This is a genomic window from Nocardia arseniciresistens (assembly GCF_046764875.1).
Classification (GTDB): domain Bacteria; phylum Actinomycetota; class Actinomycetes; order Mycobacteriales; family Mycobacteriaceae; genus Nocardia; species Nocardia arseniciresistens.
Window position 1 is genome coordinate 172,257 of record NZ_JBKORD010000001.1, and the last position, 115,343, is coordinate 287,599.

Sequence of the window (115,343 nt, forward strand, 5' to 3'; positions counted from 1 at the left end):
GCCGAACTTCTTGCTGTCAGCGCACCTTCACGAAGAACGCGCGGACATCCGCGGTATGCATGTCCGGAAGTTCCATGGGGATGAAGTGGTTGCCGGTATTGCCCTCCGGCCAATGCGCAATGGTGTTGTCGCGCTCGGCAAGTCGTCGCATCAGGGCGGAGCCACCCGCGTAAACGCCTGTGGGAACCAGTTTTTGACCGGCGGGCCAGGTAAATGCGCCATTACCGTCGAGGCCGGTGTACATCGGCCATGATGACGTGCCCGCGGTGTTGGTGAACCAGTAAAGGCTGATGTTGGTCAGCAGGTGATCGCGATCCATCACGTCTTCGGCCCGCTCGGCCATCGGGGTGAATTCGTCGAACTTGTGTATCAGCCAGGCCAGTAGCCCGACCGGCGAATCGGTCCATGCGTGCGCGAAAGTCTGTGGGGCCGCGTGCAACAGCACATGATGGTCGACGCCGCCGGACATCCACAGCTGCATCTGATCCCATTCGGTGCGTTCGTCGGTGGACATGGTCGGCACATCGGCCTCGGTCGGCAGTCCGATGCCGCCGTCGATGTGCACGCCGACCACTCGATCGGGTGCGACGATCGCCATTTCCGGCGCGACATAGGCACCGAGGTCCCCGCCCTGGGTCCCGTAGCTCTCGTAACCGAGCCGGTCCATCAGCGTCACCCACATCTCGGCCACTCGGCGCACCGTCATTCCGGTCTCGCGCGGCGCTTCGGAGAAGGCGAAACCGGGGACCGAGGGAATCACGACGTGGAATGCCTGCGCGGGGTCGAGATCATGCGCGCGCGGATCGGTCAGCAGCCCAATGGTTTTGACGAACTCCACAAACGAGTTGGGCCAGCCGTGCGTGAGGATCAGCGGCAACGCGTCCAGCTCCGGCGAGCGCACGTGCAGGAAATGCACGTCGAGGCCGTCGATTTCGGTGACGAATTGCGGAAACTTGTTGAGTTCCGCCTCCTGTGCCCGCCAGTCGAAACCGGTGCGCCAGTAATCGGCCAGGTCCTTCAGATAGTCGACCGGGATACCGCGATCACGACCCGCGCCCGGGAGCTGGGGCGACCAGCGGGTGCGAGCGAGCCGGTCGATCAGGTCGTCGATGTCCGCCTGCGGGATGTCGATGTGGAAGGGGCGAATGGCATTGCGGTCAAAGCTCATCGGTACGGCTCCTTGCATGTCGGTCATTCGGTTCGTGATCGACGATAGAATCCATGTAGGACTATCTTTGTCCTAGTTATCTGGAATGCTCGCAATCATGAACGAGACCCCCGCCCGACTGCTGCGGCTGCTGTCCCTGCTGCAAACGCCTCGCGAATGGCCGGGCAGCGAGTTGGCCGACCGCCTCGGCGTCACCGATCGCACCGTGCGCCGCGATATCGACCGACTGCGCGAACTCGGCTATCCGGTCGAAGCGACGATGGGCGCGATGGGCGGCTACCGACTGGTCGCGGGCACCGCGATGCCACCACTGCTGGTGGACGACGACGAGGCGGTCGCCATCGCGGTCGGCCTGCGCGCCGCCGCCGGATATGCCGTCGTCGGTATCGAGGAGGCGTCGGTGCGCGCGCTTGCCAAGCTGGAGCAGGTGCTGCCGACGAAACTGCGGCGGCGGGTGCGGGTCCTCGGCACCGCGATGGCACTGCCGAGTGATGATGGCCCGTGCGTCGACCCGGAGGTGCTCACGGCGCTGGCTTCGGCGGTAACCAACAGGGAGCGGGTACGTTTCGCCTATCGCAGCGGCGCCGGCAGCGAAACCCGGCGCCATGTGGAACCGGCGGGACTCGTCGCCGCGCGCCGTCGCTGGTATCTCGTCGGTCACGACATGGAACGCGATGACTGGCGCGTCTTCCGGCTCGACCGGGTCGAACGCCCACAGCCCACCGGTGCCCGCTGCACACCACGCGAACTTCCCGCCGCCGACCCCGCCTCGTATGTGGCCGGACGCCGAACCGATTGGGGCACGCCGACCTACCGCGCCAGCGTGACGATCCACGCACCGGTCGGACGGGTCACCGGTCGCCTCGGCGACAGCCAGGGCGAGGTAACCGACATAGACGGCAAGTCGTGCCGGCTGGAGGCCACTCGCGACGATTCACCAGGGTGGTTGGCGCACCGCCTGATCGGGTTGGGTGTGGACTTCCAGGTCCATGACTCACCCGCATTGACCACACAACTGCACACCATCTCCAGCCGTATCGCCGAGGCCATCACCGCACCGTGAGCGCGACCGCCGTCGCGGGGCCGGGCTACCCACCCTCGGCGCGGCAGGGCCCGAGGACCCGTTTCACGCCGCGAATCCGACGTCGAGTCCTGGCCGAGCGGCAGTGCCACGGGGATAGCGAGCTTGTCCTGCGGTCAGCGCGACAGGCGAATGCGCAGGATCGCGCCGCCCTCGGTACCGGCGAGGAGCTCATCGGGGTGACCGGGCACGGCCACGACGGAGGTCATCGGCTGGCCGTTCAGGACGGCGCATGCGGCGTTCTCGTCAGGGTCGATGCGGACGAGTTGGCCGGAGAGAGTGGTGACGTACAGGATGCCGTCCCGGTCGACCAGGTCGTCGGCGAAGTCGGGGATGCCGGGCAGTGTCGAGGACAGGTCTGCGACCACGGATCGTGAGGTCGGGTCGTCGATGGACATCCGCAACACCCGGCCGAGCGGATTCCCATTGGATGTCAGGTAGATCGAGCGGTCGCGAATGACGATGCCGTTGGCGGTGGAGGTCTCGGCCCGCGCGGTCCAATCGGTGTCGACGGTGCCGTCGGGGCGGATGCGGATCACGCCGGACATGCCGGTCACGTAGAGGTTGCCCGCCGCATCGAAGGCCGCGCCGTTGGGCATGGTGAAACCGGAAACGAACGTCTCGGGCTTCGGGTCGGCGGCGGCGGGATCGAAGCGGACGACACCGCCCGGCCGCAACAGACTGGTGGGTGAATCGCCGTAGACGACGTAGAGCAAGCCGTCAGGTCCGAGGCGAACGGCGCCAGGAAATTCGACGGGAACACGCGCGGTGAGCACACCGGAGCTGTCATAGCGTTGCACTTCATTCCGGTAGAGGCGCGCTACCCACAGGTTGCCCTGCGCGTCGTAGCCCACGTTCTCCGACCAGTCGAGCATCGGGATACCGGCGGGTACCGCGGTCGCGGCCTGCGCGGTCGTGCACGCGGCAATCGGCTCGGCTGCGACAGCGGACGGCGCCACGACCGCATCACAGGCGATAGCGACCAGTACAGCAAACAGCCAGCAACGATGAATTCTACGCAACTGCCACCTCGGTTCTCGAAGGAACGGTGATCGTCGGGCAGTCTAGCCAACCCACCGATCCGGCGATGAAGTCGACTGATGCGCACAAGATTTGGCACTATCTGTGGATGCCCTTCTTTGGCGGCGCGCGCGGACGCATGCACTATCGGCGATGGCCGGTCGGAAACGACGACAGCAGGGCGTGCGTGGTCGTACTCCTCCCCGGAATCGGGCAACACAGCGGCCACTATCACCGATTCGCACGTACCCCACGAGCGGCCGGGATCGAGATGTGGGCGCTGGACACCTCGGGGTACGGCTTGAGCGAAGGAGATCCGAACAATCCTGGAACCCTCGCCGAACTGGTCGCTGACGCGACCATGATGGTCGAGCTGGTCCGGGCGGAGTTGCCCGATACACCGACGATCCTGATGGGCCACTCACTCGGTGCGGTCACCGCGCTCGGCGCGCTCGGCGCCGCGGTGCCGAACAGGGCATCGGCGACCGACGATCTGAACACGGTGGAGGCCGACTACCCGAGGACCCCGAGCCTATCGCCGGAGACGCTTGCCGGGTTGGTGTTGTCCGGGGTACCGAAACGCGCACTCGGCGGCGGTGCGCCCGGCGCACCCGGATCGCCATTGCCGCGCTCGCTTCCGGTGCTGGCGGTACACGGTGTCGAGGACCGTCGCGCCCCGATCGATGCGATGAGGGTCTGGACTCGTCGCCACGAATCGGTAGATTTACGCGAGTACGCCGACGCCGGGCACGATCTGCTGCACGAGCCGGTGCATGCGCGGGTCGCCGCCGATATCGCGGAGTGGATGCAGGGTGTTGTCGTGGGGTCGGCGCAACACCGTTGAACTGAACGCAGCACGATGAGGAAGGGGGACGCGAGATGCAGCCGAACGCGACAGCACTCGATACCGCGATCAGTGAGGGTGAACTGTGGATCGACGGCCTTTTGGTCGCCGAGGGCGCACCCGAACGATGCGCCCGCCGCTATGAACAGCTCGCCGACGAGGTCGAGGCGCAGATCCAGGTACTCGGCGCCGCGACCTTGCTGCCCGGGTTCGGCGGATTCGGCTCCGGTGACGCGCTGCGCCGCGGCTTCGAGGACAAAGCCAACGGCGCGGTGACCAGGATGCAGCAATATGCCGACGCCGCAAGGGAACTCGCGCGCACCTTTCGCGCCGCCGCCGCGGCGTACACCCAAGCCGACGACGACCTCGCGGTAGCGGTCGATCAGGCCGACGTGGCGGGGGCCGCGCATGCGTAAGCTGCCACGCATCGCCGAGCGCGGTGCCCATCGCACCGATCCCGACTACGCGCCATCGGTCGAGATCTTCGACAACCTCTCCCATCAGGACATCCACACCGGGGTGCAGTTACTGAATCCCGCCATGCTCACCGCGGGCAAGCAGGCCTGGGACGGCTCAGCGACCGGGCTGGCCGAGGCGGTCGAGCAGGCACACAACGAGATTCGTTCCACCATCGCCGACGGTTGGCGCGGCGGTGCCGCGCAGCAGGCCGCCGACGCCGTGCAGCAGTTCGAGCAGTCCGGACAGCAACTCGCGGATGTGATGTCGACGGTGGCGCAGCGACTCGGCCAGGCGGGCGACGCCGCCGAGGCATTGCGCGCTGCGGTCGTCGAACCACCCAGTGCCACAACGGATCTGGATGCCGCCCTACTCGATCCCGGCCAGGCCACCAGCAATATCGCCGGGCAGAAGGCCATCGAGCACTCTCGCCAGGACATCGTGCGGGCGATGGAGAGCATCTACTCGGATGCGTTCATCTCCAGCGGGTCCGGCATACCGGCCTTCCCGGATGACGCGACGGACGCCGCGCCCACGGCAGCGGGCACCACCCAGACCCCACCGCAAACGGCGACGACGGCCACCCTCGACGGCAATACGGGAATGCCTGCCGCACAGCAGATCTCAGCGACCACTCCCCTGCCCACCGCACCGGAGCAGACAACAGCCGAGGAGACCGCTCCCGCGGCGGCTACCGACACGACACCCGCATCGGTGACCCCGGCCGCCGCTTCGCTCGGCAATACCGGCATTCCCACCGCCGATACCGCGCCCGCCGCGCCGCGGGTTGTCTCCGCCGCGACGGAAAGCCCGGTACCTGGACCGGCGACGATCACCCAGGGCCGCGGTCCACGAACAGCTTCCGGCACACCGGTTGCCGCCGCCGCGACCACGGTCACACCCACGGTGCCCGGCTCGGGCGGCAGCGCCAACGCCGCCGACGACGAACGCAAGCGCGAAGAGCGCCGCAAGGACTCCAACTCCGACGCGGTCAACGGGATGGGTGCCGGTGCGATGGGCGGCATGATGGGCGGCGCGCTCGCCGCCGCCGAGACGCCTCGGCAGTCGTCGAGCTCGCCTGCTCGGGCCCCGCAGGCCGACTATGACGACGATGACGATCTGCACTTCGTCGACGACGAGCTCACCTTTCTCGAACCACCCGACGAGAAAGGCGAATTGATCGGCGCCATGGATCCGACGACTCCACCCGTACTCGGCGAGTGGGCCGAGTACGAGTGAGTTGGACACTGACGCCCGACCAGTTCGCACTGGCATGGGCGCGTACCGACGGCGATCGGATCCCCTATCCCCTCGCTGTCCGACTATCCGCGCGCGACACCACCGAGCGGGCTGCGCAACTGCCCGCGCTGGAGCGGTGGTGCGACGGAGCGCTCGACGCCGACCTGGAGGCGGCGCTGCGTTTGCTGGCACGGCCCGCGGTGCGCGTCGAAGTATTCGGGCAGCGCGACGACTCCAGTTCCGAAGCCTCGAGACCGGTCCGCATACTCGGCGTGTCCTCAGGGGAAATCGCGGTGGTCGCCGCGCAGCGCGCCGCCGAGACGCCCGATCGCGGTGGTGACATCCGGCTGTTCGTGGGTGCGGCGAAAAACCTTTCCGCCAGGGTGATTTCGATGCTGCCCGTGAACGCTCCCGGCGCCGCGACCAGAATGACCGCGCCACAGACCAAGGTCAAAGAGGACAGCCGCGACCTGGTGACCGTGCCGGTCGCCGGTCCGTCGACGCCATCGCGAATCCGTCGGCTGCTGAACCAGCCCCGCGATGGCATCGGACAGATCGTGGTCTCGTTGCGCCGCGCGGACAACGAACTGCGCCCGTTCGGAGTGCTGTGCTGGATCGATCTGATCGGCGACGGCCGGTACGCGGTACGCACCGGGGCCGACGTCGACATCGTGCCGGTGACCGCGGAATTATTTACCGCCCAGCTGAGCCCTATGGTCACCGCGGCCGAACGCCGCATCGCCTACGCCGAGCGCTGGTGAGGTCGGTTATGGGCGCTGGGTCGAACTGAGGCGCTGGGTCGAACCGAACTGCCCCCTCACGGCAGCAGCGCGGTGACTTCCTCGTCTTCGAGTTGGTGGAAATCCTTGTAGGCGGCGCCGACCCCGCCGAGCGTGTGCGGGACTAGCGGACAGATCACTTCGTCGGCCTCCGCCTCTACGCGACGCAGCGCCTCGGCCGAGGACACCGGCACCGCGACCACGACCCGGGCCGGCCGTTGCTGCGCGACGATGCGGCAGGCGACTACGACGGTGGCTCCGGTCGCCATGCCGTCGTCCACGATCACGACCACCCGTCCGCCCATCGCGATCGGCTGGGCATCGCCACGCAGCACCTTGCGGCGGCGTTCCAGTTCGACACGCTCGGCGTCCTCGATCTCCGCGAACTGTTGCGGCGTGATCCCGGTGTGCTCCAAGACATCCCGATTGAGTACGCGCACACCGCCCGCGCCGATGGCGCCCATCGCCAACTCCGGCTGCCACGGCACACCGAGCTTGCGGACGAGCAGAATATCGAGATCGCCGCCGATCATCTCGTGCACCGCGACGGCCACCGGGACGCCGCCGCGAGGCAGCCCGAGCACCAGCGGTTGCGACGCACGCAGGTGCGCCAACTCAGCACCCAGCGCGCGACCGGCCGACGCCCGATCGGTGTAGATCATCCAAAAGAACGCTACTCCGGTACCCGCTCGGTAATAGTGAATCGGCGCAATGCCAGGCTCGGGTTGGTTATGCGCACCTCGGCCAGATATTCGAGGTCGATTCCGGCGGTCAGCACGCCCGGCTCGTCGCCGAGTTCGGCGAGCACGCTGCCGGTCGGATCGATGATCATCGAGGCACCGGCGCCGCGCGGCGCGCACTGATCGGCGGCGGCGACATACACGGTGTTCTCGATCGCCCGCGCGCGCAGCAACGTCGTCCACTGATCCACCTTCGCCGGACCCGGAATCCACTGCGCGGGCAGCACAAGGACCTGTGCGCCCGCGGCCGCGACGCGTCGGGAGCCCTCCGGGAAGCGGAGATCGAAACAGGTTTGCATGCCGAAGGTCACATCGCCGATCGAGAATGTGGCGGGCGTCTCGATTTCACCCGGCTCGACCACATCGGATTCGAGCTGTCCGAACGCGTCGTAGAGGTGCACCTTCCGGTACCGCGCGATCAGTGCGCCGTCGGGATCGAGTGCGACGAGAGTGTTGCGAATCCGGTCCGCGCCGTTGGCAACCTGCTCGACCATTCCCGCGACGATATGCACCCCGAATTCGCGCGCGATCGCACCGAGACCGGCGACGAACGGCCCGGTCAACGGTTCGGCGACGGCCACAACACGCTCATCGAGCCTGGACACGGCAAACATCGAGTATTCGGGTGCGATGACCACTTTCGCGCCGCGCTCATGGGCCGCTCTCGTGTGCTCGCGCACCGCCGCGAGGTTGGCCGAAGGGTCGGTTCCCGGTGCAAACTGAACTACCGCGATATCCAGCGCGGACGCTGCGTGGTTCTCATGCACGGACGCACTATCGGGTTGCATACATCTCACGGTATTGGGCCGGTGGCCGGGATGGCCACCGCGAGGCGGTAAACTCCTGGTCAATGAGTACCAATCAGGTCGACAGCGTTCCTGGCGACAACGACAGGGACAACGACGGCCCGACCTTCGCCGATCTCGGTATCGATGAGCGCGTCCTCGCGGCCATCGCCGATGTGGGCTATGAGTCGCCGTCGCCGATCCAGGCTGCGACGATTCCGCCACTACTTGCCGGCGCCGATGTGGTCGGCCTCGCCCAGACCGGCACGGGTAAGACCGCGGCGTTCGCGATCCCGATCTTGATGGGTCTCGAAACCTCCGGCAAACTCCCGCAGGCCCTGGTGCTGGCACCGACCCGCGAGCTCGCGATCCAGGTCGCCGAGGCGTTCGGCCGCTATGCCACCCACATTCCCGGGTTACACGTGCTGCCGATCTACGGCGGCCAGGCCTATGGCGTTCAGCTGTCGGGCCTGCGCAGGGGCGCGCATGTGGTCGTCGGTACCCCCGGCCGGGTGATCGATCACCTGGAGAAGGGCACCCTCGACCTGTCGCAGCTGAAGTACCTGGTGCTGGACGAGGCCGACGAGATGCTGAAGATGGGCTTCCAGGAGGACGTCGAGCGCATCCTCAAGGACACCCCGGCCACCAAGCAGGTCGCGCTGTTCTCCGCGACCATGCCCGCGGCCATCCGCAAGATCTCCAAGCAGTACCTCAACGAGCCGGTCGAGATCACGGTCAAGTCGAAGACCTCGACAGCGACCAACATCACCCAGCGCTGGGTGCAGGTTTCCCACCAGCGCAAGCTCGACGCGCTGACCAGGGTGCTCGAGGTCGAGACGTTCGAGGCGATGATCATCTTCGTGCGCACCAAGCAGGCGACCGAGGAGCTGGCCGAGAAACTGCGCGCCCGTGGTTTTTCCGCCGCCGCCATCAACGGCGATATCGCGCAGAACCAGCGTGAGCGCACCATCGGTCAGCTCAAGTCCGGTGCGCTGGACATTCTGGTCGCCACCGACGTCGCCGCGCGTGGTCTGGACGTCGACCGCATCTCGCACGTGGTCAACTACGACATTCCGCACGACACCGAGTCCTATGTGCACCGCATCGGCCGCACCGGGCGTGCGGGGCGTAGCGGTGAGGCACTGCTTTTCGTCGCGCCGCGCGAACGCCACCTGTTGAAGTCGATCGAGCGGGCCACCAGGCATCCGCTGACCGAAATGCAGCTACCCAGCGTGGACGATGTGAACGCACAGCGCGTCGCCAAGTTCGGTGACAACATCACCGAGAGCCTGGCCTCGTCGAATCTCTCGCTGTTCCGCAAGCTCATCGAGGATTACGAACGCGAGCACGATATTCCGCTCGTCGATATCGCGGCCGCGCTCGCCGTGCTCTCCCGCGACGGCGACAACTTCCTGATGCAGCCCGACCTGCCGGAGCCGGAACGGCCGCGCCGTGAACCGCGCGAGCGCGCACCGCGTCGCTTCGAGGACGAAGACGGACCGCGCGGACCTTCGCATTCGCGGGCGACCGGCGAAGAATTGGTGACCTACCGGATCAGTGTCGGCAAGCGGCACCGCGTGGTGCCCGGCGCGATCGTCGGCGCGATCGCCAACGAGGGCGGACTACGGCGCAGCGACTTCGGGCACATCAGTATCCGCCCGGATCACAGCCTCGTCGAACTGCCGGCGAACCTACCTGCGGAAACGCTGGAAGCATTGCGGCGCACCAGGATCAGTGGTCAGCTGATCCAGCTGACGCCCGATTACGGTCCGCCGGGAGCGCGCCCGTTCAACCGTGCGCCGCGCCGCGAAGGCGCGGGCGCCAAGCGCCCGGAAAGGCGTCAGCCACGCTCCTGAACCGGGGAGGGTTCATCGAGGTCAGGCGCGCTAGCTACAGTGTTGCCGTCCGGCGTGTATTGCAGCGCTAGTCGGCAGCGGGTGTCCCGCGAACACGGGGGCGGTGTCCCGCAAAGACACAGGAGGGCCGCGTTTGTTCGTGTTCGGTGATCGTGTCGTTTGCACCGCCGTCGATCTCGTGCGCGCGGCGCATTGTGAGTTTGCGCTGTTGCGTGCCCTCGATACCGAACTGGGCAATCTCCCGCCAGTCGCGGACACCGCAGCAGAACCCGTTGCGCCGCGGCGCGGCGGGTTCGACGATTCTCGGGAACGCAGGCTCGCGGATTTCCGTGACCGATTCGGCAGCACCATGGTCGAAGTCGAATGTGGTTCGCGCGTACGGGTTGCCGCCTTGCGGGAAGCGCATGCCGAGACGGTTGCCGCGCTGCGAGCCGGGGTGCACGTTATCCATGGCGCGACCTTTTTCGACGGGAGCTTCGTCTGCTCCTGCGACTTTCTGGTGCGGGCGGGGCACCGGGTTCGCTACACCGTGCACGGCACCGCGGCGGGTCCGCCCGATCAGGTGGGCGCGGCGCTCGAACTAGCCGCGTGCGCCGAGGCTTTGGACGGCAGCGGCGCACTGGCGGCACCCCTTGTCCGGCTATACGAGGGTGAAAACAGCACCACCCACACGCTCTCCGACCTGATGCCGGTGTATCTCGCGCGCCGCCGCCGGGTCGAACGCATTTTGGACGACAAGCTGAGCGAACTGCTACCGGTGCAGTGGGGCGATCCCCGCTATCTGGCCTGCGGGCACTGCCCGACCTGCACCACCGCGCTCGCGGCCGCGCGTGACCTGCTCCTGGTCGCCGGAATGCCGCGCACCGTGCGGGCGCGGCTGCGCGAGGGCGGCGTGAGCACCATCGATCGGCTGGCCGTCACCGAGGCCACCGTGCACGGTGTGCGGCCGCGAACCTTCGGCGGGCTGCGCAAACAGGCCGAAATCCAGCTGCGCCGCGAGGATTCCGGGCAGCCGACCCATCACCTCGTCGACATCATCGCGCTCGGCGCACTGCCGCCGCCCGCACCGGGAGACCTTTCGCTCACCATCGATGAGGACCCGATCGGGCGGCCGATCGGCGTCGAGGTCGCTGCGCCGGGCACCGTGCATCTGGCCTTCCGGATGGAATCCGCCGACGATATCGCCGGACAGCGCCGCGCGTTGGACGAGGTGCTCGGCTATCTGGAGCAGCGGCGTCGGATGTACCCGGACATGCATATCTACCACTACTGCTCCCGGGTCCGGTCCGCGCTGCTGCGCTGGACCGGTGCGCACGGCAGCGGCGAAGAGATCGTCGATGGTCTGCTGCGCGCCGGCGTGCTTGTCGATCTGTATCCGATCGTGCGCAACGCGCTACTCATCGGCGAACGGTCCTACCGGCTGAGCAGACTACGACGACTGCTACCGGGCGAGGCGCACTCCTCGATCACCGAACGCGATTGCCTGACCGTGCTGCGGCTGCGGGACTGGCTGGTGAACCGAGCCGCCGAACAGCGGATCGACCCGCGGACGGTGCCGCTCGAGCGCGCGAGTTCCTGGTGCCTGGTGACCGAACCCGACGAGGCGGATCTGGCGCCACCGTCGCGGCCGTCCTCGATCGAGGCCGCACTGGCGGAATTCGCCGCGATACACGGCGCAGCACATCATCCTGCCGCGATGATGGCCGCGGCGCTCGGCTATCACCGGCGTGAGCGCCAACCGCTGTGGTGGGCGCACGCCGACCGGCTCAGCCACCCGGTCGACGAATGGGCCGACGCCCCAGGCGTTCTCGTCGCCGACTGGGGCACGGTGGATACCAAATGGCATCGCAGCCCGCACCGGGCGACCATGCGCCGATACCTCACGCTGACCGGGCGAATCGGCATCGGCTGGGGTGCGGGAACAGGATCGAGCGCGGCGGGCAACGGCGCGGCGGGCGCATCAGGCGGTCCAGGACCGCATACCGCGGGTGCGGTGGCGGCACACACAGTGCTGGCGCCGGGAACCACCGTCTACACCTTCTACGATCGTCCGGTCGCCGCGGGCATGGTCGCCGCGGTCGGACGGCGGGCGACCGCGATCGCCACGGTCCTCGGCTGCTCGGTGGACGCGGACTTCGACGACACCGTGCGCCTGGAGGAGCTGCTTTCGGAGGGTTGCGAGCCCTACGACGACCTACCGACGGCCATCGCGCCCGGTCTGCCCGCATGGGACGAAACCGCGGAGAACGCCATCGAATTCGTCGCCCAAGAGCTACTGATGGCACTGCCCGAGGTGCCATCGGGCGCGATATTCGACATCTTGGCCCGTCGCCCGCCACGCCTACACGGCGCCGGCGGCCTGCCCGACGTACACGGCGACCATGCCGCGGCGATCACCGCCGCGACGCGCGATCTGGATAACTCCTATCTCGCTGTACAGGGCCCTTCGGGTACCGGCAAGATCTCCACCGTCGCCCGCGCCATCGAGCGCCTCGTCACCAGGCACAAGTGGCGGATCGGCATTGTCGCGCAATCGCATTCGACCGTCGAGAACATGCTGGACCTGATCGTCGAGATCGGGGTGCTTCCCGAACTGGTCGCGAAGAAGGACGTGCAGTCGGTGGCCCCGGAGTGGGCTGTGATCGACGGCGGCAGGTACGCACGATTCCTGGACAACGCCGTCAACGGGTGCGTACTCGGCGGCAGCCCATCGGATTTCGCCGACGACGGGCTGGTGTCACATGAGCGCCTCGACCTGCTCGTGATCGCGGACGCCGGCGGGTTTCCGCTGGCCGACACGGTCGCGGTCGCGGTCAGCGCGCGAAACCTCCTGCTGCTCGGCGACCCGGCGCCGCCGAAAACGCGCAGCGCTCACCCCGAGCCGATCGGTGAGTCGGTGCTCGGCTGGCTCGCCGAGGGGCGCAACACCCTGCCCGTCGAACGCGGCTACTTCCTGGACCGGACCTGGCGGATGCATCCCAAGGTCTGCGAGCCCATTTCCCGGCTGTACTACGACAGCAGACTGCGCTCCAACGAAACCGTCACGCTCGCACGCCTGCTGGACGGTGTGCCGCCCGGCGTGGACACCGTGCTCGTCGACCACACCGGCGACTCCATCGAATCGGTGGCCGAAGCGCGCGAGGTGGTTCGCCGGGTACGCGCGCTGCTGGGTCTGCCGTGGACGACCGGCGCGATAACCCGGCGGCTGCATCCGCACGACATCTTCGTCGTCGCGCCCTACAGCGCCCAGGTGGGTCTGATCCGAACGCTGCTCGCGCGCGCCAAGATCGAGGATGTGCTGGTCGGGACGGCCGACCGTTTCCGAGGCAGGGAGGCCGCGGTCGTACTGCTCTCGATGACCACATCCAGCCCTGCCGACGCGCCCTATGGCATGGGGTTCCTGCTGTCACGCAGTCTGATCCAGGCCGCATTGTGCCGGGCCATGTGGAAGGCGATCATCATCCGCTCACCGCTACTCACCGAATATCTCCCCGCTACTCCGGAGGATCTGGCGGATCTGGCGAGCTTCCTGCATCTGAGTTGAAGGTGGCGTCCTTCGCATCGGGCGGATGCCACGAATACCTATTCGGAGTATAGGTATTCGGCCGCGGATGAATTCCGGCAAGTACCGAATTCCACAAACACCGCCGGTGTTTCTACTGCCAATTTAAGCCAGACCGGTTGGTATTCAATGTCCAATTCAAAGACTTGTGAATGCGCGAGTAAACGATCTTGTTTTGCGATCTCAGCGGTAAAGGTAGCCCGGCTTCAGCCGAAGCAGTTGCCCTCGCCGCGATAGGTCGGCACCGTCGTCCTAGAGCCGTCGCCGTCGACAAGATGGATGCGGTCGAAGCGCTCGCACAGCTCGCCCGCCTTGGCGTGACGGAACCAGACCCGGTCACCGATCCGCAGCCGCGAGGCACCGGAAAGCGGCGTCTGCACCTCGCCCGCACCCTCGGTTCCGATCAATCGCAACCCACTGGGCCACACCGGTTTCGGCACCCTGGTCGACCCCGTCGGGCCGGAGGCGATGTAACCGCCCGCGAAGACGGTGGCGATGGACGCCGTCGGCTTGCGCAGCACCGACGTGGCGAAATACAGCGCGGGACGTGGGGTGAACGAGCGATAGTGGTCGAACAGGGTCGGGACATACAGCCCGGACCCCGCGGTTACCTCGGTGACATCGGGGTCGGCGACACTGACCTCGATCGACCCGGAACCGCCGCTGTTGACGATCTCCAGCTTGCCGGTCACGGAACGGACCGCCTCGAGAACCCGCCTGCGGCGCTTGGCTATTTCGGCCGCCGAGGCCTTCTTGACCAGGCGCACAGCGATATTCGAGTCGGGCAGCCCGGCGATCTGCGCCTCGTAAGTCATCACGCCGACCACCTCGAAGCCGCGTGCTACTGCCGCGCGGGCCAACTCGGCCGCCTGATCGGGCGTGCGGATCGGCGAGCGGCGCACGCCGAGGTGCAACGGCCCGATCCGCAGCGAGGCGTCCACATCGAGACACACCCGCGGATGAACCAGGTCGCTGCCGATCGCCGCGCGGATCAACTCCAGCTGCGCGAGGTCGTCGACCATCAGGGTGATCGATTGCCGCAAGATGTCCTCGGCGGCGAGTTCGGCGAGCCCGGCGCGGTCGACGGTCGGGTAGCCGAGCAGCACGTCACGGGCGCCGAGACGAACCAGCCAGATGGCTTCGGCAAGCGAGTAGGACATGATGCCCGCGAAGCCGCCGTCCGCGGTAAGGCCGGTTCCGAGCACCTGCTCGAGCACCGCGCGGCAACGCACCGACTTGCTCGCGACGCGCACCGGCACGCCGCCCGCGCGACGCACCAGGTCGGCGGCATTTGCACGCAACGAGGTCAGGTCGAGGGCAGCCAGCGGCGGGTCCAGCTCGGCGGTGGCAGTATGCAGTGCGAGGATCGGCGACGTCGGGGTCACCGGTACAACTCAACCATCAAACTGGTCACACGTCCAGTATCGGGGGGTGTCAGTCTTCAGTGCTGCGATCAGCGGTGACCACGGCCGATCAGACCTCGGCGGCCCGGGTGGCCAAGCTGCTGACCAGGTCGTCGAGCACCACCAGCGTGGTTTCGTCATTGCAATCGGCGAGCCAGCGCAGCACCGTGCCCTGTAGCACCGACACCGCATAGGCGGCGATGGCCTCGACCGGCTCCAACCATTGCGCACCGGACTTCTCGGCACACAGGTCGAGGAAGACCACGACCTCGCCGTCCAGCCTGCGGTACACCGCGGACGCGGCCGAGTCTTCGACGCATTCGGTCTGCATGTCCCAGCGTTGCCGCAGCGTCTGCACGGCTTCTTCGTACGCCCGGACATGCTGGGTCGGGGTGGTCTTCACTATCGGCCAATACGCGCTCACACCGGCATGCAGCAGCACACGCAACGCCCGCACCCCGGTAATATCGAGCGAGGCGGCCGCCTTCTCTACGGCCTCGCAGATGGCCGGTCGCAACCGGCCCTCCGCTATTTCTCCACGAACGCTCAACGACGACTCCCTCGGCGAAAGAACTCGCGCGCCAAGCCCGGCGCGACTCGCTGAACATGGCGGGCCGCTTGCGACCGCTTGCAGGTCGCTCGAAACACCGCCGCGCCCGAGAATCCTCCATTAGGAAATCCCGTGGCTGCCCGGTCCAACATTCATCAATGGTAGAGGCTTTTCGGGGTTTAAGAACAGGTTAGTCGGGTATTTCCAGACCGGAAGAATGTTTTGTTACCCAAACGGAATCGCTCTGCGATCATCAGGCGCCTGCCGGAATCGCCTCCCTGGGCGACACTCTCGACTGCTTCTCGCGTCGGACATACCGTGGCCAACGGTACGGGCGGCCCCCGGCAACCCGGCATCGTGTGAGCTATCCCACACAGATACCTCGCAAATCGGTCATCTGGCCGTCGGATGTCCGATCCGGGAACGACACCATGGCGTCGCTCGAGGGGCGATAGCCTGGATCGGTGACTCTCTCGCCCCCCGCCGACCATTTCTTTCTCGCAGGCACCTTCAACTTCCGCGACGTCGGTGGCCTTCGCACCCTCGACGGCTCGAAGGTCCGCCCGGGCGTGCTGCTGCGATCGGCCCAACTCAGCGGCCTGGACGCGCCCGGCCACACCATCCTGCGCGAACTCCGTGTTACCGATGTGTACGACCTGCGCGGCCTGCGCGAGATCGACCACATCGGCCACGACAACCTGCCCGAGGGCGTGCGGCTGAACATCACGCCGTTCGATTCACGGATGGCCGAGGCGCCGCCGCACGACGCGCAGACCGGGTCCGCGTTCGCGCACATGCTCGAGGTCTATCGGATGTTCCCCGCACTACCCGAGGCGCACGAGGCAATCGTCGCCATCGCCGACACCATCGTGCGCAGCGATGGCGCGGTGCTCGTGCACTGCGCAGCGGGCAAGGACCGCACCGGCTGGGCGATCGCCGCGCTGCTCGGCGCAGTCGGGGTCACCAACGAAGACGTGCTCGCCGACTTCATGCTCAGTAACGCGGCGGTGCCCTCGCTGCGCGCCATGCTGTCGACGAAACTGGCTGTTGGCGAAGAGCTTTCCGATGATCTGCTCGGTGTCCGCGAGGAGTACCTCGGTGTCGCGCTGGAATCGGTGCGCACGATGCACGGTGAGTTCGAGGCATACCTGAGCGCGATCGGCTTCACCGTTGAGCTGCGCGCCGCGCTACGCGAGCGTCTGCTGGAGTGAACTCCAGCGGTCGCGTCCGTGCGCTACTCGGGCAGGTCGCGCCGGACAAGGCCGTCGGCCGCGATGGTCACCTGATCGCCGGTGTGGAACCAGCTTCCGGTGAAACGGTCCGCGGTCGACTTGGGGTTGTTCCAGTAGCGGCGGGTGACATTTGGTCCGCGACAGAGCAATTCACCGTGACCGGCGCTTGCCTTGGGGCCCCACAATGCCAATTCGGTACCGCCGAAGGGGAATCCGAGCACCGTATCGGCGCAGGATGCGGCGGGGGTGTCATCGTCGACGGCAAGACCGATGCCGCTCGTCTCGGTCGCGCCCCACACCGACCACCGCCGTGCCGCGGGAAACAGCTCCCGCAGGGCGGCCGCCAGAATCGCGGGTTCCGAAGGGGTGAGGGCCCGTTCGCCGCGATGCCCGGCATTGCTGATGCGGGCGATGCCCTCGGTGTGCAGGCCGTCGGCGCGCAGCTTCGCCAATCCCGGTAGTAGTCGGGTGAAGACGCGCGGTGTCGCCGACACCATATCGATCCGTTCGGCGACAAGAGTTTCGGCGAGTCTACGAGTGTCCGGCGCGAGCACCACCGTGCCGCCGACCGCGAAGGTCGGCAGCAGCTGGTCCACACATCCGCTGGCGTGCGCAAGCGGAAGCAGCAGCAGGTTGCGCAGGCCGTCGGTCGGCAGCTCGAGCGCCTCGACCACCGAACGTATTGCCGACAAGAGGTTTTCGTTGGTCAGTTCGACACCCATCGACGCGGCAGTGCCGCTGGTGTAGCACAGCAGCGCCAGATCACCCAGCCCAGCACCATCATCGATGAACGCCGCGCCGTCTGGCAGCGGCGCGTCCGAACCGCCGCCGGTACCGAGCACGAAATCGGTATTGCTGTCGGCGATCACCCGTTCGGCAAGCTCGGCGGGCAGGCCGTCGGGCACGAGAACGGGCACCGCGCCACTGAGCAGCGCGCCAAGGAACGCCTGCACCCACCTGGCACCGGCGGGCATGTGGACGGCGACCCGGTCGCCGAATCCGATGCCGTGCTCCTGTAGACCGCCCGCGATCCGGGAGGCGGAATGCCACAGCTCCCGGTAGGTGAGCCGCGGACCGCCGATCTCGACGACGGCCTCCCGGGCTGCGAAGGCGTGCACCTGCAGATCCAGCAGTTCGGTGAGCGCGGGCGTCAGATTTCCGTATCGCAGCACTCCGTCGGCGCCGCGAGCCAACGGGTTGTCGCAGGGTTGCGGTCGGGTCAGGGGATATTCGACCAGGAGCTGTGACATGGGTCCTCCGCACACGCCTAGAGCTGGCAGGCTTCTGCGAACTATATGACTCGAGTCACAAATTTTTCGGCATTAAGCGGCGAACAGGTCGAGCTTTTCGATATTCGATGCGGCTCACTCGCCTGTGTAGGTGGCCTTGCCCGGCCCGACCTCGAGGAAGCTGCGCACCGCGCCGCGCAGGTCAGAGGTGTCGAACAGGGCGCCGGACACTTCAGGAGTCACCGAATCGGCATGTGCCACACCGCCGGAACGCCACGCCCCGATGATCTGTTTGGTCGCGGCGTGCGCCTTCGTCGGCCCTTGCGCCAAGCGGTGCACGAGTTCCTTCGCCGCGGTGTCGACGTCGTCGTGCACTGCGTTCACCACGCCCCAATCGGCCATGGTCGCGGCGTCGTAGAGATCACCGGTCATCACGAACTCGCGGGCCCGGCCGGATCCGGCGCGCTCGGCGAGACGCTGCGGACCACCCATCGAGGGCGTCAGGCCGACGACCGTCTCGACAAGGCCGAACTTCGCCTTCGGCGCGGCCAGGATGAGATCACAGGCCAGCGCCATCTCGAAGGCAGCGGTCAGGGTGAGCCCATGCGCGGCGAACACCACCGGGCACGGCAGCGCCTCGAGCGGATGAATGATCTGGGCGAACAGGCTGCGCCACAGCTCGGCGCCCTGCTCGGTGGACAGGCCGTCGAAGACGTGCACGTCGACGCCGCCGGAGACCAGCTTGCCCTCGGCGCGCAACAGCAGCGCCCGTGGTGGGCGGGCGGACAGCTCGGCGAGATCTTCGATCAAGGCATCGAGCATCGCCTGGTCGAAGAGGTTCAGCGGCGGACTGGCCAGGGTCAGCGTGGCCACCTCCGCGCCGCCGTCGGTGGTGTTGCGTTCCAGCCGGGTTGCCTTTGTATCAGTCATCCGGTCAGCCTAGAAGGCACCGTCTGGAAGACTGTGGAGGTGACCAAGTCGGCATCCCTCAGTGGTTCATACGTCGAGCCCGGCGAGTTCAGGCGGGACACCAACTACATCCAGACCCGCATTACCGCGGACGGGCGTGATGGCTATCCGGTCGAGCCGGGTCGCTATCGGCTCGTCGCGGCGCGGGCCTGCCCGTGGGCCAACCGCACGCTGATCGTGCGCAGGCTGCTCGGGCTCGAGGGTGCGCTCTCGCTCGGGTTGTGCGGGCCGACGCACGACAAGTTCAGCTGGACCTTCGACCTCGATCCCGGCGGGGTCGATCCGGTGCTGGGTATTCCTCGGCTGCGCGACGCGTATCTGGCGCGCTTCCCCGACTATCCGCGCGGCATCACCGTGCCCGCGATCGTCGATGTCCGCACCGGCCAGGTGGTGACCAACGACTACGCGCAGATAACCCTCGACTTCTCCACCGAGTGGACCGAATTCCACCGCGCGGGCGCTCCGCAGCTCTACCCGCAAGCGCTGCGGGCCGAGATCGACGAGGTGAATCTCGCGGTTTTCCGCGACGTCAACAACGGCGTGTACCGCTGTGGCTTCGCCGGCGCCCAGGACTCCTATGACGCGGCCTACGACCGTCTGTTCTCCCGCCTCGACTGGCTCTCGGAGCGCTTGGCCGGACAGCGATACCTGGTCGGCGACACCATCACCGAAGCCGATGTTCGGCTGTTCACCACGCTGGTCCGTTTCGATCCGGTGTATCACGGCCACTTCAAGTGCAACCGGAGCAAGCTGGCCGAGATGCCGGTGCTGTGGGCGTACGTGCGCGACCTCTATCAGACGCCGGGATTCGGTGACACCGTCGATTTCGACCAGATCAAGACGCATTACTACGTGGTGCACACCGACATCAACCCGACTCGGATCGTGCCGAAGGGCCCCGATCTGACCAACTGGCTGACTCCGCACGGCCGGGAAGCACTGGGCGGCAGGCCCTTCGGTGACGGCACTCCGCCGCCGCCGCCCGCGCTCGCCGAGCGGGTGCCCGCACTGAACCAACCGGCATGACCGAGCGCCATGGCGGCCGGTTCTGATCGGAACCGATTCGACCGGGTACTTCGTTGTCATGACGAGCTGACGGCAGTCGGTGCCATACAGTTCACGCAATACAGGTGGAAGAGGAGGATGACGCCGTGTTCAAAGGCGCGTTCGAGAAGACGGTGGTCGAGCTGCTCGATTCCGGGTCGCGTCTGCAAGCGCCCGCCGTCGCCAAGTATGTCGACCGACTCCGGCGCTCCCACCCGACCGAGAGCCCCGCGCAGGTCATCGAGCGGCTGGAGAAGCAGTATCTGCTCGCGGTGACGGGAAGCGGCGGTGCTGTCGGCGCGACCGCCGCGGTGCCGGGTGTCGGCACCATCGCGGCCATCGCCGCCGTCAGTGCGGAGACGACCTTCTTCATGGAAGCTTCCGCGGTGTTCACCCTCGCGGTGGCGGCTGTGCACGGGGTTGCCCCCGAGGACAAGGAGCAGCGCAGGGCGCTGGTGCTCGCGGTGGTACTCGGTGACACCGGCATGGAGATCGTCGAGAAGACGGTCGGCCACTCCGCGAAGAACTGGGGCACGGCTTTCGCCAATCGCATTCCCGGGCTGTCGAGCATGAACGACTCGCTGCTCAAGCGATTCATCATTCGCTTCATCACCAAACGTGCCGCACTGATGGCGGGCAAGATCGTCCCCGCCGGTATCGGCGCGGTGATCGGCGGGGTCGGCAACCGGGCGCTCGGCAAGACGACAATCAATAACTCGCGCAAGGCATTCGGGCCTGCGCCGGTGGTGTGGCCCGCCGATCGGCACCTCATCGTCGAGGCCGATCCGCTCACCGCGATCGACCCGACGAAGCCGCAACCACCGACCACACCGCGATGAGCGCGAGCAGGGGACCCGCCTTCACCGTCCGCGGCCTCGGCAAGCGGTACAACCTGGTGACGGCCGTGGAGGACGTGAGCTTCACCGTGACCGCGGGCACCGCGGCCGCTCTGGTCGGGCCAGCGGGTGCGGGTAAGACGACCATCCTGCGGATCCTGCTCGGCCTGCTCGAACCGAGCGCGGGCTCGGTCGCCGTCGGCGGGCACGGCTTACCCGGCACCGCACGAGCGATGGGCGGCATGCTGGATCCTCGTGGAATGCATCCCGCGCGAACGGCGCGCGACCATCTGCTGGTGTACGCGGCGGCGGTCGGAGTGTCGAACGAGCGAGTCGACGAGGTGATCGAGCTCGTCGGCCTCGGCCCGACTGCCGATGCCAAGGCCGAGGCGCTGACCGCCGGACAGCAGACCCGGGTGGCCTTGGCGGCCGCGCTGCTCGGCGATCCGCCATTGCTGGTCCTCGACGAGCCGGCCGCGGGCCTGGACAACGCGGAACGCGCATGGCTGCATGAGTTTCTGCGCGGGCACACCCGCCGCGGCGGCACGGTGCTGTTGTCCAGCGAGAGTCTCGCGGCGGTGATTCCGGTCGTGGACAAACTCATTGTGCTGAGTGCAGGCTCGGTGGCCTACGAGGGCAGCCCGACCCGCCTGCGCCGTAGTCATCCCGATCGTCTGGTGGTTGCCTCGTCCACGCCTATCGCGCTTGCGACAACGCTGGCCGCGCAGGGCTTCACCGACGTGGTGATCCGCCCCGACGGGCGGCTGGCCGTAGCCGAAGCCTCCGAGGGGCAGATTCACGACGCGGCGAGGGTCGCGGGCGTGCGCCTGGACAGCATCACCCCCGATCCGATCCACCCCGACCGGGTGTTGGCCTCGCTCGCCAAACCGGCCCGTCCACAGCCAACCCCGTATCCCGGAGTGGCCGCCCATCTTCCGACGCCCCACGGGATTCCACGATGATCGACATCCTGCCGGCGGACCTGGTCCCCTCGGTCAACTCCGAGGTACGCAAGGTCACCACGCTGCGCCCGAACCGGATCCTCGGCATCGGAGTGCCCGCGGTCGCGCTCGTCGCGAGTTCGGTCACCGCCATCCTCGCCGGACCGGCCGATCCGAAGGGCGATCCCGCGACCGGGGCGGCGACGATCGGGCTGTATCTCGGCCTCGCGGCGGCGATCCTGGTGTCGGGCGCCTTCGGTGCGGCGGGCGCAGGCGCGGAATACCGCTACGCCACCATGCCGGTGACGCAGTTGTTCACCTCCGACCGTGACCGGCTCGTCACCGCGAAACTCGTTGTCACCGCCGGGTTCGCGCTTGCGAGCGCGTTCGTCGTCGAGCTGATCGCGATGGCCTGCCTGATCGGGTTCGGACACGGCAAGTTCGACTTCGGCATCCGACTGCTCACGGTGCTCGGCGGCGGCCTGCTCGCCACAGCGTGCTGGTCACTGATCGGCGCCGGTCTCGGTCTGCTGCTGCGCACCTCGACAGGCGCGGTCGCCGTACTGCTCGGCTGGCTCGTCATCGTGGAACCGTTGAGCTGGCTCGTCGCCAAGGGCCTCGGCATCGCGGGCTTCGCCACCCTGTTCCCCGGCTCGGCCACCGTCAGCACCGTCGCCGTCGGTTCCTTCCCTGACAGCGACTTCCTCGCCCCTACCCCCGCGGCGGTCGTGGTCCTGCTGTTGTGGACCATCGGCGTCGCGGGCGCGGGCTGGTGGTCGGTGCGCCAACGCGAGTTGTGAACCGCGCGGGACTGCGAGGAACCCGAGACCGCTGGCGCGGGCGGCGGCGAGGACGGTGTGGATCCGCCGCCGGCCATCGGTGCAGCGATGATGAGCATGGTCAAGTCGAGATCAGTTGCGGGCGTAGTCATGCCAATGTCTCCATTGCTACGATAGAGAACAGCGCTCTGACCCATCCTGTGTGTAGAAGCGCGAGCTGCGTCAGCTGACACTGGCGTGGGTACGCGCCGAACGCGCGTTATCGATTCGTGAGTGAAACACCCCGTGTTCCGAATCGTAGTACCGGGATTTCGGGAATTCGATCCTTTGCGCGCCGACCCCGATCCTGGAAGCGAGGATCCGGCTTATGAGCACCACGCAGAAAGTCGCCATTGTGACCGGCGCATCCCAGGGTATCGGCGCGGCCCTGGTCGTCGGCTACCGCAAGCTCGGCTATGCCGTCGCCGCGACCTCCCGCTCCATCGGCGCATCCGACGATCCCGACGTGCTGACCGTGCCCGGCGACCTGTCCCAGCCGGGTACCGGCGCCGACATCGTCGACCAGACACTGGCGCGGTTCGGCCGGATCGACACACTGGTGAACAATGCGGGAGTCTTCGTGGCCAAGCCGTTCACCGACTACACCGACGCGGACTACGACACCGTGACCGGCGTAAACCTGCGCGGCTTCTTCGACATCTCCCGCGCCACTGTCGCCGCGATGCTCGCCCAGGGCAGCGGAGGCCATCTGGTGAACATCTCCACCACCCTGGTCGACCACGCCGACTCACAGGTGCCCTCGGCGCTCGCGTCGCTGACCAAGGGCGGTCTGAACGCCGTCACGAAGTCGCTGGCGATCGAGTACGCGACCCGCGGAATCCGGGTCAACACCGTCTCGCTCGGTACCATCCGCACCCCGATGCACCCGCCCGAAACGTACGAGGCGCTCGCCGCCCTGCACCCGGTCGGCCGGCTCGGTGAGATCGACGACGTCGTCGACGCGATCCTCTACCTCGAGCACGCCGCGTTCGTCACCGGCGAGATCCTGCACGTCGACGGCGGCCAGAGCGCCGGACACTGAGCACGCGTCGGACATCTCATGAACAACACCGCGGCAAACGAAGAGATCCTCCGAGGCGTGCTCGACCGGTGGAAGGCGGCCGTCGACGCGCACGAGCCCCAGCGCGTCGCCGCCGAGTTCACCGCGGACGCGATTTTCCAGGGCCTACGCCCCTACACCGTCGGGCGGCAGGGTGTCGCCGACTACTACGACTCGCAGCCAGCGGGTATGACCGCCGCGTACCGAATCCTCGAAACCCGTCGTCTCGCGGACAATCTGGTGCTCGGCTACCTGAGCGTCGATTTCTCCTTCATAGACCGGCCGACGCTGACCGTGTACCTGAGCGTACTGGTCAAGGACACACCCGAAGGGGTTCGGATCAGCCACTACCAGGTGTCCAGGCTCGGCTGACGCAGCTCGAAGGGTCGCTCACTCAGCAACCGAAAGTCGCGACGGGACATCGGAAAGGACGCAATCATGCCCACGTATCGCGCCTTCGAAGTCACGGGGACCCGCGAATTCTCCCTGGTCACCCGCGAGCTGGGCGATCCACCGGCGCGGCAGGTGCGACTGCGGGTCGACAGCTGCGGCGTGTGTCATTCCGACACCCTCGCTGTGGAGGGGCTGCGCGCCGACCCGACGCAGCCGGTCGTTCCCGGTCACGAAATCGTCGGTGTAATAGACGCCGTCGGCGACGGTGTGACCACATGGCGGATCGGGGATCGCGTCGGTGTCGGATATCTGGGCGGCCAGGACAACGAGTGCGACCTTTGCCGGCGAGGTGACTTCGTCAACTGCACCGATCAACCGTGGACCGGGACCACCGTCGACGGCGGATACGCCGAGTACACCTTCGCCCGCGCGAGCGGGCTGGTCCGGATCCCGGACGGCATGGATGCGCTGGAAACCGCCCCGCTGCTGTGTGCGGGACTGACGACCTATAGTGCCCTGCGGCAGATCGAGGCCCGCCCGGGCGCTCTCGTCGCGGTCCAGGGGATCGGCGGGCTCGGACACCTCGGCCTGCAGTACGCCGCCGAGCTCGGTTATCGGGTCGCCGCTATCGCCCGCGGCACCGACAAGGCCGAGCTCGCCGCGCAACTCGGCGCGGACCATTACATCGACAGCGCCGCCGAGGACCCCGGCGAGGCGTTGCGCGCGCTCGGCGGCGCCGCGGCGATCATCGCCACCGCGGCCAGCGGCGCCTCGATGTCCCCGCTCGTCGCCGGCCTCGCGCCGCGGGGTCGGATGGTGGTGGTCGGCGCCGCACCCGACCCGATCTCGATCCGAACCTCCGACCTGATCTTCGGCACCCACATGGTCTCCGGGAGCCTGACCGGCAGTTCCATCGAGAACGAGGACAATCTCATCCTCAGCCAGGCCCGCGGCATCCACCCGATGATCGAGGTGATGCCGCTGGCGGAGGCGCCGGAGGCGTATGCCCGCATGATGTCCGGCAAGGCACGGTTCCGCGTCGTCCTGGACATGCGCAACTGATGTGATCCGAGTCGACGAAGCATGAACGCACACCGATTCATCACGACAGTCCACAAGGGGAAACACATGAGAATCAGCACCACACCCGATGGCACCGAGGACAGTCGGACAGAGGATGTGATGGGCGCTGCCCACGCCTATCCCAGCGATGAGACCGCACTGCTGGTCATCGATCCGTACAACGATTTTCTCTCCGAGGGCGGCAAGCTGTGGCCCTCGGCCAAAGAGGTCGCCGAAGGAGTCGGGTTACTCGACCATATGCGCGCCATGCTCGCCGCAGCGCGGAGCCGCGGCTTCCGGGTGTTCATCGTGCCGCACCACCAGACAACGCCCGGCGACTACCTCACATGGGACCACCTCTCGCCCACCCAGCGTCGCATCGTCGAACGACAGACGTTCGCGGTCGGCAGCTGGGGAGCGCAGTGGCACCCGGACTTCGAGCCCCGCGAGGACGAATTGGTCATGAGCCAGCACTGGTCCGCGAGCGGCTTCGCCAACACCGACCTCGACATGATGCTCGTGCAGCACCGCATCCAGAAGATCGTCCTCATCGGCATGAGGGCCAACACGTGCATTGACACCACCGCTCGGTTCGGTCAAGAACTCGGTTACCACGTGACCCTCATCCGCGACGCCATCGGCGCGTTCCGCTGGGACGAAATGACCGCGACGTTCGAGATCAATGCGCCGCAATACGCGCACGCGATCTTGACGACGGACGAATTCCTCGCCATCGTCAACGGCCGGTCCTCGGCAGCCCAACCACAGTAAATCCAACGAAAAAGGCACCATCATGACCATGGTGTTCGGCAACATCGACGCGTCACGCAACTCCCCCGTCGGTGCGTGTCGTTAACGTCGGGTTATGTGTAGACGAAGACGATCGAGATGGGCGAGCACCTGATTTGACTGAACATCTGGTTGGCGAGCGCTCGCGCGGTTGGATGCGCAGACTGTGGGCCGAGAGTCGGTCGCATGGCCGGCTGCTCGTGGGGATCTCGGCCGCGTTGGCGGTCGGGGCGGTGGTGGAAATTACCGCGCCGCTGCTCACCAAGCGGGCGCTGGATGCGGCGGGGGTCGGGGATACCGACGCTATCGGGGTGGTTGCCGGACTGCTCGCGCTGCTCGCGGTGGGGCGGTTCGCCGCCGCGTTCGGGCGCAGGATGCTGGCGGGGCGGCTGTCGTTGAACGTGCAGCACAGTCTGCGGCTGCAACTGCTCGGCTCGTTGCAGCGACTGGACGGAACCGGGCAGGACGCGATGCGCACCGGGCAGGTGGTGTCGCGTTCGATCACCGATCTGCAACTGGTGCAGGGGCTGCTCGCCATGGCTCCGCTGTCGGGGCTCGCGCTGGTGGAGTTCGTGCTCGCGGCCGCGGTGATGGTGTGGCTGTCACCGCCGCTGGCCGCTGCCGCGCTGTTGGTAGTGCCGGTGATCGCGCTGGTGGTGTATCGGATGCGGCCACGGCTGTATGCCGCGACCTGGTCCGCGCAGCAGCGCGCCGCCGAGGTCGCCCAGCACGTCGAGGAGACGGTCACCGGGGTTCGTGTGGTGAAGGGGTTCGGGCAGGAAGCCCGCATGGTCGAGGTGCTCGAACAGCACGGCAGAACGCTGTATGCCGAGCGGATGCGCGCGGCACGGATAAACGCGCGGTTCGCGCCGACCGTCTCCGCGGTCCCGCAGGCCGGACTTGTCGCGGTCATCGCCTTCGGCGGACTGCTCGCGCTGCACGGCACCATCAGCATCGGCACCTTCCTCGCCTTCGCCGCCTACGTCGCCACCATGACCTCGACCACCCGCACCATGACCTCGGTGGTGATCATGGCCCAGCTGACCCGCGCGGCGGCCGAACGGGTCTACCAGGTAATCGACACCGCGCCGACGATCGCCGACCCCGTCACACCCACCCCGCTACCCGACGGCCCGCTCGGCATCGAAATAGACGCGGTCACTTTCGGATTCGACCCCGACCGCCCGGTGCTGCGCGACCTCGACCTCACCGTGCGCCCGGGCGAGACAGTGGCGATCATCGGCCCCGCCGGTTCCGGCAAGACCACACTCTCACTGTTGCTACCCCGCTTCTACACACCGGACGCCGGCAACATCCGCCTGTTCGGCACCGAAACCGACCGCACCGCTTCCCAATTCGATGCCACCCCGGACACCTACCCGGCGTCGCCGGGTCCGCGACTCGACCACGACGCCGAGCCACCGGGCGGTGGGAATCCGGCGGCCGTCGATATCGCGGACCTTCGCGCTGCCGATCTTCGCAGCGCGATCGGCGTTGTCTTCGACGACCCGTTCCTGTTCTCCGACAGCATCGCCGCCAATATCGCACTCGGCCGTCCGGATGCCACCGACACCGAGATCCGGCAGGCCGCCGAGTTGGCAGCGGCTGACGACTTCATCACTGAACTGCGCGACGGCTATGACACTGTGGTCGGCGAGCGCGGGCTGACCTTGTCCGGCGGTCAGCGCCAGCGGATCGCATTGGCAAGGGCGCTGTTGGCGCGGCCACGCATCCTGGTGCTCGACGACGCCACCTCCGCGGTCGACGCGGTGACCGAGGCCGCGATCTTCGACACACTGCCGGATCAAGGCGGGCGAACGACATTGATCCTGGCCCATCGCGAGTCGACCCTCGCGCACGCCGACCGTGTCATCCGGCTGCCTGCTCCGACTGCGACCCATCACCTCGAGCACGTGAATGTGGCGGCGACTACGGTCCGAGTCGGCCACGGGCCTTCCGCGATCGGTGGCGCGGGGTCGGGCGCAGCGGCCGATCTCAGCGAGACTCCCGAATTGCGTCGCGATATCGAGCGGCTACCACCGGCCATCGAGGAACCAGGTCTGGACGAGCGGCGGCTGCGGCAGCCCGATCCCGGCTTTCGGCTCGGTCGGCTACTGCGCCCGGTCCGCTGGCTGGTGCTGATCGTGATCGGTCTGCTCGCGCTGGACGCGCTCATCGGGGTCGGCTTCCCGCCGATCGTGCGCTATGCGATCGATTCCGGTGTCGGGCACAGGGATTCCGGTGCGCTGGCCATGGCGGCAGTACTCGGTGCCGTGCTTGTGCTCACGGGGCTCGCGGTCGCTGCCGTGGCGACCGTGCTCACCGCGCGCACCGGCGAGCGGGTGCTGTACGGCTTACGCGTGCGCAGCTACGCCCATCTGCAACGACTGGGGCTCGACTTCTACGAGCGGGAACTGTCCGGACGCATCATGACCCGGATGACCACCGACATCGACGCGCTGTCGACCTTCTTGCAGACCGGCCTCGCGACCACCCTGATCGGTGGCCTGACCCTCATCGGCATCGCGGTCGCACTGCTGGTCATCGACGCATCACTCGCGGCGGCGGTGCTGGTGGCGCTGCCGGCGCTCGCGGGCGCGACCTGGCTGTTCCGTCGGGTCTCCTCGACCGCGTACACGGTGTCGCGCGAGCATGTCTCGGCGGTGAACGCCGATTTCCAGGAGAACGTCAGCGGCCTGCGCGCGGTACAGGCCAGTCGGCACGAACCGATCGCGGCGCACCGGTTCGCCGAATACTCCGAGCGCTACCGCAACAGCAGGATGCGGGCCCAGCGCGCTATCTCGATGTACTTCGCGTTCGTCATCGCGTGGGCCGACCTCGCGTTGGCGGCGGTGGTCTTCATCGGAGCCCGCGAGGTCGCGGACGGCACAACGAGTCCTGGCACGCTGATCGCCTTCGTGCTGTACCTGGAACTGCTGTTCGCGCCGATCCTGCAACTGTCCCAGGTATTCGACGGATATCAGCAGGCCAGGGTCGGGCTGCGCCGGATCGGTGAACTGTTGCGCACGCCGTCCTCGATCGCCGCCGACTCTGCCGATGCGATCGCGATCACGGACGGACTGCGCGGCGAGGTCACCGTCGACGATGTTCGATTCCACTACCCGGGCACCCGAACACCCGCCCTCGACGGCGTATCGCTGCATATCCCAGCAGGCTCGACGCTCGCGCTGGTCGGACCGACCGGCGCGGGTAAATCCACCATCGTCAAGCTGCTTGCTCGCCTGTACGACCTGCCCGATGACCGGGACTTCACCAGGGATACCGAACACGTTGTTCGAAATCTCGGCAACGGCACTGTCAACGGCGGGCGCGTAACCGACAGCGCGATCCGAGTCGATGGCGTCGACATCCGCGACTACCGCCTCACCGACTACCGATCCCGACTCGGCATCGTCCCGCAGGAGGCTCACCTCTTCACCGGTGACGTCGCGAGCAACATCGCATTCGGGAAACCTTCGGCGACCGATGCGGAGATCGCCGCGGCCGCGACGGCGGTCGGCGCTAGCGACATGATCGCCGCGCTTCCACTCGGCATGCGCCAGCCCGTCGGCGAGCGCGGCCGCGGGTTGTCGGCGGGGCAGCGTCAGCTCGTCGCGCTCGCGAGGGCCGAGCTGGTCGGCCCTGATCTGCTGCTGCTCGACGAGGCGACCGCGACGCTCGACCCGGACTCCGAGGCGTCGGTACTGCTAGCGAGCCGTTCGCTGGCGCGGGGGCGGACCACGGTCATCGTCGCGCATCGGCTCGGCACGGCCGCACGAGCCGATCAGATCGCCGTTGTCGATCACGGAAAGATCTCGGAAATCGGCACGCACGCCGCGCTGGTGGCCGCTGGCGGGCCGTATTCCCGGCTATGGGCTGCTGCCCGGGAAACCGAGGGAATATTCTCGGTCACAGACGAGTCGTCACCTATGGGATCGGAACTGTCGGGTGGTCAGTAGATCCGCCGGATTGCTGTTGGGCCTATCCTCAGACAGGGCGCATCGGCGCGTATCCGCTGATCCCCGTGCCGGGCACGTCACAAACGTCGCAGCGCGAAGAACGAAATGAGGCGAACACCTGCTGTGAGCAGCTCAACTTCCCAGTTCGGACAGAACCAGTGGCTAGTCGATGAGATGTATCAGAAGTACAAACAGGATCCATCTTCGGTAGACGAGAGTTGGCACGAGTTCCTCGCTGATTACACGCCTGAAGCCACTGGTGATTCCGGTAACAGCCAAAACGCAGCGCCCGCGCAGGCGGCGGCGCCGACACCGGCTATGACCTCCCCCACACCCGCGCCCGCCGCAGCTGCACCTGCCCCGGCCGCACCGGCGCCTGCCGTACCGGCCACTGCTGCTCCGGCTCCGGCGAAGCCCGCGGCTCCGGCCAAGGTCACCGCGCGCACCCCGCAGACAACTCCGGCACCTACCTCGAACGCGGCACCAACCTCCGGAGGGCCGAAGCCCGCCGCGGCCGCCGACGAATCGAAGGTGCTGCGCGGTGCGGCCGCAGCGGTCGTCAAGAACATGTCCGCCTCGCTGACCATCCCCACAGCGACCAGCGTTCGTGCCATCCCGGCGAAGCTGATGATCGACAACCGTCTTGTCATCAACAACCACCTGGCCCGCACTCGCGGCGGCAAGATCTCGTTCACCCACCTGCTGGGTTACGCGATCGTGCAGGGCGTCAAAGCCTTCCCGAACCTGAACCGGCACTTCGCCGAGGTCGACGGCAAGCCGAACGCGATCACCCCAGCGCACACCAACCTGGGCCTCGCCATCGACCTGCCCGGCAAGGACGGCAGCCGCACCCTCGTCGTAGCCGCCATCAAGGGCTGCGAAGAAATGACCTTCGGGCAGTTCCACACCGCCTACGAGGACATCGTCCGCCGGGCCCGCATCGGCAAGCTGACCACCGAGGATTTCACCGGTGTCACCATCTCGCTGACCAATCCGGGCACCATCGGCACCGTGCACTCGGTGCCACGACTGATGCCGGGCCAGGGTGCGATCGTCGGCGCGGGCGCCATGGAGTACCCGGCCGAGTTCCAGGGCATGAGCGACGAGCGGATCGCCGATATCGGCATCGGCAAGCTGATGACGCTGACCTCCACCTACGACCACCGCATCATCCAGGGCGCTGAGTCCGGCGACTTCCTCCGGACCATCCACAACCTGCTGATCAGCGATGAGTTCTACGACGAGATCTTCCACGGGCTCGGCGTGCCCTACGAGCCGGTCCGCTGGCGCAAGGACATCCGCGAGCGCGGCGTCGACAAGAGCTCGCGCGTGCTGGAAATGATCGCGGCCTACCGCAACCGTGGCCACCTGATGGCGGACACCGATCCGCTGCGCCTGGTCAAGGACAAGTTCCGCAGCCACCCCGACCTCGATGTCACCCAGCACGGGCTGACCCTGTGGGATCTGGACCGCACCTTCAACGTGGGCGGCTTCCATAGCCAGGAGCAGATGAAGCTGCGCGAGGTGCTCTCGGTACTGCGCGACGCCTACTGCCGCCACGTCGGTGTGGAGTACACCCACATCCTCGATACCGAGCAGTTGCAGTGGATCCAGGAGCGGGTCGAGCAGAAGCACGCGAAGCCGACCGTCGCGCAACAGAAGTACATCCTGAACCGACTGAACGCGGCGGAGGCCTTCGAGACCTTCCTGCAGACCAAGTACGTCGGCCAGAAGCGCTTCTCGCTCGAAGGCGCCGAGACCGTGATCCCGATGATGGACGCGGTCATCGACCAGTGCGCCGAGCACTCGCTCGACGAGGTCATCATCGGCATGCCGCACCGTGGCAGGCTCAATGTGCTCGCCAATATCGTCGGCAAGCCGTACTCGAAGATCTTCACCGAGTTCGAGGGCAACATGAACCCGGCGGGGGCGCACGGCTCCGGCGATGTGAAGTACCACCTCGGTGCGCACGGCACCTACCTGCAAATGTTCGGCGACAACGAGATCGAGGTCTCGCTGACCGCCAACCCGTCGCACCTGGAAGCGGTCGACCCGGTACTCGAGGGCCTGGCCCGCGCCAAGCAGGACATCCTCGACAAGGGTGACGGCCCCGAGGGCTACTCCGTTGTCCCGCTGATGCTGCACGGTGACGCCGCGTTCGCCGGTCAGGGTGTTGTCGCCGAGACGCTGAATCTGTCGGGGCTGCGTGGCTACCGCGTCGGCGGCACCATCCACATCGTGGTGAACAACCAGATCGGTTTCACCACGGCGCCGGAGAACAGCCGCTCGACCGAATACTCCACGGACATCGCGAAGTTCATCGGTGCGCCGATCTTCCACGTGAACGGCGACGACCCGGAGGCGTGCGACTGGGTGGCGCGTCTCGCGGTGGACTTCAAGCAGAAGTTCCGCAAGGACGTCGTGATCGACATGGTCTGCTACCGGCGTCGCGGCCACAACGAGGGCGACGACCCGTCGATGACTCAGCCGGCCATGTACGACGTCATCGACACCAAGCGCTCGGTCCGCAAGGCATACACCGAGAGCCTGATCGGCCGTGGCGATATCTCGCTGAAAGAGGCCGAGGACGCCCTGCGCGACTACCAGGGGCAGCTGGAGCGAGTCTTCAACGAGGTCCGCGAGCTGGAGAAGTACGTCCCGGAGCCGAGCGAATCGGTCGAGGGCGACCAGCAGGTGCCGACGACAGTCGTGACGGCCGTGGACAAGACGACCCTGCAGCGCATCGGTGACGCCTTCCTCAACGTGCCGGACGGTTTCAGCGTGCACCCGCGCGTCAAGCCGGTGCTGGAGAAGCGTCGCGAGATGGCCTACGAGGGCAAGGTCGACTGGGCTTTCGCCGAACTGATGGCCTTCGGCACGCTGATCGACGAAGGCAAAGCTGTCCGGTTGACCGGTCAGGACTCGCGTCGTGGCACGTTCACCCAGCGGCACTCGGTGATCATCGACCGCAAGACGGCCGAGGAGTACACCCCGCTGCACAACATCGGCAGCAAGAACCCCGGCTGGTTCGCGGTGCACGATTCGGCGCTGAGTGAGTACGCGGCGGTCGGCTTCGAGTACGGCTACTCGCTGGGCAACCCCAACGCACTTGTGTTGTGGGAGGCGCAGTTCGGTGACTTCGTCAACGGCGCGCAGTCCATCATCGATGAGTTCATCTCTTCCGGTGAGGCCAAGTGGGGCCAGCTGTCCGACGTTGTGCTGCTGCTGCCGCACGGCCACGAGGGCCAGGGTCCCGACCACACATCCGGCCGCATCGAGCGGTTCCTGCTGCTGTGTGCCGAGGGCTCGATGACGGTCGCCGTGCCGTCCACCCCCGCGAACTACTTCCACTTGCTGCGCCGCCACGCACTGGACGGCATCCGCCGCCCGCTGATCGTCTTCACCCCGAAGTCGATGCTGCGCAACAAGGCTGTGGTCTCGGACCTGAAGGACTTCACCGAGTCGAAGTTCCACTCGGTCTTCAACGAGCCGACCTACGAGCAGGGCATCGGCGACCGCAACAAGGTCAAGCGGGTCCTGATGACCAGCGGCAAGCTCTACTACGAGCTGCTCGCCGCCAAGGCGAAGGGCACCCGCGACGACGTCGCCATCGTGCGGATCGAGCAGCTCTACCCGCTGCCCAAGTTCCGCCTCAACGAGGCCCTCGCGACCTATCCCAACGCGACCGATATCGCATGGGTCCAGGAGGAACCGGCCAACCAGGGCGCCTGGCCCTTCTTCGGCCTCAACCTCCCGGAGGTCCTCCCCGACCGCTTCACCAAGCTCCGCAGGATCTCCCGCCGCGCCATGTCGGCACCGTCCTCGGGTTCGAGCAAGGTGCACGCGGTGGAACAGCAGGAAATCATCGACGAGGCTTTCGAGCCGACCACGTAGTTAGCTGATTGATCCGGACGCCGGGTCGAATCCACTTGGTATGGAGTGGATTCGACCCGGCGTTCCGCATTCCAACAGGGTCGACACCACAGAGCGCCGCCGGTAGTGTTCGTGTCTATGAGCGACGGGGGTACGCCGGCTTCTGGCCAGAACGTCTCGGTCGTACCCCAGCAGGTCCGCGAAATTCAGTCGAGCCTGGATCTGCCGTGAGCTCACATTTCTCGGTAGACCTCGACCACCTCGACCAGATCGTGTCGCGCCTGTCCGGCCTGGCCGGGTTCGTCGCCGACCACTTGGACGAAATCGACGACAAGGTAGCCGTCCTTCACGGCAGCGGCTGGGAAAGCGTTGCCGCCCAGGCATATGCGGACGCCCATCGCCAATGGGTCACCGGCGCACGCGAATTCGCCGAGGGAATCCGCGACATGAGTGACGCCGCCCGCAAAGCCCACGACCGCTACACCACCGCCATCGAACTCAACCGCCAGATGCACCAGGGGACATGAGAAATCGTGGCCATCAACCTGGACTGGCAAACCTACTACGACGCCTCCAAGGAACTCCACACCCTCGCCGATGAGATCGGCAACGCCCTGCATCCACTGCGAAACGCGCTGCACGGCTGCGAACGTATGGCAGGCGACGCCTCGGAGACCGTCGAATGGATCAACCACTACGACCGGCATGCCAGCGAGCTGATCTCGACCACCATGACCATGGCCAACGCGCTCGCTAGATATGGCGACGCACTCGCCGCGACCGGCTACAACCTCGGCTTAGCCAACAGGTCCAACCCGGCCCCCGAACGCCCCACCCAGGTTGGCTCGGTCTTCGACGGCAAAGAACGCACCCCGCCATCGACAGCCAAGGGCGACAACGGTTCCGGCGTCGAAACGACAGTCGCGGGACTCCTCGAAGCCCTCGGCAAGATCCCCAACGGCGACACCACGAAACTCGGCAACGCCGCTGACGCATGGAAGGCCTTCGCCCAGCACACCAGCATTACCGAAGCCCCCGCCCGCCTCAGCGCCGTCATCAACAAATTCGAAGGCGATCACCCCAACCTCGACGACATCCTCAGAAACCTCAACACCCTCCACGACGGCGCCCAAGGTATCGGCCAAGGAACCCTCGCCATCGGTTCGCCCCTCGCCGACTACAACTCAGCGCTCGGCGAAATGCGCAGCGACATCCATGACGAGGTCCTCAAAACCGAACTGGAACTCACCGTCGTCCTCGGCCTCGCCGTCGCCTTCAGCGTCTTCGCCGGAGCAGGTGCCGTCGCGGGCGCGGTCGCAGGCGGCGGCATCATCGCCAGCGCCGTCACCGTCATCCGCGCCACAATCCTCCGCAGCCGCATCCTGCGCATAGTGGGTTTCATCGGCGGCATCGCCACCGCCGCAACAGCCGCCGAAGCCTTCAAACCCATCCCCGACCTCAGCTTCCAAGCCGCGCTTGCCGCTATCGCGTCGATCACTGTCAAGATGGCAGACGACGACAAGCCCGCAGGTACAGGCAATTCCACCAATACTCCAGGGACAAGCGAGTACGAGCGGCGCATTGAGGAACTAGCGAAGGATCCCGCTAAGAATGGCGCATCGAGCCCGCAATCGAAACGGGAAGCCGAAGTCGGTTTGCAAGCAGAACACGACGGCTCGATCCCTGGACCCATCACCAGAGCACAACCCGGACCAAACGGCGAGGATCAGGGCGAGTTCATCGACTCCAACAACGAGCGATGGGATGTAAAAAGCTCCCCTGACTCACAGCCAGGATATCGCCCCGGCGCGGGGCAGCCGATCCCCAACCCTCAGACGGACGAACAGTTCACTAAGATGATCGACAAAGATATTGCAACCGGAGAGAATGTCCTCCTCGATCCCGATGGCATGTCGGCTGCCCGCCGAGCCCATCTCGATCAGTTGGTGGCAAACAATCCAAATTGGCGAGGAAAGGTAGTCTGGGGTAGATGACCAGAACATACGGACGCTCACGCGAAAACGTCGTTCGCTGGCCTGATGACGTGACAGCACGTCACATTCTGGAAGAATACCTGGATAAACTTTCGACCGAGTCGGCCTCCTCGCTTTCGGTAGATTCTCTCCTCGCTGCCGACGGAACCCAATTAACTGGAGCAGACCTCTCGGGCCTGCACCTTCAAGAGGCGTCACTAAATGAATCTAATTTGCGTGGCGTCCACATAACAGAAGCCGACCTATATCAAGCCTGGCTAATGTCTGCTGACATTAGCTACGCCGATCTCACGCATACCGACTTGCGAAAAGTGCAAGCGCGCGGCTGCAAGGCCGAGTACGCAGTTCTTCGCGAGTCGCAATTACAAGGTGCCGTATTCGAGGGCGCCGACCTGAAGGGTGCCGATCTAAGCGAGGCAAACCTGATTGATGCGACCTTCACAGGTTCCGATCTGCGTGGCGCCAACCTTAGCCGATGCCGATTCAACTGGACTGATTTGTCAGACTCCCGACTCGGAGACTGTCTTGTGACAGAAGCTGTCGGTATGATTCTCGGACCGATTGACATCGGCACGAATACTCCACACGTTCTTGGAGGTGCGGAATTGAAATCTTGGTTCGCCGCCCACGATGCACCAAATGTTGAGATCTACCTTCCCCCAAGGTGACTTACAGATTATGAGGGGGCCCACGCAATGTACTTCCACCGTGATGATCACCGGCGATAAGAGCCGCTTCGCCATCGAATTCCAACTCGACGAGGCAAAGTTGTCGAAAATGACTGATTATCTTGACTGGGCCGACTCGCATACGAGGAGCTGTCCTTCAAAACTTTCGTGATTTCCAATTCAACGACGGCGGTAGACATTGCTATCAATGGATCAACGTAAAGAGATTCAGACTGTCAAGCCGCGATGCCAGCGACCGAACGGTCCTGCGCTCACTTGTGTCAAAGGTCGAATTCCGAGACGATTACGTTGGAGGCGGAGTAGACGCCACGGGAACACGGCACGGCCCATATTGGCGGAATCAGATTTCCGCGGACTCGTACCAACCTCGAAATAGTACTTATACACCGCACCGAGGGAAGCGTCGCGCTCATCGTTGCAGCAGATGACTGACGTCTCGAGCGTGTTTCCCATCGAGCAGCCACCAGCGGCCAGCCGGAGAGACATGCCATCGAGCGTGGCGCGGTGTTCAATGCTTCTGACTGTTCAATTATGTTGAACGCTATCGATGATCGAACAGCGGTTCGGCGGTTGATCGAGCTCGTAACCAAGGACCTGCATATCGCCTGGGCCCGAACCGATGTTCATCGGTTCTTCACCACCGGTGTGACCGCCGGGGAATTCGACCAGCCGCACGCCTGACCCCGACAGCCGCCGTGAGCCTCCTGGCCTTTCCGAGCGAGATGGTCAGGGGCGCTTGCCTTCTGGGCACCTGCCCGAAGCCTGGCAGTCACGCGAATGCCGGACGATACATACCGTCGACAACCAAGTTGTCGTCAGTTGCCAACGGAGCTCGCAGATGCCCTGACGGCCGGGTCGAATCCACTTGATACCAAGAGGATTCGACCCCGCCGTTCGGCATTCCAACAGCGGTCGACACCTTCAACGTGCAGGGCGACGACCTCCTGCGGCCGTCAGGGTGTGGAGATGCCGGTGGCGAACTTGACTATGACCTTGTCGTCTGTGACCTCCTGCACCGTGACATTGACGCCGTTACTGGGCTGGGTCTCACCGACCGGGACGGTGACCTCCTGACCAGCCACCTTCAAGGTGATCAGGTTGCCGTTGACGGCAACGAGTTCCGCATCGATGCCGAGGATGCTGGCCTTGGCGTTCACGCCGCGGGTGAAGGTGACCGTGCAACCGCCGAGGTTGCAGTCGGACTTGGTGCCGGCGCCTTCGGCGGTGCAGGCGACCGCGCCGAACGAAGCCAGCAGGGCGAAAACGCAGAGGGCAATCAGCCGTCGGAGAAACATGCCGCCGAGTGTAGGGCGAATCCGGATTTTTCGGACATGCTGTCGTTCCCGATAGGTTTCCCGCGACCGCGGCGCCAGATCCACGCGCCCGTCCAGCAGGGCGGCGAACCTGCAGCGGGTCCACCGCGACCTCGATCGAGAACAGGTCCGACGGTGCATCCGGAGGGCTCGCCGCATTACCGTGGTTGCGCGCTGGGAGCTGCCGTGTCGGGTTCGGAGGCCTGGTCGGGCCGGACGTCGGGGTGCGATGCTGCTGTGACGCCCGGTATCCGGTCTTGCACAACATAACTGGCTCGGGTGTGGATGGGCGCGCCTGGGCGGCGAATGTAGGGGACGACGCGGAAGTCGTTGCGCCACAGGCCGTGGTCGAGTTCGACTCGGACGTAGCCGCGTTGTGCGTTGAAGAACTTCATGTCGGGGTTGGCGGCGAGTAGGTTGCGGCCGGTGGCGGTGGTGTCGGCGCCGTCGCCGCCGCTTGTGATCGAGGTTCCGGTGAATTCCGATGCGACGATGGGTGATTCAGGTACCGAGTAGTCGCGGCGCAGGTCGGCGGCGTAGTTGTGGTGGCGGTCGCCGGTGATGACGACGAGATTGCGTACGTCGCGGTCGGCTGCTGCGCCGAGCACGGTGTTGCGGTCGGCGACATAGCCGTCCCAGGCGTCGGTGCCCAGTTCGGTGCCAGGGCCCGGGTCGTAATCGGATTGACCCATCGCCACCTGATTGCCGATAATCTGCCAGCGGGCCGGGGATCGGGCGAACCCATCGATGAGCCAATCTCGTTGCTGCTCACCCAATATCGTGCGATCGGATGCGAGTCGGTCGGCGCAGTCGGTGGCTTCGCCGTCGTCGCATACCCGCTTGGAGCGGTACTGCCGGGTGTCGAGCATCGTGATCTCGGCGAGGTCGCCGAATGCGTAGCGCCGGTGCAGATGCATGTTCGGCCCCGAGGGCAGCTGTCCGATCCGCAATGGTTGGTGCTCGTACATCGCTTGGAAGGCAGCGGCTCTGCGGCGGCGGAACAACGCTGGGATGCGATAGATATCGAATCCCAGCCCTGGGGCGTCGGCCGCCCAGTTGTTGTCGACCTCGTGATCGTCCATGGTGACCAGCCACGGGAACGCGGCGTGTGCGGCACGCAACGGCTCCTCGGCCTTGGCTTGTGCGTAGCGCAGGCGGTAGCCGGGCAGATCAACCGCTTCGTCACGAAACTGCGGCTGCACCGTCATGCCCTCGCGACCACGGTTCCAGCCGCGTTCGTAGATGTAATCCCCCAGGTGCACAACCAGATCGAGGTCTTCGGCGCTCATGTGCTCGTAGGCGGTGTAGAAGCCGGAGGTCCACGACTGACACGAGGCGAACGCGAAACGCATACGCGCGGTGGGTTGCCCTGGTGGCGGGGCGGTGCGAGTCCGGCCGATCGGCGAGATGACCGATCCCGCGCGAAAGCGATAGAAATACCATCGATTCGGGGCCAAACCCGTGACCTCTGGATGCACTGAATGAGCGAGTTCACGCGTCGCGACGGCGGTACCTCGCGTCACTACCTGCTGGAAGGACTCGTCATGCGCGACTTCGTATTCCACGGTCACCGGGGCTTGCGCCATCCCACCGAGCCCGTCCGGGGCGAACGGGTCGGGAGCCAACCGAGTCCACAACACGACGCCATCGGCGTTGGGTTCCCCCGAGGCCACCCCCAGGCTGAACGGATCCCCCAGCCAACGCGGCGCGCAAAACCGCCCGCTACTTGCCGCCGACGCTCCGACCAGCACCGCGATCGAGCCGACGGTTCCGAATCGCAACAACTCTCGCCGAGACAGACCCATACGTCAGGGTATATCGACCGCGCCCGATTCGAAGCGGGTGGAACGATGCCGACCATCCCGATGGTGGAGCGCTTCGCCGAGGCACTGGAACTGCGACTCAGCGTCCAGTTCCATCCGCTGCGCGAAGTTGGATGACCGTCGAGCCGGGCCGAAAGCAATATGCCTTCGAGATCTCGGAGAGTGCGGATCCCGACAAGTGGCGTGAATCAGTTGCGGAGAGCCGCAGACAGGGCGGGGCTGAGCGAAAGCGCGAGGGCCAGGAGTGATTCGACGAGCAAGTCGACTAGTTCCTCGCGGGTGATCGGTTCGTCGCGAAGCCAGCTGAGGGTGGTTTCTTCCACGAAGGCGATCCAGCCTCGGATGGCCAGCAGTAGGCGCGGGCGGTCGGTGTCGTCGACGGGGACGGGGGCCTCGGTGAGGATGATGCCGACGATGGCCTCGCGGGTTTCCTCGACGAGGGTGACCAGCAGTGGGCTGGTGCTGGCGGGACCACGCAGCAGCGCCAGGTAGGACGTGCGGTTCTCGCTGACATAGGCGATATAGCGGTCGATCGAGTCGCGCAGCATGTCGAACACGCCGAGCGAGCGATCGGGGGCTACGCGTTCGAGTAATTCGGCGTTCGCATGGTGCACGATCGCGAGCTGGAAATCCTGTTTGGTCGGGAAGTAGTGGAACAGCAGGCCGCGGGAGATGCCCGCCTGTTCGGCGATCTCGGTGATGGAGATGTCTTCGATCGCTCGATCGCCGAGCATCTTGGCGCCCAAGGTAATCAGCTGTGTGCGGCGCTCGCCCGGGCTGAGCCGGGTGCGCTTCACGGTCCCGCCGGTGCCTTTGCTACTCACGTCGCCATCCTACTGAACGGTAGTCAATACTGTTGACTCGTGCTCAATAAGACCGTACGCTCCTCTACATGAGTCGCAAGGTTACAGACAAAGCTGTCGCCAACCGCCCCGCCCGCCATGTCAAGACGATCATCATCGGCAGCGGGTTCGCCGGTCTCGGCCTGGCCATTCGATTGAGCCAGCAAGGCCGCAACGATTACCTGGTCCTCGAGCGCGGCAGCGATGTCGGTGGCACCTGGCGCGACAACACCTACCCGGGTGCTGCCTGCGACGTGCCATCACACCTGTACTCGTACTCCTTCGCGCTCAACCCGGACTGGACGCGCTCGTTCTCCAAACAGGGCGAGATCCAGCAGTACATCCAGGGCGTCGCGGCGAAGTACAAGGTGCGCGACAAGCACCTCTTCGACTGCGATGTGACCGCCGCGCGCTGGAACAACGACACCTCCTGGTGGGAAATCGAATCCAGCAAGGGCAGTTTCACCGCCGACACCGTGGTCTCCGCGGTCGGCGCGCTGTGCGAGCCCGCGCTGCCGGATATCAAGGGCATCGGCAACTTCAAGGGCGAGGTTTTCCACTCCGCCCGCTGGAACCACGACGCCGACCTGACCGGCAAGCGCGTCGCGATCATCGGCACCGGCGCCTCCTCCATCCAGATCGTGCCTTCCATCGCACCCAAGGTCGCTCACCTCGACGTCTACCAGCGCACCGCGCCCTGGCTACTGCCCCGCATGGACCGGCCGTACACGTTGCCGGAGCGATTCGCCTTCAAGCGCATCCCCGGTTTCCAGCGCCTCGCGCGCGCGGCCATCTACGCGGTCCGCGAGACCCAGGTCGTCGGCCTTGCCAAGATCCCCGCGCTGATGCAGGCGTTCGAGCTGATCGCACGGGCCAAGCTGAAGCATGAAATCCGCGACCCCGAGCTGCGCGCCAAGGTCACCCCGAACTTCCGGATCGGCTGCAAACGCATGCTGATCTCCAACGAGTACTACCCCGCGCTCGGCCGCGACAACGTGGATGTGGTCACCGACGGCATCGCCGAGGTGCGCGAGAATTCGATCGTCACCAAGGACGGCACCGAGCGCGAGATCGACGCGCTCATCGTGGCGACCGGCTTCCACGTCACCGATTCCCCCGCCTACAACACCATCGCGGGCAAGGACGGACGCACCCTCTCCGAGGTCTTCGACGAGATCGGCCAGCAGGGCTACAAGGGCTCGTCCATCGCGAACTTCCCGAATATGTTCTTCCTGCTCGGCCCGAATGTCGGCCTCGGCCATACCTCGATGGTGTTCATGATCGAATCGCAGATCAACTACATCGCCGACGCGCTGGCCACCGTGGACCGGATGGGCCTGCGGACGGTCGAGGTGCGCCGTGACAAGCAGGACGCCTACAACGTGGAACTGAAGAATAAACTGGAAGGCAGCGTCTGGAACACCGGCGGCTGCTCCAGCTGGTACCTCGACAAGCACGGCAACAACACCACGTTGTGGCCGGACTTCACCTTCGAATTCCGTAGGCTGACAAAAACATTCGATGTCGCCGCCTACGAAACGACAAGCGGCAACTCCCGAAACAACCTGAAGGTGGTGGCACAGTGAGCAACGATGCTTACTTCAAGGGCAAGGTCTGCGTGATCACCGGCGCGGGGTCCGGCATCGGCCGTGCGCTCGCCGAGAACCTGGCCAGGCGCGGAGCAAAGCTCGCACTGTCCGATATCGATACCGAGGGCCTCGCCGAGACCGTCCGACGCTGTGCGGCACTCGGCGCCGAGGTGAAGTCGGACCGGATCAATGTGACCGAGCGCGAAGCGGTGCTGCTCTACGCCGATGCCGTGAAGGCGCACTTCGGCAAGGTCAATCAGGTCTACAACAACGCGGGCATCGCCTACCACGGCGAGGTGATTCGTTCGGAGTTCAAGGACATCGAACGCATCATGGACGTGGACTTCTGGGGTGTCGTCAACGGCACCAAGGCCTTCCTGCCGATATTGATCGAGTCCGGCGCGGGCCACGTCATCAATGTGTCCAGCCTGTTCGGCCTCATCGCGGTGCCCGGCCAGAGCGCGTACAACGCGGCCAAGTTCGCGGTGCGCGGGTTCACCGAGTCGCTGCGCCAGGAGATGCTGGTCGGCAAGCACCCGGTGAAGGTGACCTGCGTGCATCCCGGTGGCATCAAGACCGCGGTGGCACGCAACTCCACCTACGCCGAGGGCATCGACGGCAAGAAGGCCGCGGCGATGTTCGACGCGAAGCTGGCCATCCATACCCCGGAAATGGCCGCACAGACCATCACCGAGGGTGTCCGAAAGGGCCACGGGCGAGTGCTGATCGGCTGGGAGGCGAAGGTGCTCGACCTGTTCGTCCGTATCACCGCCTCCGGTTACCAGCGCATCGCCGCCACGGTGAACCGCCCGTTCCTACCCTGATCTCCAGCGTCGAGGAAAAACCATGCGCGACATCAACCTTCCGCTGCCCCTCGCGCGGGCGGTGCTGCACTCGATCTTCCGAATCACGCTGAACCAGCGGTTGCCGTGGCGGTTGCAGCGCCTGCTGCTCGACGCCGGTGCTGTCGCACAGCTGGTGCCCGCGGGGACGCATGTGCACCGGCTCAGTCTCGGCGGCAGGCCCGCCGAACGGATCACCGCGGGCCCCGAGCGTGGCCACGGTGCCGATGCGCGTGGCGCGGTGCTCTATCTGCACGGTGGCGGTTACGCGGTCGGCTCGTTCGCGACGCACCGTTCGCTGGCCGCCCGGCTCGCGCACGAAACCGGCTGCACGGTCTACGTTCTCGGTTATCGGCTGGCACCGGAGCACCCCTTCCCCGCCGGACTCGACGATGCCGAGATGGCGTTCCTCGAGCTGGTCGAGAGCGTGGGCTACCGCCCGGACCAGATCGCACTCGCCGGTGATTCGGCAGGCGGCGGATTGTCGCTGGCCACCGCGCAGCGGCTGATCGCCCAGCACGGGCACACCCCCGCCGCGCTCGGACTGATCGCACCGTGGGCCGATCCGAACCAGATCCCCGAGCGCGAACGCGATCTGGTGATCAGCAGGCCGTGGTCACGCGCATGCGCCGCCGCCTATCTCGGCAACGGCGATGCGTCCGACCCCGGCTACGCGCCGCTGACCGGGAAACTACACGGTCTGCCGCCGACCTATATACAGGTCGACAAGAGCGAGCTACTGCACTCCCAGTGCGTCGAATTGGTTGCCGCCCTGCGGGCCGCAGGCGTGCATGTCCGGTTCACCGAGTCGCAAGGCCTGTGGCATGTGGCGCAGTTGCAGGCGGCGCTCGTCGAACCCGCCGCCGCGGCGGTGACCGAGCTGGCCGAATTCCTGCGCGAAGCGATTCAGCCGGTCTCTATGCGCGAGTTGAAATAGGCGGTTGACGCGCCGCCTACGGACCAACGCGAGTCCCAGGACGGACCGAGACCCGCTGCGTACGATTGAGGCCTTGATCGGGCCGCTATTTCCAAATCAGACCACTTTTCGGTGGTCGCGAGGATGACCCGGTCTCAGGTGTCGTAGATTACCTGCGAGTAACCCCACGTGGAAGGGCACTGATGCGAGAGTTCGAAGTCCCGGCTTCCTACACCATTCCGGAAGACGCGAACAATTCCGATAACGTCTTCCGGCACGCCGAGCAGTCGCCGGGCGCGGTGCTCTTCAATATCCAGGACGGCAACGGTGGCTTCACCGATGTGACAGCCGCGGATTTCGCGAAGACGGTCACCGGTGTCGCCAAGGGCATCATCGCCTCGGGTATCGAACTCGGCGACCGCGTCGCCATCATGGCGCCCACCCGCTACGAGTGGGTCGTGCTCGACTTCGCCACCTGGGCCGCGGGCGGCTGCACCGTCGCCATCTACGACAGCTCCGCCGCCGAGCAGGCCAAGTGGATCCTGCAGGACTCCGCGACCAAGCTGCTCGTTGTCGACAGCGACAAGCACCGCGCGGTCATCGACGAGATCGACGCGGGCGCACTGACCGATCTGAAGGAAACCCTTCAGATCGGCAAGGGCGCGATCGATGAGCTGATCACCCGTGGCGCCGACCTGGACGACGAGGCCGTGCATACGCGCCGCGCGCAGGTCAACGCGGCCTCCCCCGCGACCCTGATCTACACCTCCGGAACCACCGGACGTCCCAAGGGCGTCATGCTCTCGCACTCGAACCTCTGGGCCGAGTCGAAGTCCGACCGGATCGCGCTCGGCAAGTACGTGACCGCGGGCAAGAAGACGCTGATGTTCCTTCCGCTCGCGCACGTCTTCGCGCGCGCGGTAACGCTGGCTGCGTTCGACGCCAAGGTCATCGTCGCCTTCACCTCCGACTGGTCCACCCTGGTCGAGCAGTTCGGCAGCTACCGCCCGCATTTCATCCTCGCGGTGCCCCGAGTGTTCGAGAAGGTGTTCAACGGCGCGAAGCAGAAGGCACACGACGGCGGCAAGGGCAAGATCTTCGACGCGGCCGCGGAGACCGCCATCGCGTGGAGCGAGGCCATCGACAACGGCGGCGCGGGCCTGGGTCTGAAGCTCAAGCACGCGGTATTCGACAAGCTCGTCTACAGCAAGTTGCGCGTCGCGCTCGGCGGGCAGTGTGAGGCCGCTGTCTCCGGCGGAGGACCGCTTGGCGCGCGCCTCGGCCACTTCTTCCGTGGCGTCGGCGTCACCATCTACGAGGGCTACGGGCTCACCGAGACCACCGCGGCCGTCACCGTCAACACCCCGGGCAACATCCGGGTCGGCACCGTCGGCAGGCCGATCGAGGGCCACGCGATCAAGATCGCCGAGGACGGCGAGCTGTTGCTGCGCGGTTCGGTGGTGTTCGACAGCTACTGGGGCAATGTCACAGCCACCGAGGAAGCCTTCGCCGACGGCTGGTTCAAGACCGGCGACCTCGGCGCCATCGACGCCGACGGGTACCTCACCATCACCGGCCGCAAGAAGGAAATCATCGTCACCGCGGGCGGCAAGAACGTCTCGCCGGGGCTGATGGAGGATTCGCTGCGCTCCCACCCGCTGATCAGCCAGGTGATGGTGGTCGGCGACGGCCAGCCGTTCATCGGTGCGCTGATCACCCTCGACCCGGAGGCGCTGCCCGGCTGGAAGGAACGCCACAGCCTGCCCGCGGATACCCCGATCGAAAAGCTGATCGAGAACCCGGAGCTGGTCGCGGAGGTCGACGCCGCTGTCGCCGAGACCAACAAGAAGGTGTCGCACGCCGAGGGGATCAAGAAGATCCGCATCCTGTCCGTCGACTGGACCCAGGAGACCGGCGAGCTGACCCCGAAAATGTCGCTCAAGCGCGCGGTTGTCATGAAGCAGTACGCCTCAGAGGTGGAGAAGATCTACAGCTGAGCTAGTCCTGGACGAAACGTGGCCCGCGACAGCAACTGTCGCGGGCCACGCTTTTCACCGCTATTCGGGGAGCCTGTCGAGGAAGTCGGCGATCAGTGGGGCGATGTCGGCGAGATGGGTTTCCAGGGCGAAGTGGCCGGTATCGAAGATGTGCAGCGCCGCATCGGGGAGATCGGCGAGGTAGGCGTGCGCGCCGGGTTCCGGGAAGAAGCCGTCGTTCGCGCCCCAGGTGATCAGTGCGGGCGGGGCGTACTTGCGCAGGTAGGCCTGCCATTCGGGGTAAGCGGCGACATTGGATTTATAGTCGAAGGCCAGTGCTACCTGAGCCTCCTTGCGGCCGGGCAGGTCGAGGAAGTGCTGATCGAGCAGCCAGCTCTCCGGGGAGATCACGCTGGGATCCGGGACGCCGCCTTCGTACTGGCCGCGGGTGCCCTCCAGGGTGAGCAGCCCTCGGATAATGTCCTCGGCGCCTTGCTGCTCCGGGGTCAGGGCAGCGAATTCCCGTGCACCGTCGGACAATCCGGCCTCGTAGGCGTTGCCGTTCTGTACCACGAGGCCCGCGACCCACTCCGGATGACGGGTGGCGAGGCGGAAGCCGACCGGGGCGCCGAAGTCAAAGAGGTACATCGAGAAGCGGCGCAGGCCGAGCTGCTGGACGAAGCCCTCCATCACGTCGGCGAGCCGATCGAAGGTGTACTCGAAGTCCGAGGGTGCGACGGTGTTGCCGAAGCCGGGGTAGTCAGGGGCGATCAGCCGGTATCGGCTGCCGAGCAGGTCGATCAGCCTGCGGAACTGGTGAGAGGCCGAGGGGAATCCGTGCAGCAACAACAGCGCCGGCGCGTCGGCACGGTCCGGGACGGACTCCCGGTAGAAGACCTGGACTCCGGCTACGTCGACGCTACGGTGCTCGACTCGAGGCAAGGCGTTCATCTGTTCACACGCTTTCTTGATGAGATGTTGCATTAGTTCTAACCGATGAGAACCTAATGTGTCAATGATTTGGAGTAGCATTAGAATCATGAGTGAATCCACTCCGCTGATCGGCGAGCCACTTGCGCTGGATCTGGTCAACACCGCACCGGATGGCCCCGACCTGCTGGATACGCCGGAGCAGCTGGCGCAATGGCTTGCGCTGCAAGCAGATCGACTGCACGGCATCGCGCACGAGCCGCCGACCGAGGCCGACGTGATCGCGGTTCGCGCGGTTCGCGCGGACACCGCCGCGACGCTCGCGGCATTGCTGGCAGGACAGCGCCCACCCGCCGCCGCCCTGCGCGGACTGGAAAAGGCCCAGGCCGGCGCGCCCTTGATCCGGGAACTCGACTGGAACGGCGACGCCGTGGTCGCGACCGGTCGTCGCCACGGCCCGCTCGGCGCTACCGCCGCGGCCGCGCTGGCCGAGTCCGCCATCGACCTACTCACCGACCCCTCGATCGGTAAGCTCAAACGCTGCGAAGCCGACGACTGCGTGCTGCTGTTCCTGCCGACCCACCCACGTCGGCGCTGGTGTTCGGCCCAACGCTGCGGCAACCGGGTCCGCGTCGCCCGGTACTACCAGCGGCACAAGCCCGAGAGCTCGGCGGATTGAATCCGCCTCCACCGGCGGCCCAAGCCCGACAGCACAACTGACCGAATTCGTATCGAATGGCCATGTGGACCAACCGCGTGCGCGCGGTTGGAGTCGGTCGCCGGTGTCAGCGCACCATCCGCGCGCGCCCAGGGGATTCGCCCGCGCCGTCGCACTGCGGGCTCGGGTGCACGTCACCGAATGGTCATCATTCATGCGCGAATGCGGCAGTAGGCTCCTTTTATGGCCGATCTACGGGTATTGCGCGTGGGGGCGGGGATCGTTTCCGCCGGGCTGGCGCTCGGCGTCGCCGAGCTGCTCGCGGCCTTCATGGGCCCCGAGCGCGCCCCGCTGGCCGCCCTCGGCAACACCGTGGTCGATCACACCCCCGACGGCCTGCGCGAGTGGGTCATCTCCACCTTCGGCACCAATGACAAAACGGTGCTCTACCTCTGTATGGGCGTTGTCGCGATAGTCGTCGCCGGGCTGGCAGGGGCCATCGAACGTACTACCCGCGCCGCGGGCTCCACCCTGCTCGCCCTCTTCGGCGTCATCGCAGCCGTCACGGCCGCCAACCGCACCGGCCTCGGCGGCGCCGTTCCCACCGTAATAGGCGTCGCCCTAGGCATTTACGCCCTCCGCACCCTGACCCGCCGCATCGACGAGGCAGCCGAATCCGCGGGCGCATCCCCCGCACACGCGGCAGACTCCAGCAGCTCGACCACACGCGAGGGCGGTGCGCCGGATGCATCCGCGGTGGCCGACGAATCCACCAGTGCGGCAACGCAGTCCACGCTCCCCCCAACAGCGGCGGCGGGTGGCGGTGTTGCCGCGGAATCGGGGAGCGCGGGCACCCGGCCCGACCCCGCGATGCAGTCGGCGAGCACTGCCGGGCACGGCGCGGCGGTGCCGCCGCGCTCGACAGCGACGCCGGAGCGACGGCAGGTTTTGCGTGGGCTCGCGATCACCGGTGGGCTCGCGGTGCTCGCCGGAGTAGGTGGACGATGGTTGGGCGCGCAACGGCATGACGTGTCGGGTGAGCGGGCGGCGGTGCAGTTGCCGGAGCCGAGTGCGCCGGAGGTGCCGCTTGCGCCTGGTGTCGATCTGCGACTGCCGGGGCTGACGCCGTACTTGACGTCGAATTCCGACTTCTATCGGATCGACACCGCGTTGATCGTTCCGCAGGTGTCCATCGATGACTGGTCGCTGCGCATCCACGGCATGGTGGATCGCGAAATCCGAATCAGCTGGGACGATCTCGCCGATCGGACCGCGGTCGAGAGCCTGGTGACACTGGCCTGCGTCTCGAATCCGGTGGGTGGCGATCTGATCGGCAACGCCCGCTGGCGCGGCTATCGCCTCGACGCGCTGCTCGCCGAGGCAGGCCCGCATCCCGACGCCGACATGGTGCTCTCGCACAGCATCGACGGCTTCACCGCGGGCAGCCCGCTGGCGATCCTCACCGACGGCCGCGACGCCTTGCTCGCGGTCGGCATGAACGGCGAACCACTGCCGGTTGCCCACGGCTACCCGGCCCGACTCGTCGTCCCAGGCCTCTACGGTTACGTCTCCGCCACCAAATGGGTGACCGAACTCGAGGTCACTCGATTCGACCGCGCCACCGCCTATTGGACCCGGCGCGGCTGGTCCGCCAACGGCCCGATCAAAACAGAGGCCCGCATCGATACCCCGCGTTCCCGAACCCGCATCAAGGCGGGCCCCAACCCCATCGCGGGCGTCGCATGGGCCCAGCACCGAGGCATCGAAGCCGTCGAAGTCCAAATCGACAACGGTGATTGGCAACCCGCCCGCCTATCCACCGAACAGTCCATCGACACCTGGCGCCAATGGGTCATCGACTGGACCGCCACCCCCGGCACCCACACCATCCGCGCCCGCGCCACCGACGGCACCGGCGAAACCCAAACCGCCGACCGCGCCGACGTAGTCCCAGACGGGGCCACCGGCTACCCCACCGCAACAGTTCAGGTGAGCTGACCGGCACACGCGGTCTCATCGCGCAGGTCGAGGGCGCCTCGGGCTGTCGGAGCTCGTGTGCTGAACCGCTCGTACTCCGTGAACGCAGCGTTCACGGAGTACGAAGTGGGCAGACCTCAGGCCGTGACGCTATCGGCTTCCGCAGGTGCGGACTCGGGTCCCGCGGCGGCGCCCTCGCCGTGGCGGATGAACAGGGCCGAGGCGATGACGCCGATGAGGAGGATGCCTGCGGGAAGCAGGATGGCCTGGCTCAGGGCGGTACTGAAGGCGTCCTTGACGAACTCCGGGACGGGGCCGCCGCTACCTTCGGAGATCTTGCCGCCGCCGAGGCCGTTGGCGGTCATCCTGGCTGCGACAAGGGCGCTGATCGCGGCGCTGCCGAGTACCGAGCCGACCTGGCGGGTGGTGTTGTAGACGCCCGCGCCCGCGCCCGCCAGCTGCACCGGCAGGTTGTGGGTCGCTGTCGAGGCCAGGGGTGCCCAGATGCAGGCATTGGCGAAACCGGCGAGCGCGGCGGCCAGCAGGAACCACATGATCGACGAGTGCGGCGTCATTGCCCACGAGAACCAGAAGACCGAGGCGGCGAAACCGACAAAGCCGATGGTCGGCACGACGCGCGGTTGCAACTTGTCGGAGTATTTGCCGATCAACGGCGCGAAGATGCCCGTGACGATCGCCATGGGCGCGAATACCAAGGCGGACTTGGTCGGTGACATCTCGCGCACCGCCTGCAAGTAGAAGTACAACGGCACCATCATCGAGGTGACCGCCGCGCCCATCGAGGCGATGGCCAGATTGGACAACCCGAAGTTGCGGTCGCGGAACAGGCGCAACGGCAGCAGTGGCTCACCGGAGTTGCGCGCCTGGTTGACCACGAACGCCACCAAGATCAGCGCACCGGCACCGATCATCAGCCAGATACGCAGCGACCAGTCGTAGGTGTTGCCCTCCTGGATACCGAATACCAGCAGGAACAGGCCGACGCCGCTGAGCAGCACACCGGGAATGTCGAACTTGTGCTGGTGCGTCGGCAGCGCGGGCACCAGCCAAACCGCCAGCGCGAAGGCGACGATGCCGACCGGCACGTTGACGATGAAGATCCACTCCCAGCCGAGACCGTCGACCAGCACGCCACCGAGGATCGGGCCGACCAGGGTAGCCAGACCGGCCACGCCGCCCCACAGCCCCATGGCCGCGCCGCGCTTGTCCGGCGGGAAGGTCCTGGTGATCACGGCCATGGTCTGCGGCGTCATCAGTGCGGCGCCGAGGCCCTGCACAGCGCGGGCCGCGATCAGCATCGTGATGGTTCCGGACAGACCGCACCACAGCGACGCGGCGGTGAATACCGCGAGGCCGATGAGGTACATGTTCTTGGGGCCGTAGCGGTCACCGAGCCTGCCCGTGACGAGCAGCGGCACGGCGTAGGTGAGTAGGTAGGCGCTCGTTACCCAGATGACCTGGGAAATATCGGCGCCGAGATCGAGCATGATGGCCGGGTTGGCGACCGCGACGATCGTCATGTCCAGCAGGATCATGAAGAAGCCGACGACGAGCGCGGTGAGCGCTAGCCACGGATTACGTTCGGTGGTCATGGATTTCGTTCCTATCTCGGATGTCTCCGGATGGCCGAGTTTCGGTGAGTGACATCAGGGCGTGCTCGTCCGCGCCGCACGTCGAGGTACCGGCGGCAACGCGGCATCCAACGCTTCAGTGGCTTCGGACCAGGCGTTGTGGTGTCCAGAGACCCGAACGCCGGTCGCGGGATCGAATTCCTCCCACTCCATCTCGCCGCTGTCGAGCTCGGCGATGAAGTCGCTGACCCAGGCGAGCTCGGCCGCGGCGGTGGCACGCAAGTACGTAAGCACGATCCAATAGCGGCGCGGCACCGCGTTGAGGCCCGCCCACCTGCCCATCGCCTCGAGGTCGGCGAGGTCGTGTTCCAGGTACGCGACGCGCTCACGCAACAGCGCGAGCACATCTACCTTCGGCAGGTTGTGCGCCTCCGCGAGCCCAACGGGGAACACCGGATACTCCGGCGCGGGGCTCCGCAGGATCTCGGTGATCCTGGCGCGCAACGCCTTTCGACCACTGTCGGTGATCCGATAGGTGGTGCGCTCCGGGCGGTTCCCTTCTCGATCGATACCATCGGCCCGCACAAGTTCCTGATCGGCGAGCCGCGCGACTGTGTGATAGAGCGAGCCGGGGCGCACCTTCACCAGGGCGTCTTCCCGGCGGGTGATCAGCATTTGATACATCTCATAGGGGTGCATGGGCCGCTCTTCGAGCAGCGCGAGCACAGAAATCGCCAATGGCGTCACCGCGAAGCGCCCCTGCTGCCCCATACCGATTACCTCCTGCCGATTCCCCGAGACCATGCACGGTAGCCACAGCTACCGACATACTCTCCGAGTTAATACTCCGCATGGAATATACGGCGCGGAACAGTTGGGCCGCAAGACGCTCGGTGCGTGCGAAAATGTGATCGGCGGCATACGTCAGCCACTCAGCGACGGCTGAGCGCGGCGAGCCGTACCTACCCCGACTCGGGCTGATGACCGGCATCTATGCGGGCGACTGCCCTGCACTGAGCGGCACGCGGCAAGACGCGAGCCGCGACAGACCAGGGCTACAGCGCGTGTTCGTCCAGCCAGGCGCGCGCTTCGTCAGCGGGGACGGCGCCGTCGCGTATTCGGCGGATCATGACGACGAGGTCATCGGTGGTCAGCTCGCCCGCGACGTAGTTCAGCTTCCGGAGCTGTATGTCACCGAGCAGACCCTTGCGATACACGGCGAGTACGTTCTGCGCACGGAATACGTAGTCCTCGTCGGACAGGATGGTCAGCCCGTCGGTCGCACCCGGAACGAGCGCGGGCGGTCCGGTCAGAACTCCGGCCTGGATCTCGCCATCCAGCAAGGCTTTTCGCAGGGTGGCGGCATCGGGAAAGGGTTTGGCTCCGGCGACGTCGCAACCGGACATCCCGAGTGGGGCCGAGGGCGAGCGCAGGACGCCAGGCACCGGAGCCACCCCGACTTCGAGTTCACCGCAGCGGCCCGCGAGATCACCGATGGACCGCAGCCGGTCGCGGGTCGCGACCGCCTCGGTCACCAGCATGCGCGGTCGCATGTCCGTGCCGTCGGCCGGATCGGAGACCGCGAGCCCCTCGGGCAACGACCGGTTCACCGCCTGGGTTACCGAGGGTTGCGGCACCGAGCCCGCCGCCACCGTGGTGGCTTCCTCCGGCTTGCGGGCCTTCGAATTGGTGTCGAGAAAGGCGAGTAGCTCGCCGCTGTGTTCACCGACCACCGCGATATCGCCCGCGTCCAACGCCGCGAAATAGTCCGCGCGATTGCCTAGATGTGATGCGACGGAAGCAGACACGCCGGTCCGAGACAGTGCCCCAGAATAGATTTCCGCAAGCAGATTCGATTCCATCGAATCGCCCGCGCCGACCACTATTGTGGTTCCCTTGTCATTGTTTCCACAGGAAACGACCAGCGTGAGGGCTGTGACGACCAATCCGCGAGCCAGCACCCGCCTCGACGCGGCCAACATCATCCGGTGATACCAACTCTCCGTAGCCAACAGGGACACCATGCAACGGGCAGTATGAACAACCAGAATGTACCGGTGGCCGTTGAGGCACGGCCCGCCGCACCGCTCGCCCTTGCCGGAAGGACCCTCAAGTGAAAACCACCATCTCCCCCGATGCCGTGCGGCACGGGCGATCGGCGCTGCGCATGACGCTGCGCGCCAGCCGCTTCCTCGTCGCTGCCACGGCGCTGGCCGCCGCCATGATCCTGTCCGCATGTGGCAATTCCGATCCACTCGCGGCGTCGGGCAGTTGCGAGGGTGACGGGCTCACTGTGGGCTCCGCGAACTTCCCCGAATCCGAGACCGTCGCCAATATCTATGCCGAAGTGTTGCGGGTCAACGGCTTCAAGGTCGACACGCGGCTCAATATCGGCAGCCGCGAGGCCTACGTCCCAGCGCTGCGCCAGTGCGCGGTCACGGTGATCCCGGAGTACAACGGCAACCTGCTGCAGTACCTGGACAAGAACGCGACCGCGACGAGCACCGCCGACATCGACAGCGCACTCACCAAGGCGCTCGGCCCGGATCTGGCCGTCGGTGCCTCCGCGCCGGGCCAGGATTCCGACGCGGTCGTGGTCACCAAGGCCACCGCCGAGCGCTGGAACCTGCACTCCATCGCCGATCTTGCCGCACATTCGGCCGAGGTGAAATTCGGTGCCCCCGCCGAGTTCCAGGAGCGGGCGGGCGGCCTGCCCGGGCTGAAAAAGAACTACGACCTCGTCATCGCAGGTGACAACTTCGTGCCGATCGCCGACGGCGGCGGGCCCGCCACGGTGCGCGCGCTGGTCGACGGCCAGGTCACCGCTGCCGATATCTTCACAACCTCACCGGCCATCACACAGAACAATCTTGTGGTCCTGGAAGATCCGAAGCACAACTTCCCTGCCCAGAACGTGGTCCCGCTGTTCAACGCGGCCAAGAAAACCGACAAGTCGATCGCTGCGCTCGACGCCGTATCCGCGAAGCTGACCACCGACGAGCTGATCAAGCTCAACGAGGCGGTCTCCGGCAGCAGCAAGACCGAGCCCAAGGCTGCCGCCGCGGCATGGGTCACCGCCCAGGGATTGAACAAGCCGGCCGGATAAAAGCGCGCCTTTTCCGTCCGCGCCGAATACAGGAGCCCGCGTGTCCGATATCGAATTCACCGGTATCAGCAAGACCTATCCGGACGGCACCCACGCCGTCACCGACCTCGATCTGCGTATCGAATCGGGGTCGTTCACCGTTTTCGTCGGCCCGTCCGGCTGCGGTAAAACCACCTCGATGCGAATGATAAACCGGATGATCCGCCCGTCCGCAGGCACGATCACCATTGCCGGACAAGATATTTCGACGATTGATCCGGTTAAGCTCCGGCTCGGTATCGGGTACGTGATCCAGAGCGGCGGGCTGCTGCCGCACCGCACCGTCGTCGACAATGTCGCGACGGTGCCGGTGCTGCGTGGTGATTCCCGTCGCGCCGCGCGTGCCGCGGTGCTCGAAGTGCTCGACCGAGTCGGTCTGGACCGTTCACTGGCCGGGCGGTATCCGGCACAGCTGTCCGGCGGGCAGCAGCAGCGCGTCGGGGTGGCGCGTGCCTTGGCCGCTGACCCGCCCGTGCTGCTGATGGACGAGCCGTTCAGCGCCGTCGACCCGGTGGTGCGCGGCGAACTCCAGATCGAAATGCAAAGGCTGCAGGCCGAATTGCACAAGACCATCGTCTTCGTCACCCATGACATCGACGAGGCGATCACTCTCGGTGATCGGCTCGCGGTGTTCGGTCGCGGCGGTGTGCTGCAACAATACGATTCGCCGCAGCGCGTGCTCTCCCAGCCTGCCACCGATTTCGTCGCGGACTTCGTCGGACGCGATCGCGGCTATCGCGGCTTGTCCTTCCGTGCCGCGAACAGCGTTCCACTGCACGAGATTCAGACCACAACCACTGATGGAGTCTCCAAACTTCGCCTGGAGCGCGGCGACTGGGTGCTGGTGGTCGACGCGAACGGCAGGCCCGTCGGTTGGATCGATGTGACCGGCGTCGAAGCGGTACGTGGCGGGCGGACGCTGTACGAAAGCATGTCGGCGGGCGGGTCGCTGTTCACGCCATCGGGTGATTTACGCCAAGCGCTCGATGCGGCGATTTCCTCGCCCGCCGGAATCGGTGTCGCCGTGGATGATTCGGGTGCCGCGCATGGGGGCGTGCTCGCCACCGAGGTCCTCGAGCAGCTCGCGGGGCAACGGGCGGCCGAAGACGCCGAACGCAATAGGCACTACTTCGAACAAGAAGCCGCGCAATGAAGTACCTGATCGACAACTTTTCGGAGATCATGGGGTTCACCAAGACTCACCTGTATTTGGCATTGGTACCGCTGGGGCTGGGTTTGTTGATCGCAATTCCGTTGGGCGCGTTGATTCGTCGGGTGTCCTGGCTGCGGCGTGTCACTGTGACGGTATCCAGCGTGGCCTATACGGTGCCGTCGCTGGCGTTGTTCGTGATCATCCCGCCGCTGGTGGGGATTTCCACCATCGATCCGATGAATGTGATCATCGCGCTCACTCTGTATTCGACCGCGCTGCTGGTGATCGCGGTGCCGACGGCACTGGATTCGGTGCCTGTCACCGTGATAGATGCCGCCGACGCCGTAGGATTCAGCCCACTGCGACGCACCCTGACCGTCGACATGCCGCTCGCCGTACCGGTTTTCGTGTCCAGTCTGCGCGTGGTCGTCGTCACCAATATCGCGATGGTGTCGGTCGGTGCGCTGATCGGTGTCGGCGGCCTCGGCAAGTTGTTCACCCAGGGCTATCAGCGTGACTACCCGGACGAGATCATCGCGGGCATCGTCGTGACGCTGGCGCTCGCCCTGATCTTCGACAGGCTGGTGTACGCCCTCGGCCGCTGGTCGACACCGTGGGCGCGGGCCGACGCAAGGGCCGCGAAAGCGAAAGGGGCGGCGGCATGAACCTTTTCCTCGAGGCCTGGCACTACCTCACCGATGGCGCGAACTGGAGCGGACCCACCGGCATCGAACACCGCATCGCCCAGCATCTTTGGTACAGCTTCCTCGCGGTCGCGGCCTCGGCCGTTATCGCGATGCCGCTCGGCCTGATCATCGGGCACACCAAGCGCGGAGCGGCGGTCCTCGTCGGTTTCGCCAACGCCATGCGCGCACTGCCGACCCTCGGCCTGCTCACCTTCCTGGTGCTGCTGATGGGCCTCGGGCTCACCCCACCGCTGCTCGCCCTGATCACCGTCGGTATTCCGCCGCTACTCGCGGGCGCCTACGCCGGAATCGCCAATGTCCCAGCGGATGTCGTCGATGCCTCGCGCGCTATGGGGATGACCGAAACCCAGATTCTGTTCCGTGTGGAGGTCCCCAACGCGCTGCCGATTCTGCTCACCGGCCTGCGCGGTGCCACCCTCCAGGTCGTGGCCACCGCGACCATCGCCGCCTACGTCAACCTCGGCGGTCTCGGTCGCTACATCTTCGACGGCATCGGCCTCTACCGCTACGACCGCGTCCTGGTCGGCGCCCTGCTGGTGGCCGTCCTCGCCATGTTCCTCGACGGACTGCTCGCCTTCACCGTCTGGGCGAGCGCACCCGGCACCGGCCGACTGCGCCGCTCGAACGTGGTCCTCACCCCGGCCGCTCTCCTGGGAACCTCCGACTGAACCACAGCAAAGGGCGCCTCGCTCCACATTGAACGAGACGCCCTTTGCTTATCGAACTATCGGCCGCTATGCGACACCCTCGGCGCGCGCTGCGGCAGCGACGGCCTCGGCGACGGCGGGGGCGACACGGGGGTCGAGCGGGCTCGGGACGATCTTCTCCGGGCCGAGCTCGTCGGCGACCACGCTCAGGATGGCGTCGGCGGCGGCGATCTTCATGCCCTCGGTGATTCGGCGGGCACCCGCATCGAGGGCGCCCTTGAAGACGCCGGGGAAGGCGAGCACGTTGTTGATCTGGTTCGGGAAATCGCTGCGGCCGGTGGCCACGATCGCGGCGTACTTACGCGCCACCTCGGGGTGGATCTCCGGATCCGGGTTGGACATGGCGAACACGATCGACTCCGGAGCCATCGAGGCGATGAGCTCTTCGGCGATCAGGCCTGCCGACAGACCGAGGAACACATCGGCGCCCGCGAGCGCCTCCGCGGCGCCACCGGTCAACCCGCGCGGGTTGGTGCGCTGGGACAGTTCGACCTTCACGTCGTTGAGATCGCTGCGGTCCTTGCTGACGATGCCCTTGGAGTCGAGCACGGTCACATCCTGCACGCCCGCGGCGAGCAAAATGTTCGTGCACGCGACGCCGGCCGCACCCGCGCCCGACACCACGACCTTCAGGCCCGCGATGCCGCGGCCCTGAACCTTGGCCGCGCCGTTGAGTGCGGCGAGCACCACGATGGCGGTGCCGTGCTGGTCGTCGTGCATGACCGGGCAGTCGAGCGCCTCGATGAGCCGCTTCTCGATCTCGAAGCAGCGCGGGGCGGAGATGTCTTCCAGGTTCACCGCGCCGAAGCTCGGGCGCAACCGGATGATCGTCTCGACGATCTCGTCGGAATCCTTGGTGTCCAGCACGATCGGAATCGAGTTGAGCCCGGCGAACTTCTTGAACAGCGCCGCCTTGCCCTCCATGACGGGCAGCGAGGCGCGCGGGCCGATGTCACCGAGACCGAGCACCGCGGTGCCGTCGCTGACCACGACCACTAGCCGGTCGGTCCAGGTGTAGCGCTTGCACAGCGCTTCGTCGTTGGCGATGGCACGGCTGACCTGAGCCACGCCGGGGGTGTAGGCGATCGAAAGGTCGCGCTGAGTTTCCAGCGGCGCGGCGAGTTCGACCGAGAGCTTACCGCCGAGATGGCCCGCGAAGATCTCTTCGTGAGTGATCTCAGAAAGGCTGGCAGTGGCATTCGGTGCGTCAGTCACAGATGACACGATTTCACTCCTGCTCGGGTCGGGCACAACCGGGAAACGGTTACCGCCGGGTATATAGGTGATAGGTGACTCATATCGCTCATCGAGTGCGCTGACCGGACGATTCGAGACGGCTTGCGCATGCGCAAAAGATGCCGATATCTCGATCACGTGGCGCGGCACTGATCCGCGGAGCGGGAGCCGGACGGGTAGGTCCGGACGGAACATGCGGAGAGATCTTCAGGTCGCGACGGTGCGTCGCGAGGCGGAGATCTCCGTGATTCCCGAACCCGGCGGTGGCATAGGTGGGGAATCCGACACATTCTGCCAGCCGGATCGACGTCTTGCCAAACCGGTGTGTCGAAATCCGGTCGCGCGCCATTTCCCCAGGGTAAGTCGCCGGAATTACCCGCAGGTAAGCGGAAACTCGCACGTCACGGTGCCGGGCCGGTGAGCTGTCACAACGGCAGTGGATCGCCTGCGGTGAGGTCGGGGTCTTCGGCGACCGACAGCCGCACGAACGGAACCGCCTCATGCGTGACCGACACCGGCTTCCGAGAACCCGCTGCCGTCACCGGGTTCCCGGATGCTGTCTCCGGAGCGATCAGTGCTTCGCCCCGCGTGGCAGTCGGCTCTCGTCGTGCCGACTTCGGCTCCCCGGTCGACGCCGATTCCCGGACTCCGACTACGGACGCGTGCGCGTCCGCGCGCACCCACACCATGTCAAGGCCGCCTGACGTCAACCGCACGCGCCAGTCGGCCGCGGCAACCGGATGATCGGTGCGCCGATGCATCCCTCTACTCTCCGTGCGCGCCAACGCGCTGTGCTTGGTCCACCGTGCCACCGCCAGCAGGGCCGCCGCCTGCCTGGCTCGCAGTCGTTGCGCGCCGGTGCCGCCGAGACCGAATTCGGCGCCCGGCCACATGCCGTCGAGTTCGCCGATGCTGTCGCTCAGGCTGCCCGCGCTGCGCAAGTAGCTGCGTCGCAGCGGCAACGTGTGCTCCTGCACCAGCCCGACCACCGCCCGCGGATCGATCCTGGCCTCCGGGTTGAGCCCGGCGCCGGGTATTTCGCGCGCAGGCCCGAGTCTGCCCCTGGCGCGCGCGAACCCTGCAGCGCCCGCTCCCGCCCATACGCCGGAGGCGATGGCCCACGCGCCGCCCTGTCCGCCGAAACCGCTGACCGCGCCGGTGATCTGCTCCCGAGTTGTCACGTCGCCCGCGCCGTAGAGTCCGGCCACCGTCGTCGCGCAGTCCGTTCCCACGATGCGCAGGCCACCGGTGCCCCGCACGGTGCCCTCCAGCACCGCACGCAATGGAACCCGCTTGGTCTGGTCGACAATGCCTTGCTGCGACATCCGGCGACGGACCCCGTACGGCACATCTTCGAGAGCCGCGTACACGCGGTGACCGTCGAGGATCGCCGCGAACGCCGCGGCGCGATGGCCGGTGATGACCGCGCCGGATTCGTCGTAGAGCGTGGCGAAATGCAGCGCTAGACCGCAGGTGAAGCTCGAGTTCGGCACCGGCTCCAGGCCGTAGGCGCTGGAGAATTCCATGCCCGACAATTGCGCGCCCGCTTCGGCGGCCAGCAGCAGTCCGTCACCGGTGTCGACGTCGGTGCCGGCGCCGCCGGATAGGAAGGCGCAGCCGCCGGTGGCCACCACCACCGCGCCCGCGCGGACCGTCCAGCTGCGAAACCTGTTGTGCTGTTGTACTCCGGTAGCGCCCGCCACCACTCCGTCACGATCGGCGAGCAGTTGCAGCGCGGGATGGTGATCGAGAATGCGCACCCCGGCGCCGAGCAGGCTGCGCCGCATCCTGCGTAGATAGCTCGCCCCGTCCAGGCACACCCCTAGCGAGGTGGGCTTGTCCGGCGCGGTCCCCCGTTGCGATCCCGGTGTCAGCCCATTTCCGTCCGGGGTACGGCCGTCGCCGGGAAACCGATACCCCCACCGCATCAATTGCTCGACGCGCAGATGGGTCTCCTCCAGCACTCGATGCATCCAGTCCGGATCGCCGAGGCAGCCGCCGTGCTCGTACGCAAGCCGTACCGCCTCGTCCCGTGCCGGTCCCCGCGGGATATTCCACAGCGAGGTCGTGCCGTAGGCGGTCGGCCCACTTGTCCCACAGCGACCCTTGTCGACGAGCACGACCCTGGCGCCGGTCGTGGCGGCGGAGACGGCGGCCCAGGCCCCCGCGGGACCGCCTCCTAGAACCAAAACGTCCGTCTCCATTTCGATCACAAGGAGAAATGTTCGACCACAATTCACCCGGCCGCAACCATTACCGGAATTTCAGCTCCACCACTGCGTCCATAGCAATAATCCGGCAGCCAGAAAAACAACCACCGATCCGGAAAAAGCGGCGAAACCCCGATGTTTATCCGAAAAAATCTGTGCCGCAATGACGGTCGCCGACGCGACGAGATGCCAGGTTATCGACACACCTCCGGGACCGGGAAACTCGCGCCGTGCAGCGATGATCGCGGTGCCGATGACGACGAGGGTGAGGACGAACGTCCCGGCGGCGACAACTCCGCTCAGTCCGCGCACCAGTCTCACGAGCCGATCACCGGCACTCCCGTCGCTTTGCCGGCTAGTTCCTCGAATTGCGCTGGGTCAGTGGTGAACTCACCGAGCCGAATGGTCTTGTTAGCGCCGTGATAGTCCGACGAGCCGGTACCGATCAGACCGAGTTCGTTCGCCAGTTCCCCGAGCACGACGCGGTCGGCCTCGGAATGATCCGGATGGTCGATCTCGAGTCCGCCGAGGCCGAGCGTGGCGAGTTCGCGAATATCATCGAGCGCCAATAGCCGTCCGCGCTTGCGTGCCCTGGTATGCGCGAGCACGCTGACGCCACCAGCGGTGGCAATCATTTCGACCGCCTTGCGCAGCGGCGTGTCGGCCTTTTCCGCGTAATACGGTCCGTGCGGGGCGAGTAATTCGGTAAATGCCGCGTCGACACTGGGTACTACACCCGCCTCGACAAGCGCACGCGCAAGATGCGGCCGTCCCGCCGACCCGCCGGCCGAGGCAAGCACGGCATCCGGATCGATGGGCAGTCCGTCGGCCCGCATCAGCTCGGCCATCATGCGCAGCCGGTCCACCCGCTCGGCACGCAACCGCTCCCGCTCGTCGGCGAAACACCGATCCGCCGGGTCGAAAAGGTACGCGAGCAGATGCACTGGAACGGGCCAGCCGTCGTCGCCGAGGCCGATGCAGGACATCTCCATACCGCGCACCAGGCTCAAGCCCTTGGGCAGCGCGTCGACCGCCTCGGTCCACCCCGCGGTGGTGTCGTGGTCGGTGATCGCGACGACGTCGAGGCCTGCCGCTGCCGCATTGCGGACAAGTTCGGCAGGGGTGTCGGTACCGTCCGACGCGGTCGAATGGGTATGCAGGTCGATGCGCACGCCTTCCAGTCTTACAGTGCGCACGCGGCGAGCCTGCACGCGCAGGCGACGTAGCATCGACCGGTGCCATCCATTCCGCCGTTGCCGTCCTTCCGCGGCCAGGGTCGAGCGCGTACGCCGCTGCCCCGCATTCCCGTTCCGACCGCACGGGCGGTGGTCGACTGCGCGATCTACGTCGACGGCAAGCGGCTGCCGGGCAGGTTCAACCATTCGGATGCCATGGCCGAGGTCGGCAATCGTGGAAACGGGTTCGTGTGGGTCGGGCTGCACGACCCGGACGAGTATCAAATGGCCGACATCGCCAAGACCTTCGACCTGCACCCGCTGGCCGTCGAGGACGCGGTCAAGGCACATCAACGACCGAAACTAGAGCGCTACGACGACACACTGTTCCTCGTGCTTCGCACGGTCACCTACGTCGAGCACGAATTGCACAGCATCAGTGAGATCGTCGAGACCGGCGACATCATGGTCTTCGTCGGACCCAATTTCGCGGTGACCGTGCGGCACGGCGAACATTCCGGACTCGCCGGTGTCCGAAAGCAATTGGAGAGTCATCCTGAGCAACTCATGTTCGGTCCCGGCTCCGTATTGCACGCGGTCGCCGACCACGTCGTGGATTCCTACATCGAGGTGGCTCTGTCGGTCGAGAACGATATCGAGGAGATGGAGGAGGCGGTCTTCACCCCGCGCAACACTGTAAGCATCGAAACGATCTACCAGCTCAAGCGCGAGGTCGTCGAGCTGCGGCGCGCGGTCAATCCGCTACAGGTACCGCTCCAGTTACTCGGCCACAAGCCGGATCTGCCGCTGCCCAAGGAGATTCGGCGCTATCTGCGTGATGTGGCCGACCACCACATCACGGTCTCCGAGCGCATCACCGACTTCGACGAGTCCTTGAGCGAACTGGTCAGCGCCGCACTCGCCAAGATCGGCGTGCAGCAGAACACGGATATGCGCAAGATTTCGGCATGGGTGGCCATCGCGGCGGTGCCGACGATGGTCGCCGGTATCTACGGCATGAACTTCACCCATATGCCCGCGCTGGAGGCGGAGTGGGGCTTCTGGGTGGTGCTGGTGATCACCCTCGGCATCTGTGTCGGTCTGTACGTCAATTTCCATCGCAACAACTGGCTCTGACCACACCATCGGCGTCGCGGACCTACAGCGACGCAGCACCTCTCGCGGGATCGTGCACGTCGATGCCCGCCTCCGCCCACGCATCACGCAACGCCTGCGCACCGCGCAGCCGCACCCACGCCGCCTCGGTCGCGGTCACCGGGATGACCGTCAGATACCGAACCGGCTCGGCGGGCTCGGGTAGCAGTACTTCGGGAATGTCGCTCGCGCCCAACAACACCGCGGTAAACGGTGCGTCCTGCCAAACCGGCTCGCCCAGGTCCAGCAGCGCATCTGCCTGCAGCACAACACCTTCCACCACGGGCGTCGCGACAAGCACACCGAGCGTCTTGGCAAGCCCCGTGCTAGTCCCTGTCCCGGTCCGCAACGCGAGCACCAGCTCGGCACGCGGCCCGCGCACCGGATCGGCGAGCAGGTCGCTGGGATCACCCATCGGATGGCGCGACCCACCCAATGTGACGTAGTGCACCAGATCGTCGCCGGGAATCCGCAGTATTTCGATGGGTTCCAGTCCGAGGAACGTCACCGACGCCGAATCCACGCCCGCGGTGTCCACACCGAAGTGGTCCAACACCTCGGTGCGGACCTTATCCACTACTTCCATGCGCTCAGATCGCCAACCGCGCGAGCATGTCGCGGGCCTGCTCGGCCGACTTCGGATCGCACAGCACGTCATAGCGTCCCGCCACCAACTGCATGGTGGAGGCGAAATCGCGCTGCCCCTTGGTCGCCGCGTACGGGATCGAGGTGGAGATGACGCCGAAGATGATGCCGCCGACCAGACCGACGATCAGCGGACCGAGCGCGCCGCTTGTGGTGAAAAGGCTGAGCAGCAGGCCGAGGAAAAGGCCGAGCCACGCACCCGACACGACTCCCCCACCGATTACCTTGCCCCAGGTCAGTCGATATAGGACCCGCTCGACCTGCATCAAATCGACACCGACGATGGTCACGTCCTGTACCGGGAACTGCCCGTCGGCCAGGAAGTCGACTGCCTTCTGCGCCTCGGCGTAGGTCGGGTAGGAGCCCACCGGCCAGCCCGTCGGCGGCGTCGGCAGACCCTGCCGTGCGCGGTTCGCGTTCCCCATGGGATTCGTCATACCTCTATTGTGCTATTCCGACTGGTCCTTCGGTGGTGTGAAACGCCCCGCCGCCCGTCATCGAGATGAACGCCGCATTCCGGCGGCCCGTCCCTTGTCGGCGATCACCTGCGCCATCTTCGCACTCGCCTCGTCGATCATCTCGTCACCGAGCATGACCGCACCACGCGCGCCGCCCGCAGCGGAGGTATGGAAAGCGTAGGCATCCAAAATCTGTTCGGCGCGGTCGTAATCGACCTGTCTCGGGCTGAAAATCTCGTTGGCGGCGTCGATTTGACCGGGATGCAGCACCCATTTGCCGTCGAAACCGAGCGCCGCGGTGCGTCCGGCCGCCCTCCGGAACCCTTCGACGTCGCGGATTTGCAAATAGGGGCCGTCGATCGCCTGCAAGCCGTGCGCGCGGGCCGTGAGCAGGATGGTCATCAGGATGTGATGGTAGGCGTCGCCGGTGTCGTAACCCTCCGGCTGTTCACCGACAACGAGGGTCCGCATGTTGATGCTCGCCATGAAATCGGCTGGGCCGAAGACCAGCGTCTGCACCCGTTGGCTGGCCGTGGCGATCTCGTCGATATTGCGCAGTCCCATCGCGTTCTCGATCTGCGGTTCGATGCCGATCCTGCCGACCTCGAGTCCGCTGGCCTTCTCCAACTGGGTGAGCAACAGATCCAGCGCCCTGACCTGGCCCGCATCGGTGACCTTCGGCAGCAGGATCGCGTCGAGCTGCCTGCCCGCGCCCTCGACGACCATGATGACGTCGGCGTAGGTCCATTCGGTCGTCCAGTCGTTGACGCGCACCACCCGCAGCTGCGTGCCCCAGCCCGGTTCGTTGAGCGCCGCCACGATATTCGCGCGTGCCGCCGCCTTGGCCCCGGGCGCGACCGCGTCCTCGAGATCGAGGAACACCTCGTCCACGGGCAAGCCCTTGGCCTTCTCGATCATTTTCGGGTTGCTGCCGGGGCAGGCGAGCACCGAACGGCGCGGTTTCATGATCACTCCCGTCGATCGTGGCGTGGTAGATGCACCCGCCGCTGAACCTCTAGCCTGACAGCCATGGCAGCAACCAGGGTGTACGTCGCCAGGCTCGCAGGTCTGGTGGTGCTCGGACCGGACGGCGAGTCTATCGGCCGGGTTCGCGATGTCGTCGTGGCCGTCCGCTACGACGGCCAGCAGCCGCGCATTCACGGTCTCGTTGTCGAATTGCCGACCCGGCGGCGGATTTTCGTGCCGATGCTGCGGGTCACCGCGATCGAACCCGGCGTGGTGACGCTGAATACCGGCACGGTCAGCCTGCGCCGATTCGCGCAGCGGCCCGGCGAGCTGCTCGCACTCGCCCAGATCGTGGATTCCTCGGTGCGAGTGAATGATCCGGATCTACCGGATCTCGACGGCATAGACGTCTTTGTCGCCGATCTCGCGATCGAGCAGACCAGGACACGAGACTGGGTGGTGACCAGGGTCGCGGTGCGTGGACACCGGCGAATCGGTCGTCGCCGCACCGTGCATGTAGTGGATTGGATGCAGGTCAGCGGGCTGACGCCCTACGAGGTCGGCAGGCCGGGCCAGGACGTCACCCAGTTGCTTTCCCAGTTCGAAGGCATGCGAGCCGCCGATGTCGCGCACCTGCTGCGTGAGCTTCCCGAAAAGCGGCGCATCGAGGTCGCCGAGGCGCTCGACGACGAGCGGCTCGCCGATGTCGTGCAGGAGCTGCCCGACGACGAACAGGTCGATCTACTCGGTCATCTGGAGGTGCGCAGGGCCGCCGACGTGCTCGAGGCCATGGATCCCGACGATGCCGCCGACCTGCTCGGCGAGCTGTCGAAGGGTGAACGCGAATCGCTGCTCGCGCTGATGGATCCGGAGGAGTCCGAGCCGGTACGCAGGCTGCTGGAGCACTCCCCTGACACCGCCGGTGGTCTGATGACGCCGAAACCGATCGTCCTGACCCCCGCGACCACGGTCGCCGAAGCTTTGGCTCGGGTTCGCAATCCGGATCTGACCCCGGCGCTGGCCTCCATGGTGTTCGTCGTCCGCCCGCCGACGGCCACCCCGACCGGCCGATACCTGGGTTGCGTACATATTCAGCAGTTGTTGCGTGAACCGCCCGCCCATCTGGTGGGCGCCTTGCTCGACAACGATCTCTCCCCGCTGCTGCCCGACGTACCGCTCGGCGCGGTGACTCGCTACTTCGCCACCTACAACCTGGTCTGTGCGGCAGTGGTGGATGCGGAGAATCATCTACTCGGCGCGGTGAGCGTCGATGACGTCCTCGACCATCTGCTACCGCAGGATTGGCGCGACCAGGAAGAAGTGCACGTGAGGGTCGCCGGACATGAATGACAAGTCGAGCAGCAGGCCGGGGTCGAGTTCGGCGCGCCAACGCCTGGAAACTCCGGTCGAGACCCGATTCCGGATCGATTGGGACGCCGACGCGCTCGCGCGCTACAGCGAGCGCATCGCCCGATTCCTCGGAACTGGTCGATATCTGGCGATTCAGACCATCGTGGTGATCTTCTGGATCGCGCTGAACGTGTTCTGGTTCGCGCTGCGCTGGGACCCGTACCCGTTCATCCTGCTCAACCTGGCGTTCTCCACCCAGGCGGCCTACGCGGCGCCGCTGATTCTGCTTGCGCAGAACCGGCAGGACAACCGCGACCGAGTGTCGTTGGAAGAGGACCGATCTCGCGCCGCGCAGACCAAAGCGGACACCGAATTCCTCGCCCGCGAACTCGCGGCATTGCGTATCGCGGTCGGCGAAGTGGCCACCCGTGACTATCTGCGGCGTGAGTTGGACGAGATGCGGGAGGTACTCGACCGCATCGAGGAGGCCGCGGGGCCTTCGAATGAAGGCACGAACGCCGATAAACCCGCCAAGGCGAGTCGCAAGAAATCCACCGGCCGAAAGCAGTCCACAGGCCCGGAATGGCCGCCATCAGCTGATGATTGACCGGAAATGCTCAACAACACACCTGACTGGTGGGTAACCTGGAGTCCGTTGTCCGGAGCGCTCGGGCAGGAAATGGGCGAGTTCGGGCATTCGCCCGCTGCGGCGCCCCTCCAGCCAAACGCTCACACGACGTAGAGGATTGGTGTGGCCGAATGCGAATATCTGCTCCGATAACCGTTTCGGCCCTTGTCGTCGCGGGTCTCGTCTCTGCTGGCTCGGCCTCTCATACCGCTCGATCAACCACCCCGCCCGATGCGCCGGAAGCGCTGCTCGCCGCGTCCAGCGGTCCGGCCGCCGGTACCGGCGGCGCGGGCATGGTCGCGGACGCGCCGTTGTCCCGGACAGTTGGCCTCCTACCGGTCACACCCGACGCACCCCGCAAACTTCGAGCAATGACCCCGTCCGCCGACGGCTTGCCGATGTTCGCGAGCTCCGTACCGCTGCACGACATCGTGCTGCCCATGAGCGGAGGCGCACTCGGAATCCCGCAGATCGTGCTCGCGGCCTATCGCAATGCCGAACTGGCCCTGGAATCCTCGATGCCGGGCTGCGGAGTGTCCTGGAGCCTGCTCGCCGGTATCGGCCGCATCGAATCCGGACACGCAAGCAGCGGGCGCACCGACGCCGCGGGCACCACCGTCTCGCCGATCTTCGGACCTGCCCTCGACGGCACCCTGCCGGGTAACGAAGTGATCAAGGCCGCCGACGGCAGCGCGATACGCGCCATCGGCCCGATGCAGTTCTTGCCGGGCACCTGGGCCGGGTACGCCGCGGACGGCAACGGCGATGGTGTCGCCGACCCGCACAACGTTTTCGACGCCTCGCTCGCCGCGGGCAAGTACCTCTGCTCGGGCGGCTTGAACCTGCGCGACCCGGCGCAGGAATTGCGCTCGGTGCTGCGCTACAACAACTCGATGGCCTACGCCGCCAACGTGTTGAGCTGGTCGGCGGCCTACCGCACCGGCGGCACGCCGAGCCAGGTCAGCATCCCCCCCGGCCTGATCCCGCCGGGCACCGCGCCCATCCAGGCCGGCCCGGACATGCTTGCCGTCAACTCGGTGGCACCCACCACCGCCGCGCCGCCGCCGCCCGCAGCGACCACCATCACTCCCGCGCTACCGACCCAGGTGATGATCATCATCCCCGGTCTGCCGCCGATTCCGTGCGGCATCTTCTGCCCGGCACCGCCCAAGCCCGTGAATCCCTGCGACCCGCCGGTGGTCGCAGCGCCGATGCCGCTGCCGTTGCCGCTTCCACTATCGCTACCGCTACCGCTACCGGGCGAGCCCGCGCCGGTGCAGGTCGCGCCGGGACAGACGTATGGCGTTGCGGGCGAACCGAACACAGCGGACGAACCGAACGATCCTGAGCGCCGGAAGCAGCCTCAGCTGCCCGCCTCGTGCACGCAGCCGAACGTCGCCCCCAATGGCCAGGCGCCCGCGCAATTGCCGGGCGAAGCACCGCAAGCCCAGCCGACCCAGCCGACCCAGCCCACCGAGCCCGCCGAGCCCGCCGAGCCCGCCGAGGAGCCACAGGTCGCAACGCCGCCCGAGCCCGCCGAGCAGGCCCCCGCCGCGGCCGCCACACCCACTCCGGCGCCGGGCATCACGCTGCCGTTCGGCATCGTGATTCCGCTGCCGCCGCAGGGTTGATGCCAAACCGAAATGCAGGTCACGAAGCAGTAACAAAAAGGTCTCGAATGCGGTACTCTCATCTTCGTCCATCACGAAGGGCTCGACGTCGAGTCAATGGGAGGGTCACCGCACAGTGGGGCGTCACCGAAAGCCACCGGCTGCCACCGCAAGACGCAGCTCGGTAATCGCATTAACCGGACTGGTTCCCGCTGGACTCGTGGCAGTCAGTGCCGCGTCCGATGTGGGCTCCGTCAGTCAGACCGCGGCATCGGCCTTGCAGCATTTTGCCGGTGAAGAACAAGACGACCAGGTTCCCAGACCGCTGGCCGTCGCCGCACAACCAGCGACGGCCGACTTCGTCGCTCACGCCATGGCAAAACAGGCGCGAACTTCGCCTCCCGTCGTGAAAACCGTTGCGCTGCCCGATGGTAGGCAACCGGCCGCGATGCCCGCTGGTCCCCTCGGTGTTCCAGGGGTCGCCATCGCCGCCTATCAAACCGCCGAGCAGACCCTTTCCGCCGAGAACCCTGTCTGCGGAATGCCGTGGTACCTGCTCGCAGGAATCGGCCGCGTCGAATCCACCCACGCGTTCGGCGGCAAGGCCGACGCGGACGGCAATCCGCTGACACCCGTCTACGGGCCGGTGCTCGACGGCAGCCTCTCCGGCAACAACGTGATCCACGATTCCGACGGTGGCTCGCTCGACGGACTGTCCGGATACGACCGCGCGATCGGCCCGATGCAGTTCCTGCCGGAAACGTGGAAGCACTACGCCGCCGACGGCAACGGTGACGGCATCGCCGACCCGCAGAACCTCTTCGACGCGGCGCTGACCGCCGGAAAGTACCTCTGCGAAGGCGGACTGAATATGCGTGATCTCGCCCAGCAGTCCAGGGCGATCCTGCGCTACAACAACTCGATGGCCTACGTCGCGAACGTCATGGCGTGGGCGACTTCCTACAGCAGCGGGGTCGCACCACAGCCCGGACAGCTGCCACGGATCTGACGCAACGTAAAATTCCTGCCATGTCAGTGGTTATGGAAGCGGATGTGCGGGGAGCCCTCGCAAAGGTCGACGACCCGGAGATCCGCAAACCGATCACCGAACTCGGCATGGTGAAAAGTATCGCGATCGGCACGGACAGCAATGTCCACATCGAGATCTACCTGACGACCGCGGGTTGCCCGCTGCGCACCGAGATCACGCAGCGGGTAACCAAGGCGGTTGCCGACATCGCGGGCGTCGGCGCCGTAACCGTCGAGCTCGACGTGATGGATGACGAGCAGCGCACCAACCTGCGCAAGCAGTTGCGCGGCGACTCGGCCGACCCGGTGATCCCGTTCGCCCAGCCCGGCTCGCTGACCCGCGTGTACGCGGTCGCCTCCGGTAAGGGTGGCGTCGGAAAGTCCAGTGTCACGGTCAATCTCGCCGCCGCCATGGCCGCGCGCGGACTCTCGGTCGGCGTGCTCGACGCGGACATCTACGGCCATTCCGTGCCACGCATGCTCGGTACCGACGCCCGGCCCACCCAGGTCGAGCGGATGATCATGCCGCCGCAGGCGCACGGCGTGAAGATGATCTCCATCGCGCAATTCACACAGGGCAATACGCCCGTGGTGTGGCGCGGCCCGATGCTGCACCGCGCGCTACAGCAGTTCCTCGCCGATGTGTTCTGGGGGGACCTCGACGTGCTGCTGCTCGACTTGCCGCCCGGCACCGGCGATATCGCGATCTCCATCGCCCAGCTCATCCCCGGCGCCGAGATCCTGGTCGTCACCACACCGCAGATCGCAGCGGCGGAGGTCGCCGAACGCGCGGGCGCTATCGCATTGCAGACCAGGCAGCGCATCGCGGGCGTCATCGAGAACATGTCCTGGCTCGACCTGCCAGACGGCAGCCGCATGGACCTCTACGGCTCCGGCGGTGGCCAGCTCGTCTCCGAGCGCCTGACCCGCGCCGTCGGCGCCGACGTCCCGCTGCTCGGTCAGATCCCGATCGAACAGGCCGTGCGAGAAGCGGGTGACGAAGGCATCCCGATCGTGCTGAGCGCACCGGAGAGCGCGGCAGGCAAGGCCATGCTGGACATCGCCGACAAACTCGCCGTCCGTCGCCGTGGCCTTGCGGGCATGTCCCTCGGAATCGACACCACAAGGCACTAGCAGGCCGCTGGCCCGCACCCATGTCCGTACGAATCGGTCGTCGCGGCCGAATCTCGAAGGCTGAATTCCGCTGTACGAGGTGTGACCGGTGTCGGTGGGTGCCAATAAGCTCATTCTCATGCTCACGCTGCTGTTGTATGTGCTGATCGTCGGTTTGGTCGCCGCGGTCTTGTTCCTGGTCGCCAGTGCGGTGTTCGGACGGTCCGAAGAGCTCGGACCACTACCGGAGGGCACGACCGCGACCGTGCTGCCCGTCGACGGCATCTCCGGCGCCGATGTGCGGGCGCTGCGCTTCCAACAGGTGGTGCGCGGCTACAAGGCGGGCGAGGTGGACTGGGCGCTGACCCGGCTTGCCGCCAGGATCGACGAACTACAGTCGCAGCTCGCCGAGGCGCGCAACAGCGCCCCGCGGCAAGTTCCCATCGTGCAGGAGCCGAAGTGAGCGCCTCGAGCGACACGGCGGTCGACGGCCTGATCCGCTGCCCATGGTCGGAGGCCTCCCAGCTCTACCGTGACTATCACGATCAGGAATGGGGCAGGCCGCTGCACGGTGCCGACGCCATGTTCGAACGGGTCTCTCTCGAGGCGTTCCAATCGGGGCTGTCATGGATCACCATCCTGCGCAAGCGCCCCGCTTTCCGCAACGCATTCGCCGGGTTCGAGATCGCCGAGGTGGCCGAGTTCGGCGAGGACGATGTGGCGCGGCTGCTCGCCGACCCGGGCATCGTGCGCAACCGATCCAAGATCGTTGCCACCATCGCCAACGCGCGAGTTGCCCTCGACCTCGATACCGGGCTCGACGAGCTGATCTGGTCGTTTGCACCCCCGCGACGCCCGCGCCCGAGACAGGTCGCCGACGTGCCCGCGATTACTGCCGAATCCGTAGCTCTGGCAAAAGAATTGAAGAGGCGCGGGTTCCGTTTCGTCGGCCCGACAACCGCCTATGCATTGATGCAGGCGACCGGAATGGTCGACGACCACCTGGCCGACTGCTGGATCCCATAGCGACCGTTGAAAGGGCCGGCGGTGAGCTGTCCAACACAGGCCGAGCGGTCACATTTCGAACTCAGGTATCCGTCCACAACGGCGATAGGGAAGAATAGGACCGGTGTAGCTCGCCAAATGCCGGCGAGCTCACCTGTTGGTGACAACTGGAGTTCCAAGAAAGTGCGCAGCATATCGCGCAGATCTGGAGGGAGCAGAGGATGGCGGCCATGAAGCCCCGCACCGGGGACGGTCCCCTCGAAGCAACCAAGGAAGGGCGTGGGATCGTCATGCGGGTTCCACTCGAGGGTGGCGGGCGTTTGGTCGTTGAGCTCACGCCGGATGAGGCAGCAGCGCTCGGTGACGAATTGAAGAGTGTCACCAGCTAGTCGCTCGGCACTTGCTGATGTGGCCGGTCTATTGGCCTGCCCCGAATGCGGTCTCGGTTTCGAGCCGCACGATCGGGTGCTGCGCTGCGGAGCCGGGCACAGTTTCGACATAGCCCGGCAGGGTTACGTCAGTTTGCTGACCGGCGCATCGACCAAAATGACCGGTGATACCGCGGCGATGCTCGACGCGCGGGCTGCTTTTCAGGGTAAAGGACATTTCGCGCCGATCGCCGTCGCGGTCGCTGCGGCGATCGGTTCGACGTCCGGCACTGTACTGGAGGTCGGCGCGGGCACCGGCTATTACCTGGCCGGTGTGCTCGATGCCGCGCCGGACGCGCGCGGCATCGCGCTGGACGTAGCCAAGCCCGCGGCGCGCCGCAACGCACGTGCGCATTCGCGCGCCGCGTCGGTACTCGCCGACGCCTGGCGCGGACTGCCGATCCTCGACGATGCGCTGAGCCGAGTCGTCTCGGTGTTCGCGCCACGCAATCCCGCCGAAGTCGCAAGGGTGCTGGCGACGGACGGCAGCTTTGTCGTCGTCACACCCACCGAACACCATCTGGCCGAGCTGGTCGGACCGCTCGGCATGGTGACGGTGGATCCGAACAAAGATCGCAGGCTCGGCGCGGCAATGTCCGGCCACTTCGATGCCATCGACCGCACCGTCGTGGAGTATTCGATGAAGCTCGGCCGTGCCGATGTGGCGGATGTGGTCGCGATGGGCCCTTCCGGGCACCATGCCGACCTATCCGATGATCCGCGGATCGCGGCCATGGCAGAGACCGTCGAGGTCACCGCGTCGGTCGTGGTCGCTACCTATCGACAGCTCGGCTAGCCGAACATAGAGCCTGCTGCCTCGCTCACAACCGGACCGTATGCACGACCGAATGACCGGCCGCCGCGCGGTCGGCCGGAGGTCAGGGTTTGCGGACCTGCTCATAGACCTCAACGGTCCGGGCAGCGACCTGGAGCCAGTCGAAGTCGGCGATCGCCAGCGCTCGTCCCGAGGCGCCGAACTCCGCGGCAAGCACCGGATCGCTCGCGACCTCGTTCACGGCCGCGGCCAGTTCGCGTTCAAAGTCCGGCCCCACACTCGGGTCGTAGTGCACAAGCCGTCCCGTCGCACCGTCGGCGACGACCTCGGGGATGCCACCGACATCGGAGGCGACCACCGCCGTCGCGCATGCCATCGCCTCCAGGTTCACGATGCCGAGCGGCTCGTAGACCGAGGGGCAGACGAAGACCGTTGCGGCGGCGAGGATCTGCCGGATCTGTTCGGTGGGCAGCATCTCGCGTACCCAGAACACATTGCCGCGGCGCTGCCGCAACTCGGCAACCGCGGTGGACACCTCGAGCTCCAACTCCTCGGTGTCGGGCGCGCCCGCGCACAGCACCAGCTGGATATCGGGATCGAAGTCCCGTGCCGCGGCGAGCAGATGCCCGACCCCCTTCTGCCTGGTGATCCGGCCGACGAAGGCCACCATCGGCCGGTCGGCGCGCACCCCGAGATCTGTCAGGATCGAGGGACCTGCCGCGGGAGGTCCCGGATGCCAGACCGTCGCGTCGATGCCGTTGTGCACCACATGAACCCGGTCCGGGTCGATCGCCGGGTAGGCGTCGAGCACGTCGAGCCGCATGCCCTCGCTCACCGCGATGATGGCGTCGGCATGCTCTACCGCATTGCGTTCCGACCACGAGGACAGCCGGTAGCCACCGCCGAGCTGCTCGGCCTTCCACGGCCGCCGCGGCTCCAGTGAATGGGCTGTCAACACATGCGGAATTCCGTACAGGGTGGCCGCGAGATGCCCGGCGAGCCCGGTGTACCAGGTATGCGAGTGCACCACGTCCACTTCGCCCGCGGCATCGGCCATGCGCAGTTGGGCCGACATCATCTGCAGCGCGGCATTGGCGGCGTAGAGCATCGGATCCGGTTGGTGCACTACCGCGTCGGTGCGCGGCACGCCCATGCAGTGCACCGTCATGTCACAAAGCTGCCGCAACCGATCGGTCAACTGGGTGACGTGCACGCCAGCACCGCCGTACACCTCCGGCGGGTACTCGCGGGTCAGCATCGCGACCCGAAGCCGGTCCTGCGCAAGGGCCTGGTCGGTTCGCTCGTGCCCGGATCCTGCCGCCGAGCGCGCACCCTCCGTGCCGAAACTCACCGGTTCAAAGTAGACGTTCGGGTCGCACGGGGCCACTCTCGCCCGCGCGGCGCGGTAGTTTGGCAGATGTGAGGAGCCAGCCGCACGTACTCGGGATCGTGCTCGCCGGTGGCGAGGGCAAGCGCCTTTTTCCACTCACCGCGGACCGGGCCAAGCCCGCTGTTCCCTTCGGCGGCGCCTACAGACTCATCGACTTCGTACTCAGCAACCTGGTCAACGCGGGTTTCCTGCGGTTGTGTGTGCTCACTCAGTACAAGTCGCATTCGCTGGACCGGCACATCTCACAGACCTGGCGACTATCGGGCTTCGGCGGCGAATACATCACTCCGGTGCCCGCCCAGCAACGCCTCGGTCCGCGCTGGTACACCGGCAGCGCCGACGCGATCATGCAGTCGCTGAACCTGATCTACGACGAGGACCCCGACTACATCGTGGTGTTCGGCGCCGACCACGTGTACCGGATGGATCCGGAGCAAATGCTTGCCGCGCACATCGATTCCGGCGCGGGTGTCACCGTGGCCGGCATCCGGGTGCCGCGCAGCGAGGCGAGCGCCTTCGGCTGCATCGACTCCGATGAGTCGGGACGGATCACCCAGTTCCTGGAGAAGCCCGCGCATCCGCCGGGCACCCCGGACGACCCGAACATGACCTTCGCCTCCATGGGCAACTACGTCTTCACCACCAAGGTGCTGGTGGATTCGATCCGCGCGGACGCCGACAACGCCGATTCCGACCACGACATGGGCGGTGACATCATCCCAACGCTCGTCCGTGCCGGTGACGCCGCCGTGTACGACTTCGCCGACAACGATGTCCCCGGCGCCACCGACCGCGACCGCGGCTACTGGCGCGACGTCGGCACCATCGACGCCTTCTACGACGCGCACATGGATCTGGTGTCGGTGCATCCGGTCTTCAACCTCTACAACAGGCATTGGCCGATCCGCGGTGCCGCCGAGAATCTGCCGCCCGCGAAGTTCGCGCAGGGCGGTCTCGCGCAGGAGTGTGTGATCGGCTCCGGCTGCATCCTGTCCGCGGCCACCGTGCGTAACTCGGTGCTCAGCTCCAATGTGGTGGTCGAAGAGGGCGCGACCATCGAGGGCAGCGTCCTGATGCCCGGAGTGCGTGTCGGTCGCGGCGCGGTGGTCCGCCGCGCCATCCTGGACAAGAACGTGGTCGTCGGCGAGGGCGAAATCATCGGCGTCGATCTGGATCGCGACCGCGAACGCTTCGCCGTGAGCAACGGCGGCGTCGTCACCGTGGGCAAGGGCGTCTGGGTCTGACCGCACGGACCACCTTGCCTGTGCGTACCTGATGGGCGCGGTCGGACAAAGGTCCGTCCGTTGACCGCGCACAGCCGCAGCGAAGGCGGAGGTACGCCTAGCCGCGTGAGGCGCAGAGCAGGCCGTCGCCCACCGGGATGAGCACGCTGGTCAGCTCGGGGTCCTCGGCGATCGCCCTGGTGGCGGCGCGTACGGCCTGGGTGGCAGCGTCACGCTGGGTCGCGTCGGGAACGCGGCCGCCGAGCAACGCATTGTGCAGCACGACGGCGCCACCCGCGCGCAGCAACCGCACCGCCTCCGTGACGTACTGCGGATGCTCGAGCGGCGCCGCATCGATGAAAACCAGGTCGTAGGCGCCGTCGGCGAGGCGGGGCAGCACATCGAGGGCGCGGCCGTTGATGAGCCTGGTGCGTGCGGGCAGGATCTCGGCGGTACGGAACGCTTCCTTGGCGGCCCGCTGGTGCTCGGGCTCGGAATCGATGGTGGTCAGCGTCCCGTCCTCGCGCATACCGTCCAGCAGCCACAACCCGCTGATCCCCGCGCCGGTCCCCACCTCGACGACCGTCCGCGCGCCGAGCAACTGCGCGTACATGCTGAGCAGCGCGCCGACCGAGGGCGCGACCGGCGCGGCACCGAGTTCGATGGCCCGTTCGCGCGCGCTGATGAGAACCTCGTCTTCCATGACGGATTCCTCCACGTAGGAGAGATTTCGCTCCAGGTTCGATGCCACGTATGCAGGCTATCCCGCGAATCCGCGTGTCCGCGTTTCCAGCACACAAGTGCGTGCGTCGAATCTTGCGCCACTTGGTACCGCGTAATAGCGCGGCTTCGGGTTTATCTGCGTCACACCGAGCAACAACCGCGATGCGCGACGCGATAACCGAGATAACAGTGTCGCGTCCGCAGATTCTCAGGTGTCCCTCAGGGTCTCCATATCCGTGGCATATCGGAACAAAGAAGAGTGAGCCCTACGCAAGACCAGCTGACCGCACCAGGTGCGGGACGCGGGAACAATGACATACAGGTTGTCTGTTGTAACCGTAAGCAACGATCGCAGATCCGGATCAGCGCCCAGTCCCAGAGCTCGCGGTCCCTAGTAGGAGGTAGCCCCATCCACACGGTCGATGCGGCGCGCGGATACGCCACCCTGCCAGAGCAAGCACTGCCGATCGAGCTCGAATCGGCAGAAGAGTCTATCGACGAGCTGAGCGGTACTGCCGCTTTCGACGCCACCGGTGACCGGGCGGTGATGCCGTCATGGGACGAACTGGTCCGCGAACACGCCGATCGGGTGTATCGGCTGGCCTACCGCCTCTCCGGCGACGCCCAAGACGCCGACGATCTCACCCAGGAGACCTTCATCCGGGTGTTCCGTTCGTTGTCGAACTATCAGGCGGGCACCTTCGAAGGCTGGTTGCATCGCATCACCACGAACTTGTTCCTGGACATGGTGCGCAGGCGCAACCGGATCCGCATGGAGGCACTGCCCGAGGACTACGACCGGGTACCCGCCGACGGCCCGAGCCCGGAGCAGGCATATCACGACGCCAGGCTCGACCCGGACCTGCAGACCGCGCTCGACTCGCTCGCGCCCGAGTTCCGCGCCGCGGTCGTGCTGTGTGACATCGAAGGTCTGTCGTACGAGGAGATCGGCGCCACTCTCGGCGTCAAGCTCGGCACCGTGCGCAGCCGAATCCACCGTGGCCGTCAGGCACTGCGTGAATACCTTGCGCATAATGGATCTGAGGAGCGGTTCGCCGCTGACGCGAACGTAGGGTGATATGTCGGGTGCCGACGTCACCCACTAATTGGATGATGTCGGTTGGAAGGGTGAGCACCGAATGAGTGGCGACTCCAGCACGTCAGGTCGTCCGTCGCAGGAAGGGCCTGGGCGCGCCAATGCCAGGCCCCAGCGTTTTCGTCCCACCGAGCATCTGGCGAGTGAGGCGATCGCGGCCTATGTCGACGGCGAGTTGCGAATGAACGCCTACCTGCGGGCAGCTCAGCATCTCGCGCTCTGCCCGGAATGCGCAGCAGAGGTGGATGCGCAGCAGCAGGCCAGGATCGCGTTGCGCAAGGCCGGTCAGGTGTCGATTCCCACCGGCCTGCACGACAGCCTGACCCGCATTCCGCTTGCCGAACTGCCGGGTGGCATGAGCAGCGGATCGACGTCCGCTGACGGGACTGCGCGCAACGAGGCAGTTTTCGGCTTTCTGACGGATTCGTTCACCGCGACCCGGTGGACAACGTGGTGGCGCAAGTAGAGTCTGGCGAGTGACCACCGAATCGACGAACTCCGGATCGGCCGACACCCCGGATTCGGCGGCCGCCCGGGGGAACCTGAGGCCGTCGGACGCGCCTGTGCTCGGGCCGCGCCCTGTCTATCGACCACATGTCGACACCCATACCGCGCACGCCTTCCGCCGCCCTTCGGGTCTGACGGGCTCGTTCGCCGAGTACTCCGCACCACAGTCCGGTTCGGCCGCATCGCATCTCGGCCCCGACATGCACAACCGCCCGCCGGACGCCGTGCTGGCCGAGGCATTCGGGCGCCCCGAAGGTTCCACCGAGATCCTGCAGCGTGACCCCGACGAGGTGGCCGACACCGCCCCCGCCGCGGGCCCAGCCGACCCGTGGCGCGATCCGGCGACCGGGGCCCGACTCGGTGCGCCCGCCCTGCCGACGCCGCAAGCCGCGTCGCTGCCGCAGGCAAGGAAGCTCACGGCCCGCGAGGTGCTGTTCGGCTCCAGCGTCACACCGAAGGCGCTCGCGCTCCTTGCCGTGGTCGCCTTGGCGATCGGCGTGCTCGGCGGACTGACGGGAAGGCTGACCGCAGAGGCCGCCGCGCCGCTGACCTCACGCAAGGTCGCACTGGAACAGGCCGGAGACACCGAACGACCGCACGGCCAAATCGCCGAGGTCGCCAATGCGGTGCTGCCGTCGGTGGTGTCGATCCGCGTCACCGTCGGCGACAACGGCGCGACCGGCTCCGGTGTGGTGATCGACGGCGCGGGCTATATCGCGACGAACAACCACGTGATTTCGATGGCGGCACAGGACAAGTCCAATCGGGCGGCCATCCAGGTGACTTTTTCCGACGGCACCAGGGTGCCCGCGCACATCGTCGGGCGCGACCCCAAGACCGATCTCGCCGTGCTCAAGGTAGATGTGAAGAATCTCACGGTGGCGCAATTGGGCAAGTCCAAGGACGTGCAGGTCGGTGACGACGTGCTGGCGATCGGTTCGCCGCTCGGCCTGAGCAAGACCGTCACCTACGGCATCGTCAGCGCGCTGCACCGTCCTGTCGCGCTGTCCGGTGAGGGCAGCGACACCAAAGCCGTGATCGATGCGGTGCAGACCGACGCGTCGATCAACCCCGGCAACTCCGGTGGCGCGCTCGTCGACCTACAGGGCCGTGTCATCGGCATCAACACCGCGATCCGCAGCGAGACAGGTGGTTCGGTCGGTCTCGGCTTCGCCATTCCGGTCGACATGGTGACCGAGGTCGCCCAGACCCTCATCCGTGACGGCGAGAAGCACCATCCGATGATCGGGCTCAGCGCGCGCAGCAAACAGGTGGCGAACGAGGTGATGAGCGGCGCCGCCGTCGCCGACATCGCACCGAACGGTCCGGCCGCGAAGGCGGGCATCGTCGAAGGCGATGTGATCGTGAAGATCGGCGACCGTGAGGTGACCGGTCCGGATGAGCTGATCGTCGCTGTGCAGTCGAGCAAGATCGGCCAGACGGTGAACGTGCAGTTGATCCGCGACGGCAGGCAGGTCGATGTGCCCGTCACGCTGGAATCCGACTGAGCCGCGTCGGCCACAGGCGCGTACCTCCGCCTCCGCTCCCGCCGTGCGCGGGTAACCTGAGTCTGTGTTCAGCAACATCGGCTGGAGCGAGATGGTCATCCTGCTCGTCGCCGCCCTCGTGATCCTCGGCCCGGAGCGACTGCCCGGCGCGGTTCGCTGGACCACGCGCAGCCTGCGCCAGGCGCGCGACTATGCCAGTGGCGCCACCCAGCAGTTGCAGCAGGAGCTCGGACCCGAATTCGAGGAGCTGCGCAAGCCGCTCGCCGACCTGAACGAATTGCGTCAGATGTCACCGCGTTCGATGGTGACCAAACACCTTCTCAATGGCGACGATTCGATCTTCCGCAATTTGGAGGACGCGGTACCGGACAAGAAGGATTTGTTGGGCACCGCGAGCGGAATGCCGGGCTACTCGATGCCCGAGCTGGATAAGCCGTTGGACCGCAACGAACGTCCGCCGATCGACACCGACGCGACCTGAAAAGGGGCGCAGAGCTATTGAAACGTCCGAGGTTCTGTCAAGCGGGCTAGACACCTGGTCCTGTCGGGCTGTCTAGACTTCGCACATGTCGGCCGATGACGTGGCGCGCGTTTTCGCAATCGAGGACAAGGTCGAGCGATTGAAGGCGGCCACCGATGGTGTGGCGGCGGCGCAGCAGACCATCAACGAGCTCACCAGGATTCGGCGCGCGGTAATCAGGGAGCTACACGCCGAGGGCTGGACTTTCGCCAGAATCGGTGCGGCTGCTGGACTTTCCCGCGCCAGGATTCATCAGGTCAGCACCCAGGGGCCGGCGCCGGAGGGATTGTTCTTCGGGCACGGCTCGATGACCGTGCTCGCCCCCGAGGTGCGCAGCGGTCGGGTGCTCGGCGCTCCCGATCCGGCCGCGGCACAGCGGCTTGTCGAGTTGCTACGCGAACTGGGTTTCACCGCCGCGGTCGAGCATTTTCTGCCGGGCAGGCCGGTCGATCTGAACCGGGACGGGCTGATCGTGCTCGGCGGTCCCGAACTGTCCCCCAGTGTGCGCCAACTGATCACGGCCGATCCGCGCCTGCGCCGCGCGGTCGCGAGAGCGGGTGACGCCAGACGCGGCATCGAAGACCGCGCCGCTCGGCGGGTGTACCGCCCCGGCGGCCCCGAGCCGCACGACATCGCCTACCTGGCCCGCCTGCCACGCCCCGACGGCCGCGGGACCGTCCTGATCATCGACGGCCTGCATCCGCCCGGTTCGCTCGGCGCCATCCGCCTGCTCGCCACCCGGCTGGCCACCGTGCACGAGCGTGCGGCCGCCCACCTGTTCTCGGTGCTCGTCGCGGTCCGCTACGACCGCTCCAGCGGTGAGCCTCAAGAAGCCGAATTACTCACCCCGGTCTACCGGCACGACCACGAACCCAGATCGCCGCTACCCGGCATCAGACGCTGAGCTATCTCCGCGCATCGATCAGCCGAAGCCGCTTCGGCGAACATTACGATTCGATACACGGTGCCGAACAGGATCTTCCGGCCCCGACCCTGTCGCACGGTCGCTACCTGCGCGGATTCCCGTTTACCGTCCGCTATCGCCGGAAGCGCCGGGAAACCATGTGGCGCACGTCACTTGCGCGTTCCGTTCCGCGAATTGTTACGCCGATGATTCAATAGCTGGAAGATAACTATTCGGCGGTAGGTGGACCTGGTGAATGTTCGACGTTCAATGACAGCTCAGACCGCATCCCCGGCCCGAGCGGCCGCGACAGATCTCGTGGCGACTCGCGCGACCACTCGGCCGATGGTCACCACCCATCGCGTGACCTACAGCGACCAATTGAAGGTGTTCATCGGACCCGACGAGACGGTCGCCAATTTCCTTCGCCCGCTGTGCAGGCTGGACGGATACCACCGCTACTCGGTGAACATGACCCGGCTGCCATCGCCGATCCCCGCCACGGAAATCACCGCGACCATCAGCTCGACGCACGGCGACAGCGCTGTGCAGTGCACCGGATCCGCCGATGCGCTTGTCATCGAGATCTGGACGGCCGTAGATGGCATACCGCAACATTTCATCGTCGGCCTGCCCGGCATCCGAACCGGCGAGCCGACCGTATGCATCCCCGACGGAGCCGATTTCCTGCGCGTGCACGCGGACGAGGTCTTCACCGCCGAGGACGCGGCGGAGGTCTTCGCGACGTACTTCCGGACCGGCGACATCCCGCCTGGCTTCCAACTGCGCGAAACCCCCGCCTGACGCGCCCACCCGACAGCTCCCGCTCACCGAGCTGTCCATGCTGCCGGACAGGGCCCTCGACAAGCCCCGCGAGCACGCGGCGGCAGTGCGCAAATCCTGACAGCGGGCTCGTCGGCAGGTATGAATTGCCGTTTCGTAGCTACCCTTGAACTGTGCGCACAATGCTCGAACAGCTGATCACGCTGATCCGACGCGGGCCGGTGGCATTGGCGCGGATCGTGGATGCGACGGGAGCGGGACCACGCGAGCCGGGGGCCGCCATGGTGGTGAACGCGGCAGGTGAGGTCTTCGGGTCCCTCTCCGGAGGCTGCATCGAATCCGCTGTGGCCGAGTCGGCTCGGCAGGTGCTCGCCACCGGACACGCGGTGAGCGATCGGTTCGGCTACGCGGACGGCGACGGTATCGAGGTGGGGTTGACCTGTGGCGGCGAGATCGAGGTCTTCGTAGAACGAGTCGACGCCGAACACCTGGCGGCGCTCGAGGCATTGCGACAGCAGATCGACACCGGCAGGCCGGTAGCACTTGCGACCACGCTGGACTCCGTCGCGGAATGGAAACTCTTCCGCCCCGGCGATTCCGAGCCATGGCGCGGCGTGGACAAGGACGCGCATGCCCTGCTCGCCGCCGGACGCAGCGGTGTGGTCGGCGCCGAGGAGTTCGAGGTGCGGCTGGCGCCACGACCGCGAGTCTTCGTGCAGACCTTCGGCATTCCGGCCCGCATGATCCTGGCGGGCGCCAACGATTTCGTCCGCGCCCTCGCCAGGACAGGTCGCCAACTCGGCTACCGGGTCACCGTGGTCGACGCCCGCGAAACCTTCGCGACTACAGCACGATTCCCCGCCGCACACGAGGTAATCGTCGACTGGCCACACCGATATCTGGAGGCGGAGCGCGTGGCAGGCCGCATCGATCAACGCACCGTGTTCTGTGTACTCACCCACGACACCAAGTTCGATGTGCCCGCCATCGCAACCGCGCTGACCATGAAAGAAATCGCCTTCATCGGCGCACTGGGTTCGCGCCGCACCCACACCGAACGCACCGCCCGCCTACGCGCCGCCGGAGTAACCGACACTCAATTGTCGCGACTGAAAAGCCCGATCGGCCTGGATCTCAACGCCCACACCCCCGACGAAACAGCAATCTCCATCGCCGCCCAAATCCTCGCCGAGCGCGGCCATTCCACGGCCCGCCCCCTCGACCACCTCGCTGGCCCCATCCACCACTGACCACCACAGTGCGCGGTGGCGACCGGCAGTTCGGGACCGGATGTCGCTGGTGGACGCCATTTTTGTGGCCGCCCGAACTCAGAAGGCATCCAACTGCCTGTCGTCTCGATGTCCGACAGGTGATTTCGCTGAAGCACCGCCGAATAAAGCGACGAGACAGCCAACTCGACAGATAACCCTGGGACTTCTCAACCCGGCCGTTGCACCACACTCACATCGCGGCGGTCACGCGGCCGCGCGGGCCGGGCGCAGCGTATTCATCGGCGGGCGATCGGCCAGCGACACCTCGGTGCTCTGCGCGCTGAAGGCATCACCGACCAGCGGGAACTGCGTGAGCGCTGCCCCGGAGTCCTGTATGCCGCTGCGACCGAGCACGGTGCCGAGTATCTGGCGGCTCATCACGCCGAGATCGGCCAGCGGGCGGTTGCGGTGCGTGCGCACGCCGAGATTCACCTGCCCGATGGCGGACAGGCCGAGCTGGTCATAGGTGTCGAGCAGTAGCCCGATCTCGACGCCGTAGCCGGGTGCGAACGGCACCGATGTCAACAGTTCCCTGGTGCCCGCGTACTCGCCGCCGAGCGGTTGCAGCACGTCCGACAGCTCCGGACGCAGCGCGGCGAGCAACGGACGCGCCACGAGTTCGGTCACCCGGCCGCCACCGTGCGCTTCCACCGCCGCACCCTGGCGCAGCGGCCTGCGGTAGTAAGCCTTCACCAAATGCATGTCCGCGACCGTCAGCAGCGGGCCGAGCAGCTTGGGCACGAAGGCCGGATCCGGATCGATCAGGTCGGAGTCGACGAAGGCGATCAGATCACCGCTTGTCACGGCAAGCGAGCGCCACAGCACCTCGCCCTTACCCGGCAGCGGATCGAGCTCGGGAACCGCCTCCTCGCGGCTGATCACGTCGGCGCCGGCGGCGCGAGCGCGCTCGGCGGTGGCGTCCGTCGAGCCGGAGTCGAGCACAACCAGTTCGTCGACCAGCGTGCCGAGCAGCGGCCGAATACTGGCCACCACATCGGCGACGGTGCGTTCTTCGTTCAGCGCGGGCAGCACCACGGAAACGGTGCGCCCTTCCTTGGCGGCGACGAGTTCGTCGACCGTCCAATCGGGGGTGTCCCAGGTATTGGTCGTCGCCCATGCGGGCTCGCGGTGTTGGATTTTCATACCAGACCTCGCAAGGTTCGTGCGGGGGGCCGGATGCCCTGAATCGCGGCGATCATGTCCACGACGCGCCGGGTATCGGCGACCTCGTGTACTCGGAAGACTCGGGCGCCGGCCGCTGCCGACCATGCCGTTGCTGCCAATGTGCCCTCCAACCGTTCGGATAGACCGACACCAAGAGTCTCCCCGATAAAATCCTTGTTGCTCAGCGCCATCAAGACTGGCCATCCGGTATTTACAAGAACGTCTATTCCCCGCAACAACTCGAGCCCGTGGTAGGTGTTTTTGCCGAAATCATGGGTCGGATCGATCAGGATCGAATCCTTGCGCACGCCCGCCGCGGCCGCATTTTCCGCGGCCCTGACCACCGTATCGGTCACTTCGGCCACCACATCGGCGTAACGCACCCGATGCGGCCGGGTCCTCGGGACGGCGCCACCGGTGTGGCTGCACACGATTCCGACACCCGATTCCGCTGCCATCCGCACCAGATCCGGGTCGGCGCCCGCCCAGGTGTCGTTGATCAGGTCAGCGCCCTCCTCGACCGCGGCCCCGGCAACCTCGGCGCGCCAGGTGTCGATGCTGATCAATAGCTCCGGATACTTGGCCCGGATCGCCGCGACGAACGGGATCACCCTGCGAGCTTCCTCGGCCGCGTCGACCAGCGCCCCAGGGCCCGCTTTGACCCCGCCGATGTCGACGAGATCGGCGCCTTCGTCGACCGCTCGCGCGACAGCGTCCATGGCTGCCGCGTCGGTGAATGTCGCGCCCTTGTCGTAGAAGGAGTCGGGAGTGCGATTGACGATCGCCATCACCAACGCGCGATCCGTCGCCACCGGCTTGCCGCACAAGGTCGGCAGCGGCGCTACGGGGCTGAACATGCCCCGACTGTAGCCAATCCGTCTATCCGTGTACTCAGGCCATAGACGTTAGCTGCCACAGAGCTTGCGCTCAGGTCTTGCGTCGAATGCGGGTCGACTTTTGGGCAAGCCCCACACAGTTACGAATGCGCGAACGAAACCACTTGTCGGGTCGGGCTCACTTCGGTGCGCGCGACCCCGCGACGTCGGCGGCGTAGTCGTCGTAGGCGGGCACGTAACCCTGCGAGCGACCGGCCAGGACGTAGAGGGTGCTGACGTCGTCCGGCTGGTAGCCCAGTTTGCGCAGCTCCACCTTGCGGCTCTTGAACGTGGAGGTCTGCTCGAGCTCCGGCACAACGCGGATGAACAGCGGCACGGCATACCCTGGCAGTCGCGCATAGACCTGCTCGGCGAGCGCGTGCCCGTCGAACTCGGCGCCGGGGTACAGCGTGACCGCACCCATTCCCGCTTTGCCGTCGGTTCCCGGAATGTCGACGCCGTAGACGACGGCCTGCGAGATCGCGTCCGCGGCGTCGAGGGCGCCCTCGACCTCGGTGGTCGCGACATTCTCGCCCTTCCAGCGGAACGTGTCGCCGAGCCGGTCCACGAACGCGATGTGGCGCAGGCCCTGATCGCGGACCAGATCGCCGGTGTCGAACCAGGCGTCGCCGTCGTGGAAACCGTCGCGAACCAGTTTGGCCTCGGAAGCGGCCTTGTCGGTGTAACCATCGGCGGGCGAGCGGCTGGTGACCTTGGCGAGTAGCAGCCCGACCCCGCCGGAGGGCACACGCCGCAGCCGTCCGTCGCTGCCGCGCGCGGCTTTTCCGGTGGCGTCGTCGTATTCGACGATCGCGTACGGCAGCGCCCCGATGCCCGCGGTCCGGTCGACGCCGAACATGTTGACGAAGGCGATGTTCACCTCGCTCGCGCCGTAGAACTCGACAATCCTGCCGATACCGAAACGGCTCTTGAACTCGTCCCACAGCTCCGGCCGCAGGCCGTTGCCGACGACGAGCCGAACCTTGTGTTTCCGCTCGACCGGCTTCGCGGGTTGATTGAGCAGATACCGGCACAGCTCACCGATGTAGATGAAGGCGGTGGCCTTCTCCTGAATGATCTCGTCCCAGAATCCGGACGCGGAGAACTTCCTGCCGAGCGCGAACGTGCCACCCGCGGACAGCACCGACGACAGCGCGACTGTCAGCGCGTTGTTGTGGTAGAGCGGCAGGCAGCAGTACATGGTGTCGGTGCCGCGCACCCGAATTCCGAGCCCGCCGAGCCCGGCCATGCTCTTGGTCCAGCGAAGGTGCGTCATCACGCTGGCCTTCGGCAACCCGGTGGTGCCGGAGGTGAAGATCAGGAAAGCCCGTTCCTTCGCGGTGATCTGCGCGCAGATCGGCGGATCGGTGGCGTCGGCCGACTCGGCGGCGGCGTGCAGCTCCTGCGCGTCGAGCACGTCGGTCAGCGGCTCGGGCAACGAGTCCAACGCCTCTTTGCATTCCGCGCCGACAACATTCAGCACACTGTTGAGCAGACCGAAGCTGTGGGCGAGCACGGTGTCGCGCTGATTGTGATTGAGCAGTCCGACGGTCGCGCCCAGTTTCACCGCGGCCAGCACCACGAACAGTGTTTCCGGACGGTTCGTCATCAGCACACCGAGCACCTCGCCGCGCCGAATACCCCGCTCGCTCAGTACCTTCGCGTACCGGTTCACCTGAGCGTTGGCATCGCCGTAGCTGAAAGTCCTGCCCTCGAACCGCAGGAAAGGGCGGTCCGGATGGCGGTGAGCGTTGCGCTGGAAATACAGACCGACCGAGGACTTGCTGTCCGGGCGGACCAGCATGCCCATGGCGCCCCGAAACATGGTCGGCGCGTCGACTGCAATGCTCGGCAGTCGTTTTGCCACATCGAACAGGCTGACGGCCGGGTGGGCGTCGGTGCTCATGGCGCTATACCTCCTCGTCGAGGATGGAGCTTTCATCTGGTGCCGCCGGGGGTTTCAGCGCCGCGAACGCCGACTCGAGATCGGTGGCCACGGTGATCCGGTCCCTGGCGAACTGGGACACGAACTTTCGGTCGTAGAGCTCGTCGAGCCAGCGGAACAGGCCTTCGTAGAAGCCGTCCTGGTCGAGGACAACGACTGGTTTGTCGTGCTGACCGAGATAGCCGCCGGTCCAGGACTCGAAGAATTCTTCGAGAGTGCCGATTCCGCCCGGCAGCGTGAGGAACGCGTCGGCGCGGTCCTCCATGACCTGCTTGCGCTGGCGCATGGTGTCGGTGACGACGAGTTCATCGGCCGCGACATCGGCGACTTCCTTGTGCACCAGGTGTTTCGGGATCACCCCGATCGTATTGGCGCCACCGGCCCGCGCCGCGGTAGCGACCGCGCCCATCATCGAAACATGTCCGCCGCCGGAAACCAATTGCCAACCGCGCCTGGCGATCTCGGTGCCCACCCGGGCAGCGAGTGCGATGTGGGCCTGATCGGCGGTGCTGGCCGAGCAGTAGACACAGACGGAGTAGACCCTCGGCGCGCTCACCACTGATCCTCCGTGCCGACCGCGTCCACGTTCCCACCATTCGCGGCCTCGCCGAGCACGATTCGGCAGACCTCCTCGACACTGTCGGTGACATGCAGCAGACCGAGGTCACCCGGCGCGATCTTGCCCGAACTGCCCAGCGAGTCGCGCAGCCAATCCACCAGCCCCGCCCAATATTTGGTGCCGAACAGGATGATCGGGAAACGGGTGATCTTGCGGGTCTGCACCAGGGTCAGCGCCTCGAACAGTTCATCGAGAGTGCCGAAACCACCTGGCAGACAGATGAATGCCTGCGAGTACTTCACGAACATGGTCTTGCGGGCGAAGAAGTAGCGGAAGTTGATACCGAGATCGACCCACTCGTTGAGGCTCTGCTCGAAGGGCAACTCGATGCCCAGCCCGATCGAATAGCCGCCCGCCTCCGACGCGCCGCGGTTGGCCGCCTCCATCGCGCCGGGCCCGCCGCCGGTGATCACCGCGAAACCGGCCTGCGCGAGCGCGGCGCCGATGGCGCGTGCCGCCTCGTACTCCGGGTGCTCTGGTTGGGTGCGCGCGGAACCGAATACGGTCACCGCGCGCGGAACTTCGGCTAGCGCACCGAAACCCTCGATGAACTCGGCTTGGATGCGCAGCACCCGCCACGGGTCGGTATGTACCCAGTCGCTCGGTCCGTGCTGATCCAGCAGATTCTGGTCAGCGGTGCCGCGCGGCTTCAGATCGCGGCGGAACATGATCGGTCCGCGGAACTTGGGTGTCGACTTCGGCGTGCTCGCGACCTCGTTATCGGCGTCGGTGGACATGACGACCACGCTACCGGTGCGAGCCGATGGATCAGACGGAGCCGGTGAGATAGCTGCGCAGCATCGCGGTGACCGCGGTGATCTGGGCGACCGGGACGTGTTCTTCACGCTTGTGGGCGAGGTTCGGGTCGCCGGGGCCGAAGTTCACCGCGGGGATGCCTCGGGCGGCGAAGCGCGAGACGTCGGTCCAGCCGTACTTGGCGCGTACGCCGCCGCCGCCATGGGTATTCACCGAGGCGATGAGGTCTTCGGCCGCCGGGGCGGTGAGGCCGGGCAGTGCACCGGCCGCCGAGTCGGTCACCTCGAAAGACACGTCGAGGCCCGCGAAGACCTCGCGGACGTGGTCGATGGCCTGCTCGACCGAACGGTCGGGGGCGAAGCGAAAGTTCACGTCGACCTCGGCGGCGTCGGGAACGACATTGCCTGCGACGCCACCGCTGACGCGGACCGCGGACAGACCCTCCCGGTAGACGCAACCGTCGATGTCGACCGCGCGGGCCGGGTAATCGGCGAGCCGCTGCAAGACCGGAGCCAAACGGTGAATGGCGTTGTCGCCGAGCCATGCTCGCGCCGAATGCGCCCGCACGCCCGCCATACCGAGCCGAACCCGCAGCGTGCCTTGGCAACCCGCCTCGATCCAGCCGCCCGAAGGTTCGCCGAGGATCGCCATATCGCCCTCGAGCCACTGGGGCAGCTCGCGTTCGATACGGCCGAGCCCGTTGAACTCGGCGGCGATCTCCTCGCAGTCGTAGAAGATCAGCGTCAGATCGTGCACCGGGTCGGCGACGGTCGCGGCCAGGTGCAGAAACACCGCATCGCCCGACTTCATGTCCACAGTGCCGCAGCCGTAGAGCACCTGCTCCCCCGCCTCGTTCACCTCGAACCGGCTCGGCACGTTGTCCGCGATGGGCACGGTATCCAGGTGCCCGGCCAGGATGACCCTGGTCGGCAAGCCGCGATCGGTGCGCGCGAGCACCACGTTGCCGTGCCGCAGAACCTCGAACCCCGTCGTCTGCTCCCGCAGCGCCCGCTCGACGATATCGGCGAGCCGCGCCTCGTCGCGGGACACACTCTCGATGTCGACGAGGGCGGCGGTGAGCTGGATCGGGTCGGCACGCAGGTCGAGGGTCACTAGTTCAGCCTAGGACGGGGTGAATCGCGGTCGACACCGAGGACAGGCGCCCGCTGGTCGACGGTGGCGGGCGCGACGCGGGTCGATCGCCGCGCGCCCGAGGTCCCGCAATCTCCGACGGTCACCGCGATGGGGCCGCGAAGGTCACCGCTGTCGGCCCGATGGTCGCTGACGTGGGTCCGAGGTCACAGACGTGGGTCCCTGCCGTGGGGTTGCGGTCGGTATTCTCTCTTCACGTGAGCACTCAGGGAGCAACAGCAGTCGGTATCGCCAATGTGACCGCGGACGGAACCGTCCTGGACACCTGGTACCCGAACCCGCGTCTCGGCGAGTTCACCGAGACCGGCACCAAGCGGCTCGACGAGGCTCCCGCCGAGCTCGCCGCGCTCGTCGGCGTCGACGATGCCCGCGGCGTCGAGGCGATCGCGGTGCAGACCACCATCGCGGACCTCACCGCGGCCCCGGTCGACGCGCACGACGTCTACCTGCGCCTGCACCTGCTCTCGCACCGCCTGGTTCGCCCGCACGGGCTGAACCTCGACGGGCAGTTCGGACTGCTCAGCAATGTGGTGTGGACCAACCACGGACCGGCGGCGGTGGAGGGCTTCGAGCTCACCCGCGCCAAGCTGCGCGCCCGCGGCCAGGTCACGGTGTACAGCGTGGACAAGTTCCCGAGGATGGTGGATTACGTGCTGCCCTCCGGCGTCCGCATCGGCGACGCCGACCGGGTCCGCCTCGGCGCGCATCTCGCCTCCGGCACCACCGTCATGCACGAGGGCTTCGTCAACTTCAACGCGGGCACCCTCGGCGCATCAATGGTCGAGGGTCGTATCTCCGCGGGCGTTGTCGTCGGCGACGGCTCCGACGTCGGCGGCGGCGCCTCCATCATGGGCACCCTCTCCGGCGGCGGCACCACCGTCATCTCCGTCGGCGAGCGCTCACTGCTCGGCGCCAACGCTGGCCTCGGCATCCCGTTCGGCGACGACTGCGTACTGGAAGCGGGCCTCTACCTCACCGCGGGCACCAAGGTCACCACCCCCGACGGCGCCATCGTGAAGGCCTCCGAGTTCGCCGGTCAGAACAACCTGCTCTTCCGCCGCAACTCCGTCACCGGTGCGGTGGAAGTGGTGCCGCGCAAGGGAACCGGCATCGAGCTCAACTCCGCACTGCACGCCAACTGAGCCGATAGCCGCACACGTTCGCCTTCGCGAAGGTGTGCGGCCACCGCGCCTCAGCTCGCCGGCTGCTCGATACCGAAGGCGATGACGCGGGTCGGGTGAATGCGAATCAATTCACCGACCTCACCGTTGACATAGGACTCGATGTCGGTCAAAGCCTCTGCGGTACCTCGTATTTCGAGGCAACGCACCCGCCACGGCTGGATCGACGCGACATCGTCGACCACGAACGCCACCCGATCGTTGTCGGCGAGGTTGCGAAACTTCCTCGAGGCGCCCATATTCCAGCCACCGATGTCGATCGTGCCGAGTTCCGCGTTGTAGCGGAACCCGACAGGACTGTTCTGTGGCGAACCGTCGGGACGCACGGTCGCCAAACGGCCCAGCTGTTGGGTGTGCAGGTATTCGAGTTGTTCGGGCGTCAATGTCGCGGTCATGCCGTGACAGTAAGACCTCGACCTGAGTAGAGGTCAAGTCCATCCTTCGACCGACCTCGCTCAGCCGAGCAGCTTCTTCTGCACTTTGCCCATCGCATTGCGTGGGAGCGCACTTACCACTCGCACCTCACGCGGCCGCTTGTGCACCGACAGTTGCTCGGCCACGTGCTCTATGAGCGCCTTCTCGATGGAATCCGTCGCCGCGCTACCCAGGACGACGTAGGCGACGATGCGCTGGCCGAGGTCGGCATCGGGAAGTCCGACGACCGCGACCTCGGCGACGTCGGGGTGCCCGAGCAATGCGGTTTCCACTTCGCCCGCACCGATGCGGTAGCCGCCGGACTTGATGAGGTCCACCGATTCCCGGCCGACGATCCGATGGAAGCCATCGGCAGCTATGGCCGCCACGTCGCCGGTCTTGAACCAGCCGTCCTCGGTCCAACATTCGGCCGTCGCCTCGGGGCGGTCGAGGTAGCCGTCGAACACCATCGGTCCATGCACCTGGAGACCGCCGATGCTTTCGCCGTCGTGCGCGACGGCCGCGCCCGCTTCGTCGCGGATGCGGGTCCGCACGCCCGCGACCGGAACGCCGACCCAACCCGGCCGCCGCTCGCCATCGGCGCGGGTGGACAGCGTGATCATGGTTTCACTCATGCCGTAACGCTCGACCGGCGCGTGACCGGTGAGTTCGCGCAGTCGCTCGAATACCGGAACCGGCAGCGGCGCGCTGCCGGAAACGAGCAGCCGTGCGCTCGCCAATTGCTTTGCCGCGTCGGGATCTTCGGCAATGCGCGACCACACCGTCGGTACGCCGAAGTACAGCGTGCCGCGCGCTTCCGCATAGGCCTGCGGGGTCGGCTTGCCGGTGTGGATAACCGGGCTGCCTACCCGCAACGGGCCGAGCATGCCGAGAATCAGGCCGTGCACGTGGAACAGCGGAAGTCCATGCACCAGAACATCATCGGCGGTCCAAGACCAGGCATCGGCGACCGCGTCGAGGCCCGCGGCGATGGCGCCACGACTGAGTACGACGCCCTTGGGCGGACCGGTGGTCCCGGAGGTATAGAGCACGAATGCCGTTGCGGCGGGCTCGGGTTCGGAATAGGTGTGCCAGGAGCGGGCATGCACGCGGACCGGCACCACAGGAAGATGCGTCTGTGCCGGCGCCTCCCCCAACCACGCCTGCGCCCCCGAGTCGCCGAGGATGTGCTCGAGCTCGGCGGTGCCCGAGTCCGGTGGTACCGGAACGACGGTGACCCCCGCGATGAGGCAGCCGATCACCGCGAGGACGGTGGTGACGGTCGGCCTGGCCAGCACCGCGACCCGCTCGGCACGAGCGACACGTTCGGCCACCGAGGTCGCCGCACCGAGCAGATCGCTGCGCGAGAGCGTGACCCCGTCGATGGTGACCGCATCCGGGATGTCCTCTCCCGCGGCGACGGCGAGCGGGTTCAGGGAGCGAAGCAGCAGGGGCGCACCGAACGACATTCGCTCACGCTACTTCGGTAGCAGGCGAGCTTGACACACTCCCCCGCCGATCACAGCTCGATGAACCCGCGCGATGCGGTTGACAGCCCCATGAGGCAGTGAGACCGTTTATACATAACCTTCTCAACAATGAGAACGAGGTCGATGATGACCAGCCCGCTCCGCGCACCTACCCACGCGCCGACACCCCCCGGCGAATTCGATATCCGGCAGTACCTCGACGGGTCCGCCGCGTTCTTCGCCGCCGCCGCGAACGTCATCATGCAGCTCAGCACCCGGCCGGTCGGATACGGCGTGTTCGAGAGCACCGTCGACAGCGGCAAGGTCATGCTGCACCCGATCAAACGAACAAGGACCACCTTGACCTACCTCGCCGTCGCCATGCTCGGTAGCGAGGACGAGCGCGCGGCCTATCGCGACGCGATCAATCACTCGCACCAGCCGGTTCGATCGACCCCGAGCAGCCCGGTGAAGTACAACGCCTTCGACCCGAAGTTGCAGCTGTGGGTCGCGGCCTGCCTGTACTGGGGCGCCCGCGACCTCTACGAGCGCATGCACGGCCCGATGGACGATATCGCCGCCGACGGGTTCTACCGGCACGCCGAACGACTCGGCAGCACCTTGCAGATGCGTTCGGACATGTGGCCCGCCGACCGGGCGGCGTTCGACGCCTACTGGGCCGAGAACCTGTCGAAGACGGTCATCGACCCGCCGATCCGCGAATACTTCTGGGAGATAGTCGATCTGAAGATGTTCCCGCGTCCGGTTCAGCTGGCCTTCGCCCGCCCGCACCGCTGGGTGACCGCCGGGCTGCTGCCCCCGCACCTGCGCGCTGAAATGGGCATGACATGGACCGCGCGTGACGACCGTGCGCTGGCCGGGCTGCTGCGCGCCGTCGGCGCTGTAGAGAGTCGAATGCCGAAGCAGGTCAAGACCTTTCCTGTCAACGCCTTCCTGTGGGACATGCGCGTTCGACGACGGCTCGGCCTGCGCCTTGTCTGAGATCTAGCTGACGCGGAACGAAACGACGACGTGGTCGCGAGCGAACTTGCGCGCCGCCACATCGTCGCCGAGCGGAATCACCGTCTGCGGTGTGAGCGCCAGCGAAACCGCTGTCCGGGCAACCATTTCGGCGAGCGGCTCCGGATCGTAATCGGGCAGCTTGCCTTCGCCCTGGAGCCGGGTGATGAATTCGGCGAGATAGTCGCGGCCGAGCTCGATCACCGGAGCACCCTTGACCGTGAGGTACGGCAGCACGATCTCCGGCTCGGTCTCGAGCAACCGGTCCAGTAATTTGTTGCCGCGCAACCCATTCAAGAATGCGACGAACAGTTCGACGATCTGATCCTCGGCGCTGGCGTCGTGATCGACCTGCCGCTGCAATGTGGCGTCCGCCTCGTCGATGAACTGGCGCGCCTGGCGTAGCGCAACCGCTTGGATGAGATCGGTCTTGCTGGCGAATCGCCGGTAGAGGGTCGCGAGCGAGAGTCCGCAGCGCCGAGCCACCTCGACCATGCTGGTGCGTTTGATGCCGAAATCCAGGAAGGCCAGCAGCGCGGCGTCCAGCACCCGCGCCTGATTGCGGTCCTCGGGGCCGGCACTACGCACCAGCGCCAGCAGTCTGGTCAGCCTCGCCATGCCCCCACCCTAATTGGCCGGTCGGACGAATCCGTCCACCGACCGCGCACGGCCGCAGCGAAGGCGGAGGTACGCCGATACGCGTCGGTGAAACGATGACACCAACAGCATTGCATGCCATCATCGTCGGTGGGGTACGTACATGCGAAAGCCCACGGACAATGAAAGACGAGGTCAACGATGACCGCCCCGCAGCACAAGCCCGACCGCCCGTCGGATCCGGACGGCGCCACATCGTCGGTTCCGCCGATCACGCCGGACACCGTCGGCGAGTACCTCGACGGTATCGCCGCGTTCCTCGGCGGCACCGCCAACGTGATCATGCAGCTGAGCCTGCGCCCCGTCGGGCGCGGTGTGCTGGAGAGCACTGTCGACAGCGGCAAGATCACGCTGCACCCGATCAAACGGCTGCGCACCACGCTGAGCTATCTCGCGGTCGCGCTGATGGGCACCGACGAGGAGCGCATGCGCTACCGGGAGGCCGTCAACGAGTCGCATCGACCAGTCCGATCGACCTCCGCGAGCCCCGTCGAATACAACGCCTTCGACCCGGAGTTGCAGCTGTGGGTGGCCGCCTGCCTGTACTGGGGCATCAACGATCTCAACGAGCGCATGCGCGGACCGATGGACTCCGACACCGCGGACGCTCTCTATCAGTTCAGCTCACGCCTCGGCACCACCTTGCAGATGCGACAGGAGATGTGGCCCGCCGATCGTGCGGCGTTCCAGAAGTATTGGGACGAGAACCTGGCCGAGCGTGAGATCGAGCCCGCGTTGCGCGACTACTTCAACGACCTGATCGATCTGAAGATGTTGTCGCGCCCGAGCCAACTCGTCTTCGCCGGTCTACAGCGGTTCGTCGTCACGGGGCTGCTACCGCAGCACCTACGCGACGAGATGCACCTGACGTGGTCGGATCGCGATCAGCGGCGGTTCGACCGACTGCTGCGTGGGATCTCCGCGGTGCAGACCCGGCTGCCGAGGAAGGCGCGACTGTTCCCGCTGAATGTCTACCTCTACGACCTGCGCAGGCGCATGCGCCGAGGCAAATCGCTGGTCTAGATGAACTGGCAGCCGATTGACACACCATAGAGTCAATGAGAAGGTTAGAACCTAAAGCTCTCACCAGCTAATTACCGCGCCGCAGCTGGATCCGGAAAGACGAGGCCAACGATGACCGCGCCCCTTCGCGCAACGACGCCCGAACCGGTACCGACCTGCCGCTACGGCACGGCCGATGACTTCGCCATCGACGAGTTCTGGAGCGGTGTCGCCGCCTTCCTCGGCGGGACCGCCAATGTCATCATGCAGCTGAGCCTGAAACCCGTCGCCTACGGCGTCATGGACAGCACCGTCGAGACGGGCCGGGTGGATCTACACCCGTGGAAGCGGCTGCGCACCACGCTCACCTACCTCGCGGTCGCGATGATGGGCACCGAGGAGGACCGCGCGGTCTACCGGGAGGCCGTCAACCAGTCGCACCGCCCGATTCACTCCGAGCCGGGCGCGGCGGTCCGATACAACGCCTTCGACCCGAAGTTGCAGCTGTGGGTGGCCGCCTGCCTGTACTGGGGCGTCATCGATCTGGAGGAACGACTGCACGGCACGCTGGACGAGGACACCGCAGAGGTGTTCTACCAGTACGCCGCTCGGTTCGGAACCACGTTGCAGATGCCGAGGCAGCTGTGGCCCGCCGATCGAAAAGCGTTCGAGGAGTACTGGAACACCAACCTGGCGACCAAGACCATCGACGCGCGCACCCGCGCCTATTTCGACCACCTCATCGATCTGAAGATGGTCGCGCCGCCGCTGCGAGCCTTCGCCCCGGTGCAGCGATTCGTGGTCACCGCCCTGCTTCCACCGCATCTGCGCGACGAGATGCACATGACATGGACCGCCCGCCGCGACCGGTTCGCGGTCAGGCTGCTGCGTACCATCGGTGCCGTCCAGGGTCGGCTTCCCAAGCAGGCCAGGCTCTTTCCGATGAACGCCTTTCTGTACGACATGCGCAGACGCCACCGTCTCGGCAAGCCGCTGCTCTGACCTCACGACCCGTTGACGGCGTCAGGAATCGCCGACCAGGGCGCGTAGGAAGAACACCAGGTTGGCCGGACGCTCGGCCAGACGCCGGGTGAGATAGCCGTACCACTGGTTGCCGTAGGGCACATATACCCGCACCTGATTGCCCTCGGCGGCTAATCGCAGCTGCTCGGCATCACGGATTCCGTACAGCATCTGATGCTCGAATCGCTCCGTGCCCCTGCCGGTTTCGGTGGCCAGCCGCGCTGCGTCGGCAATGAGCACCGGATCGTGTGAGGCCACCATCGGATAGCCGTCCCCGCGCATCAGGACATCGAGGCACCGAAGGTAGGAGTCGGTCACCTCGGACGCGCCCTGGAAGGCGACGGCGTGCGGTTCACGATAAGCGCCCTTGCACAGCCGGATTCGCGAGTCGGCACCGGACAGCCCCCGGCAGTCCGCCTCGGTGCGGTGCAGATAGGCCTGCAATACCGCACCGAGCCACGGGAATTCGGCACGCACCGCACGCACCGTCGCCAAGGTGGCCTCGGTGGTGCTGTGCTCCTCGGCGTCGACGGTGACCCAAACGCCCGCCTCAGCGGCCTTGGCGCACAGGATGAGCAGATTCTCGGTCGCGGCCGCTGGTCCGTCGCCCGGCAGCGCCTGCCCGAGCGCGGACAGCTTCACCGACACCTCGACCCGTGCGGGCGCGCCGCTCGGTCCGGTGCCCAATGCGGCCAGGTCGTTGATCAGCGAAAGATATTCCGCGAGTGTGGCATCGGCCTGCGCACGGTCTATGGTGTTCTCGCCGAGGAAGTCGACACTGATCATCCGGCCTGTGTCGAGCAGCGAACGCACCACCGGAATGAGCTCGTCGCGGGTCTCGCCGGCCACGAACCGCCGCACGATATTCGCCGTGACGGGGATCCCGGTGAGCATCCGCTTCATCCGCGGCAACCCCGCCGCGGCGAGAATTGCGGGCCGCAGCGGATTGATCACCTCAGGCCTCCCCCATATGCGGATACCGATAGTCCGTCGGCGGTACGAAGGTCTCCTTGATCGTGCGCGGCAACACCCAGCGCAATAGGTTCAGCGGCGACCCTGCCTTGTCGTCGGTACCGGAGGCGCGTGCACCGCCGAAGGGCTGCTGGCCGACCACCGCACCCGTCGGCTTGTCATTGACATAGAAATTTCCCGCCGCGAATCGCAGTGCGGCGGATGCTTGCTCGACGGCGTGACGGTCCTGTGCGAATATCGCGCCGGTCAGTGCGTAGGGCGCCGCCGATTCGACCTCGGCGAGAATGGCTGCGTACGCGCCGGGCTCGGCATCGTCGTAGACGTGTACCGAGAGGACCGGCCCGAAATACTCGGTGGCGAAGGACTCGTCGCGCGGATCGTCGACCAGCAGCACTGTCGGCCGCACGAACCACCCTTCGCTGTCGTCGTATTCACCACCGACCGAGATGGCGATGCCTGCCGCCCTCGCCCGTTCGATGGCGGCCACATTCTTGTCGTAGGCACGGCGATCGATCAGCGCACCACCGAAATTCGACAGATCGGTCACGTCGCCATAGGTCAGTTCTCTGGTCAGATTCAGGAAGTCGTCGCCCATCACACGCCACACCGATCGCGCGATATAGGCACGCGATGCGGCCGAACATTTCTGTCCCTGATACTCATACGCACCGCGAATCAGCGCGGTTCGCAAAGCATCCGGGTCGGCGGAGGTATGCGCGACGATGAAGTCCTTTCCCCCGGTCTCACCGACCAATCGCGGGTATCCTTGGTAGCGGCCGATATTGGCGCCCACCTGACTCCACAGGGACTGGAACGTCTTGGTGGATCCGGTGAAATGGATGCCCGCCAGTCGTGGATCGGCCAGAGCCACCTCCGAGAGTTCGACACCGCTGCCGGTCACCATATTGATCACGCCGGGCGGCAGGCCCGCCTCCTCGAGCAGCCGCATCGTGTAGAACGCCGACAACGTCTGCGCCGACGACGGCTTCCACACCACGGTATTGCCCATCAGGGCGGGCGCGGTCGGCAGATTCCCGGCGATCGCGGTGAAGTTGAACGGGGTGATCGCGTAGACGAAACCTTCCAGCGGCCGATAGTCGAGCCGGTTCCACACCCCGGCGCTCGACTCCGGTTGCTGCTGGAGAATCCCGCGCGCGAACGCCACATTGAACCGCCAGAAATCGACGAGTTCGCACGGCGCATCTATCTCGGCCTGCTGGACCGTCTTCGACTGGCCGAGCATTGTCGCGGCCGCGATCGTTTCCCGCCACGGCCCGGCGAGCAGATCGGCGGCCCGCAGGAAGACAGCGGCCCGCTCGTCGAACGGCAATGTTCGCCAGCCGGGCGCTGCCGCCATCGCCGCATCGATCGCGCCCTGGGCTTCCGAATGGGTGGTATCGGTGTAGGTCCCCAACACCTGCCGATGCCGATGCGGTGCCACGATCGTGCGCCGCACCCCGATCCCGGGACGATGTTTACCCCCGATCACCAGCGGCACTTCCACCGATTCCGCGGAGATCTCGGCGAGCTCGGTAACCAGCAACTCCCGCTCACGACTACCCGGCGCGTAGGAATGCACCGGCTCATTGCCGGGGGTGGGGACAACCGTGACAGCGTCCATAACCAAGGCTATCGCCGTTCGCCGATGATCGCGCGTGCCGACAAGCCGTGTCGGCCGCCCGAATCACCGTCGGAACGGCCACCGGTTCCGACAGTGTGATCAGGCCGAGGAGGTCAGATGGCGGTCAGTCGGCGCACCGCGGCGGCGATCCGCTCGTCGGTCGCGGTAAGCGTGATTCGAACGTGTTCCGCGCCCGTGGGTCCGTAGAAGTCGCCGGGTGCCGCCAGGATGCCGCGATCGGCAAGCCAATCCAGAGTGCTGCGGCAGGGTTCGCCACGGGTGGACCAGAGGTAGAGGCCCGCCTCCGAGTGGTCGATACGGAAACCTGCCGTCAGCAAGGCGTTTCGCAATACCTCGCGCCGCGCACGGTAGCGCTCGCGCTGCTGTGCCTCGTGGGTGTCGTCACCGAGTGCCGCGGTCATCGCCGCCTGGATCGGGAACGGAACCATCATCCCGGAGTGCTTGCGCACCTCGAGCAGTTCGGCGACAAGCGCGGGATCGCCCGCCACGAAACCGGCGCGATAGCTGGCCAGGTTCGAGGTCTTCGACAGCGAGTGGATCGCGAGCAGGCCGGTGTGGTCACCGTCGCACACCTCGTGATCGAGGATGGAAACCGCGCGGCCGTCCCAGGTGAGGCCGAGGTAGCACTCGTCGGAGGCGACGATCGCGCCACGCTCGCGGGCATAGGCGACCACCTTGCGCAGGTGGTCGACGCCGAGCACCCGACCCGTCGGATTCGATGGGGAGTTCACATAGATCAGCGCGGGTGATCGCGGGCCGAGTTGCGTCAGCCCGTCCGCCCTTGCGACCTGCGTACCGGCCAGCAACGCGCCCACCTCGTAGGTCGGGTAGGCGACCTCGGGAATCACCACGAGATCGCCGCCACCGAGTCCGAGCAGCCTCGGCAGTCCCGCGATCAATTCCTTGGTGCCGATCACCGGCAGCACGGCCGCCGGATCGATCCCGGTGATCCCGAAGCGTCGCTTCAGCGCGTCGACCGCGGCGGTGCGCAGCTCGAGCGTGCCGTGTGTGGTCGGGTAACCGGGCACCTCGGCCACCGAACCCAACGCGGCCCTGATCAGCGGGTCGACCGGATCGACCGGGGTTCCCACTGAAAGATCGACGATCCCGCCGGGATGTGCGGCTGCCTTCGCTTTCACCGAAGCGATGGTGTCCCAAGGGAAATCGGGCAGCAGACTGCTGACCCGGCCGCGCGCTGACACGTCAGAACTCACTCACTCGCCATCGGAGGTAGCTCCTTGATGAGTTTCGGGTCGTAATCCACCTTGCCGACCTTCGTCGCGCCGCCGGGCGAACCCAGCTCGTCGAAGAAGTCGACGTTGGCGTTGATGTACCCGCTCCACTGGTCCGGGGTGTCGTCTTCGTAGAAGATGGCCTCCACCGGGCACACCGGTTCACATGCACCACAGTCCACGCACTCGTCGGGATGGATGTACAGCATGCGACCACCCTCGTAGATGCAATCCACGGGGCACTCTTCGATGCATGCCTTGTCCTTCACGTCAACGCACGGTTCAGCGATGATGTACGGCACTGCCGCTCTCCTAGTCTGTCCTCACCTGCGGTGATAGCCCGCCGGGCGTCACATTATCCCGGCAGCTCAGGCTACTCCGGGTCAGTCTGCCCTAACTAATCGTGTTTCGCACCGCGCCATTGCGGCTTCTCGGGACTACCCGACCGTAAGCGGCAGGACCGACAGCTTATGTTGCGGGACACCATAGGTGGTGGTGCGCTCGCGGACCGGACGACCGATGCCTTCGGCGATATCGGTGAGTTCGGCGACGGTTTTGGCCGAGCCGTGCTGGGAGCCGGCCATGCGGGAGATTGTCTCCTCCATCAACGTACCTCCCAAATCGTTCGCGCCACCGTTGAGCATCATCCTGGTGCCCGCTGTGCCGAGTTTGACCCAGCTGGTCTGAATGTTATCGATGCGACCGTGCAGCATGATCCGTGAGAGCGCGTGCGCCGCCCGATTGTCCCTGATGGTCGGACCGGGGCGCGCCGCGCCGGCCAGGTACAGCGGTGAGCTCTGATGCACGAAGGGCAACAGCACGAATTCGGTGAAACCACCTGTCTCGTCCTGGATTCCGCGCAGCACCCGCAGATGGCCGACCCAGTGCTTCGGGTTGTCGACGTGGCCGTACATCATCGTCGAGCTGGAGCGCAGGCCGACCTGGTGCGCGGTCGTGATCACCTCGACCCATGCCGAGGTGGGCAGCTTGCCCTTGGTGAGCACCCAGCGCACCTCGTCGTCGAGGATTTCCGCGGCCGTGCCGGGAATGGTGTCGAGCCCTGCTTCTTTCAGCGCGACCAGCCAGTCACGGATGCTCTGCCCGCCGCGCGAAGCGCCGTTGACGATCTCCATCGGGCTGAAGGCGTGCACGTGCATCGACGGCACCCGCTGCTTGATCGCCCGCACCAGATCGGCGTAACCGGTGACGGGCAGCTCGGGGTCGATACCGCCCTGCATGCAGATCTCGGTGGCGCCATCGACATGCGCCTCCCATGCCCGGTCGGCGACCTCGTCCATGCTCAGGGTGAACGCATCGGCATCACCCTTGCGCTGGGCGAACGCGCAGAAACGGCAGCCGGTGTAGCAGATATTGGTGAAGTTGATGTTCCGGTTCACCACATAGGTCACGTTGTCACCGTTGACATCGCGACGCAGCTGATCTGCCAGTGCGGCGACAGCCTCCAGCGCGGGTCCCTCGGCGGTCGCCAACGCGAGGTACTCGTCGTCGGTGAGTCCGGCGGGGTCGTTCTCGGCCGCGCGCAGCGCCGCGAGCACCTCGGAGTCCAACCGCTCCGGCGCCGTGACGGCGAGATCGCGCGCCTGTTCGCGAATGGTGTCCCAATCGCCGAAGGCGCCGACGACATCCTGGCCGAGAGCGGAATCGCTGCGGCTCTCGGTGATACGGCCATCGGTGTCGATCGAGGTGTTCAGATCCACCCGTCCCGCCGACTCCCATGACTCGTCGGGCTCCTGCCATGGCAGGCCGACGGGCATCGCGTCCGGGTTGGCCAGGCCGGTGGCCGGATCGGTGAGCGCGGCGACGTGCGCGCCGATGCGCGGGTCGACCCACGGGTTGCCCGCGCGCACGTATTTCGGGTGCGCCGAGGTGCGTTCGACGAGTTGGTAGCCCGCGGCTTCGGTGATCTCGCGCAGGGTGTCCAGGTTCGGCCACGGCCGTTCCGGGTTCACGTGGTCCGGGGTCACCGGCGATACGCCGCCCCAGTCGTCGATGCCCGCGTCGATCAGGGCGAGGCATTCCTCGTGCGACACCAGATTCGGCGGCGCCTGCACCGGTACGTCGGGTCCGAGCAGCAGCCGCGTCACCGCGATGGTGGCACGGAACTCCTCCAGCCCGGCGTCGGGGGCATCGCGCATCGCGGTGTCGTCCTTGGCGCGGAAGTTCTGGATGATCACTTCCTGAATGTGCCCGAAAGCCTTGTGCTGCTTACGGATCGCCATGATCGACTCGGCGCGCTCGTGCAACGTCTCGCCGATACCGACCAGGATGCCGGTGGTGTACGGCACCGAAAGCCTGCCCGCATCGGTGATAGCACGCAGCCGAACCGCGGGATCCTTGTCCGGACTTCCGTAGTGGCACTGGCCCTTTTCGGTGAACAGCCGGGTGGCGGTGGTCTCGAGCATCATGCCCATCGACTGCGCGACCGGTTTGAGCCTGGAGATTTCCTCCCACGACATGACGCCGGGATTCAGATGCGGCAGCAGCCCGGTCTCCTCGAGCACCATGATCGATACGGCGCGCAGGTAGTCGAGGGTGGAGTCGTAGCCGCGCTCGTCGAGCCACTGCGCGGCCTCCGGCCAGCGGTCCTCCGGACGGTCTCCGAGGGTGAACAGCGCCTCTTTGCAGCCGAGCGCGGCACCCTGACGAGCGATCTCGAGTACCTCGTCGGGTTCGAGGAACATGCCCCTGCCCTCGGCGCGCAGCTTGCCCGGCACCGTGACGAAGGTGCAGTAGTGACACTTGTCACGACACAGCTTGGTCAGCGGAATGAAGACATTGCGCGAGTAACTGATTGTCTTGGGCCGACCGGCCGATTCCAGCCCGGCGTCGCGAACTCGTGCGGCGCTCTGACTCAGATCGACCAGGTCCTCGCCGCGTGCGTGCAACAGCACGGCGGCTTCATCGACATTGAGCGTCACGCCATCGCGAGCCCGCCGCAGCGCACGGCGCATGGCCGACGGTGCGGGCGGTGCGGGCGGGACACTCGGGGTCGCTAGCTCGGTCACGCCCTCGATCATGCGCTAATCATCCCGGACTGTCTCCCTCCATAGCCTGTGACCGTTGCCAACTGCATGATGGAGCGCACTATTCCGCCGCATCGCCCCGGGTTATTCCCGCGCAGGCCGACGCGCTTTCGCCCGAGTTCATGCAACCATGTCAGGCATGTCGCAGCCGCGCACAATCATGGCCGATCCGGCCTGGCGCCCGAGCCCAAAAGCGAAATTATTGTGGACCCTGCATTCCGCGGTGGCCTGGATCATTCCGCTGGTAGCGCTGATCGTCTGGGTGGTCTTCGATTCCGGACACCGCGCGGCGCAACTCGCCGCGTCCGCTGTGGCATTGGCACTCGCGGTATTCAGTATCGGCGTGATACCGCTGTGGCGGTATGCGGTGCATCGCTGGGAAGTCACCGACGAGGCCGTGTACACCCGGGTCGGCTGGGTGACCCAGGAGAGCCGCGTCGCGCCGATCTCCAGGGTGCAGACGGTCGACACCGAGCGCGGGCCGTTGGAGCGGCTACTCGGGCTGGCGACGGTGACCGTGACGACCGCATCCTCGGCCGGCGCGGTGCAAATCACCGGACTCGACCTGCCGGTAGCCGAGCAGACCGTCACGCGGCTGGCCGAGATCGCGGCGCTGCACCGCGGAGACGCGACATGACCGAGTCCGTTCCGCCCGTGGCGGACTCCGCCGCGACGGAGACAGACCAGCCGTGGCTGCGGCTCGATAAGCGAATGTTGCTGGTGCACCCGGTCAACGAGGTGATCAAGTTCATCCCGGTGCTGATCGGTTCGGTGATCCTCGGGACAAGCAGCGGCAATCACGGGTGGAGCGTCATCCCGCTGGCACTGATCATCGGGTTCGCGCTGACCCGCTGGTTCACCACCACCTACCGGGTAGGCCCGACCCATGTCGAGTTGCGCACCGGCTTGATTCAACGCAAGAAGCTCTCGGTGCCGCGCTCGCGGATCCGGTCGGTGGATATCGAGGCCGACCTGTTGCACAGGGCCCTCGGGTTGGCGGTGCTGGCGATCGGGACCGGCCAGCATGCGGAATCGGGCGAGAAATTCAAGCTCGACGCGTTGGACGCGCGGGTGGTTCCCGACTTGCGGACCGCCCTGCTCGCACACACCTTGGCCGCAGGTACGCCGAATTCCGTTCCTGGCCAACAGGTTCCCGGTGCCACGGATCCCTTTCGAAAGGTACTGCCGGAGTACATATCCGGCGATCCGTCGACAGGACGCGCCAGGGAGATCGGGCATTGGCAACCGAATTGGGTGCGCTACGCGCCGCTCTCGCTGACCGGGTTCGCGATCATCGCACCCGTCGTCGGCCTGGCTTTCCAGTACGGACTCGGCCAAGTGCTCGTCAGCTCCGACACGGTGCAGAACCTCGAGAACGGCAGCGCTGTCTTCCTCGCCGTCGTCGGTGTACTGCTGTTCTTCGCGATCGTGATCGTGATCAGCCTCATGTCCTGCGCACGTTATCTCACAACATATTTCGGCCTTCGCGTGCTCGACAACGGCCGCACCCTGCACCTGCGCAACGGCCTGTTCACCACCCGCCAGACCACCCTGGACCGAGCCCGTTTCCGCGGCGCCACCGTCAACGAACCGCTGCTGCTGCGCCTGGCGGGCGCCGCGGAACTCGAAGCCATCATGGTCGGCGACAATCCGCGTCAACGGATTCTCCCGCAGGCACCCCGCTCCGCCGTCGAGCACACCCTCGCGGAACTGCTCGCACCCCGCGCCACCGTCGTGGCCGGACCGAGCGAGCTCGGCTCGGCGCCACTTGCCGCACACGGACCGGTCGCCCGTCGCCGCAGATACTCGAGGGCGTTGGCGCCTGTCCTGCTCGTCCCGGTCGCGATGCTCGCGGTTTCCCTTGCGGAAGTGCACTATTCGGCGTGGTGGTGGCTGCTTCCCGCAGTCTTGGCGATCATCGCGGCCGCCTTGGCGGAAGACCGGTATCGCGGCCTCGGCCACACGGTCCTACCGGCAACCGACAGCAGCCCCACCTGGCTGATCACCCGCGCGGGTTCACTCGACCGCGACCGCGACTGCCTGGAAGCTCCCGGCATCATCGGCTGGACCGTCCGCCAATCCTTCTGGCAGCGCCGCGCCGGCGTTGCCACCGTCGTCGCCGCCTCCGCCGCCGGCAAGAAGAGCTACCTCGTGATCGACATCCCCTTGGACCAAGCCTGGCCCCTCATCGAATCGGTTACCCCGGGTCGCCTCGGCGCTCGGTGAGCCGGCTCTACGACACTGGCCACACCCGCCTGGGTCCGGCTCGTCACAAGGCCCCGCAGCGCCACCACAGCCGACGATCACGCTGAAAGCCGCGGGTGATCCTGGCGCAGTCACCCCAGTTGTGGCGGTCGGCTCGCGAACTACACGGTGGTCGGCGCTCGGCCCTGCCGACCCGAGCCGCGGCACAGATTGCCGGGAACCTCACACAACGCGCCGAGCACTACCCCGGAAACCACCGGCTGGGGCGGATTGGCAGTGTCGCTGAGCGGTTGCCGGATGGGTGCCGCGTTGAATGGTGCGTGTGGTCGAGACGCTGAAGCCGGATCCGCAGGAGCCGCGGATAGTCGATCGTCGGGAGCGGCGGCGGCAGCGTGGTGATAAGTATCGACTGACTGCTCTCGGCGGTCTGGCGGCTTTGTCGCTGGATGCGTTGTCCAGTGTGGCCTACGGGCCGGAAGCGATCGTGCTCGTGCTCGTCGCGGCGGGTGCGGCGGCGATCTCATGGACGGTGCCGGTGGCGCTGGCGATCGCGGGGCTGTTGCTGGTGCTGGTGTTGTCGTACCGGCAGGTGATCGCGGCGCATCCGGACGGCGGTGGTTCCTATGCGGTGGCGAAGAAGGATCTCGGTCGCGGCGCGAGTCTGCTCGCGGCCGCGAGCCTGGTTGTCGACTATGTGCTGACCGTCGCGGTGAGCCTCGCCGCCGGCGCGGCCAGCCTGGCGAGTGCGTTTCCAGTGCTTGCGGATCACCTATTGCTGATCACGTTGATCGGGCTCGCGGTGCTGACCGTGATCAATCTTGTCGGGGTCGCCGAATCGGCGAAAGTGCTGATGGGGCCGACGCTTCTGTTCATCATCGCGATCTTCGCGGTGATCGTGGTCGGGCTTTCGCGCTCGTCGCCGGTCGCGGTGATCGGCGTCGACCGAGGGCCGATCGTACCGACCGATGTCATCGGAATTGTGCTGTTGCTCAAGGCATTCGCCGCGGGCTGCTCGGCGCTGACCGGGGTCGAGGCGATTGCCAACGCGGTACCGTCATTCCGGACGCCCGCGGTGCGAAGGGCCCAGCACACCGAGGTCGGCTTGGGCGTGCTGCTGTGCGGGATGCTGCTCGGTCTTGCCGTACTGATCCGACACCATCACACGGTGCCTCGCGACGACGTCACTCTGCTCGCCCAACTGTCGGCCGCGGCTTTCGGCACCGGCTGGCCGTTCTACCTCACCAGCCTGGCGGTCACCGCGGCGTTGTGCCTTGCCGCGAACACCAGCTTCGGCGGGCTGCCGGTGCTGCTGGCGCTGCTGGCGAAAGACCATCGGGTCGCGCATCTGTTCGCGTTGCGCTCGGAGCGCCCGGTGTTCCGTTACGGTGTTGCGGCACTTGCTGTTCTGGCCGCCACCGTGCTGATCATCGTGAAGGCCGAAACTCATCGGCTGCTCCCGGTGTACGCGGTCGGTGTGTTCATCGGCTTCACCATCAGCCAAACCGGCCTGGTCCGGCACTGGCGCGGGCAGCGCGGGCCCGGCTGGATCCGCCGGGCCGCGCTCAACGGCTTCGGCGCCATTTTGACCGCCGTAGCCGCCGTGGTGCTGCTCGTCGAAAAATTCACCGAGGGCGCCTGGCTACTGCTGATCATCGTGCCCGCCTTGATCATCCTGTTCGCCCGCACCGAAAACTACTACCGCGGTGTCGCGGAACAACTCAGCTTCGGCCGAATCCCCGCGCTCCCAGCACAATCCCCCGACCCCGAACCCATGCTTATCGTGGTCCCGGTGGTCGCCGTCAGCGAGGTCACCGCACGCGCTCTCCGAACCGCCCAGGCAATGAGCGGCGAAATCGTCGCCGTCGCAGCGGAAATCGACCCGGCATCCACCCGCCGCCTCAGCCACCAATGGAAACAATGGGACCCCGGCATCCCACTCACCGTTCTGCCCTGTCCCCGTCGCAGTCTGGTCGCCACCCTCGTCGGCTATGTCCGCAACCAAACCCGCCACGGCCGCCAAGTGACGGTGCTGCTCGCCCAGGTGGAAGCCCACCACTGGTGGCAGCGACCGCTGCACAATCCGCGCGGTCCGGTTCTTGCCGCAGCCCTGCGCGCCCGCACCGACGCGGTCATCGCCACGCTCGAGGTGCGACTGGATTAGCGGATCAACGCACGACTCTCAGCGACTGCTGACCAGTCCCGCGTTCAACCGGAAGTAGAGATACCCGAGCGGTGGCACCAATCCACAGAACAGTAGAAGTACTGTGCGCCAATCGCTTCCGAGCATGATGTCGCCGCCGGGCCCGGTCACCGAGCAGAGCAGGAAGCCGAAAGCCCATGCGGCGATGGGCAGGAAAGCGAAACCGGCGCGGGTGGTCACCGAGCGGACGCCCATGACGAGCAGGACATTGATCACCCCTGCCAGCACGGCGGAAAGCGGGAAGGCCACCGCGCCAAGGTAGGTCGGTAGGTAGAGCACCTCGAGCGCGAGGGTGATCAGCGCGTCGAGCACAAGCAGCGTGATGATCACCGGTACCAGGGCTTCCAGACCCGGCTGCTGCTTGCCGTAGCCCGATCGCGCCTTGGCGCGATCGGCGGCGCTGTTGTCGACGGCGGCCCTCACGCGACCGGAGGGAAGCCGAGGAGGGTCAGCAGATGGCTCTGCATATCGACGAACGCGTACAGCACCGACATATAGATATCGTGCTGCTGCTGCCCGCCGGGTCGCAGGCTGTCCACGAAGCCCACGATCGCGTTCTGCAGGTCCCAGTTGTACATGCGTACCTCCGCCTTCGCTCCGGCCATGCGCGGTCTCGGGACGGACTTCGTCCGGCTACGCCCATGAGGTAGCTACCGAGTCTATTCCGGCGGACGAGGGTCAGTCACCGTCGATCGGAATGTTGGCGACCACCGGAAACTCACCGGTGTAGCCCTTACGTTCCTCGGCGATCGCGAGCACCCGCTTGCGCGCGGCGAACCAGCCGATGATCAGCGCCGGAATGATCAGCACCAGCGATGCGACGGTCCAGGTGCCCACCGGGTAGTCGCAGCCGGTGAGGACCACAACGAAGAACAGGAATGCCAGCGTGGCAATGCCGGTATAGGGCGCACCGAACAGCTGGAACGACGGCCGCTGTAGTTTGCCCTGCTTGGACCAGCGCCACAGTTGCAGCTGGGCGAGCACGATGGTGGCCCAGGAGGCGACGATGCCGAGCGAGGCCAAGTTCAGCACGATCTCGAAGGCCTCATCCGGCACGAACCCGTTCAACGCGATGCCGCACAGCGCGATCAGGCTGGTGAGCAGGATGCCGCCGTAGGGGACGCCGTTGCGCCCCATCACGCCGGTGAACTTCGGGGCGCTGCCGTTCATCGACATCGACCGCAGGATGCGACCCGTCGAATACAGACCCGCGTTCAGGCTGGAGAACGCCGCGGTCAGCACCACGAGATTCATCACACTGCCGATGCCCGGCACATCGAGCATCGTGAAGAAGGTGACGAACGGGCTCTCCTTGGAGGAGTAGCTGGTGTAGGGCAGCAGCAGAGCCAGCAGTACGAGCGAACCGACGTAGAAGACCGCGATACGCGCGATCACCGAGTTGATGGCGCGCGGCATGATCTTGGCCGGGTTCTCCGTCTCGCCCGCCGCGGTACCAACCAATTCGACAGCGGCGTAAGCGAATACGACGCCCGAGGTCACCACGACCAGCGGCAGGATCCCGGTCGGGAACAGGCCGCCGCTTTCGGTGATAACCCTGGTTCCGGTGGCATTGCCCTGCACGGTGAACCTGCCGAGCAGGAAGATCGTGCCGACGATCAGGAACGCGCTCAGCGCGAACACCTTCACCAGCGCGGCCCAGAACTCCATCTCGCCGAACCACTTCACCGACATCAGATTGACCCCGAGTACGAGCACCAGCGCGATGAGCGCGAGCAGCCACTGCGGGATATGTGAAAATCCTGCCCAATAGTGAAAATACTGAGCAATCGCCGTGGTGTCGGCGATCCCGGTCATCGACCAGTTCAGGAAATACATCCAGCCCGCGACAAAAGCGGCCTTCTCACCGAAGAACTCGCGTGCGTAGGAAACGAACGACCCGGACGATGGCCGGTGCAGCACCAGCTCACCGAGCGCACGCAGAATAAAGAATACGAAGACCCCGCACACCGCGTACACCAGGAAAAGCCCTGGTCCAGCGCTCTCGAGTCGCCCGCCGGCGCCCAGGAACAGGCCGGTGCCGATGGCACCGCCGATGGCGATCATCTGGAGCTGACGAGGTTTGAGACTCTTGTGATACCCGTCGTCTTCGATGTTGAGGTGAGCCTTGTCGCCGACAGCTGTCATGAACCGCTAAGCCTCCACGTCGATGTCCGAAATCACAAGGACGGTACCCGGCACATGAAACCGCCGCGACAGCAACCCTCAGGCAATACCGGTGAAAAGGTCGTGTTCGCGCCCGTCGGAGCCGATAACGCCACGCTGCCCGCGCACGAGCACATAGTGCTCCTCGGGCAGCACCGGCTGCGCGACATAGTTGGACAGTGCGAATTCTCGCCCCGTCGGCGCCACCATCACCTGCGTTGCGTGCGCACGCAAGGCGGCACGCTTGGCCGCCAGCGAATCCGACACCTCGATCGTGGCGGTCACCGTGTGGCTCGGCACGCTCGCCAGCTCCCCAAGAGAGGGAAGGCGCCAGCCGGGCGGCAACGCACCAGGCAACCCGTCGACGGTGCGTCGTGCCAGGGCTTCGGTGTGCAGGCGCAGCATATCGTCATCGGTGACGGTCCAATAGAACTTCGGAGTGTCCCAGCCCTGCTCGGCGGCCGAATGCACTGCGGCCGTGGTGATCTGATGGGCCCGAATGTGGTCGGGGTGGCCGTAGCCGCCCCGAGGGTCGTAGCCGATCACGACGTCGGGCCGCAGCTCGAGCAGCACCTGCGTCAGCGCGTCCACCGCCTCGGCGCCGGAGTGCACAAAGGCTCGGGGATGCTCCGCCGCGGACGTACCCGCCATACCGGAGTCACGCCAACGACCCGCGCCGCCGAGGAAACATGGCGGACCCGCAGACAGCGCCGCGAGTGCCCTGGTCAGTTCCAGCACCCGATAACCGCCGAGCTGATCGGCCCGGTCCGCGGTCAGCTGGGCCCACTCCTCGCCGATCACCTCACCCTCTTCACCAAGGGTGCAGGTCACCACCGTGACCGGGACGCCGAGGCGGCGATAGTGCGCGATAGTGCCCCCGGTGGTGATGGACTCGTCGTCGGGGTGGGCGTGGACAAGGAGCAACCCGCCGGTCACGGGATTCTGCGCCACATAGCCGCGTCACCGAAGATACCGACCTGGATGGCGCCGCTGAGCGAAGCACCATCCACCCGCGGACCGGACGCGGCTACGACGTTGTCCTGCACGATCGGCAGTACCGTGGCCAGACCCCACAGCTTCGGCTCGGCGTCCGCGAGGACACGACCCACTTCGATTCCGCGTAGCGCTTCCTCGATCGCGGGTTGCAGGGTGGGATCGCAGACACCCGACACATTGCTCGGAGCCTTCTTGGCCGATTCGGCGTTGACCTGTGAATTCCCGTCGCGCGCACCGTTATCCACGGGCGGGCAGCCGTAGCGTGAGGCGAGCACGGTCGCGGGGTCGGAGCCCGCGACCTCCCAACCGACGATCGCGTCGACCGCGCCATCGGTCAGGTCCTTGCCGTAGAGCGTGTCCACGGCCACGTTACGGACGCTGGCATCTATTCCGGCACTGCGCAATTGGTCTGCCGCGGTGTTGGCCACGGCGATGGCGGTAGCGTCACCGGTGGCCGCGCCGATCCGAATCGCCAGCGCCTTACCGTTTTTCGCGAGCGGACGCGGGTGCGGCGCCGGTGAGGTCGGCGAGGTGACCGGCGGAGGTTCCGGCGCGCGGGCATAGCCCGCCTCGCCGAGCAGCGCGAAAGTCTCTTCAGCGGTCGGCCTCGGTGGAGCGGTCGGCGCGTAGCCGGGGTCCGATGGGGTCAGGATCTGCGCGCGCACGGGCTCGACCCAGCCGCCGGTCTGCGCGCCGACGGTCGCCAGCAATGCGGGATCAAGCAGCGCGAGCACACCGTGACGGACCCGAGGATCGCTGAGATCGCCACTGCGACCGTTCAATACGAATTGCAGTTCACGCGACTGGGGCATGATCGCGGTACGCACCGATGGAATCGCCGCCAGTTGCGCCTGGGTCGCGACACCGCCGTGCACCAACGTCATCTGAGCGTCACCGGTACGCAGCGAATCAGCGAGCTGGGCGGGAGTTCCACCGCGACGCAACAGGATCTGATCGGGGGCCGCGGGTGTGCCCCAATACCTGTCATTGCGTTCGAGCAGGATCTCGTCACGACCCCGATCGACCGATTTGATGTCGAAGTTACCGCCCGACACCGGGATTCGCTCGACCAGACCGCTGGCGAAACCGCCGGGCACGTCCTTGACCAGATGCGAGGGCAGCAAGTTCGAGAACAATTCACGCCAGGCCGGATACGGCGAGTCCAGTGTGACGGTGACGGTCTTGCCGCCGCCGGAGGAGCTCACATCGGAGATGAGCCGGTAACCCGCCGGGTCGACAACACCGGGCTGGGTGATCATCTGCTGCCACAGAAAGCGGAAATCCTCCGCGGCGATCGGCGCACCATCCGACCAGTTCGCCTGATTGCGCAGCTGATAGGTGATGGTGAACGGTGCCTGCGCGCTGACCTCGGCCGATACCACCAGCGCGGTGTCAGGCACCCACTCGGTGGCACCGGCCACCGACGGGCTCGGCACCGGACGGAACGGACTCGGCAACACCATAGAACTCACCGCCGCGGTGGCGGGCGACTGATCGGACCGCAGGTGCGGATTGAACCCGATTCCGATGTCGTCGATGGCCACCACGACGGTGTTCTTGCCCGGTTTGGCGGGCGTCGTCTTGGGACTGTCGGTGCTTTCGATCGGCGGCGGTGGATTCGCGGTACACCCGGCGAGTACCGCCACCGAGGTCGCCGCGATCACCAGCATTCCGCGCATCGTCGCGCGTCGTCTTGCCCCCGAGCTCACATTCGGCACCCTACCCGTTTACAGCGCGGCCCGGTCCTGAGCCTTCCGTCGAGACAGCGCGCGACCGCGCTCGGTGGCGCCCAGGATCGCCTTGCGCACCCGAACCACCTCCGGCGTGACCTCGACACACTCGTCGTCCGCACAGAACTCCATCGCGGCCTCGAGATCGAGGTGCAACGGCTTGGCGAGGGTCTCGAACACATCCGCGGTCGAGCTGCGCATGTTGGTCAGCTTCTTCTCGCGGGTGACGTTGATATCGAGATCCTCGGCACGCGGGTTGACGCCGACGACCATGCCCTCATAGGTATCGGCGCCCGGTTCGACGAAGAACTGGCCGCGGTCGGAGAGCTGGATCATGGCGAACGGTGTCACCGAGCCCGCACGATCGGACACGAGCGCACCGGTGTGCCGTGCGCGGATCTCGCCTGCCCACGGCGCATAGCCGTGCGAAACGGCGTTGGCGATACCGGTGCCTCGGGTCTCGGTGAGGAAGTCGGTACGGAACCCGATCAGGCCGCGCGACGGGACGATGAACTCGATCCGCACCCACCCCGCGCTGTGGTTGGCCATCTGGACCATCTTGCCCTTACGAGCGGCAAGCAACTGGGTGATGGCGCCCAGGTATTCGTCCGGGCTGTCGACGGTCAGCTCTTCGTACGGCTCATGGATCTTGCCGTCGACGATCCTGGTGACCACCTGCGGCTTGCCGACGGTCAGCTCGAAGCCCTCACGGCGCATCTGCTCGACCAGGATGGCGAGCGCCAACTCACCACGGCCCTGCACCTCCCAGGCGTCGGGACGGCCGATGTCGAGGACACGCAGCGACACGTTGCCGACCAGTTCCTGGTCCAGACGCGACTTCACCATGCGTGCGGTCAGCTTGTGGCCCTTCACCCGGCCGACGAGCGGCGAGGTGTTGGTGCCGATTGTGACCGAAATCGCAGGCTCGTCGACGGTGATGCGCGGCAAAGCGACCGGATTGTCCGGATCGGCGAGCGTATCGCCGATCATGATCTCCGGGATACCCGCGATGGCGACGATGTCACCGGCCTCGGCAACCTCGCCGGGCCGACGCTCGACGCCGACGGTCTGCAGCAGCTCGGTGATCTTGACGGTCTTGACGCCGTCGGCGTGCATCCACGCGACGTTCTGTCCCTTGCGCAGCTCACCGGCATAGATGCGGACCAGCGCGAGGCGGCCGAGGAAGGCCGATGCGTCGAGGTTGGTGACGTGCGCCTGAAGCGGCGCGGACGCATTGCTCTTGGGTGCCGGGATGTACTCCAGCAGCACGTCGAACAGGGCGTCGAGGTTCGCGGCGTCGGGGGCGTTCCCGTTCTCGGGACGCTCCTTGGACGCCTTGCCCTCACGACCCGACGCGTACAGGACCGGCAGGTCGAGTGCGAGTTCGGCGGCCTCGGCGGCGGCGTCATCGAGATCGGAAGCCAGATCGAGCAACAGGTCGTGGCTCTCCTCGACAACCTCCTCGATACGGGCGTCGGGACGGTCGGTCTTATTGACAACCAGGATCACCGGCAGCGACGCGGCGAGTGCCTTACGCAGCACGAACCGGGTCTGTGGCAGTGGTCCCTCTGATGCGTCGACCAGCAGCACGACGCCGTCGACCATGGAGAGGCCGCGTTCGACCTCACCACCGAAGTCGGCGTGGCCTGGCGTGTCGATGACGTTGATGACGGTCACCGAGCCATCCGGATGATGCCGGTGGACAGCGGTGTTCTTGGCGAGAATGGTGATGCCCTTCTCGCGCTCCAGGTCGCCGGAATCCATCACCCTGTCGACGAGCTCGGCTCGCTCGGCAAAGGCTCCTGATTGGCGCAGCATGGCGTCGACCAGCGTCGTCTTACCGTGGTCGACGTGGGCGACGATGGCGACGTTGCGAAAATCGCGTGCAGACGACACGCCTAATCCTCCTGCTGTTGGTGTTGGTGCGGGCCGACCCCTGCAAACAGGTGGAGAATCGATACTCACCGGGCATTGCGGCCAGCTACAGACTACCGGTATCCAGGCGCGGCGCAGACCACGCGCCCCAGTAAGGGTATGCTTACCAACCATGGGCAAGGTCAAGGCGAAGCAGGTTTCGAGCCTGAAACCGAAGAAAAAGTGCTGTCGCAAGAAGACGCGCTGCCTGAAATGTCCTGTTGTCATCATGCGCATGAAACGTCTGGAAGCCGCTGGTTGCTGCGGCAAGGAACTGAAAAAAGGCCTGAAGAAAGCCCGCGCCGCCTGATCAGTGCGGATACTTGAACCATGGCTACCGAACTGTTGTCCGACGCCGATATCAATGACGCACTCGAGGACCTGCCCAACTGGCAACGTTCGGGCGACACCATCACCCGAACGGTCAAAGCGCCGACTTTTCTCGAGGGGATCGAGTTGGTCGGCCGAGTTGCCGAGGCCGCGGAGGCCGCCGACCACCACCCGGATATCGATATCCGCTGGCGCCGGATCACTTTCGCACTGTCGACCCACTCGGCAGGCGGACTCACCGGCCGCGACGTGATGCTTGCCCATCAGATCGATCGTCTGACCCAAGGCTGAGCGCCGGTCGCTACTCGACAGCGGCAGTGCGCGGTGCCCGATCATCGACCGTGTTCCTGTCGGCCGAACGCACTTTCGGGAAGGTGCGCAGCCGTCGCACGGAGGCGAATTCCGCGCGCAGTACCGCGCGTCCGTGCCAGATCATCCAGCCCAGCAGCACAAGCACACCCAGCACATCGACCGCGCCCAGCCAGGACAGCACACCGGGACGGGAAATCGCCCAGATCGACGGCTGCGCGAACGACAGCACCCATGGCACGCCGATCAACATCGTCACCAGCCAGAAGCCCGCGATGATCCTGGCGACCGCGGCCTGCCGCAGCGGGCCGTAGACCAGCCACAGCACCGTCGGCAACAGCCACACGAAGTGGTGCGACCAGGAGATGGGCGACACCATCAGCCCGAACAGCTGCACCAGGATCAAGGTGCCCAACCGGTCGTCGGAACCCAGTGTGCGCCAAGCGAGGAACGCGAGCACGGCGACGACGAGCACGGCCGCCATCCACCACGGCCCGGACTCGACGTCGTAGCCGAGGATGCGGCTGAGGGTGCCGCGCAACGATTGGTTCCACACCGACCCGACCGGCCCGATCCGGCTCGCGTCGCCGAGCAACGTGCCGAAGTAGCGTTTCGCTTCGGCGTGCGCGATCAGGAAGCTGACACCGACCGTCGCGCCGAACGCCACCGCCGAGCAGATCACCGTCGCCCAGCGGCGACGGGCCACGAAGTACAACCCGGTGATCGCCGGTGTCAGCTTGATGCCCGCGACGGCGCCTACGAGCAGACCCGACAGCCACCACCGCGAGCTGCGCACCGCGACCATGGCTCCGAGCACAAGGAAAACATTGACCTGCCCGTAGTCGATCGTGGTGCGCACCGGTTCCAGCCACACCCCGACCGCCGTCCAGCCGACAGCCGCGCTCTGCCAACCGGGTTCGCGCACCCGCTGCGCGCCGAGAATCAGCTCGAGGCTTATCCACACCACGCCGTAGAGCGCCGCGACCGTGGCGAGTAGCCACAGCACCGCGATGGCCGTGAACGGCAGATAGTGCAGCGGAAAGAACACCAGCGCCGCGAACGGCGGATAGGTGAACGGCA

Annotated in this window: 105 protein-coding genes (2 of these 105 cut by a window edge); 60 read left to right on the forward strand and 45 right to left on the reverse strand. The window is 66.3% G+C overall.

The annotated features are described in order from the left end of the window. Window position 1: a 1-nt sliver of a hypothetical protein gene (locus ACLMAJ_RS00790; protein WP_412011478.1), read on the forward strand. The gene continues 725 nt to the left of window position 1, outside the view; a 1-nt sliver of its 726-nt coding sequence is all that appears in the window; its start codon lies beyond the left edge, outside the window; its stop codon straddles the left edge of the window (only 1 of its three bases is visible, at window position 1). A 15-nt stretch (window positions 2–16) separates the two neighbouring features. Here the strand turns inward: ACLMAJ_RS00790 and ACLMAJ_RS00795 are convergent, their stop codons facing one another. Next, window positions 17–1,168: an epoxide hydrolase family protein gene (locus tag ACLMAJ_RS00795; protein ID WP_412011479.1), complete on the reverse strand. Its 1,152-nt coding sequence runs from the start codon at window positions 1,166–1,168 to the stop codon at window positions 17–19. Between the two features lie 97 nt (window positions 1,169–1,265). Between ACLMAJ_RS00795 and ACLMAJ_RS00800 the strand changes: the two genes are divergently transcribed. After that, window positions 1,266–2,231 (forward strand): helix-turn-helix transcriptional regulator, encoded by a 966-nt coding sequence (locus tag ACLMAJ_RS00800; RefSeq protein WP_412011480.1) that lies wholly within the window; start codon window positions 1,266–1,268, stop codon window positions 2,229–2,231. A 134-nt stretch (window positions 2,232–2,365) separates the two neighbouring features. Here ACLMAJ_RS00800 and ACLMAJ_RS00805 read toward each other — a convergent pair whose 3' ends face one another. Next, window positions 2,366–3,208 carry an SMP-30/gluconolactonase/LRE family protein gene (locus ACLMAJ_RS00805; RefSeq protein WP_412011481.1) on the reverse strand — a complete coding sequence of 281 codons (843 nt, stop codon included), beginning with the start codon at window positions 3,206–3,208 and terminating at the stop codon, window positions 2,366–2,368. A gap of 170 nt (window positions 3,209–3,378) precedes the next feature. Here ACLMAJ_RS00805 and ACLMAJ_RS00810 point away from each other — a divergent pair, with 170 nt between their 5' ends. The 4 genes from ACLMAJ_RS00810 to ACLMAJ_RS00825 are packed head-to-tail and all read left to right on the forward strand — an operon-like array spanning window position 3,379 to window position 6,569. After that, complete coding sequence (locus ACLMAJ_RS00810; RefSeq protein WP_412011482.1) at window positions 3,379–4,113, forward strand: alpha/beta hydrolase; 735 nt, start codon at window positions 3,379–3,381, stop codon at window positions 4,111–4,113. Window positions 4,114–4,148: 35 nt separating this feature from the next. Further along, window positions 4,149–4,529, forward strand: a complete 381-nt coding sequence (locus tag ACLMAJ_RS00815) for a hypothetical protein (protein ID WP_412011483.1) — start codon at window positions 4,149–4,151, stop codon at window positions 4,527–4,529. Then, complete coding sequence (locus tag ACLMAJ_RS00820) at window positions 4,522–5,808, forward strand: PPE domain-containing protein (protein ID WP_412011484.1); 1,287 nt, start codon at window positions 4,522–4,524, stop codon at window positions 5,806–5,808. The genes ACLMAJ_RS00815 and ACLMAJ_RS00820 overlap by 8 nt, the downstream gene beginning before the upstream one ends. After that, window positions 5,805–6,569, forward strand: coding sequence for an ESX secretion-associated protein EspG (locus ACLMAJ_RS00825; RefSeq protein ID WP_412011485.1), 765 nt, complete (start codon window positions 5,805–5,807; stop codon window positions 6,567–6,569). The genes ACLMAJ_RS00820 and ACLMAJ_RS00825 overlap by 4 nt, the downstream gene beginning before the upstream one ends. A 56-nt stretch (window positions 6,570–6,625) precedes the next feature. Here the strand turns inward: ACLMAJ_RS00825 and ACLMAJ_RS00830 are convergent, their stop codons facing one another. Then, window positions 6,626–7,249, reverse strand: a complete 624-nt coding sequence (locus ACLMAJ_RS00830) for a phosphoribosyltransferase (RefSeq protein ID WP_412011486.1) — start codon at window positions 7,247–7,249, stop codon at window positions 6,626–6,628. Window positions 7,250–7,260: 11 nt separating this feature from the next. Continuing rightward, window positions 7,261–8,115, reverse strand: a complete 855-nt coding sequence (locus tag ACLMAJ_RS00835; protein WP_412011487.1) for a carbon-nitrogen hydrolase family protein — start codon at window positions 8,113–8,115, stop codon at window positions 7,261–7,263. Between the two features lie 62 nt (window positions 8,116–8,177). Here ACLMAJ_RS00835 and ACLMAJ_RS00840 point away from each other — a divergent pair, with 62 nt between their 5' ends. Together ACLMAJ_RS00840 and ACLMAJ_RS00845 are read left to right on the forward strand one after the other, a co-directional pair. Next, the gene (locus tag ACLMAJ_RS00840; RefSeq protein WP_412011488.1) at window positions 8,178–9,968 is read left to right on the forward strand and encodes a DEAD/DEAH box helicase; all 1,791 of its coding nucleotides are present in this window, start codon (window positions 8,178–8,180) and stop codon (window positions 9,966–9,968) included. Window positions 9,969–10,107: 139 nt separating this feature from the next. Next, complete coding sequence (locus tag ACLMAJ_RS00845) at window positions 10,108–13,512, forward strand: AAA domain-containing protein (RefSeq protein ID WP_412011489.1); 3,405 nt, start codon at window positions 10,108–10,110, stop codon at window positions 13,510–13,512. Between the two features lie 224 nt (window positions 13,513–13,736). On the opposite strand, the gene ACLMAJ_RS00850 is transcribed toward ACLMAJ_RS00845, so the two are convergent. Together ACLMAJ_RS00850 and ACLMAJ_RS00855 are read right to left on the reverse strand one after the other, a co-directional pair. Further along, window positions 13,737–14,915 (reverse strand): amino acid deaminase/aldolase, encoded by a 1,179-nt coding sequence (locus ACLMAJ_RS00850; protein ID WP_412011490.1) that lies wholly within the window; start codon window positions 14,913–14,915, stop codon window positions 13,737–13,739. An 88-nt stretch (window positions 14,916–15,003) separates the two neighbouring features. After that, entirely contained in the window at window positions 15,004–15,483 is a 480-nt protein-coding gene (locus ACLMAJ_RS00855; RefSeq protein WP_412011491.1) for a TetR family transcriptional regulator, read from the reverse strand. 464 nt (window positions 15,484–15,947) lie between these two features. On the opposite strand from ACLMAJ_RS00855, the gene ACLMAJ_RS00860 reads away from it, so the two are divergent. Then, the gene (locus ACLMAJ_RS00860; RefSeq protein WP_412011492.1) at window positions 15,948–16,694 is read left to right on the forward strand and encodes a tyrosine-protein phosphatase; all 747 of its coding nucleotides are present in this window, start codon (window positions 15,948–15,950) and stop codon (window positions 16,692–16,694) included. Between the two features lie 23 nt (window positions 16,695–16,717). On the opposite strand, the gene ACLMAJ_RS00865 is transcribed toward ACLMAJ_RS00860, so the two are convergent. Then, window positions 16,718–17,965 (reverse strand): class I adenylate-forming enzyme family protein, encoded by a 1,248-nt coding sequence (locus ACLMAJ_RS00865; RefSeq protein ID WP_412011493.1) that lies wholly within the window; start codon window positions 17,963–17,965, stop codon window positions 16,718–16,720. 114 nt (window positions 17,966–18,079) lie between these two features. Next, on the reverse strand, window positions 18,080–18,874 hold the full coding sequence (locus ACLMAJ_RS00870) for an enoyl-CoA hydratase/isomerase family protein (protein WP_412011494.1): 795 nt from the start codon (window positions 18,872–18,874) through the stop codon (window positions 18,080–18,082). Window positions 18,875–18,913: 39 nt separating this feature from the next. Between ACLMAJ_RS00870 and ACLMAJ_RS00875 the strand changes: the two genes are divergently transcribed. The 14 genes from ACLMAJ_RS00875 (at window position 18,914) to ACLMAJ_RS00940 (ending at window position 37,052) form a co-directional block, all read left to right on the forward strand. Beyond that, entirely contained in the window at window positions 18,914–19,939 is a 1,026-nt protein-coding gene (locus ACLMAJ_RS00875; RefSeq protein ID WP_412011495.1) for a glutathione S-transferase family protein, read from the forward strand. A 125-nt stretch (window positions 19,940–20,064) separates the two neighbouring features. After that, entirely contained in the window at window positions 20,065–20,796 is a 732-nt protein-coding gene (locus ACLMAJ_RS00880) for a hypothetical protein (protein ID WP_412011998.1), read from the forward strand. After that, the gene (locus tag ACLMAJ_RS00885) at window positions 20,793–21,755 is read left to right on the forward strand and encodes an ABC transporter ATP-binding protein (protein WP_412011496.1); all 963 of its coding nucleotides are present in this window, start codon (window positions 20,793–20,795) and stop codon (window positions 21,753–21,755) included. Before ACLMAJ_RS00880 ends, ACLMAJ_RS00885 begins: the two co-directional genes overlap by 4 nt. After that, window positions 21,752–22,534 (forward strand): ABC transporter permease, encoded by a 783-nt coding sequence (locus ACLMAJ_RS00890; protein WP_412011497.1) that lies wholly within the window; start codon window positions 21,752–21,754, stop codon window positions 22,532–22,534. The genes ACLMAJ_RS00885 and ACLMAJ_RS00890 overlap by 4 nt, the downstream gene beginning before the upstream one ends. Before the next feature lie 346 nt (window positions 22,535–22,880). Then, entirely contained in the window at window positions 22,881–23,594 is a 714-nt protein-coding gene (locus tag ACLMAJ_RS00895; RefSeq protein WP_412011498.1) for an SDR family NAD(P)-dependent oxidoreductase, read from the forward strand. 18 nt (window positions 23,595–23,612) lie between these two features. After that, window positions 23,613–23,984, forward strand: a complete 372-nt coding sequence (locus ACLMAJ_RS00900) for a YybH family protein (protein ID WP_412011499.1) — start codon at window positions 23,613–23,615, stop codon at window positions 23,982–23,984. A 66-nt stretch (window positions 23,985–24,050) separates the two neighbouring features. After that, window positions 24,051–25,067: an alcohol dehydrogenase catalytic domain-containing protein gene (locus ACLMAJ_RS00905; RefSeq protein ID WP_412011500.1), complete on the forward strand. Its 1,017-nt coding sequence runs from the start codon at window positions 24,051–24,053 to the stop codon at window positions 25,065–25,067. A gap of 66 nt (window positions 25,068–25,133) precedes the next feature. Continuing rightward, window positions 25,134–25,838, forward strand: coding sequence for a cysteine hydrolase family protein (locus ACLMAJ_RS00910; RefSeq protein WP_412011501.1), 705 nt, complete (start codon window positions 25,134–25,136; stop codon window positions 25,836–25,838). 173 nt (window positions 25,839–26,011) lie between these two features. Then, entirely contained in the window at window positions 26,012–29,815 is a 3,804-nt protein-coding gene (locus ACLMAJ_RS00915) for an ABC transporter ATP-binding protein (RefSeq protein WP_412011999.1), read from the forward strand. Between the two features lie 105 nt (window positions 29,816–29,920). Then, on the forward strand, window positions 29,921–33,709 hold the full coding sequence (locus ACLMAJ_RS00920) for a multifunctional oxoglutarate decarboxylase/oxoglutarate dehydrogenase thiamine pyrophosphate-binding subunit/dihydrolipoyllysine-residue succinyltransferase subunit (RefSeq protein ID WP_412011502.1): 3,789 nt from the start codon (window positions 29,921–29,923) through the stop codon (window positions 33,707–33,709). Window positions 33,710–33,915: 206 nt separating this feature from the next. After that, a complete protein-coding gene (locus tag ACLMAJ_RS00925; protein ID WP_412011503.1) occupies window positions 33,916–34,215 on the forward strand; it encodes a WXG100 family type VII secretion target in 300 nt (99 codons plus the stop codon). Window positions 34,216–34,341: 126 nt separating this feature from the next. After that, window positions 34,342–35,682 carry a hypothetical protein gene (locus tag ACLMAJ_RS00930; protein ID WP_412011504.1) on the forward strand — a complete coding sequence of 447 codons (1,341 nt, stop codon included), beginning with the start codon at window positions 34,342–34,344 and terminating at the stop codon, window positions 35,680–35,682. Further along, window positions 35,679–36,350, forward strand: a complete 672-nt coding sequence (locus tag ACLMAJ_RS00935) for a pentapeptide repeat-containing protein (protein ID WP_412011505.1) — start codon at window positions 35,679–35,681, stop codon at window positions 36,348–36,350. The genes ACLMAJ_RS00930 and ACLMAJ_RS00935 overlap by 4 nt, the downstream gene beginning before the upstream one ends. A gap of 552 nt (window positions 36,351–36,902) precedes the next feature. Beyond that, a complete protein-coding gene (locus ACLMAJ_RS00940; protein ID WP_412011506.1) occupies window positions 36,903–37,052 on the forward strand; it encodes a hypothetical protein in 150 nt (49 codons plus the stop codon). A 272-nt stretch (window positions 37,053–37,324) separates the two neighbouring features. Here the strand turns inward: ACLMAJ_RS00940 and ACLMAJ_RS00945 are convergent, their stop codons facing one another. The 3 genes from ACLMAJ_RS00945 to ACLMAJ_RS00955 form a co-directional block, all read right to left on the reverse strand. Further along, the gene (locus tag ACLMAJ_RS00945) at window positions 37,325–37,750 is read right to left on the reverse strand and encodes a hypothetical protein (RefSeq protein WP_412011507.1); all 426 of its coding nucleotides are present in this window, start codon (window positions 37,748–37,750) and stop codon (window positions 37,325–37,327) included. A 92-nt stretch (window positions 37,751–37,842) separates the two neighbouring features. Next, on the reverse strand, window positions 37,843–39,489 hold the full coding sequence (locus ACLMAJ_RS00950) for an alkaline phosphatase D family protein (RefSeq protein WP_412011508.1): 1,647 nt from the start codon (window positions 39,487–39,489) through the stop codon (window positions 37,843–37,845). A 206-nt stretch (window positions 39,490–39,695) separates the two neighbouring features. After that, window positions 39,696–40,331 carry a TetR/AcrR family transcriptional regulator gene (locus tag ACLMAJ_RS00955; RefSeq protein WP_412011509.1) on the reverse strand — a complete coding sequence of 212 codons (636 nt, stop codon included), beginning with the start codon at window positions 40,329–40,331 and terminating at the stop codon, window positions 39,696–39,698. 68 nt (window positions 40,332–40,399) lie between these two features. On the opposite strand from ACLMAJ_RS00955, the gene ACLMAJ_RS00960 reads away from it, so the two are divergent. The 4 genes from ACLMAJ_RS00960 (at window position 40,400) to ACLMAJ_RS00975 (ending at window position 45,693) form a co-directional block, all read left to right on the forward strand. Further along, the gene (locus ACLMAJ_RS00960) at window positions 40,400–41,935 is read left to right on the forward strand and encodes a flavin-containing monooxygenase (protein ID WP_412011510.1); all 1,536 of its coding nucleotides are present in this window, start codon (window positions 40,400–40,402) and stop codon (window positions 41,933–41,935) included. Further along, window positions 41,932–42,762: an SDR family NAD(P)-dependent oxidoreductase gene (locus ACLMAJ_RS00965; RefSeq protein WP_412011511.1), complete on the forward strand. Its 831-nt coding sequence runs from the start codon at window positions 41,932–41,934 to the stop codon at window positions 42,760–42,762. Before ACLMAJ_RS00960 ends, ACLMAJ_RS00965 begins: the two co-directional genes overlap by 4 nt. 22 nt (window positions 42,763–42,784) lie before the next feature. After that, window positions 42,785–43,717, forward strand: coding sequence for an alpha/beta hydrolase (locus tag ACLMAJ_RS00970; protein ID WP_412011512.1), 933 nt, complete (start codon window positions 42,785–42,787; stop codon window positions 43,715–43,717). 182 nt (window positions 43,718–43,899) lie between these two features. Continuing rightward, complete coding sequence (locus ACLMAJ_RS00975) at window positions 43,900–45,693, forward strand: AMP-dependent synthetase/ligase (RefSeq protein ID WP_412011513.1); 1,794 nt, start codon at window positions 43,900–43,902, stop codon at window positions 45,691–45,693. Window positions 45,694–45,753: 60 nt separating this feature from the next. On the opposite strand, the gene ACLMAJ_RS00980 is transcribed toward ACLMAJ_RS00975, so the two are convergent. Next, a complete protein-coding gene (locus tag ACLMAJ_RS00980) occupies window positions 45,754–46,623 on the reverse strand; it encodes an alpha/beta fold hydrolase (protein WP_412011514.1) in 870 nt (289 codons plus the stop codon). Window positions 46,624–46,711: 88 nt separating this feature from the next. Here ACLMAJ_RS00980 and ACLMAJ_RS00985 point away from each other — a divergent pair, with 88 nt between their 5' ends. Both ACLMAJ_RS00985 and ACLMAJ_RS00990 read left to right on the forward strand, forming a co-directional pair. Continuing rightward, a complete protein-coding gene (locus ACLMAJ_RS00985) occupies window positions 46,712–47,281 on the forward strand; it encodes a CGNR zinc finger domain-containing protein (protein WP_412011515.1) in 570 nt (189 codons plus the stop codon). Window positions 47,282–47,503: 222 nt separating this feature from the next. Continuing rightward, window positions 47,504–49,258 (forward strand): molybdopterin-dependent oxidoreductase, encoded by a 1,755-nt coding sequence (locus tag ACLMAJ_RS00990; protein WP_412011516.1) that lies wholly within the window; start codon window positions 47,504–47,506, stop codon window positions 49,256–49,258. A 116-nt stretch (window positions 49,259–49,374) separates the two neighbouring features. Here ACLMAJ_RS00990 and ACLMAJ_RS00995 read toward each other — a convergent pair whose 3' ends face one another. From ACLMAJ_RS00995 to ACLMAJ_RS01005, 3 genes are all read right to left on the reverse strand, one after another. Further along, complete coding sequence (locus ACLMAJ_RS00995; protein WP_412011517.1) at window positions 49,375–50,850, reverse strand: DHA2 family efflux MFS transporter permease subunit; 1,476 nt, start codon at window positions 50,848–50,850, stop codon at window positions 49,375–49,377. Window positions 50,851–50,904: 54 nt separating this feature from the next. After that, window positions 50,905–51,600 carry a PadR family transcriptional regulator gene (locus ACLMAJ_RS01000; RefSeq protein WP_412011518.1) on the reverse strand — a complete coding sequence of 232 codons (696 nt, stop codon included), beginning with the start codon at window positions 51,598–51,600 and terminating at the stop codon, window positions 50,905–50,907. A 284-nt stretch (window positions 51,601–51,884) separates the two neighbouring features. After that, on the reverse strand, window positions 51,885–52,841 hold the full coding sequence (locus ACLMAJ_RS01005; RefSeq protein WP_412011519.1) for a glycine betaine ABC transporter substrate-binding protein: 957 nt from the start codon (window positions 52,839–52,841) through the stop codon (window positions 51,885–51,887). A 155-nt stretch (window positions 52,842–52,996) separates the two neighbouring features. Here ACLMAJ_RS01005 and ACLMAJ_RS01010 point away from each other — a divergent pair, with 155 nt between their 5' ends. From ACLMAJ_RS01010 to ACLMAJ_RS01025, 4 genes are read left to right on the forward strand one after another with little or no spacing between them, the layout of a single operon-like run. Then, the gene (locus ACLMAJ_RS01010; RefSeq protein ID WP_412012000.1) at window positions 52,997–53,935 is read left to right on the forward strand and encodes an ABC transporter substrate-binding protein; all 939 of its coding nucleotides are present in this window, start codon (window positions 52,997–52,999) and stop codon (window positions 53,933–53,935) included. Window positions 53,936–53,975: 40 nt separating this feature from the next. Continuing rightward, window positions 53,976–55,127 (forward strand): ABC transporter ATP-binding protein, encoded by a 1,152-nt coding sequence (locus ACLMAJ_RS01015; RefSeq protein ID WP_412011520.1) that lies wholly within the window; start codon window positions 53,976–53,978, stop codon window positions 55,125–55,127. Beyond that, window positions 55,124–55,792, forward strand: coding sequence for an ABC transporter permease (locus ACLMAJ_RS01020; RefSeq protein WP_412011521.1), 669 nt, complete (start codon window positions 55,124–55,126; stop codon window positions 55,790–55,792). Before ACLMAJ_RS01015 ends, ACLMAJ_RS01020 begins: the two co-directional genes overlap by 4 nt. Beyond that, the gene (locus ACLMAJ_RS01025; protein ID WP_412011522.1) at window positions 55,789–56,502 is read left to right on the forward strand and encodes an ABC transporter permease; all 714 of its coding nucleotides are present in this window, start codon (window positions 55,789–55,791) and stop codon (window positions 56,500–56,502) included. Before ACLMAJ_RS01020 ends, ACLMAJ_RS01025 begins: the two co-directional genes overlap by 4 nt. Window positions 56,503–56,568: 66 nt before the next feature. Here ACLMAJ_RS01025 and ACLMAJ_RS01030 read toward each other — a convergent pair whose 3' ends face one another. From ACLMAJ_RS01030 to ACLMAJ_RS01045, 4 genes are all read right to left on the reverse strand, one after another. Then, window positions 56,569–57,765, reverse strand: coding sequence for an NAD(P)-dependent malic enzyme (locus ACLMAJ_RS01030; protein WP_412011523.1), 1,197 nt, complete (start codon window positions 57,763–57,765; stop codon window positions 56,569–56,571). 437 nt (window positions 57,766–58,202) lie between these two features. Next, window positions 58,203–59,981: an FAD-binding protein gene (locus ACLMAJ_RS01035; RefSeq protein ID WP_412012001.1), complete on the reverse strand. Its 1,779-nt coding sequence runs from the start codon at window positions 59,979–59,981 to the stop codon at window positions 58,203–58,205. A 60-nt stretch (window positions 59,982–60,041) separates the two neighbouring features. Then, the gene (locus tag ACLMAJ_RS01040; protein WP_412011524.1) at window positions 60,042–60,308 is read right to left on the reverse strand and encodes a hypothetical protein; all 267 of its coding nucleotides are present in this window, start codon (window positions 60,306–60,308) and stop codon (window positions 60,042–60,044) included. After that, complete coding sequence (locus tag ACLMAJ_RS01045; protein WP_412012002.1) at window positions 60,305–61,159, reverse strand: PHP domain-containing protein; 855 nt, start codon at window positions 61,157–61,159, stop codon at window positions 60,305–60,307. The genes ACLMAJ_RS01040 and ACLMAJ_RS01045 overlap by 4 nt, the downstream gene beginning before the upstream one ends. A gap of 63 nt (window positions 61,160–61,222) precedes the next feature. Here ACLMAJ_RS01045 and ACLMAJ_RS01050 point away from each other — a divergent pair, with 63 nt between their 5' ends. After that, on the forward strand, window positions 61,223–62,299 hold the full coding sequence (locus tag ACLMAJ_RS01050) for a magnesium and cobalt transport protein CorA (RefSeq protein ID WP_412011525.1): 1,077 nt from the start codon (window positions 61,223–61,225) through the stop codon (window positions 62,297–62,299). A gap of 22 nt (window positions 62,300–62,321) precedes the next feature. On the opposite strand, the gene ACLMAJ_RS01055 is transcribed toward ACLMAJ_RS01050, so the two are convergent. Genes ACLMAJ_RS01055 through ACLMAJ_RS01065 form a run of 3 tightly spaced genes read right to left on the reverse strand, consistent with a single transcriptional unit; the run spans window position 62,322 to window position 64,386 of the window. Then, window positions 62,322–62,903, reverse strand: coding sequence for a suppressor of fused domain protein (locus tag ACLMAJ_RS01055; protein WP_412011526.1), 582 nt, complete (start codon window positions 62,901–62,903; stop codon window positions 62,322–62,324). A gap of 4 nt (window positions 62,904–62,907) precedes the next feature. Next, window positions 62,908–63,399, reverse strand: coding sequence for a YflT domain-containing protein (locus tag ACLMAJ_RS01060; protein WP_412011527.1), 492 nt, complete (start codon window positions 63,397–63,399; stop codon window positions 62,908–62,910). A gap of 57 nt (window positions 63,400–63,456) precedes the next feature. After that, window positions 63,457–64,386, reverse strand: a complete 930-nt coding sequence (locus ACLMAJ_RS01065) for an HpcH/HpaI aldolase/citrate lyase family protein (protein WP_412011528.1) — start codon at window positions 64,384–64,386, stop codon at window positions 63,457–63,459. A 63-nt stretch (window positions 64,387–64,449) separates the two neighbouring features. On the opposite strand from ACLMAJ_RS01065, the gene ACLMAJ_RS01070 reads away from it, so the two are divergent. The 9 genes from ACLMAJ_RS01070 (at window position 64,450) to ACLMAJ_RS01110 (ending at window position 72,345) form a co-directional block, all read left to right on the forward strand. Continuing rightward, window positions 64,450–65,736: a magnesium transporter MgtE N-terminal domain-containing protein gene (locus tag ACLMAJ_RS01070; RefSeq protein WP_412011529.1), complete on the forward strand. Its 1,287-nt coding sequence runs from the start codon at window positions 64,450–64,452 to the stop codon at window positions 65,734–65,736. Continuing rightward, window positions 65,729–66,343 (forward strand): DUF1003 domain-containing protein, encoded by a 615-nt coding sequence (locus tag ACLMAJ_RS01075; RefSeq protein WP_412011530.1) that lies wholly within the window; start codon window positions 65,729–65,731, stop codon window positions 66,341–66,343. The genes ACLMAJ_RS01070 and ACLMAJ_RS01075 overlap by 8 nt, the downstream gene beginning before the upstream one ends. 152 nt (window positions 66,344–66,495) lie before the next feature. After that, window positions 66,496–67,995: a lytic transglycosylase domain-containing protein gene (locus ACLMAJ_RS01080; RefSeq protein WP_412011531.1), complete on the forward strand. Its 1,500-nt coding sequence runs from the start codon at window positions 66,496–66,498 to the stop codon at window positions 67,993–67,995. Between the two features lie 115 nt (window positions 67,996–68,110). Continuing rightward, window positions 68,111–68,983, forward strand: a complete 873-nt coding sequence (locus tag ACLMAJ_RS01085; protein ID WP_412011532.1) for a lytic transglycosylase domain-containing protein — start codon at window positions 68,111–68,113, stop codon at window positions 68,981–68,983. Window positions 68,984–69,003: 20 nt separating this feature from the next. Then, window positions 69,004–70,137 (forward strand): Mrp/NBP35 family ATP-binding protein, encoded by a 1,134-nt coding sequence (locus ACLMAJ_RS01090; RefSeq protein WP_412011533.1) that lies wholly within the window; start codon window positions 69,004–69,006, stop codon window positions 70,135–70,137. 118 nt (window positions 70,138–70,255) lie between these two features. Further along, on the forward strand, window positions 70,256–70,579 hold the full coding sequence (locus ACLMAJ_RS01095) for a DivIVA domain-containing protein (RefSeq protein ID WP_412012003.1): 324 nt from the start codon (window positions 70,256–70,258) through the stop codon (window positions 70,577–70,579). Further along, entirely contained in the window at window positions 70,576–71,142 is a 567-nt protein-coding gene (locus tag ACLMAJ_RS01100; protein WP_412011534.1) for a DNA-3-methyladenine glycosylase I, read from the forward strand. The genes ACLMAJ_RS01095 and ACLMAJ_RS01100 overlap by 4 nt, the downstream gene beginning before the upstream one ends. A gap of 200 nt (window positions 71,143–71,342) precedes the next feature. Next, window positions 71,343–71,510 carry a DUF3117 domain-containing protein gene (locus tag ACLMAJ_RS01105; protein WP_011211259.1) on the forward strand — a complete coding sequence of 56 codons (168 nt, stop codon included), beginning with the start codon at window positions 71,343–71,345 and terminating at the stop codon, window positions 71,508–71,510. After that, on the forward strand, window positions 71,497–72,345 hold the full coding sequence (locus tag ACLMAJ_RS01110) for a putative RNA methyltransferase (protein WP_412011535.1): 849 nt from the start codon (window positions 71,497–71,499) through the stop codon (window positions 72,343–72,345). Before ACLMAJ_RS01105 ends, ACLMAJ_RS01110 begins: the two co-directional genes overlap by 14 nt. A gap of 82 nt (window positions 72,346–72,427) precedes the next feature. Here the strand turns inward: ACLMAJ_RS01110 and glgA are convergent, their stop codons facing one another. After that, complete coding sequence (gene glgA / locus ACLMAJ_RS01115; RefSeq protein ID WP_412011536.1) at window positions 72,428–73,675, reverse strand: glycogen synthase; 1,248 nt, start codon at window positions 73,673–73,675, stop codon at window positions 72,428–72,430. 68 nt (window positions 73,676–73,743) lie between these two features. On the opposite strand from glgA, the gene glgC reads away from it, so the two are divergent. Beyond that, window positions 73,744–74,958: a glucose-1-phosphate adenylyltransferase gene (gene glgC / locus ACLMAJ_RS01120; protein WP_412011537.1), complete on the forward strand. Its 1,215-nt coding sequence runs from the start codon at window positions 73,744–73,746 to the stop codon at window positions 74,956–74,958. A 97-nt stretch (window positions 74,959–75,055) separates the two neighbouring features. On the opposite strand, the gene ACLMAJ_RS01125 is transcribed toward glgC, so the two are convergent. After that, window positions 75,056–75,640, reverse strand: a complete 585-nt coding sequence (locus tag ACLMAJ_RS01125) for an O-methyltransferase (RefSeq protein WP_412012004.1) — start codon at window positions 75,638–75,640, stop codon at window positions 75,056–75,058. Window positions 75,641–76,105: 465 nt separating this feature from the next. On the opposite strand from ACLMAJ_RS01125, the gene sigE reads away from it, so the two are divergent. From sigE to ACLMAJ_RS01160, 7 genes are all read left to right on the forward strand, one after another. Then, window positions 76,106–76,738: an RNA polymerase sigma factor SigE gene (sigE, locus tag ACLMAJ_RS01130; protein ID WP_412012005.1), complete on the forward strand. Its 633-nt coding sequence runs from the start codon at window positions 76,106–76,108 to the stop codon at window positions 76,736–76,738. 61 nt (window positions 76,739–76,799) lie between these two features. Next, on the forward strand, window positions 76,800–77,222 hold the full coding sequence (locus ACLMAJ_RS01135) for a hypothetical protein (protein ID WP_412011538.1): 423 nt from the start codon (window positions 76,800–76,802) through the stop codon (window positions 77,220–77,222). A 10-nt stretch (window positions 77,223–77,232) separates the two neighbouring features. Then, window positions 77,233–78,771, forward strand: coding sequence for a S1C family serine protease (locus ACLMAJ_RS01140; RefSeq protein ID WP_412011539.1), 1,539 nt, complete (start codon window positions 77,233–77,235; stop codon window positions 78,769–78,771). A 64-nt stretch (window positions 78,772–78,835) separates the two neighbouring features. After that, the gene (gene tatB / locus ACLMAJ_RS01145) at window positions 78,836–79,252 is read left to right on the forward strand and encodes a Sec-independent protein translocase protein TatB (RefSeq protein ID WP_412011540.1); all 417 of its coding nucleotides are present in this window, start codon (window positions 78,836–78,838) and stop codon (window positions 79,250–79,252) included. An 85-nt stretch (window positions 79,253–79,337) separates the two neighbouring features. Further along, window positions 79,338–80,195, forward strand: coding sequence for a hypothetical protein (locus ACLMAJ_RS01150; RefSeq protein ID WP_412011541.1), 858 nt, complete (start codon window positions 79,338–79,340; stop codon window positions 80,193–80,195). Between the two features lie 270 nt (window positions 80,196–80,465). After that, a complete protein-coding gene (locus ACLMAJ_RS01155) occupies window positions 80,466–80,999 on the forward strand; it encodes a hypothetical protein (RefSeq protein ID WP_412011542.1) in 534 nt (177 codons plus the stop codon). 152 nt (window positions 81,000–81,151) lie between these two features. Next, window positions 81,152–82,228: an XdhC family protein gene (locus ACLMAJ_RS01160; protein ID WP_412011543.1), complete on the forward strand. Its 1,077-nt coding sequence runs from the start codon at window positions 81,152–81,154 to the stop codon at window positions 82,226–82,228. A 225-nt stretch (window positions 82,229–82,453) separates the two neighbouring features. Here ACLMAJ_RS01160 and ACLMAJ_RS01165 read toward each other — a convergent pair whose 3' ends face one another. The 6 genes from ACLMAJ_RS01165 to dapE form a co-directional block, all read right to left on the reverse strand. Continuing rightward, window positions 82,454–83,392: a glucosyl-3-phosphoglycerate synthase gene (locus tag ACLMAJ_RS01165; protein WP_412011544.1), complete on the reverse strand. Its 939-nt coding sequence runs from the start codon at window positions 83,390–83,392 to the stop codon at window positions 82,454–82,456. Next, window positions 83,389–84,270: a dihydropteroate synthase gene (gene folP / locus ACLMAJ_RS01170; protein WP_412011545.1), complete on the reverse strand. Its 882-nt coding sequence runs from the start codon at window positions 84,268–84,270 to the stop codon at window positions 83,389–83,391. Before folP ends, ACLMAJ_RS01165 begins: the two co-directional genes overlap by 4 nt. Before the next feature lie 157 nt (window positions 84,271–84,427). Then, the gene (locus tag ACLMAJ_RS01175; RefSeq protein ID WP_412011546.1) at window positions 84,428–86,194 is read right to left on the reverse strand and encodes a long-chain-acyl-CoA synthetase; all 1,767 of its coding nucleotides are present in this window, start codon (window positions 86,192–86,194) and stop codon (window positions 84,428–84,430) included. Between the two features lie 4 nt (window positions 86,195–86,198). Then, the gene (locus ACLMAJ_RS01180; protein WP_479725019.1) at window positions 86,199–86,789 is read right to left on the reverse strand and encodes an LOG family protein; all 591 of its coding nucleotides are present in this window, start codon (window positions 86,787–86,789) and stop codon (window positions 86,199–86,201) included. Further along, window positions 86,786–87,589 (reverse strand): LOG family protein, encoded by an 804-nt coding sequence (locus ACLMAJ_RS01185; RefSeq protein ID WP_412011548.1) that lies wholly within the window; start codon window positions 87,587–87,589, stop codon window positions 86,786–86,788. The genes ACLMAJ_RS01180 and ACLMAJ_RS01185 overlap by 4 nt, the downstream gene beginning before the upstream one ends. 31 nt (window positions 87,590–87,620) lie before the next feature. Continuing rightward, window positions 87,621–88,721 carry a succinyl-diaminopimelate desuccinylase gene (gene dapE / locus ACLMAJ_RS01190; RefSeq protein ID WP_412011549.1) on the reverse strand — a complete coding sequence of 367 codons (1,101 nt, stop codon included), beginning with the start codon at window positions 88,719–88,721 and terminating at the stop codon, window positions 87,621–87,623. A gap of 236 nt (window positions 88,722–88,957) precedes the next feature. Between dapE and dapD the strand changes: the two genes are divergently transcribed. Beyond that, window positions 88,958–89,902, forward strand: coding sequence for a 2,3,4,5-tetrahydropyridine-2,6-dicarboxylate N-succinyltransferase (dapD, locus tag ACLMAJ_RS01195; RefSeq protein ID WP_412011550.1), 945 nt, complete (start codon window positions 88,958–88,960; stop codon window positions 89,900–89,902). Window positions 89,903–89,952: 50 nt separating this feature from the next. Here dapD and ACLMAJ_RS01200 read toward each other — a convergent pair whose 3' ends face one another. Both ACLMAJ_RS01200 and ACLMAJ_RS01205 read right to left on the reverse strand, forming a co-directional pair. Next, on the reverse strand, window positions 89,953–90,336 hold the full coding sequence (locus tag ACLMAJ_RS01200; protein ID WP_412011551.1) for a PPOX class F420-dependent oxidoreductase: 384 nt from the start codon (window positions 90,334–90,336) through the stop codon (window positions 89,953–89,955). A gap of 60 nt (window positions 90,337–90,396) precedes the next feature. Beyond that, window positions 90,397–91,824, reverse strand: a complete 1,428-nt coding sequence (locus tag ACLMAJ_RS01205) for an acyl-CoA synthetase (RefSeq protein WP_412011552.1) — start codon at window positions 91,822–91,824, stop codon at window positions 90,397–90,399. Between the two features lie 147 nt (window positions 91,825–91,971). Here ACLMAJ_RS01205 and ACLMAJ_RS01210 point away from each other — a divergent pair, with 147 nt between their 5' ends. Further along, window positions 91,972–92,826 carry an oxygenase MpaB family protein gene (locus tag ACLMAJ_RS01210; RefSeq protein WP_412011553.1) on the forward strand — a complete coding sequence of 285 codons (855 nt, stop codon included), beginning with the start codon at window positions 91,972–91,974 and terminating at the stop codon, window positions 92,824–92,826. A gap of 3 nt (window positions 92,827–92,829) precedes the next feature. Here ACLMAJ_RS01210 and ACLMAJ_RS01215 read toward each other — a convergent pair whose 3' ends face one another. Further along, window positions 92,830–93,462 (reverse strand): TetR/AcrR family transcriptional regulator, encoded by a 633-nt coding sequence (locus tag ACLMAJ_RS01215; protein WP_412011554.1) that lies wholly within the window; start codon window positions 93,460–93,462, stop codon window positions 92,830–92,832. 180 nt (window positions 93,463–93,642) lie between these two features. On the opposite strand from ACLMAJ_RS01215, the gene ACLMAJ_RS01220 reads away from it, so the two are divergent. Continuing rightward, a complete protein-coding gene (locus ACLMAJ_RS01220) occupies window positions 93,643–94,524 on the forward strand; it encodes an oxygenase MpaB family protein (protein WP_412011555.1) in 882 nt (293 codons plus the stop codon). Between the two features lie 111 nt (window positions 94,525–94,635). Next, entirely contained in the window at window positions 94,636–95,505 is an 870-nt protein-coding gene (locus ACLMAJ_RS01225) for an oxygenase MpaB family protein (RefSeq protein WP_412011556.1), read from the forward strand. Window positions 95,506–95,526: 21 nt separating this feature from the next. Here ACLMAJ_RS01225 and ACLMAJ_RS01230 read toward each other — a convergent pair whose 3' ends face one another. From ACLMAJ_RS01230 to ACLMAJ_RS01250, 5 genes are all read right to left on the reverse strand, one after another. After that, complete coding sequence (locus ACLMAJ_RS01230) at window positions 95,527–96,429, reverse strand: proline dehydrogenase family protein (RefSeq protein WP_412012006.1); 903 nt, start codon at window positions 96,427–96,429, stop codon at window positions 95,527–95,529. A gap of 52 nt (window positions 96,430–96,481) precedes the next feature. Further along, entirely contained in the window at window positions 96,482–98,119 is a 1,638-nt protein-coding gene (gene pruA / locus ACLMAJ_RS01235; protein ID WP_412011557.1) for an L-glutamate gamma-semialdehyde dehydrogenase, read from the reverse strand. A gap of 113 nt (window positions 98,120–98,232) precedes the next feature. Beyond that, window positions 98,233–99,342: a succinyldiaminopimelate transaminase gene (gene dapC, locus ACLMAJ_RS01240; protein WP_412012007.1), complete on the reverse strand. Its 1,110-nt coding sequence runs from the start codon at window positions 99,340–99,342 to the stop codon at window positions 98,233–98,235. 8 nt (window positions 99,343–99,350) lie between these two features. Next, window positions 99,351–99,674 (reverse strand): ferredoxin, encoded by a 324-nt coding sequence (gene fdxA, locus ACLMAJ_RS01245; protein ID WP_412011558.1) that lies wholly within the window; start codon window positions 99,672–99,674, stop codon window positions 99,351–99,353. Window positions 99,675–99,809: 135 nt separating this feature from the next. Then, window positions 99,810–102,410 (reverse strand): bifunctional FO biosynthesis protein CofGH, encoded by a 2,601-nt coding sequence (locus ACLMAJ_RS01250; protein WP_412011559.1) that lies wholly within the window; start codon window positions 102,408–102,410, stop codon window positions 99,810–99,812. A gap of 145 nt (window positions 102,411–102,555) precedes the next feature. Here ACLMAJ_RS01250 and ACLMAJ_RS01255 point away from each other — a divergent pair, with 145 nt between their 5' ends. The 3 genes from ACLMAJ_RS01255 to ACLMAJ_RS01265 all read left to right on the forward strand — a co-directional run bounded on the left by ACLMAJ_RS01255 (window position 102,556) and on the right by ACLMAJ_RS01265 (window position 106,782). Continuing rightward, window positions 102,556–103,053 (forward strand): PH domain-containing protein, encoded by a 498-nt coding sequence (locus ACLMAJ_RS01255; protein WP_412011560.1) that lies wholly within the window; start codon window positions 102,556–102,558, stop codon window positions 103,051–103,053. Continuing rightward, a complete protein-coding gene (locus ACLMAJ_RS01260) occupies window positions 103,050–104,642 on the forward strand; it encodes a PH domain-containing protein (protein WP_412011561.1) in 1,593 nt (530 codons plus the stop codon). The genes ACLMAJ_RS01255 and ACLMAJ_RS01260 overlap by 4 nt, the downstream gene beginning before the upstream one ends. Before the next feature lie 301 nt (window positions 104,643–104,943). Further along, window positions 104,944–106,782 carry an APC family permease gene (locus tag ACLMAJ_RS01265; protein WP_412011562.1) on the forward strand — a complete coding sequence of 613 codons (1,839 nt, stop codon included), beginning with the start codon at window positions 104,944–104,946 and terminating at the stop codon, window positions 106,780–106,782. Between the two features lie 18 nt (window positions 106,783–106,800). On the opposite strand, the gene ACLMAJ_RS01270 is transcribed toward ACLMAJ_RS01265, so the two are convergent. The 6 genes from ACLMAJ_RS01270 to typA form a co-directional block, all read right to left on the reverse strand. Next, a complete protein-coding gene (locus ACLMAJ_RS01270; protein ID WP_412011563.1) occupies window positions 106,801–107,244 on the reverse strand; it encodes a hypothetical protein in 444 nt (147 codons plus the stop codon). Further along, window positions 107,241–107,426, reverse strand: a complete 186-nt coding sequence (locus ACLMAJ_RS01275; protein ID WP_412012034.1) for a hypothetical protein — start codon at window positions 107,424–107,426, stop codon at window positions 107,241–107,243. The genes ACLMAJ_RS01270 and ACLMAJ_RS01275 overlap by 4 nt, the downstream gene beginning before the upstream one ends. 73 nt (window positions 107,427–107,499) lie before the next feature. Continuing rightward, window positions 107,500–108,966: an amino acid permease gene (locus ACLMAJ_RS01280; protein ID WP_412011564.1), complete on the reverse strand. Its 1,467-nt coding sequence runs from the start codon at window positions 108,964–108,966 to the stop codon at window positions 107,500–107,502. A gap of 78 nt (window positions 108,967–109,044) precedes the next feature. After that, entirely contained in the window at window positions 109,045–109,935 is an 891-nt protein-coding gene (gene mshB, locus ACLMAJ_RS01285) for an N-acetyl-1-D-myo-inositol-2-amino-2-deoxy-alpha-D-glucopyranoside deacetylase (RefSeq protein WP_412011565.1), read from the reverse strand. After that, window positions 109,917–111,659 (reverse strand): ABC transporter family substrate-binding protein, encoded by a 1,743-nt coding sequence (locus tag ACLMAJ_RS01290; RefSeq protein ID WP_479725024.1) that lies wholly within the window; start codon window positions 111,657–111,659, stop codon window positions 109,917–109,919. The genes mshB and ACLMAJ_RS01290 overlap by 19 nt, the downstream gene beginning before the upstream one ends. 48 nt (window positions 111,660–111,707) lie before the next feature. Continuing rightward, window positions 111,708–113,606 (reverse strand): translational GTPase TypA, encoded by a 1,899-nt coding sequence (gene typA, locus ACLMAJ_RS01295; protein WP_412011566.1) that lies wholly within the window; start codon window positions 113,604–113,606, stop codon window positions 111,708–111,710. Between the two features lie 151 nt (window positions 113,607–113,757). Between typA and ACLMAJ_RS01300 the strand changes: the two genes are divergently transcribed. Both ACLMAJ_RS01300 and ACLMAJ_RS01305 read left to right on the forward strand, forming a co-directional pair. Beyond that, the gene (locus ACLMAJ_RS01300; protein WP_412011567.1) at window positions 113,758–113,934 is read left to right on the forward strand and encodes a hypothetical protein; all 177 of its coding nucleotides are present in this window, start codon (window positions 113,758–113,760) and stop codon (window positions 113,932–113,934) included. A gap of 20 nt (window positions 113,935–113,954) precedes the next feature. Continuing rightward, a complete protein-coding gene (locus ACLMAJ_RS01305) occupies window positions 113,955–114,245 on the forward strand; it encodes a 4a-hydroxytetrahydrobiopterin dehydratase (RefSeq protein WP_412011568.1) in 291 nt (96 codons plus the stop codon). 10 nt (window positions 114,246–114,255) lie between these two features. Here the strand turns inward: ACLMAJ_RS01305 and ACLMAJ_RS01310 are convergent, their stop codons facing one another. Beyond that, on the reverse strand, window positions 114,256–115,343 hold the 3' portion of the coding sequence (locus ACLMAJ_RS01310) for a mannosyltransferase (protein ID WP_412011569.1). It continues 262 nt past the right edge of the window; the window shows 1,088 of its 1,350 coding nt (coding positions 263–1,350); its start codon lies off the right edge, out of view; it ends in the stop codon at window positions 114,256–114,258.

What these genes read in the sequence shown, in the direction of transcription:
- ACLMAJ_RS00795 (WP_412011479.1), bottom strand. Translation starts at nt 1,168, where the DNA reads ATGAGCTTTGACCGCAATGCCATTCGCCCCTTCCACATCGACATCCCG.
- ACLMAJ_RS00800 (WP_412011480.1), top strand. Translation starts at nt 1,266, where the DNA reads ATGAACGAGACCCCCGCCCGACTGCTGCGGCTGCTGTCCCTGCTGCAA.
- ACLMAJ_RS00810 (WP_412011482.1), top strand. Translation starts at nt 3,379, where the DNA reads ATGCCCTTCTTTGGCGGCGCGCGCGGACGCATGCACTATCGGCGATGG.
- ACLMAJ_RS00815 (WP_412011483.1), top strand. Translation starts at nt 4,149, where the DNA reads ATGCAGCCGAACGCGACAGCACTCGATACCGCGATCAGTGAGGGTGAA.
- ACLMAJ_RS00820 (WP_412011484.1), top strand. Translation starts at nt 4,522, where the DNA reads ATGCGTAAGCTGCCACGCATCGCCGAGCGCGGTGCCCATCGCACCGAT.
- ACLMAJ_RS00830 (WP_412011486.1), bottom strand. Translation starts at nt 7,249, where the DNA reads ATGATCTACACCGATCGGGCGTCGGCCGGTCGCGCGCTGGGTGCTGAG.
- ACLMAJ_RS00835 (WP_412011487.1), bottom strand. Translation starts at nt 8,115, where the DNA reads ATGCAACCCGATAGTGCGTCCGTGCATGAGAACCACGCAGCGTCCGCG.
- ACLMAJ_RS00840 (WP_412011488.1), top strand. Translation starts at nt 8,178, where the DNA reads ATGAGTACCAATCAGGTCGACAGCGTTCCTGGCGACAACGACAGGGAC.
- ACLMAJ_RS00865 (WP_412011493.1), bottom strand. Translation starts at nt 17,965, where the DNA reads ATGTCACAGCTCCTGGTCGAATATCCCCTGACCCGACCGCAACCCTGC.
- ACLMAJ_RS00870 (WP_412011494.1), bottom strand. Translation starts at nt 18,874, where the DNA reads ATGACTGATACAAAGGCAACCCGGCTGGAACGCAACACCACCGACGGC.
- ACLMAJ_RS00885 (WP_412011496.1), top strand. Translation starts at nt 20,793, where the DNA reads ATGAGCGCGAGCAGGGGACCCGCCTTCACCGTCCGCGGCCTCGGCAAG.
- ACLMAJ_RS00890 (WP_412011497.1), top strand. Translation starts at nt 21,752, where the DNA reads ATGATCGACATCCTGCCGGCGGACCTGGTCCCCTCGGTCAACTCCGAG.
- ACLMAJ_RS00895 (WP_412011498.1), top strand. Translation starts at nt 22,881, where the DNA reads ATGAGCACCACGCAGAAAGTCGCCATTGTGACCGGCGCATCCCAGGGT.
- ACLMAJ_RS00900 (WP_412011499.1), top strand. Translation starts at nt 23,613, where the DNA reads ATGAACAACACCGCGGCAAACGAAGAGATCCTCCGAGGCGTGCTCGAC.
- ACLMAJ_RS00905 (WP_412011500.1), top strand. Translation starts at nt 24,051, where the DNA reads ATGCCCACGTATCGCGCCTTCGAAGTCACGGGGACCCGCGAATTCTCC.
- ACLMAJ_RS00910 (WP_412011501.1), top strand. Translation starts at nt 25,134, where the DNA reads ATGAGAATCAGCACCACACCCGATGGCACCGAGGACAGTCGGACAGAG.
- ACLMAJ_RS00915 (WP_412011999.1), top strand. Translation starts at nt 26,012, where the DNA reads ATGCGCAGACTGTGGGCCGAGAGTCGGTCGCATGGCCGGCTGCTCGTG.
- ACLMAJ_RS00920 (WP_412011502.1), top strand. Translation starts at nt 29,921, where the DNA reads ATGAGGCGAACACCTGCTGTGAGCAGCTCAACTTCCCAGTTCGGACAG.
- ACLMAJ_RS00930 (WP_412011504.1), top strand. Translation starts at nt 34,342, where the DNA reads ATGGCAGGCGACGCCTCGGAGACCGTCGAATGGATCAACCACTACGAC.
- ACLMAJ_RS00935 (WP_412011505.1), top strand. Translation starts at nt 35,679, where the DNA reads ATGACCAGAACATACGGACGCTCACGCGAAAACGTCGTTCGCTGGCCT.
- ACLMAJ_RS00940 (WP_412011506.1), top strand. Translation starts at nt 36,903, where the DNA reads ATGTTGAACGCTATCGATGATCGAACAGCGGTTCGGCGGTTGATCGAG.
- ACLMAJ_RS00950 (WP_412011508.1), bottom strand. Translation starts at nt 39,489, where the DNA reads ATGGGTCTGTCTCGGCGAGAGTTGTTGCGATTCGGAACCGTCGGCTCG.
- ACLMAJ_RS00960 (WP_412011510.1), top strand. Translation starts at nt 40,400, where the DNA reads ATGAGTCGCAAGGTTACAGACAAAGCTGTCGCCAACCGCCCCGCCCGC.
- ACLMAJ_RS00970 (WP_412011512.1), top strand. Translation starts at nt 42,785, where the DNA reads ATGCGCGACATCAACCTTCCGCTGCCCCTCGCGCGGGCGGTGCTGCAC.
- ACLMAJ_RS00975 (WP_412011513.1), top strand. Translation starts at nt 43,900, where the DNA reads ATGCGAGAGTTCGAAGTCCCGGCTTCCTACACCATTCCGGAAGACGCG.
- ACLMAJ_RS00980 (WP_412011514.1), bottom strand. Translation starts at nt 46,623, where the DNA reads ATGAACGCCTTGCCTCGAGTCGAGCACCGTAGCGTCGACGTAGCCGGA.
- ACLMAJ_RS00985 (WP_412011515.1), top strand. Translation starts at nt 46,712, where the DNA reads ATGAGTGAATCCACTCCGCTGATCGGCGAGCCACTTGCGCTGGATCTG.
- ACLMAJ_RS00990 (WP_412011516.1), top strand. Translation starts at nt 47,504, where the DNA reads ATGGCCGATCTACGGGTATTGCGCGTGGGGGCGGGGATCGTTTCCGCC.
- ACLMAJ_RS00995 (WP_412011517.1), bottom strand. Translation starts at nt 50,850, where the DNA reads ATGACCACCGAACGTAATCCGTGGCTAGCGCTCACCGCGCTCGTCGTC.
- ACLMAJ_RS01000 (WP_412011518.1), bottom strand. Translation starts at nt 51,600, where the DNA reads ATGGGGCAGCAGGGGCGCTTCGCGGTGACGCCATTGGCGATTTCTGTG.
- ACLMAJ_RS01010 (WP_412012000.1), top strand. Translation starts at nt 52,997, where the DNA reads ATGACGCTGCGCGCCAGCCGCTTCCTCGTCGCTGCCACGGCGCTGGCC.
- ACLMAJ_RS01020 (WP_412011521.1), top strand. Translation starts at nt 55,124, where the DNA reads ATGAAGTACCTGATCGACAACTTTTCGGAGATCATGGGGTTCACCAAG.
- ACLMAJ_RS01025 (WP_412011522.1), top strand. Translation starts at nt 55,789, where the DNA reads ATGAACCTTTTCCTCGAGGCCTGGCACTACCTCACCGATGGCGCGAAC.
- ACLMAJ_RS01035 (WP_412012001.1), bottom strand. Translation starts at nt 59,981, where the DNA reads ATGGAGACGGACGTTTTGGTTCTAGGAGGCGGTCCCGCGGGGGCCTGG.
- ACLMAJ_RS01055 (WP_412011526.1), bottom strand. Translation starts at nt 62,903, where the DNA reads ATGGAAGTAGTGGATAAGGTCCGCACCGAGGTGTTGGACCACTTCGGT.
- ACLMAJ_RS01060 (WP_412011527.1), bottom strand. Translation starts at nt 63,399, where the DNA reads ATGACGAATCCCATGGGGAACGCGAACCGCGCACGGCAGGGTCTGCCG.
- ACLMAJ_RS01065 (WP_412011528.1), bottom strand. Translation starts at nt 64,386, where the DNA reads ATGAAACCGCGCCGTTCGGTGCTCGCCTGCCCCGGCAGCAACCCGAAA.
- ACLMAJ_RS01070 (WP_412011529.1), top strand. Translation starts at nt 64,450, where the DNA reads ATGGCAGCAACCAGGGTGTACGTCGCCAGGCTCGCAGGTCTGGTGGTG.
- ACLMAJ_RS01075 (WP_412011530.1), top strand. Translation starts at nt 65,729, where the DNA reads ATGAATGACAAGTCGAGCAGCAGGCCGGGGTCGAGTTCGGCGCGCCAA.
- ACLMAJ_RS01080 (WP_412011531.1), top strand. Translation starts at nt 66,496, where the DNA reads ATGCGAATATCTGCTCCGATAACCGTTTCGGCCCTTGTCGTCGCGGGT.
- ACLMAJ_RS01090 (WP_412011533.1), top strand. Translation starts at nt 69,004, where the DNA reads ATGTCAGTGGTTATGGAAGCGGATGTGCGGGGAGCCCTCGCAAAGGTC.
- ACLMAJ_RS01095 (WP_412012003.1), top strand. Translation starts at nt 70,256, where the DNA reads ATGCTCACGCTGCTGTTGTATGTGCTGATCGTCGGTTTGGTCGCCGCG.
- ACLMAJ_RS01105 (WP_011211259.1), top strand. Translation starts at nt 71,343, where the DNA reads ATGGCGGCCATGAAGCCCCGCACCGGGGACGGTCCCCTCGAAGCAACC.
- ACLMAJ_RS01125 (WP_412012004.1), bottom strand. Translation starts at nt 75,640, where the DNA reads ATGGAAGACGAGGTTCTCATCAGCGCGCGCGAACGGGCCATCGAACTC.
- ACLMAJ_RS01135 (WP_412011538.1), top strand. Translation starts at nt 76,800, where the DNA reads ATGAGTGGCGACTCCAGCACGTCAGGTCGTCCGTCGCAGGAAGGGCCT.
- ACLMAJ_RS01150 (WP_412011541.1), top strand. Translation starts at nt 79,338, where the DNA reads ATGTCGGCCGATGACGTGGCGCGCGTTTTCGCAATCGAGGACAAGGTC.
- ACLMAJ_RS01155 (WP_412011542.1), top strand. Translation starts at nt 80,466, where the DNA reads ATGACAGCTCAGACCGCATCCCCGGCCCGAGCGGCCGCGACAGATCTC.
- ACLMAJ_RS01165 (WP_412011544.1), bottom strand. Translation starts at nt 83,392, where the DNA reads ATGAAAATCCAACACCGCGAGCCCGCATGGGCGACGACCAATACCTGG.
- folP (WP_412011545.1), bottom strand. Translation starts at nt 84,270, where the DNA reads ATGTTCAGCCCCGTAGCGCCGCTGCCGACCTTGTGCGGCAAGCCGGTG.
- ACLMAJ_RS01175 (WP_412011546.1), bottom strand. Translation starts at nt 86,194, where the DNA reads ATGAGCACCGACGCCCACCCGGCCGTCAGCCTGTTCGATGTGGCAAAA.
- ACLMAJ_RS01185 (WP_412011548.1), bottom strand. Translation starts at nt 87,589, where the DNA reads ATGTCCACCGACGCCGATAACGAGGTCGCGAGCACGCCGAAGTCGACA.
- ACLMAJ_RS01200 (WP_412011551.1), bottom strand. Translation starts at nt 90,336, where the DNA reads ATGACCGCGACATTGACGCCCGAACAACTCGAATACCTGCACACCCAA.
- ACLMAJ_RS01205 (WP_412011552.1), bottom strand. Translation starts at nt 91,824, where the DNA reads ATGTCGTTCGGTGCGCCCCTGCTGCTTCGCTCCCTGAACCCGCTCGCC.
- ACLMAJ_RS01210 (WP_412011553.1), top strand. Translation starts at nt 91,972, where the DNA reads ATGACCAGCCCGCTCCGCGCACCTACCCACGCGCCGACACCCCCCGGC.
- ACLMAJ_RS01215 (WP_412011554.1), bottom strand. Translation starts at nt 93,462, where the DNA reads ATGGCGAGGCTGACCAGACTGCTGGCGCTGGTGCGTAGTGCCGGCCCC.
- ACLMAJ_RS01220 (WP_412011555.1), top strand. Translation starts at nt 93,643, where the DNA reads ATGACCGCCCCGCAGCACAAGCCCGACCGCCCGTCGGATCCGGACGGC.
- ACLMAJ_RS01225 (WP_412011556.1), top strand. Translation starts at nt 94,636, where the DNA reads ATGACCGCGCCCCTTCGCGCAACGACGCCCGAACCGGTACCGACCTGC.
- ACLMAJ_RS01230 (WP_412012006.1), bottom strand. Translation starts at nt 96,429, where the DNA reads ATGAAGCGGATGCTCACCGGGATCCCCGTCACGGCGAATATCGTGCGG.
- pruA (WP_412011557.1), bottom strand. Translation starts at nt 98,119, where the DNA reads ATGGACGCTGTCACGGTTGTCCCCACCCCCGGCAATGAGCCGGTGCAT.
- ACLMAJ_RS01250 (WP_412011559.1), bottom strand. Translation starts at nt 102,410, where the DNA reads ATGATCGAGGGCGTGACCGAGCTAGCGACCCCGAGTGTCCCGCCCGCA.
- ACLMAJ_RS01255 (WP_412011560.1), top strand. Translation starts at nt 102,556, where the DNA reads ATGTCGCAGCCGCGCACAATCATGGCCGATCCGGCCTGGCGCCCGAGC.
- ACLMAJ_RS01260 (WP_412011561.1), top strand. Translation starts at nt 103,050, where the DNA reads ATGACCGAGTCCGTTCCGCCCGTGGCGGACTCCGCCGCGACGGAGACA.
- ACLMAJ_RS01275 (WP_412012034.1), bottom strand. Translation starts at nt 107,426, where the DNA reads ATGGCCGGAGCGAAGGCGGAGGTACGCATGTACAACTGGGACCTGCAG.
- ACLMAJ_RS01280 (WP_412011564.1), bottom strand. Translation starts at nt 108,966, where the DNA reads ATGACAGCTGTCGGCGACAAGGCTCACCTCAACATCGAAGACGACGGG.
- ACLMAJ_RS01290 (WP_479725024.1), bottom strand. Translation starts at nt 111,659, where the DNA reads ATGCGCGGAATGCTGGTGATCGCGGCGACCTCGGTGGCGGTACTCGCC.
- ACLMAJ_RS01300 (WP_412011567.1), top strand. Translation starts at nt 113,758, where the DNA reads ATGGGCAAGGTCAAGGCGAAGCAGGTTTCGAGCCTGAAACCGAAGAAA.
- ACLMAJ_RS01305 (WP_412011568.1), top strand. Translation starts at nt 113,955, where the DNA reads ATGGCTACCGAACTGTTGTCCGACGCCGATATCAATGACGCACTCGAG.